Raw genomic sequence first — 104,054 nt, forward strand, 5'->3', positions numbered from 1 at the left:
AAAGCTACCTCGCCGGCCTTCACCTCCGCGGCGCAATGATCTGGATCAAGGACCTCACCCGAACCCATTGATCACGACCGAATACGCGGCCTAGTTGGGTCCGTAGGTGCGCGCCGCCTTGGAGGAGAGCCCGCCGAGCGCGCCGGACGGCAGCAGCCGGGCGGCCGCGATCGCAACCTTGTAGCGCTTGCCCGGGATGGACAGCGAACGGCCGCGGGCCAGGTCCCGCATGGCCTCGTCCACCACCCGTTCAGCGGACAGCCAGCCCCAGGACGGGATGTTGCCCGTCCCCATGCCCGCCCGCTGGTGGAACTCGGTCCGGGTGAAGCCCGGGCAGAGCGCCATCAGCCGCACTCCCGTCCCGCCGACATCGCGCAGTACCCCCTGGGTGAAGCTCACCACCCACGCCTTGCTGGCACCGTACGTGCCGCGCGGCAGGAAGGCCGCGACCGAGGCGACGTTGACGATCGCCCCGCGCCGCCGCTCGCGCATGCCCGGCAGGGCCGCCGTGGTCAGCCGCAGGATCGCCTCGATGTGCACCTTCAGCATGTCCAGTTCGTCCTGGAGCGGGACGGTCAGGAACGCGCCCTTGTTGCCGAAGCCGGCGTTGTTCACCAGCAGGTCCACCGGGCGGGCGGCATCGGCCAGCCGGGCCTCGACGGCCGCGATGCCCTCGTCGGTGGCGAGATCGGCGGTGAGCACCTCCGTCTCGACGCCGTACTTCGCGTGCAGGTCCGCGGCGGAACGTTCCAGCCGCCCGGTGTCCCGGGCCACCAGGACGAGTTGATAGCCGCTCCGGGCGAGCCGGCGGGCGAACGCGGCTCCGATGCCGGCGGTCGCGCCGGTGATCAAGGCAGTGGTCATATCCCCGACCGTACCGACCCCACCCCGGCGGGCCCAACAGACCGGAAAGGTAACCGATCAGCGCACTGCGGATGCAGGTATCGGTGGGCGCTCATAAGGTCGGTCCGGGGGCATCGCCGGACCAGGCGATGACGATCCTATGAGGAGGCACTTCTGATGCTTGCTCAGTACCTGACCGGAAAAGCCCCGGCGTCGCGCGCGACCCGGGCCGAACTCGACACCCTCGGCGCCCTGATGGTGGAGGACGAGGCCGTCGTCAGCGACGCGCCCACGTACCGCCCCGAAGCCGCCGGGCTGCTGTTGCTGCTGGGCCTCATCCTTCTGTCCCCGAAGCCGCCCAAGGAGAAGACCCGGTAACCGGAACGGGTACCGGCCACGCACGAAGGCTTGCGCGGTGAAGCCACCCGTCGCGAAGCCCACCGATGTGGAACTTCTCCCAACGGGCCTCCCCGCAAGCCTTCGTGAAGCCTTCCTCAAGGAGGACCACCCAGCCATGTCATTCGCCCATACCTCGCTCCGCGACGAGTACGCCGCAGCGGTCGAGCAGATGGCGGCCCAGACCCTCGGCGCCCTTCGGGGCGCCGGGGGTGCGGTCGCGCTCGTCGACCCCGGCACGGCCAACGCGTCCCGGCCGCTGCTCGCCGCCGTCCGGGTGCTCGGGCCGGACCTGTTCGCCCCGCAGCTGCTCGGCGGCGCCGCGCCCGACACCGAGGCCGTCCTGCTGCTCGCCGAGGCGCACCGGGCCTTTCCGTCAACCGCCGCCGAGGCGGACGGCCCGGACGCCCCCGAGGGCGCCGCACTGATCGCCGCCTGGCGGGACTGGGCCACCGGGGCCTTGTTCGCCCGGACCCTGCGCTCCATCAGCACTCCCGGCCTGGCGGAACTCTCCCTCCGCGCACCCCAGCCCGACCACGCGCCGCAGCCGCAACCGCATGCCTGGCAGGCCTGGTCGGTCCGGATGGCCCAGCTCTCCGCGCTCGCCCTGCCCGGCCTCGACGGCCCGGTGCACCGGACCGCCCGCACCCACACCCTTGCGCTCGCCCGGGGCACCGTCCGCTCCATGCTGCGCCGCGACCACCGGGTGGCCGCCCGGCTCGCCCGCTGGCTCGCCTGGTCCCGGGCCGAAGGCCTGTCACTGCCGCTGGAGGTCGAACCGGTGCTGGAGCGGATCCACGCCGCCGGAGACGGCAGCTCCCGAACCGCGCTCGAACTCGGCATCGCCGAAGCCCTGCTGGCCATCACCCCGAACGGAGCGACGGCATGACGGACGATCAGCGGCTGTCCATCGCACAGCAGATCGGCTCGCGTGCCATGGCCTGGCTGCACGCCTCCCATGAACGCGGCTTCGGCCGGCTCCCGGACAACGTCACCGTCGACCTCTCCGACCCCAACAACGCCTACAAGCCGATCGCCGAATGCGCGCTGGCCGCCTCGCTGGTCCTGCGGGACGGCGTCACCGGCCCACGGGACGCCCAGGTCGCCCGCGACATGCTGGACTTCGGCTGGTCCCAGCTGCAGAACGGAAACCTCCTCTACGAGCGGCAGTTGCGTCATCTGGTGATGACCGACCCGCTGGAAACCTATGTCCACTTCGCCAGGGCCGGCTACCGGCATCCCGCACTGGAAGAGCTGCTGGCGTCGCTCAGCCGGCTGCGGTCCGTGCACGCCGTCGAGATCCTGCCCGGCCGCCGGCTCGCCGTCGCCAACGCCCGCCGGGTGGTGGGCCTCGCCGACCGGCCGGACGACTGGGCCGCCCTCGCCGCCGGGACATGGCTCAGCGCCACGCCCGAACCGTGGGCCATGGACTGGATGACCGGCTACCACATCACTCATGCCGTCTTCCATCTCACCGACTGGGGCGCCCGACCGGAAGGCCTGCCCGAACCGATGGCCGACTTCGTCCGCGCCTGGCTGCCCGTCTGGGTGGACATCTGGCTGGAGGTCGGCGAGTGGGACCTGGTCGGCGAACTGCTGGTGGTGGACTCGTGCATCGGCGAGCCCGTCACCGGCATTCAGGGCTGGGAGGCGCTGGCCGCCGTTCAGCGCGAGGACGGACTGATCCCCCGCGACAGCTCCGAACCCGTATCGGAGGATCCGGCCCAGGCGTTCAAGGACCACGAACACACCGCCGTGGTCGGGGTGGTGGCCGGCACCGTCACCCTCTCCCGCGCGCTCGGCGGCGCCGCCGTGGCCGCATGAACGTGGCGGGCGCCCTCGGCGGTTCGGGGGAGCCCGACGCGTTCGGCCCGGTGAACGGGCCTGGCGGGCCCACCGCGACTGGCGGGCCCTACGGTCTGGGCGGCCCGGGCGGCCTGGATCGCCTCGACGACCTGGGCGAACCCGGCGAACTCGACGGCTTCGGCGAGCCGGAGCTGGCCGAACTCGTACGGGCCGCCGCGCCGCACGCCACCGCCGTCACACTGGCGGTGGCTCGCGGCGACCGGCAGGCCGTCCGCTGCCACGGGCGGCTCGCCCGCGACAGCGCCGCGCCGTGCACGCCCGAGACCGTTTTCGAACTCGGCTCGGTGACCAAGACGTTCACGGCACTGCTGCTCGCCACCATGGCGGCCCGTGGCGAACTCGCCCTGGACGACCCGGTGGAACGCCACCTCCCCGAGCGCTGGCGCCCTGCGACCGTCCGCCGCGGCGGCCCGATCCGGCTGCTCCACCTGGCCACCCACACCTCCGGCCTTCCCGGACTGCCGCCCGGCCTGCTCGCGGAGGCCGTCCCCACCTGGTTCAGCAACCCGTACGCCGCCTATCTTGACGAGCAGTTGAGGGAGGGCCTGGCGCGAACCACCGTGCACCACAGACCAGGAAGCCGGTTCGGCTACTCCAACTACGGTGTCGCCCTGCTCGGCCGCCTGCTCACCGAGGCCGGTGGCGCCACCTACCCCGAGCTGCTCGCCGACCGCATCCTCCGCCCGCTGGACCTGCGGTCCACCACCTGCTCCCCCGACGCCCCCGACCGGGCCGTCGGACACCGGCGAGGCCGCCCGCTGCCGCCCTGGCGCATCCCCGGCCTGCCCGGCGCCGGCGCCGTCCGCGCCGGCGGCGCCGATGTGCTGCGCTTCCTCCGCGCGCATCTTCCCGGCGAGGAAAGCGAATTGAGAGAGGCTCTGGACGACGTCCAGCAGCTCCGGCTGCGGTTGCCACGCTCGACCGACCAGCTCTGCCTGGTCTGGAACCACCGGCGCGTCGGCGGCCGCGACCTCTTCTTCCACTCCGGCGCCACGCGCGGCTTCACCTCACTGGTCGGCTTCTGCCCCCAGACCGCCTCGGTCGTCGGGGCTCTGGCCAACTGCGGCCCGGCGCTGGACGGACGCTTCGTCCAGCGCGGCTACGAGGTACTGAAGCAGGTCTCCTCGCGGCAGTAGCCGCCGGCCCCCACTCGCCCAACGGCCCCGGTCCGGGGCCGTTTTCCGTTGTCCCGGGCCGTGGACAGGTCGGCCTCCTTCGCGGTGCCGACTGCGACCGTGGCCGGTCCGGCATCCCAGCCGCCGTCATGAGCGCGCTCCCCGCGGTGATGCACCCCCACGCCACCCCTCACACGCGTCCGCCGGACGCTTTCGCCTGCCCTGGCCACAGACCTGGCCGCAACAGTCCAGGGACGCTTCCGTCCAGCTGACAACCCTTCCGCCGGCCCTGAGCCGCGACCAAGCTGGTGTCTGCCACCAGGGAGCACCATCTGGGCGGCGCACCGGACCGGCTGTTCCTGCAGGACAGCCGCCCCGGTCGCCATCACCGCCCTCCGCCCTGCCGTCGGCGCCTTCCGATGCAGACTTCGAGCCGTTCATTGGAGACAGCCATGCCTTTTTCGCGCCCCGCCCTGCGTGCCGCCTGCGCCCTTCTCGCCACGGGCCTGTCCGTCCTCGCCGTCGGTGCGTCCCCGGCGCTCGCCCAGCCGGGGCCGTCCGCCGACGCCACGGCCGCCGTCCCCGGGACGAATGACAAGGGCGGTGCCGGCCAGGGGCCGTCCGCTCCGCTCAACGTCCAGAGCGCACCGGGCAGCGGCGCCTCCCTCCTGGCGGCGGCTCCGACCGTCACCCGCTCCGAGGTCATCAGCCGTGCCAACGGCTGGTTCAACCAGGGCCTCGTCTACAGCTGGAACGGTACCCACCAGGGCTACCGCACGGACTGCTCCGGTTACGCCTCGATGGCCTGGAAGCTCTCCACCCCGGGTCTGGACACCACCAGCTTCGTCCCCAGCGGCGTCGCGTCCTGGCTCGGCAGCAAGAACGACCTCAAGCCCGGCGACGCCCTGCTGAACGACGCCGCGGGGGCTGCCGGACACATCGTCATATTCGACCAGTGGGCCGACACCAGCCACAACTCCTATGTGGGCTACGAGTTCACCGGGAGCGGCGTCAAGCACCGCACCATCCCCTACCCGTACTTCTCCAACTTCGGCACCTACAAGCCGGTCCGTAACAACAGTGTCGTCGACGACCCGACCGGGCCCTCCGTCCGGCCGACGGCGGCGGGGGTGTTCCAGGACGGGACGTGGGCGCTGCGCAACGCCGCGGGCGCCACCACGAACGTGGGCTTCGGCAACACCGGGGACACCCCGATCACCGGCGACTGGGACGGCGTGGGCCACGACCAGATCGGCGTCTTCCGCCCCTCCACCAACACCTTCGCCCTGCGCCACGACAACGGCACCAGCGACTCCCTCACCTTCGGCGACCCCGGCGACAAGCCCGTACCCGGCATGTGGGACCACAACGGCCACGCCCAGATGGCCGTCTACCGCCCCAGCACCAACACCTTCATCGTCCGCCATGACAACGGCACCGTCGACTCCGTCGTCTTCGGCGACCCCGGCGACATCCCGATCGTCGGCGACTGGGACGGCGTCGGCCACACCCAGATGGGCATCTTCCGCCCCGCCGCCAACAGCAGCGAACAGAACATCTTCGCGCTGCGCCACGACGACGGCAGCGTCTCCACCGTTACCTACGGCAACCCCGGCGACCTCCCCGTCGTCGGCGACTGGGCCGGCAAGGGCCGCACCACCTACGGTATCTACCGCCCCAGCACCGGCGACTTCGCCCTCAGCAACGCCTACAACGGCACCCCCGACACCACCTTCCGCTACGGCAACCCCAACTGGACCCCCACCACCGGCAACTGGAGCTGACCGCACCACCTCGGGCGAACAAGATTCGAATAACAGATGACAGATGACAGGTAACAGATTTCGAAATCTGTTACCTGTCATCTGTTACTTGTTGTCTGTTACCTATCCTCCGTTGCCCGTGCCGCTCAGGTCCGTTCGCCGCGCGCCGCTTCGTCGGCGGCGCCGCCCGCGCCGACGGGGCGCATCCGGGTGGCGGCGGTGGCCTTCAGCTCCGGGGCCAGCCTGGCGACATCGCGGGAGCCGACTGCGGCGATCAGGGTGGGGAGGAGCCAGCGGACCGGCTGAATGCCGCGCAGCCAGGCCTGGGCGTAGACGTGGGCGGAGCGGCGGGAGATGCCCGCGGCGAGGCGGGCCACCGCCGGATCCAGCGGGTAGGTCTTGCCGGCCGGCCAGGGCAGCCGGGAGCGCATCCGGGCGAGGACGACGTCCTGGTCGGCGCCGCGCACCATGTCGGTGTCGGTCCAGCTCAGGTAGCCGACCCCGACCTTGACGCCCTGGTGGGCGACCTCGGCGCGGAGCGCGTGGGCGAAGGCCTCGACGCCCGACTTGCTGGCGCAGTACGCGCTCATCAGCGGGGCGGGCGCGATCGCGGCGAGCGAGGCGATCTGGAGGAGGTAACCGCGGCTCTCGGTGAGGGCGGGGAGGAAGGCCCGGGCGGTGGCGACACTGCCGAGGAGGTTGACCTCGATCACCCGGCTGAACACCCGGTGGTCACTGTCCAGCAGCGGGCCGCCGACGGCGATGCCGGCGTTGGCGACGACGGTGTCGATCCGGCCGTGGTGTTCCTTGATCTGCCGGGCGGCCTCGGTGAGCGCGTCGATGTCGGTGACATCGGCCTCCCAGGCGGTGGCGGTCGGTCCGCAGAGGGCGGCGACGTTCTTCAGCTCGGCCGGCTCCAGGCCGACCAGGGCGACCTCGGCGCCGCGCCGGGCGAGCGCGCGGGCGAGCGCGGCGCCGACGCCTCGGGCGGCACCGGTGATCACGACGACCTGCGCGGAGAGCGGCGGAGTGGCGTTCATGCGTCGGCGTTCCTCTCGGGTGAGGCGGCCGACGGCTGGACGCCGAGCGGGCGGGCGACGGCGAGATGGGCGCCCGCGAGGCGGTGGATCTCGGCGACGACCTCGGCGGGCCGCTCGACGGGCAGCATGTGGCCGATGCCGGGCAGCAGGAGCAGCCCCTGCGGGTCGGCCAGCGCGGCGACCATCCGGTGGGCGTGCACCGGGGGCGTCATCCGGTCCTCGGTGCCGACCATGACGGCGGTCGGCACGGTGAGCCGGGCGAGTCCGGCCCTGACGTCCAGCCGCTCCAGCACGCCCGCCCAGTTGGCCCGGACGGCGGTCGGGCAGGCGTGCACGATCCGGGCCGCCGCCTGCACCCGGTCGGCGGGTGACGCCGCTCCCATCGTCACGTACTTGAGCCCGGCGCGGCTGGCCGGGCCGACCGGCCCGAGCGGCAGCCGGGAACCCAGCAGCCGGCGGTGGAGGAAGCGGCGCAGCCCCGGGGAGCGCACCGCTCCCGGCAGGATGGTCAGTTCGGCGATCAGGTCGGCGGGGCCGGTGGAGACCAGCAGGGCGGCGGCGGTGCGTTCGGCGACCTCGGGGCGGCCGGCGGCGGCCATGATGGTCATGCCGCCCATGCTGTGGCCGACGAGGAGGGCCCGCTCCCCCGCCGGGACGGTCCGGGTGAGCACGGCCGAGAGGTCCTCGGCGAGCGCCCGGGTGGAGTAGCGGACCCGGCTCGGCGGGATCTCGCTGCGACCGTGGCCGCGCTGGTCGTAGGCCACCACCCGGTAACGGTCGGCGAGTTGGTGGATGACCGGGGCCCAGAAGGCGGTCGAGCAGGTCCAGCCGTGGGCGAGGACGACGGTCGGCGCCGCGGGCTGCCCGTGAATCTCGACGTGCAGCCGGATGCCGTCGGTCGAGCGGACGTCCAACTCCTCGACGGGAGCGGGCGGAAGACAGTCGGCCGGGAGCGTCGGGCTCATACCAGGGCCTCCTCGGTGGTGGCGGTGGCGGCGCCGGCGGCGGGCGCGGGCGCGGTACGCATGATCAGCTCGTACTCGGCGAGGTCCACCTTGCGGGTGGCGCGGCGGAACGCGGTGGTGGAGGCGGGCCAGAGCACGGTGTTCCTGCCACTGCTGTCCAGGTACCAGCTGCGGCAGCCGCCGGTGGTCCAGACGGTGCGGTCCATCCGGTGCTGGAGTTCGAGGTTCCAGTGCCGCTGCGCGCGGGCGGTCGGCTGCATCGCGGTGGCGCCGACGGAGCGGAGCGTGGTGAGCGCGTCGATCAGATAGTTCAGCTGGGACTCGATCATCAGGATCATCGAGCTGTTGCCGAGGCCGGTGTTGGGGCCGACGACGAAGAAGAGGTTCGGGAAGCCGTGCACGGTGGACCCGCGCAGTGCCTCCATGCCGTCCTTCCACTCCTCGGCGAGGCTGGTGCCGTTGGCACCGAACACCCGTGCGCCGATCGGCATGTCGGTGACGTGGAAGCCGGTGCCGAAGACGATCGCGTCCACCTCGTGCTCGCTGCCGTCGGCCGCGACCAGGGTCGAACCGCGCACCTCGCGCAGGCCGGAGGCGACCACCTCGGTGTTGGCGGCGGCGAGTGCCGGGTAGTAGGTGTTGCTGAGCAGGATGCGCTTGCAGCCGATCCGGTAGTCCGGGGTGAGCCGGGCCCGCAGCGCCGGGTCGGCGACGCCCTGCGCGAGGTGCCGCTCGGCGAGCCCCTGGACGAGGCGCAGCGCGCCGGGCCGGCGGACGAAGGCGTCCACCTGGAGCTCGCGGAGCGCGAACAGCGCGCCACGGCGGATCCTGGCGGTGACGGGCAGCCGCCCGTGGAGCCACTTCTCCAGCCCGCTGATCTCGCGGTCGCCGCGCGGGAGGACCCAGGCGGGGGTGCGCTGGAAGACCGTCAGCCGGCCGACCTTCGGCTGGATGGACGGGATGATCTGGGCGGCGGAGGCGCCGGTGCCGACCATGGCGACCCGCCGGCCCGCGAGGTCGTAGTCGTGGTCCCAGCGGGAGGAGTGGAACACCTTGCCGGGGAAGGTGTCCAGGCCCGGCAGGTCGGGGATCTGCGGGTCGGCGAGCGCCCCGGAGGCGGAGACGATCGCGTCGGCGGTCCACTGACCGGCGGTGGTGGTGATCCGCCAGCGGGTCTGCTCGGCCTCCCAACGGGCTTCGGTGAGTTCGGTGTTGAAGCGCAGGTGGGGGCGGAGGCCGAAGACGTCGGCGACCTTCTCCAGGTAGGCGCGGATGTCGGGCTGGCCGGAGAAGCTGCGCGGCCAGTCGGGGTTGGGCGCGAAGGAGAAGGAGTAGAGGTGCGAGGGGACGTCGCAGGCGCAGCCGGGGTAGCTGTTGTCCCGCCAGGTGCCGCCGACCGAGTCGGCGCGCTCCAGGATGACGAAGTCGGTGATGCCGGCGCGGCGCAGCCGGACGCCGGCGCCGAGGCCGCCGAAGCCGGAGCCGATGACCGCCACCCGGACGTGCGGGACGGCCGCGGGGGCCTGGGGGTCGTGGGCGGCCGGGGCGTCGTCGGTCTCCGGGACGTCGTGCGCGTCGTGGGAGTCGTCGGCGTCCTGGGTGTTTCCGGCCTCCTGGGCGGGCGTGCCGGGCCGGGGGCGCTTGGTGCTGGATGCCATGCGGCGTCCTCCTGAGGGTGGGATCGCGGATTGCACACTGCCAAGAGGAACTGTCCCGGGAAGCGTCCCCCGGAGACCGGGTAACCATGCCAGCAATCACTGGCATGGTTGGCAGGGTAGCCCTTGCTGACAGTTGATGGAAGAAGGACGACCACCCCGTTTCGACGACCGCCGGTCCTATGCTGAGCGCCGTGGAGAAGCTCAGAGCGGCTGCGGACGACGGACAACGCGAGTACCGGGTGGAGGAACTGGCCGAAGCGGCCGGCATCACCGCCCGCACGCTGCGTTTCTACCGCGAGCGCAAACTGCTCCCGCCGCCCCGCAGGGAGGGCCGGATCGCCTGGTACGGCGACGCCCACCTGGCCCGCCTGCGGGTGATCGCCGAACTGCTGGAGCGCGGCCACACCCTGGGCGGTATCGCCGAGTTGATCGGCGCCGGCGAGAGCGGCCGGGACGTCGCCGAGCTGATCGGGCTGGAGGCCGCGATCGTCGCGCCCTGGTCGGACGAGACGCCGGTGCGCCTGGACTGGGAAGAGCTCAAGGCCACCTTCGGCGACCAGCTGACCGAGGAGAACACCGCCGAGTCCATCGCCCAGGGCTACATCACCGTGGAGGACGACGGCATCACCCACGTCAGCCGCCGGCTGATGGACGCCACGATGGCGCTGGTCGCCGAGGGGGTGCCGCTCTCCGCCGTCCTGGAGGCCAGCCGGCGCACCCGGGAGCACGTGGACGCGATCGCCGAGATCTTCACCACCGTGGTCGCCGGGCAGCTGCTCGGCGCGCTCTCCGCCAACGCCCCGCTGCCGCCCGGCGAGGCGGCCCGGCTGACCGAGCGGATCCTCCGGGTACGCCCGCTGGCCCGGACGGTGGCGGACGCGCAGTTCGCGCTGGCGATGGACCGGCGGGTGCACGCCGAGTACGAGGAACTGCTGCGTCAGCGGCGGCTGGAGCCACGCGCCGGCGGCGAGGGTGAGGACGCCTGCGGTCCGTAGGAAAGCCGGTCCGCCCCGGCGACCCCCGCGACCCCCGCGACCCCGGTGGCCGTCACGGTGCGACCGCACGTCAGCTCTCGCCCGCCGCCATCCACCTGAGTTCCCCGTAGCTCTCGCCGGGCCCCGGCGGGCGCGTCCACGAGCGGGTGGTGAAGGAGTGCAGACGGCCCTCGGTGAGGGCGAAGCGGGGCAGCGCGACACCGAACTCTGCCGCGATCGCCGTCAGAGCCGCGCGCTCGGCCCGCCGGTCGGGCCGCCGGTCGTCCTGCTCCGGTAGAACGTGTTCCGCAATGACGTGGTCCGGGCCGGCGTCCTCACCCCGGGCGAAGAACCGGTCCGGGTCGAGCGCCGGCGGTATCGCGCCGCTGCGGCGGATGTCAGCGCCCTCGACGGTGTACGCGTACCGCTCCTCGCCGTCCTCCGCGACGGAGAGGTGGAACAGGCCGTCCCCGGCCGCGTGCGACTCGGCCGGTACGCCCCAGACCACGACCGCCCGGGTGCCGTGCGAGGCGGCTGCGGCCGGGGACTCCAAGCGCGGGGCGCAGAAGGAGGCCGGGTCCGTGTCGAACGCGACGCTCCAACCGGCTCCGGCCCGGGCGACGAAGGCCTGCGCCTTGTCGTCGTACGTCGAACTCACGCCGCCGGCGAACCGTTGCCACTGAGCCTCCCAACGGGTCATCGGCGCACCCAGCGCGGTGGCGTCGCCGTCCGCCCCGAACCGGCCGGGCAGTTCGTCCGGGGCCACACCCTCGACCAGGACGAAGCGGTACCCGTCATGGCGCCCCTGCCGGTCCTCGGCGGCCAGCCAGGCCAGGCCATCGCACCCGGACTCGCCCCCGCACCCGCACCCGCACCCGGAGCCGGAGCCGGACCCGCCGGCCGGGGCGACGACCCCCGCCGGTCCGTCGTCGGCGTACCCGCCCCTCGGGACGGCGAGGAGTTCACGTCCGCGCTCCGGCGTGACGAGCGGCCCGAGGAGGGGGTCGGCGAGCAGGCCGAGCGGCGCGAGGTGGTCCGGCCCCAGCGGTGTCCAGTGCGGCAACCCGGCGAGCAGCGTCCGCCAGGCCTCGTCCGTGCCGCCCCATCGCGCCTGCTCCCGGGCGTGCTCCACGGCCCGGCCGAACGCGCCGGGAGCGGTGTAGCGGAAGGTCTGCTCCGCCACCTGCCGCAGGATCTCCGCCGCCGCGCCGCGCACCTCTCCGGACGCGGAACGCAGCACGAACTCCCATGAACCCGGGTCGCGTTGGGACCGGATGTGCTCGGCCGCCAGCACGGCCACCACGTCACCGGTGTAACGCGGATCGGCCGCCAGGCCGCCAAAGCCGACCGACCAGGTCTGCCCGAGAAGACGCCTGATCTGGTCGAGCATCTCCGTGGCGCGCGGCCTGCCGAACTCCGCCGCCTCCTTCAGTGCCGCCTCGGCCCGCTCGTACCCCCCGCGCAGCGCCTCGGCCCGGCCCTGCTCGACCAGTTCGTCCAGCGCCCGGGTCGTGCTGTTGACGAACCTCCCTTCCGTACGGCCGGAGGCAAGCCGGTGGAACTCGCGGTACATGGCGGCCATGAACGCCCGGAACGACCCGTACCTGGTCGGCGGGCCACCGGACCAGGACGCGTGCCGGTAGACCGCCCACTCCCCGGCCTCGTCCCGGTCGAGCGGGTCGAGCAGGACGAGCACCAGGTCGGACTCGACGTCCAACTGCAGCGCGCGATCCCACATCCCGGCCCGCATGACCTGCTCCGGCGAGGAGTTCTCGTCCAGGAACTCACGGTCGAGCCGCCCCACCCCCGCGCCGTCCCGGTGCCAACGGGCCCCCTCGGTACCGGCGAGCCGCCAGACGAAGCCGCCCGCGTGCCGCCAGCCGTCGCTGACCTCCAGGAAGGCCCGGTACGACGGCGGCAGCGGCTGCCCCACCCACGCCTCCATCGCGGCTGTCCGCTCGGCGGACGCGGGCTCGAACCCCAGCCAGCGGGCACGCAGCGGCTCTTCGTCACCCGCCCTGTTGTCGTCGGCGTCGGCGTGCGCGTCCGCCCACTCCTCGCTCCACCGGGTGAGGAACGAACGCCAGTCGAAGGTCTCCTCGGTCATGGCGGCGATCCTCGCACCCGCCACTGACAGTCCGTCGACCGGCGCTCACGCCCCGTCGCGGGCCTCTCGCACCAGGCCGGCCCACCACTCCGGGTCCCGCCCGTACCGGTCGACCAGGCCGGACCAGGCCGGCTCCGCCAGGACGACGGCGCAGGCGTCCTCGAAGCGGCACCGCTCACCTCCGAGCAGTTCCCGGGTGATGACGATCGCGAGGGCGGCCGGGGCGTCGGAGGTGGCGAGCCGCCGCTGGACCTCCGGCATACCGGCGCTGTCGAGCACCTCGCGATACCGGTCCACCCAGCCCGCCAGCCACCAGCGCTTCGCCTCGGGGCCGGTCCCGTCGTCGCCGTCGAAGGTCGGTGCCAGGGCCTCGGCCAGCCGTCGGACGTACTGCTCGGGGCCGCCCTCGACCTCGGGATACTCCCGGGCGAAGTCGTCCCACTCCAGGTCCACCGCCAGCTCCCCGATCCTCGCCGCGGTGACGGGGTGGAAGGCGTACCAGTGCTCCCCGCCCACGAAGGCGTCCCGCAGCACCGACCGGCGCAGCCAGCACGACTCGGCCAGCAGCACCGCGTCGTAGAGGTCCTTGCCCTGCGGGTACCGGTCGGTGACCAGCCACATCAGCTTCCACGCGAGCGAGAGTTCGGGGGTGACGCCGAGCACCGGGGCACCGGGCCCGTCCGCCAGCGGACGGACCAGCCGTCGCTCCGGCGCCACCGGCAGCCGCTCGTTGAACACGAAGTCGAGCTGCACGGTGCCGCCGGGGAGCCCCTCGGCCGCCCAGGGCAGGGCCAGGCGCCGGCCGGGAACGCGCTCGTACGTCCAGATGTCCTCGCTCACGGCGCCTGCCGCGTCGAAGCGCACCGGATGCCCGGTGGCAGCTTGCCCGGCCGCCAGCTCGGCGGCGCGGGCTATGCCGTCGATCATCGCGGCCGTCCGGGGCTCCCCGATCTCCCAGTCGGCCGGGGTGACCACGAAGTCCAGGTCGCCCGGCTCGCGCGCCGCCTCGCCGTACCAGCCGCGCAGCAGGACACTGCCGCGCAGCACCAGGTGGTCGGCCCAGTCCGAGCCGGCGATGCCGGCGAGGACGAGGTCGATGGCGCGGCGCCGGGCGTCCCGCCAGGCGAGCCCGACCTCGCGGTCCGCGAACCGGGGGTCGGTGGCCCGGTAGGCGTTCGGGTACTGCTTGAGGGCGGGGTCGAAAACCGCCTTCTGGACCGCGCGCGGGTCCTGTACCGGCCGGAGCGTCAGCGGCAGCCCGTACCCCGGGCGCCGTTCGTCGTCGAGCGGGGCCTTCGGCACCTCCCGATTACGCCATCCGAAGGATTCCCAGGTGCCGGTCATCGTCTGTCCGTTCCGTCGAGCCAACCGTCGTCCACCGCCAGATTGCTGTCGTACACGACGAACTCCCGTTCCACCGAGAGGATGTCGAAGCCGGCCCCGGCGACCGCGCCGACCAGCCGGTCCAGCCGGTCCCCCGCCGTCCGCAGGCCGACGCCGTGGCAGCGCTGGGTGACGAACCGCTGCTGCCGCCCGGACGGCCCGGCCACCCGGCGGGCGTTCCAGGAGACGTGCGCGCCGTGGCCGACGGCGACGGCGGTCAGGGCCTCGCGCTCGGCGTCGGCGGCGAGAGCCACCTTGAGATGGTGCTCGAAGTACCGCTCCGGGCCGAGCCGGCGCGCGTCCTCGTCGCTCGCCGGAACGCCGTCCGTCCAGGGCGTGGCCTCGATCTTCACCCGCACCGGCCGGTACCCGGCGGCGCTCAGCCCGTCCGTCAACTCCTCCGCCGCGACACGCTGTTGGCGCAGCGATCCGGCGCCGTTCAGGGTCACCATCGGCTGGGACTTGGTCCGGCCCCGGGCGAGGCGGATGTGGAGGAGCTTCACTCCGCGCTCGGCGGCCCACCGTTCGAGCCCCGGCAGATCGCCGTCCGGGCAGGCGACGGTCACATGGGTCTCGAACTCGCCGAGGAAGCCGGCCTCGGCCGGCGACGGAGGGAGTGGGTAGTCAGTGTGCACCACCACATGATCATCCCAGCTCAGGACGCTCGCCGACACCGGTTTTCCATCCACCCCGAGGCCGGGCGAACTCTCCCGTACGCCACGGCATTGCACCTCGGACGATGGCCTCGGGGTCGATCAGTGCGTGGAAGTAGGTGCGTCAGGGGGCGGCCGAGGGCGGGGTGTGAGGGTCGTCCAGGTGCCGTCGGGGAGTTGCCGCACGGTGGCCGCCTGGGGGCCGGGCGGGAAGGCGGCTCATCATCTCAGAGCGCGCGCTCCAGCAGGGCCAGCAGCGCGGTCCAGTGCCGTTCGTCCGCCGCCGCGTCGTAGCGGTCGGTGTCGGCCTGGGTGAAGCCGTGGTGGGCTCCCTCGTACACCTCGGCGGTGTGGCGGACACCGGCGGCGGTGAGGGCCTTCGTCAGACGGTCGATCTGCTCGGCGGGGAGCGCAGGGTCCTGGTCGGCGTGCCCGAAGTACAGCTCCGCGGTGATCCGGTCGGCGAGCAGGTGCGGGCTGTCCTCTGCCTCGGTGGCCAGGAAGCCGCCGTGGAAGCCGGCCGCCGCCGCGACCCGCTCGGGGTGGTCGGCGGCCGTCAGCAGGGCCAGCCGGGCGCCCAGGCAGTAGCCGGTGATGCCCACCGGCCCGTCGGCGACGAGCGGGGAGTCGGCCAGCCAGCGGAGGTAGGCGTCGGCGTCGCGCTCCGTCTGCTCCGGGGTGAGCGACCCCACGATGGGGCCGAGGCGTTCGAACAGGCCCGGGTCCGCGCCCGCGGCGATGAACTCGGGCAGTTCGACGACCGGCGCGCGGCCGTGCCGGTAGAAGACGTTGGGCACCAGGACGGTGTAGCCGGCGGCCGCGAGCCGGTCCGCCATCGCCCGGATGTGCGGCCGGAGCCCGAAGGCGTCCAGGTAGAACAGGACGGCGGGGTGGGGCGCGCCGTCGTCCGGGTGGGTCAGGTAGGCGTCGGCGGTGCCGTCCTGGGTGGGGATGTCCACGGATGTTCCGCGCACGGTGGCCATCGGCGTCTCGCTTCCGTTGTCGGGGGGACGACTGTCCGGGAGATGGTCGTCCGGGAGATGATCCACGGTGCAGGGTACTCGGAACCAAGGCGCGGCCGGGGCTCGTTGGACCAGCATGGCGATAGTCGTGAGCATGTTGACGATGGCGGCGCTGATGCTGGTGCTGATCGGGTCGGTCGCGGTGCGCCGGATCGGGCGACGCGGGCGGAGCCCGGGCGCGCGGAGTACCGGGGTGGGCCTCGGCGCCGCCGGGATCGAGGAGTTGCACGCCCTCTTCAACCCCAACAAGCGGGTCCAGATCGAGCAGCGCCAGGAGCAGCTGGCCCTGCGGGACGACAACCTGGCGGGTGCTCCGCCCGGGACGGGGGTCGACCTGGAACGGGGCGTCGCGGTGTTCGGGCGGCGGGAGCTGCCGCGGGGAGCGTGAGCGGCATCGACCGGCCGCGGTTCGGGCTCCCCGGGCGCGGAGCATGTGGGCGAGCGTGGCGGCCGTCACCGGCACCGGTGCCGCGGCCCGCTCGTGACGGACGGGGCGTCAGAGGCGGTGCAGGCGTTCCTCGTCCGAGGTCCGGGGGCAGGTGAGGCAGGCGGGGGCGGGGCCGACCGCGTAGTAGAGGCAGCAGCCGAGCCGGGTGCGGGTGATGTGCTCGCGGCCGTCGGCGCCGGTCAGGCGGCGGAAGGCGGCGGCACCGGGCAGCGGCAGGGTGCCGCCGGGCAGGACGGCCTCGGCGGCGGCGACGGCGGCGTCCTCCTCGCCCAGCATCCGGCCGAGGTACCAGATCGCGGAGGCGAGATCGTCCGTCACCATGCCCCACAGCGCCCGGGTGCCGCGCCGGGTGGGGGCGGCGAAGGCGGTGAGCAGGGGTTCGACGTGGGTGACGACGGCGGCGCGCAGTTCGGCGCGGAGTTCGTCGTCACCGGGGAGGGTGATGTGGTCGCGCGGGCGGAGCGCGAGGTCGCCGGTGGGGGCGTGCAGCCAGAGGTCCGCAGGGTCGATCGTGGGCACCCGGCGGCCGAGGTGCCATGGTCCGGCGATCAGGACGCAGACGGACCACAGGTAGTGGTGCAGCAGCCGGGAGGCGGTGACATGGGGGCGCGGGGCGGTGCCGTCGGCCGCGGCGATCCGGGCGGCCTCGCCGGCCAGCGCGGCATCCAACGCCTGTGGGTCACGGGCGAGTTCGACCGCCGAGTACCAGCCCATGGCCGCCGGCGGGGGCGGTTCGCCGGCGGCGAGCAGCCGGACCCGCAGCACCGGGCAGAGGTCGGACAGCCGCCGGTAGTCCGCGCGGAGGGGCTGCGCGACGCGGGGCACGGCGGGCACAGGTGTTCCCGAGATCATCGGCACTCCCGAGATCGAATGAGGTGAGGCTTACCTTATAGGCGATCAATGGATGCCCCGGACCACACCGGGGGCGACTTGACGGACTTAGGCAAACCTAACCTAGGATCTCGCCCCGTGCCGAGAATCGACCCGCCGGACACCGCGGCCCCGGCGGCAGCCGTCCGCACCACGGAGAGGCCAGACATGCGGCTCTATCTGCTCGCCCTCAATCCCACCGACTCGGTCACCGAGGGGTTCCTCCCGGCCGCCGCCCGGCTCGGGCTGGACGTCACCGTGCTCACCGACCACGCCGGCCCTCACCACCGCGCCTACACCGGAATGGAGTTCGCGCCCGAGGTGCTGGAGTGCGAGGTACCGGACTTCCGCGCGGTGGTCAGCCGCATCTCCCGTCACCACGCGCCCGACGCGGTCTTCAGCAACAGCGACCACCTCCAGACCCAGACCGCCCTGGCCGCCGAGTACTTCGGGCTGCCCGCCAAGGACTGGAAGGCCGCGCTGCGCGCCAAGGACAAGGGCCAGCTCCGCCGCCACCTCGCCCTGGCCGGCCTGGACTCCGTCTGGTCCGCCGAGCTGGCGCCCGGGCAGGACCCGGCCGAGCTGGACCCGCCGTTCCCCTGCGTCGTCAAGCCGCGCGAGGGCGTCGCCAGCGAGGACGTCACACTGGTCGGCGACGCCGCCGAACTGGCGCTCCGATGCCGGGAGATCCAGCACCGCCGGGCCGGTGCCACCCTCGTCGTCGAGGAGTTCCTGCCGGGGCGGCTCCACACCCTGGAGACGCTTGGTGACGGTCGGCGGCGGCATGTCCTCGGCGGCTTCCGGACCAGGCTCTCCCCTCCCCCGCACTTCATCGAGGAGGCACTGGAGTTCACCCCCGCGCACCCGCCGCACGTGGTCGGCCAGGTGCTCACCCAGCTCGACGCGATCGGCATCGGGCTCGGCGCGTGCCACACCGAGTTCGTCGTCCAGCCGGACGGCCGGGCCCGGATCATCGAGGTCAACTACCGTGCCATCGGCGACCAGTGCGACCTGATGCTCGCCGAGGTCCTCGGCATCCCGCTGTTCGAGCACATCCTCGGCGCCCACCTCGGCCGCGCACTGCCCGAGGACCTCGGCGAGCACTGCGCCGACACCGCCCGCCGCGCCCGCAACGAGGCCGTCTGCGCCGACCGGGCCGGCATCCTCACCGCCGCCCCCGGGCCGTACGACGAGGAGCGCGACGGCGTCCGGCTCGCCTACCGGCCGCTGCGCCCGCTCGGCGAACGCCACGAGCACTACCGCACCAACCGGGACTACCTCGGCGTCATCTGGGCCGTCGGCACCGACCAGGCCGCCGTGGACACCGCCGTCGCCCGCTTCCGCGCGGCCAACCGCTGGGAGATCACCCCGTGAGCACCGCGCGCCCTGCACCCGATGCGAACACCACCGGCCCGGACTCCTTCGAACCCCATTCCGCCGAAGCCCAGTTGACCCTGCGGGTGCTCTCCGCGCTGCTGCGCGAGGACGTGCTCGGGCTGCGCAGCCACAGCCGGCCCGAGGACCGGGCGGACGGGTGCTGGCTGGTCCTCCCCGAGGCCGGCCTCGCCCTGCCCGTCGCCACGGAGGGCTTCCAGTGCGAGTACGCGGCCCGGTGGCCGCTGCTGGAACTCCACGGCACCGGACTCACCTCCCTGGAGGCCGTGGTGGCCGCCCTTGCCGGGCTCTCCGAGGACGAGGACCGGCCCGGCTGGGCGGCCTTCACCGAGGAGTGCCGGCAGACCCTGGCCACCATGGAACTGCACCGGCGCTCCCGGGCCGAGGTGCACACCGCGCTCACCGACCTCTACGGCGCGGACCCGGCCGACTGGACCGGCCCCGCCGCCGCCCTCGGCCACGACACCCTCGCCGCCTATCTCGACCACCCGGTCTACCCCACCGCGCGCGGCCGGGCCGGCCTCACCGAACAGCAACTCCGCTCGTATGCACCGGAGTTCCACCCGGCTTTCGAACTGCGCTGGCTGGCCCTCCCGGCCGGCGCCGTCACCGCGCACGGCGACCGGCCGCTGCCCAGCTGGTGGCCCACCCCCAGCTGGCTCGGCCTCGACCTGGACGGCGGCGACGCCGCCTGGGCCACCCTGCCGGTGCACCCCCTCACCGTCGGCGCGCCGCTCGCCGAGGCCCTGCGCGCCACCGGCCTGGCCGACCGCGCCGTGCTCGCCGACCGGCCCTACCTGACCGTCGTCCCCACCCTCTCCATGCGCACCGTCGCGGTCGCCGACGACCCCGCCCGCCACCTCAAACTCCCGCTCGCCACCGCCACGCTGGGCCGGCTCAACCGGCGCACCATCAAGCCCGGCACCCTGCTCGACGGCGCCGCCGGCCAGCGACTGGTCGAGGCCGTGCTGGCCCGCGAACCGCGCCTGGCCGGGCGAATCCTGCACGCCGACGAACAGAGCTGGGCCCACGCCGGGCACGAACTGCTCGCCGTCCTCTGCCGCCGCTACCCCGCCGGCCTCGACCGGGCCGTCACCGTCCCGCTGGCCGCCCTGCTGGCCCCCGCCCCCGGCGGCCGCCTCGTCCTCGACCACCTGGCCGACCGCTACTACGGCGGTGACCCGCTCGCCCTCTACGACGCCCTGCTGGAGCTGCTGCTCGACTGGCAGACCACACTGTTCGGCTATGGCATCGCGCTGGAGTCCCACCAGCAGAACACCTCGCTCGTCCTGGACGGCGACGGCCTGCGACTGCTCTACAAGGACGACGACGGACCGCGCGTCCACACCGGCCGGCTCGCCGCCACCCTCGGCGAACAGGCCCCGGCCCGGGAGGAGTTCGACGACGCCCGGATCTTCGGCACGGACGACCGGCCGCTGACCGACCTGTTCACCACCATCACCGGCCATCTCTGCACCGGCGCCCTGGCGTTCGGCCTCGCCGCACACGGCCGCGCCGAACTCACCGACACCCTGGCCCTGTTGCGCGGCCGCCTGACCGAGGCCGTCGACCGGATCGGACCGGCCGGCGCACCGCTGCGCACCGCCCTGCTGGACGCCGGGCGGCTGCCCGTCAAGGCCATGGTCACCGCCGGCACCCTGCTCGGCAAGCAGCGCTCGGGTGCCGCCGACATCAACAAGCACTACACCAGCGGCCCCAACTACCTCCTGGCGCCCGGGCCCGCGCGATGAGCGCGAACACCGTGGCGTGGTACTCCGGAATCGGTGCCGTCACGGCCACCGGATCAGCCCTCCCGTCCCGCAAGCGCTGGAGTCGCCGATGACCCACGAACTGCCGACCGCCGACCAGGCGGTGGCCCACACCCTGCTCAACTGCCTGCTGCGCGAGGTCTCCGCACCCGAGCGCCGGACCGCCGTCACCGACGGCCGGCTGCTGGTCCGGCTGCCCCGGCGGGGCGTCCGGCTGCGGATCACGCTGCGCCGCACCTCGCTGCTCGGCGCGCACCGCTTCACCGGCCCGGTGGAGGAGGAACGCCCGGACGGCTGGACCGAGCTGGACTGGCGTGAGCTGGCCGGGCACGTCCAGCACGAGCTGGAGCTGCGGACCGGAACGGTGAACGAGGAGTTCCTCGACCAGCTGGCGTCCAGCCATGACGGCGTGCGGGAGGGGCTGGAGAACCGACCACAACCCGGCACCGACCGCTACCTGGAGTCCGAGCAGGCCCTGCTGTTCGGCCATCGCTTCCACCCCGCCCCGAAGTCCCGCTCCGCCGCGCGCGGCGACTGGCGCGCCTACGCGCCGGAGTCCCGGGCCGTCTTCCGGCTGCATCACCTCGCCGTCCGGGAGGAACTGCTCGCGCACTCCTCGCTGGACGAGCGGGCCACCGCGCTGCTGGACGGACTGGGCGAGGCGCCCGCCGGTTACCGACTGCTGCCCGCCCACCCCTGGCAGTACCAGCTCCTCGCCGACCACCCGCTGTTGCGTGACGCGCTGGCCGGCGGGGAGATCCTGGACCTCGGGCCCGGCGGGGAACCGTTCACCGCCACCGCCTCGGTGCGCACCCTGCACGGCGCGGGCGCGTTCCTGAAGTTCAGCCTCAACGTCCGGATCACCAACTGCCTGCGCAAGAACGCCGCGTACGAGCTGACCGGCGCCGTCGCGCTCACCCGGCTGCTCGCCCCGGCGCTGGCCGACCTCGCCGAGCGCTTCCCGGACGCCGCAGTGCTGCGCGAACCGGCGTTCCGCACCCTCGCCCTGCCCGGCGCCGACGGCCGCCCGGACCAGGCGCTGTACGAGGGCTTCGGCCTGATCGTCCGGGAGGGCTTCGCCGGTGTGCTGCGGCCCGGCGTCACCCCGCTGCTCGCGGCCGCCGTCGCCGACGAGCACCCGACCAGCTCGGCGCACATCTCGCGGCTGCTCGGGCAGCGGGACGGCCCCGGGGGCGGGGAACGACGGGAGGACGGGCGGGCGGCGCTCGACTGGTGGAACGCCTATCTGCGGCTGCTGGTCCCACCCGTGCTGGCCGCCTACTTCGACCACGGCGTGGTGCTGGAGCCGCACCTGCAGAACGTGCTGATCGGTGTGGACGCGGCCGGGTGGCCCGCCCAGGTGATCTTCCGCGACCTGGAGGGCACCAAGCTCCTCCCCGAACGGAACGCCGCCCCGCTCGCCGTCCTGCCGCCCGAGGTGGCCGGGCCGATGGCGTACGACGCCGAGCGCGGCTGGGACCGCGTCGTCTACTGCCTGCTGGTCAACCACATCGCCGAACTGCTGGCCGCGCTCGCCGACCGCCACCCCGCGCTGGAGGGCGCCCTCTGGGAGGCCGTCCGCCACACACTGGCACGGTACGCACACGCCCACGGCTGCCCGCCGAGGCTGCGCGCCCTGCTCGCCGGGGCGCCGCTGCCCGCCAAGGCCAACCTGCTCACCCGCTGGGAGCGCAAGGCGGACCGCGAGGCCGGGTACGTCCGGCTGCCGTCCCCGCTGGCCGGGCACATCCTGGCGGGGGCCGCGCAGCCCCCGGGCCGGGACGCGCTCGCGGGCACTCGGCCCGTTCCCGCCACCGCCGTTCCCGCCACCGCGACCGCCCCCGTTCCCGCTGCCGCAGGGAGTGCCCGATGACCGAGGCCGTCCGCCGGCACGTGGCCGGCCTCGCGCCGGAGGCGCTGCCCGCCTACGTCTACGACCTGGCGGCGCTGCGCGCGCACGCCGCCGCCGTCCGGGCCGCGCTGCCCCGGCGGGTCGAGCTGTACTACGCCGCCAAGGCCAACCCCGAGGCCCCCCTGCTGACCGCGCTGCGGGACACCGTGGACGGCTACGAGGTCTCCAGCGGAGGCGAGTTGGCCCATGTCCGGGCGAGTGTGCCGGGCGCCCGGCTGGCGTTCGGCGGCCCGGGCAAGACGCCCGCCGAGATCGCCGCCGCCGTGGCCGCCGGGGTGCACCGCTGGCACGTCGAGAGCGAGCAGGAGCTGCACCGGCTGGCCGCCGTCCTGGCCGGGCGGCCGCAGACCGTGGTGGACGTGCTGCTGCGGGTCAACCTGCCGGTGGCGACGGGCACGCTCGCCTCGGTGGCGCTGGCGATGGGCGGGCGGCCGACCCCGTTCGGGCTGGACCCGGAGCGGGCCGAGGAGTGCGTCCGGCTGCTCGCCGGGCCGCTCGGACGGCGGCTGCGGCTGCGCGGTGTGCACGCCCACCTGGCCAGCGGGCTGGCCGCCGGGGAGCAGCTGGCCCTCGCCGAGCGGATCGTCGGCTGGTCGGCCGCGCTGGCCACCCGGCACGGGTTCGTCCTGGACGAGGTCAACGTGGGCGGCGGCATGGCCGTGGACTACGCCGACCCGGCCGCCCGCTTCGACTGGACGGCCTTCGGCGCGGGCCTGGCCGGACTTCTCGACCGCCACCCCGGCCTGACCCTGCGGATCGAGCCGGGGCGCGCGCTGACCTCCTACTGCGGCTGGTACGCCACCGAGGTCCTGGACGTGAAGCGGAGCCACGGCGAGGACTTCGCGGTGGTCCGCGGCGGCACCCACCATCTGCGCACCCCCGCCACCCGCGGCCACGACCAGCCGTTCTCGGTGCTGCCGGTGCCGGACTGGCCCCACCCCTGGCCGCGGCCCGCCGTCACCACCGGCCGGGCCACCCTGGCCGGTCAGCTCTGCACCCCGAAGGACGTGCTCGCCCGCGCCGCCCCGGCGGCGGACGGTCTGCGCACGGCGGACCGGGTGCTGTTCGCGATGGCCGGCGCGTACGGGTGGAACATCTCGCACCACGAGTTCCTGATGCACCCTCGCCCGGGCTTCCACTATCTGGACGGGGCGGCCACCGGGGACGGCTGACGGCACAGCCGGGAGGCTGCCGGGGGCTGCCGAGGACACCGGCGGAGCCCGGCGCGGGGCCGCGACGCGCGCCCCGCCGAGGGGGCTGCCGCAGGTCACCACCGCACAGGCGTGCGAGAGTGGTAGGCAGCGAAGGGAGCGGGCACGTGCTGATGGACAAGGTGGCGGAGATCCTCGCCGAGGCGTCGGCCGAGGTGGTCGAGCCGCGGTTCCGGGCCCTGGCCGCGGGCGAGGTGATGGAGAAGGCCCCCGGCGACCTCGTGACCATAGCCGACCGCGAGGCCGAGGTGATCATCGAGCGGCGGCTGCGCGAGCTGCTGCCCGTCCCGGTGGTCGGCGAGGAGGCCGTGGCCGCCGACCCGGCCCTCGCACAGGCCCTGCACTCGGAGCCCGCCGTCTGGCTGGTGGACCCGGTCGACGGCACGTCGAACTTCATCGCCGGGCGCCCCGACTACGCCGTGATGGCCTCGCTGGTGCGCGCCGGGCAGACCGTCGCCGCGTGGATCTGGCAGCCGGCCACCGCCACCTGCTACAGCGCCGAACTGGGCGCCGGCGCCTGGCGGAACGGCCACCGGCTGACCCGGACCCCGGCACCCGCCGTGCCCGCCAAGTGGCGCGGCTCGGTGAAGAGCCGCTACCTCGACCCGGCGTCGCACCGCCGGCTCCAGACCAGCGCCGCGGCGGCCTTCGGCGAGCTCACGCCCGGCCGGAACGCCGCCGGGATCGAGTACCCGGACCTCGTCGAGGGAGCGCTGGACTTCATCCTCTACTGGCGCACCCTGCCGTGGGACCACGCCCCCGGTTCGCTGCTGGTCACCGAGTCCGGCGGGGTCTCCGCCCGGCTGGACGGCAGCCCGTACCGGCCGGAGGCGCCGGGCGGCGAGGACGGGCTGCTGGTCGCCGCCGACCAGGAGACCTGGCAGCAGACCCGGGCCGTCCTGTTCGGGGAGTAGCGCCCGCCTGGCCCCGGCCCGCCCGAACCACCGGCCCGCCCGGACCACCGGCCAACCGCCGCCGCGCGGACGTGGTCGCGGCGGCCCCGCGTCACCCCGCCCCGGCCTCCCGGCCCGCCCGGACCACCTCGTGCAGCAGCGCGCCCACGTCGGCCGGGGTGGTGTGCGGGTTGAGCAGCGTCAGCTTCAGCCGGACCCGGCCGGGGCCCTCGCCCGGCAGCTCGGTACGGCCGACCACGGCCCGGCCGGTGCGCAGCAGCGCCCGGCGCAGGTCGCCGTTGAGCCGGTCCACGGCGGCGGGGTCCCGCTCCCCCGGCGGGCGGTAGCGGAACACCACCGTGGTGAGGACGGGCTCGCCGTGCAGTTCCAGTTCGGGCTCGGCGCGGACGGCCTCGGCCGTGTCGAGGGCGAGTTCGTGGCAGGCGTCGACCAGCCTGCCCAGGCCGTCCCGGCCGAGCGTGCGCAGGGTGACGGCGATCTTGAAGGCGTCGGCCCGCCGGGTGGTGCGCAGTGAGCGGCCGAGCAGGCTGGGGTAGCCGGCCTGCTCGTCGTCGGCCGGGTTGAGGTACTCGGCGCGGCGGGCGAGCGAGACGTAGCTCTCGGCGCGGCGGGTCAGGAAGATCCCGGCGGCGGCGGGCTGCCAGCCGAGCTTGTGCCAGTCGAGGGAGACGGAGTCGGCGCGGGCGATGCCGTCCAGCAGCGGGGCGAGCCGCGCGGAGAGCAGCGCGCCGCCCCCGTACGCGGCGTCCACGTGCAGCCAGGCACCGTAGCGGGCGGCGAGGTCGGCGGCGGTGTGCAGCGGGTCGATCGCGCCGGTGTCGGTGGTGCCGGCGGTGGCGACGACGGCGATCGGGGTCTGCCCGGCCCAGCTGGTCTCGGCCAGGGCGCGTTCCAACGCGGCCGGGTCCATGCGCAGTTCGCGGTCGACCGGGACGGGGACGACAGCGCGTTCGCCGAGACCGAGCAGGGCGGCGGCGCGCTGGACGGAGAAGTGCGCGGCGCGGGAGGCGATGATCCGGGGGGTCACACCCGCCGGGATGCCGTCCAACTCGACGATGCCGTCGAGTTTCTGGTCCCTGGCCAGCATCAGGCCCATCAGGTTGGACTCGGTGCCGCCGGAGGTGAGCACGCCGGTTGCGCGGGCCGGGTCGTAGCCGACCAGGGCGGCGAGTTCGTCGATCAGCGCGGTCTCCAGCGCGGTGGCGGCGGGGGCCTGGTCCCAGGAGTCCTGGGAGGGGTTGAGGGCGCTGACCGCGAGGTCGGCGGCGGCCGCGACGGCGAGCGGTGGGCAGTGCAGGTGGGCGGCGCAGGCCGGGTCGGCGGGGTCGGCGGCGCCGTGGGCCAGCAGTTCGGTGAGGCGGGCGAGCGCGCCCCGGCCGTGGGCGCCGGCCAGGGTCTCGGTGACCAGCGCGGCGATCGCGGCCGGGCTGCCGGCGGGCAGCGGACCGCCGCGCCGGGCGGCCCCGGTGTCGAGCGCGTCCAGCACGGTGGCCAGCAGCGGCCCGAGCGCGGCGGGGCCGGCGACACCGCCGGCCAGAGCGTCGAGCGGGGTGTCGAGCGGGGTGTCGACCGGGCCGGGGTTCGCCGGCGGGGATCCGTCGAGGCGGGGCTCGTCGGGGGCCGTCACCGGGCTTCCCCGGAGGCGGCCCGGATGGCGTCGGCGAGCCGGTCGAGGACCGCGGCGACCTGCTCGTCGGTGATGGTGAGCGGCGGGAGCAGGCGCAGTACGGCGTCGTGGCGGCCGCCGAGTTCGACGATCAGGCCGCGGGCCAGGCAGGCCTCGCGGACCCTGACGGCGAGGGCGGGCGCGGCCGGGCGGGCTCCGCAGGCGTCCGGTTCGGCGTCCGGGTCGACGAGTTCGACGCCGAGCATCAGCCCGCGGCCGCGGACGTCGCCGATCACCGGCAGTTCGTCGGCGAGGGCCCGCAGCCACCCGGTCATCCTGGCGCCGACCAGGGCGGCGCGCTCGGCCAGGCCGTGGGCGGCGACGTACCGGAGGGTGGCCGCGCCGGCTGCCATGGCGAGGGTGTTGCCGCGGAAGGTGCCGGTGTGCGCGCCGGGCCGCCAGCCGTCGTAGTCCTCGCGGTAGACCACGACCGCGAGCGGGAGGCTGCCGCCGATCGCCTTGGAGAGCACCATCGCGTCGGGGACGATCCCGCTGTGCTCGACCGCCCACATCGCGCCGGTGCGGCCGACGCCGGTCTGCACCTCGTCCACGATCAGCGGGATGCCGCGCTCGGCGGTGATCCGGCGCATCGCGCGCAGCCAGCCGTCGGGGGCGGGAACGACGCCGCCCTCGCCCTGGACCACCTCCAGGACCATCGCGGCGGGCTTGACCACCCCGCCCGAGGGGTCGTCCAGCAGCCGTTCGGCATAGGTCGCGGCGAGGTCCGCGCCGGTCTCGCCACCGACGCCGAACGGGCAGCGGTAGCCGTACGGGTAGGGCAGCCGGACCACCTCCCCGCCGCCGGGGAGCGGCTCCTTGACGGCGACGTTGCCGGTCAGCGCGAGGGCCCCGGCCGTCATGCCGTGGTAGGCGCCGGTGAAGGCGAGGGCGCCGGAGCGGCCGGTGGCGGTCTGCATCAGCTTGAGCGCGGCCTCGACGGCGTCCGTCCCGGCGGGGCCGCAGAAGTGCACCCGGGCGTGCTCGCCGAAGCCCTTCGGCAGGCTCTCGAACAGGGCGGTGGTGAAGTCGTCCTTCTCGGCGGTGGCGAGGTCCAGCAGGTGCAGCGGCGCTCCGCTGTCGAGGGTGCGGCGGATCGCTTCCAGCACCACGGGGTGGTTGTGGCCGAGCGCGAGGGTGCCGGCGCCGGAGAGGCAGTCCAGGTAGCGGCGGCCGTCGGCACCTTCGACGGTCATGCCGTTGGCGCGCACGGGGACGATCGGGAACGAGCGGGCGTAGGTACGGGCGGCGGACTCGCGGACGCGCTGGCGGCGCAGGATGGCGTCGCCCGGGGCCTGGGCGGGGACGGCGGGCCCGGTGGCGGGCTCAGCGGCGAGCGTCAAGGCATACTCCCAGTCAAGTTAGGTAAGCCTAACTTTACCGACCGTTGGTGTCGGCTCCCCCCACAGGCAGCGAGAACCACCCTGGCGAGTGACACGAACCCCGCTTCTCCAACGAGCGACCGCCCTGGTGGTTACGGCCCGCGCGCTACTCTTCCGGGCATGCCGCAGCTGCCCCCGTCCTCGCCGTACGATGCCGAACTCGCCCGGACCCGCGAGTTCTTCGCCACCCGCGCCGCCGACTGGGACGCCCGCTTCCCCGACGACGGCCCGCGCTACGCGGCCGCGATCGCCGAACTCGGCCTGCGGCCCGGGCAGTCCGTCCTCGACGCGGGCTGCGGCACCGGCCGCGCCCTGCCCCTGCTGCGCGCGGCGGTCGCCGCCGAGGGCCGGGTGTTCGGCGCCGACGTCACCCCCGAGATGCTCCAGCAGGCCGCCACCCGCCACCCCGGTACCGCCACCCTGCTGCTCGCCGACTGCGCCCGGCTGCCGCTGCCCGGCGCCGCCCTGGACGCCGTGTTCGCGGCCGGCCTGATCTCCCACCTCCCCGACCCGGCCCGCACCCTGTGCGAACTCGCCCGCGTCACCCGCACCGGCGCCGCCCTCGCCCTGTTCCACCCCGTCGGCCGCGCCGCCCTCGCCGCCCGCCACGGCCGCGCCCTCACCCCCGACGACCTGCGCGCCGAACCCCGCCTGCGCCCCCTCCTCGCCGCCGCCGGCTGGCACCTGGACAGCTACACGGACCGGGACGACCGGTACCTCGCCCTGGCGACCCGGGTCCACCCGTAGTCGGCACCGGCAGCGGCCCGGTCGCACGTCCGGGTCCGGGGCGGTCGCCCCGGGCGGCGGCCTCCGGGGCTCACCTGCCCCGCCAGCGGTAGCAGAGCTCGGGGCGGCCCACCGTGCCGTACTGGGGTTCGCGGACGGCGAGGCCGGTGTCGACGAGGTGTTCCAGGTAGCGGCGGGCGGTGATCCGGGAGACGCCGGCCTCGGTGCCGGCCGCGGCCGCGGAGAGGCCGGTGGCGGCCTCGCGCAGGACGGTGGCGACGGTGTCCAGGGTGGGGGCGCTGAGACCCTTGGGCAGGTCGGTGCGCTCGGGGGTGCGGAGCAGCGCGAGGGCCTGGTCGACCTCGTCCTGGCCGGTGGCCTCGCCGGTACGGCCCAGGCTGTCGCGGTAGCGGGCGTAGCGCTCCAGGCGGTCGTGCAGGGCGGCGCCGCTGAAGGGTTTCAGCAGGTACTGGACGACCCCCGCCGAGACCGCCTGGCGGACCATGGCCAGGTCGCGGGCGGAGGTGACGGCGATGATGTCGGTGGTGTGGCCGGCGGCGCGCAGGCCGCGGCAGAGCTGGAGCCCGTGGCCGTCCGGCAGGTAGAGGTCGAGCAGGGTGAGGTCGACGGGCGTCCCGGCGGCGCGGGCCCGGTCCAGGAAGCGCAGGGCGTCGGCGCAGCTGTGCACCGTCCCGGCGGCGCGGAAGCCCGGTTCGCGCTCGACGTACAGGGTGTGGGCGGCCGCGGCCACCGGGTCGTCCTCGACCACCAGGACGGAGATCGCGGGCGGTCCGGCCGGCGTCGGCGGCACGGCGGGAGGTGCGGGGGTCACCGGGCCACCGCCGGCTGCGGCCGGGCGGCCGGGGTGAGCGGCAGCCGGACGGTCAGCACCGCGCCGTGCTCGCGTCCGACCTCGACGGTGCCGCCGTTGCGCCGGACGGTCTGGGCGACCAGGGCGAGCCCGAGGCCGTGCCCGTGGGCGTCCCGCTTGGTGCTCCAGCCGCGCCGGAACACGTCGTCCACGGCGGCCGGGTCGATCCCGGCACCGGTGTCGGCGACCCGCAGCAGCAGGTGGCCGTCGTCGATCCGGGCGGTGACGGCGACCTCGGGCGGGGCGGGGTTCCCGGCGGCGCCGGCGACGGCCGCGTCCACCGCGTTGTCGAGCAGGTTGCCGAGGACGGTGATCAGATCGCGGTCGGAGAGGTCCGGCGGCAGCACACCGTCGTCGATGCGGCTGTCCTCGGTGAGGGTCAGGTCCACTCCCCGCTCGGCCGCCTGGGCGGCCTTGCCCAGCAACAGGGCGGCCAGTACGGGTTCGCCGACGGCGGCGACCACCCGGTCGGTGAGCTGCTGGGCGAGGGCGAGTTCGGCGGTGGCGAACTCCACCGCCTGTTCGTGGCAGCCGAGTTCGATCAGCGAGACGACGGCGTGCAGCCGGTTGGCGGCCTCGTGCGCCTGTGCGCCGAGCGCTTCGGTGAAGCCCCGGACGGAGTCCAACTCGCCACTCAGGGACTGTAGTTCGGTGTGGTCGCGAAGGGTGACGACCCGGCCGAGGCCGGTGCCGATGACGGAGGTGTTGAGCACCACCACCCGCTCGGCGGTGAGGTGGACCTCGTCGCGCGCCGGCCCGGCGCCGAGCACGGCGTCGAGCAGCGCCTCCGGCAGGCCCAGACCGGCGATCGGCTGCCCCTCCAATTCCCCCGACAGGCCGAGGAGTTCGCGGGCCGCGTCATTGCAGAGCACCACCCGGTGCCCACGGTCGAGCAGCACCAGGCCCTCGCGCACCGAGTGCAGGGTGGCCTGGTGGTACTCGTAGAGGTGGCTGAGTTCGGCCGGCCCCATGCCGTGGGTGTGCCGCCGCAGCCGGGCGTTGGCGAGGTAGGTGCCGAGCCCGCCGAGGGCGAGCGCGGCCACCGCGACACCGGCCAGGGCCAGCAGCGGCCCGCGCAGCTGGGCGGAGATGGACTGCACCGTGAGGCCCGCACTGACCAGCGCGACCACCCGGCCCCGGTCGTCCAGCACGGGCGTGACGACGCGGACCGACGGGCCCAGCGTGCTGGTGTACGTCTCGCTGCGGGTCTCCCCCGCCAGCGCCCAGTCGATGTGCCCGAGGAAGGTCCTGCCGATCTGCCCGGGCAGCGGGTGGGTCCAGCGCACCCCGGCGGTGTCCATCACGGTGACGAAGGAGACCCCGGTGTCCGCCCGCACCTGCTCCGCGTACGGCTGGAGGAGCGCGGACGGGTCCGGCCCGGCGACGGCGGCCCGCACCGACGGGGAATCGGCGACCGCGCGGGCGACGGCGGTGACCTGGCGGCGGGCCGCGGCCTCGGTGCGGCCGGCGGTGAACAGGTAGGCGAGCACGGCGCCGCCCGCCACCACCGCGGCGACGATGACCACTTGGACGACGAAGAGCTGCCCGGCCAGACTGCGGACCAGCCGGCGCGGAGCGGGGAGGGTGCGCACGGACATGCCTGACAGTGTGCACCACACCCGGAGCAGAGCCGCCGGCCACCGCGTGCCGTGAACTCTATGAACACAAACGTGACCTTCGTCACGAGGCGGGCCCATAGTCGGAGCGGCCCACCACCCGGGGCCGCCAGGACTTGCCGGACGTGCAAGGGCGAAGGAGCCGCAGATGTCCATCACCGGAGTCGCAGGGCCGACCGGTCGGCCGGCCGGGGTCAGAGCGAAGGACCGCACCCACTACCTCTACCTCGCCGTGATCGCGTCGGTGGTCGCGGGCGTCGTGGTCGGACTGGCCGCGCCCGGCTTCGCGGTCGGCCTCAAGCCGGTCGGGACCGGCTTCGTCAACCTGATCAAGATGATGATCAGCCCGGTCATCTTCTGCACCATCGTGCTGGGCATCGGCTCGGTGACCAAGGCCGCCAAGGTCGGCAAGGTCGGTGGGCTCGCCCTCGGCTACTTCCTCGCCATGTCGACCGTGGCGCTGGCCATCGGCCTGGCGGTCGGCAACCTGCTGGAGCCCGGCTCCGGCCTCCACCTCACCGCGGCGCTCGCCAAGTCCGGCCACGCCCAGGCCGCCGCCGGCGAGGCGCAGTCCACCACCGACTTCCTGCTCGGGATGATCCCGACCACCATGGTCTCGTCCCTCACCGAGGGCAAGGTGCTCCAGACCCTGCTGGTCGCGCTGCTGGCCGGCTTCGCCCTCCAGGCGATGGGCCCGGTCGGCGCCCCGGTGCTGCGCGGGATCGAGCACATGCAGCGGCTGGTGTTCCGCATCATGGCGATGATCATGTGGGTGGCACCGATCGGCGCGTTCGGCGCGATGGCCGCGGTGGTCGGGGCGACCGGCACGGCCGCGCTGAAGAGCCTCGCCGTGATCATGATCGGCTTCTACGTCACCTGCGCGCTGTTCGTGGTCGTGGTGCTCGGCGCGCTGCTGCGCCTGGTCGCCGGGGTGAACGTGTTCGCGCTGCTGCGCTACCTCGGCCGCGAGTTCCTGCTGATCCTCTCCACCTCCTCCTCGGAGAGCGCGCTGCCGCGGCTGATCGCCAAGATGGAACACCTGGGCGTCAGCCGCCCGGTGGTCGGCATCACGGTGCCGACCGGCTACAGCTTCAACCTGGACGGCACCGCGATCTACCTCACCATGGCGTCGATCTTCATCTCCGAGGCGATGGACAAGCCGATGTCGCTCGGCGAGCAGCTGTCGCTGCTGGTCTTCATGGTGATCGCCAGCAAGGGCGCGGCCGGGGTCACCGGCGCCGGCCTGGCCACCCTGGCGGGCGGGCTGCAGTCGCACAAGCCGGCGCTGGTGGACGGGGTCGGCCTGATCGTCGGCATCGACCGCTTCATGTCCGAGGCCCGGGCGCTGACCAACTTCGCCGGGAACGCCGTCGCCACCGTGCTGGTCGGGCAGTGGACCGGCGAGTTCGACCGGGAGCGCGCCCGGCAGGTGCTGGCGGGCGCGGTTCCGTTCGACGAGCGGACGCTGGTCGACGCGCACGGCCACCCGGGGGCGGACGCCCACGCGGGGTCCGGCGAAGCCGGTGTGCCCGGTGGGACCGACGTACCCGGCGGGGCCCAGCCGACGCCCGCGCCCACCCCGGCGGCCGCCTGAGCCTCCCCTTCTCCCCCGGTCCGGCGCCTCGCCCAACCCCCGAGCGGCGCCGGGCCGGGGGTTCGCGGTTGCGGCCCCGAAGGATGCCAGGGGCTGCCGGACCGGCCCTACAACTCCTCGGAGCCGCTGACCGCCCAGCTCAGGCCGGACGCCGGGTCCTCGACCGCGAGATGCAGATGACGCAGACCGTCCGCCGGGTCGCACCAGGTGAAGCAGCGCATCCGGGCCACCAGGGCGTTCACCTCGGCCCGGTCCGGCCCGTCGGCGCCGGCCATCGCGGCCAGCGCCCGCCAGAGGGCCAGCCGCCCGTGCGCCGAGCCGTGCGACCGGTCCGCGACGCCCGCATGGACCAGGGCCGGGTAGGCGGCGGCGAACGACAGGTACCCCCCGGTGACCCGCGCCCCCGGGGCGAGCTGTGCGACCGCCTGCGGCGCCGGCCCGCGTACGCAGGCCACCTCCGCCCAGTCCGCCCAGCCCACCAGTGCGGCCAGCGCCCTGGTCGCCCGCTGGCCACGCAGCCGGGCGCCCGGCGCGGGCAGTGTCACCGGGCCCAGTCCCTCCCGGGAGGCCGGGAGCGTGAGCAGCGCGCTGCACGAGCCACCGGACGGCAGGTACTCCCGGACCCGCGCGCCCTCGCCCCAGCCCGCCGACTCCCAGGGCTCCAGCAGCAACGGCACGCCCTCCGGGGCGGGCTCGGCGCCGTACGAGAGGTCCTCGCCGATCAGCACCCGGGTGTGCGCGACCAGCCGGCGGACCGGCGCGGGGGTGAGCAGCGGGGCCAGCCGCAGCCACGAGTGCCGGGTCGCCAGCACCTCCCAGAGCGGCCCGGCATCGTGGTCGGCGACCCCGGCCGCGGTGCCCGGGCCACCGTCCGGGTCGAACAGCCGGACGGCCAGCTCGGGAGGGGCGGCGTAGGCGATCAGATGGCCGAGCGGCGCGGTCTCCACCCCCGCCCAGTCCTCACCGCCGCGTACGACGGCCGCCGCCCGGGCCTGCCGGTAGACACCCAGCAGTTCGGACCAGCGGCCCTCGCCGGCCAGGGCGCGGTGGCGTTGCTCCTCGTACGTGATCACGATTCGCAGCGTACGGGCCGGGGCGGCGGATCAGCTGACACATCGTCAGTTCGGTGCGTCGGGAGCTCTTTCGGCACCGGACGCCGGTCCGGGGCCGGGCCTGGGTCCGGGGCCAGGGCCGGGGCCGGGGCCAGGGCCGGGGCCAGGGCCGGGTTCGGGTTCGACGGCGGGTTCGCGGCCGCGTTCGCGCTCGTGTTCGTGTTCGAGGACGGCTCGGAGCCGCCCCAGGGCGCGGCGCCGGGTGACCGCCAGGGTGCTGCGGTGCACACCCAGCAGTTCGGCGGCCTCGTCGACGCTGTAGCCGTCGAGGTCGACCAGGACCACCACCCGGGCCTGCTTGACGGTCAGACAGCGCAGCAGCCGGACCACCTCCCAGTGCGCCTGCAGTTCGCCCACCCCGCCGCCGAAGGGATCGGCCGCACCGAACTCGGCCTCGACCGGCCCCGACAGGGCCGCCCGGCGGCGCTCCCGGCGCCACTGGTCGCGCACGATGTTCGCCATCGTGGTGAACACGTAGGCGTACGGCTGCGGATGGCCGAGGAAGTGCTCGGGGCGCCGGGCTATTCGCAGATACGCGTCGTGCACCACGTCACCGGCCGCGAGCGAACTTCCGGTGAGCGAGGCGGCCGCCCGATGGAGCCGGGGCAGCAGCTCCGTGAACACCCGGTCGAAATCAGCCGCGCCGGGATTCGCGGCCCCAGGATCCGGGGCGCGACCGGGCACGCCTCCGGCGTCGCCGAAATCCGGCTCCCGCCCACCTGTGCACCGACCACTGAGTTCCATGCCGCCCCCTCGGAAATCGGCACCCTGAAGGCCTAGTTGTGACACAGGTCACATCATAGTTCGTCGTCTCACTCTTTGCAGTTATTCGTGTGCATTGTGTTACCGATCGGGTGGCGTCGGGGAATTCCGACCAGCACCGCACCCGGCCGGGACGAACCCCCATGAGCGAGGAGACAACGCCATGTCAGGTTGTATCGCCAGGACCTTCACCAAGCTCGGCGTGGTAGCCGTGGCCGCCCTCGGCGTGCTCGGCACCACCGCCCTGCCGGCCACCGCCGAGCCGGTCCCCGACCAGTCCATCACCGCCGGATCCGGCGTGACGACGGCCGACGCCATCGCCGCCTCCTACCACTGCGTGATCACCGCCAACTACGGCTGGCGCTGGGAAGGCAACTGCACGATCTACTCCGGCGAGTTGCGCACCATCACCTACTGCGCCAACGGCACCTCCACCACCGGCCTGTGGATCGGCGCGCGACCGCAGCCGTGGGCGGTCTGGGGCAACTGCCCGGGCTCCAGCTGGACCAGGATCGCCTTCCAGTCGCGCGGCTGAGCCGCGGGCGATCGGACGAGTGGAGACGAGCGAGGGGGTGCCGTCCCGGTGGGCGGCACCCCCTCCGCCCGCACCCCCCACCCCTTCCGCGCACACCGCACCACCCGGGGCGGGCCCGCGCTCGAACGGGTCGACCCCGGTGCCACCGGGGAGGACGGCGAACAGATGACGACTTTCGTTATCTGTTATCCGACATCTGTTTTCTGTCATCTGTTTTCTGCCGGCCGCCACCTGTCAGCCGCCCGCCGCCCGTCTGTCAGCCTGTCAGCCCCGCGGCGTCAGCCGGATCCGCATCGGGCTGTCCGCCCGCAGGGTGATCCCCTGAGCGAGCGCCACCTCGTGGTCCACCGCCTCGATGTCGAAGTCGCGCAGCAGTACCCCCATCGCCAGCACCGCCTCCAGCATCGAGAAGTGCTGCCCGATGCACGCACGAGGACCGCCGCCGAACGGGAACCAGGCGTAGCGGTGCCGCTCCTTCTCCCGGCCGGGCAGGAAACGGTCCGGATCGAAGCGGTCCGGGTCGGCCCAGTGGTCGGGGTGGCGGTGGGTGACCCACGGCGCGAGGATCACCTGCGCGCCCGCCGGGACGACGTGCCCGCCGATCACCGTCTCGGCCACCGAGCGCCGACCCATCAGCGCGGCCGCCGGATAGAGGCGCATCGCCTCCTTCAACACCTGGGTGATGTACGGCAGGGCCTCCAGATCGGCGGCGGTCGGCGACCGGCCGGTGAGCACCGCCTCCGCCTCGCGCTGGGCGCGGCGCTGCTCCTCCGGGTGCCGGGCGAGCAGGTGCAGCCCGAAGGCGAGCGAGGTCGCGGTGGTCTCGTGCCCGGCCAGCAGGAAGATCAGGACCTGGTCCCGCAGTTCCGTCGGATCGAGGCCCGCGCCGTCCTCGCCCCGGGCCCGGGCGAGCAGTGCCAGCAGGTCGTCCGTTTCGACGGCCCCGGCCCGGGCCGACCGTTCGGCGATGATCTGGTCGCAGATCCCGTAGAGGTCACGCTGCGCCTCGGCGTTGCGCCGGTTGGCGGGCGTGGGCCAGGCGCGCGGAATGCGGACCGGGGAGAAACCCCGCTCGAGTATGTACTCGCCGAGCACCGGGAAGCTACGGTGCACCACCTCCACCGCCGCCTCCACGTCGGAGCCGAAGAGGATCCTGGCGACGGCGCGCAGCGCGAACCGGGACATCTCGTCCGCCGCGTCCACCACACCGCCGGGCACCGCCCGCCAGCGTTCGGTGAGCGCATCCGCCTCCAGCGCGATGGCGTCCACATAGCCGTCCACCCGGCGGCGGGTGAACAGCGGCTGGATCAGCCGGCGCTGGCGCTGGTAGTCGTTGTCCTGGCTGGTCAGCAGGCCGTTGCCGATGCTGGTCCGCAGCTCGTCGTAGAAGCCGTTGTCCTTGCGGAAGTTGGCCGCCTCGCCGGCGAGCACCTGGTGGGCGCCCTCCGGGGAGAACACCATGAAGAACTCGGCGCGGAGCCCGGGCGGTCCGGCGACGAAGCGGACCACGTCCCCGTAGTCGCGCCGGGCGGCGAGGTAGGTCTGCAGCGGGCGCCGGGTGAGGTCCAGCATCGACCCGATCAACGGGAGTCCGGGCGGGCCGGGTATCTGGGCAGCGGTGGTCATCTGTCTCCTCCTCCAGTACCGTCCCCCGAACTTAACTGACTGGTAATCACATGGAGAAGGGCTCACAACGGCGGTCGCGGATCACCCACGACCGCCCTGCACGCCCCTGGCGTGCAGCGCCGGCGCCCGGCCGCGGCTCATACATCAACCGGCATGTGCCGCCCCGGCCGTACACGCCCACCGGCTGCGCCTACTCGTACTCGGTGCCGCCCTTGCGGGTCAGGTAGGCGTCACTGACCACCTTGGCAATGGCCCGCCCGCCCACCACCGGGCTCCAGCGCTCGGCCACCGGGCGGATCACCACGCCCTCCCGCAGGTGCAGCTCGCGCCCGGAGACGGTCTCCCGCCCCTGGGCCAGCGCCAGCACGGTGTCCGGGTCGAACGGCCCGCGCCACAGCTCGGGCACCAGCGGCAGCCGGCCGTCCAGCAGTTCGGCGGCCGACAGCCAGCGCAGCTGTCCGTCCAGCACCGCCGAGACGTCGAACGCGGCGTAACCGGGCAGCTCGGCGCGGCCGGACTCGCCGTAGGTGAGGTCCTGCACACCGGCGCCGAAGACCTCGCCGAAGATGCCGACCCGCTCGGCGCCGAGACGCTCCGCCAGCCGGGCGGCCACCGCCGGTATGCCGTACGCCCGGACCGCCCGCCAGTACAGGTTCCGCTCGTCCTCGGCCAGCGCCAGCCCCTGGGCCCCGATGCCCTTGGACGACACCTGCACCTCGCCGGTGGCGGCGTGGTAGGTGACCAGGCAGCAGCTGCCGTGCAGCTTCTCGGTCAGCACCACCGGTTCGCCCGGCTCGAAGACGCTCGGGAAACGCTTGAGATTCTCCATGTCCACCCAGGGCAGCAGATCCGGCGCGCTCACCGCGTCGCCGTTCATCGACGTCGGGACCGGCGGCTTCCACTTGGTGACGCCCAGCAGGTCGGCGAAGTCCTCGCCGCGCTCGGCGGCGGCCGCCAGGTCGGTGCCGGCCAGCGTGCCGGGACGGCAGACGATGCCCTGCGACAGTTCCCCGCGCAGCCGGACCGCCTTGACCCGGTCGGCGTTTCCGCCGGCCAGCCGTCCGGTCAGCCCCAGCTCCTCGATCAGCGGGGCGGGCAGGACCGCCTGCTCGGGGATGTACACGGCGTAGTCGCCGCTGCGGTACGCGCCCTTGGCGACCACCGCCCGGTAGAGGCCGACCTGTGCGAGTTCCAGTGCGTCGGCGTTCGGGTGCGCCAGGATGGTCAGCCGCTCGGCGGTGACGCGCAGCGTGGACATGGGTGTGCTCCTCCCCTTGGCTCGGCCGGTCGGCCGGCGGTGCGTACGGACGGTGACCACTGTCGCGCCCCGGGGCGCTTCGCCGCGACGGGTTTCCAGGGGCGGGTCTTCCGGGGGCGGGTCTTCCGTGAGCACGCTTGCGGGAGGCGGGGCTTCCGGGGGCGGCGCCGTTTGAGGCTCCCCACGGCGGGGCACTCGCCCTTGATGCACCTTGCCTGCGCAATGCGGCAGGCAAACTTTCACTCGTATTTGCGACACTATGATCGCCTTAATGACCGCATCTGCAACCGAGTCCCCGCGCCCTTCCGGCGCGCCCAGGAGGGGAAACCACCGATGAGCACCCGTACGACCACCACGCGCAGAGTCGCCGTCGCCACCGCGGTGGCCCTCGCCCTCGGCCTCGGGGTCACCGCCTGCGGCAGCGACGGCGGCAGCAAGAGCTCGGGCGGCGCGGGCACCTCCGCCAGCGGGTCGGCCGGCACCCCGAAGGCCTCCGGCGAGATCAACGTCTTCGCCGCCGCCTCGCTCAAGGAGAGCTTCACCGAACTCGGCAGGAAGTTCGAGGCCGCCAACCCGGGCGCCAAGGTCAAGTTCAACTTCGGCGGCAGTTCCGGCCTCGCCACCAGCATCAACTCCGGCGCCCCCGCCGACGTCTTCGCCGCCGCGAGCCCGGCCACCATGAAGACCGTCACCGACGCGGGCGGGGTCAGCGGCGAGTCGAAGACCTTCGTCAAGAACACGCTCACCATCGCCGTCCCCAAGGGCAACCCCAAGCACATCGCGGGCCTGGGCGACCTGACCGCACCCGGCGTCAAGGTCGCGCTGTGCGCAAAGGAGGTGCCCTGCGGCGCCGCCGCCCTGACCGCGCTCAAGGCCGGCAACGTGAACCTGACCCCGGTCACCCTGGAGCAGGACGTCAAGGGCGCGCTGACCAAGGTCGAGCTGGGCGAGGTCGACGCCTCCCTGGTGTACAAGACCGATGTGAAGGCCGATGCTGCGAAGATCGACGGCGTGGACTTCCCCGAGGCCGACAAGGCCGTGAACGACTACCCGATCGCCGCGCTGGCCAAGGCCCCGAACAAGGACGGCGCCGCCGCCTTCGTCGCCTACATCGAGTCGCCCGAGGCCACGCAGGTACTCACCGCGGCGGGCTTCCAGGCACCGTGAGCGGACGCACCACCGGGACCACCGGTGCCACCGGCACCGGTGCCACCGGTGCCACCGGCACCGGTGGCACCGGCCACAACACCGGCACCGGCGGCGCGGCGCACCCAGGGAAGGGGATGCCGCGCCGACGGCGGCGCCCACACCGCGTCCCGGTCGCGCTGCTGCTCCCGGCGCTGCTCGGGCTGGCGTTCCTGATCCTCCCGCTGGTCGGGCTCCTGGTCCGGGCACCCTGGAGCACGCTGTCCGACCAGCTCACCAGCGCCGAGGTCTGGGAGGCGCTGCGCCTCTCGCTGGTCTGCGCGACGGCGGCCACGGCGGTGTCGCTGCTGCTCGGGGTGCCGTTGGCCTGGCTGCTCGCGCGCACCGAGCTGCCCGGCCGCCGCGTCATCCGGGCGCTGGTCACCCTGCCGCTGGTGCTGCCACCGGTGGTCGGCGGTGTGGCGCTGCTGCTGGTCCTCGGCCGGCGCGGCATCGTCGGCTCCTGGCTGGACTCCGCCTTCGGCATCACGCTGCCCTTCACCACCACCGGCGTAGTGATCGCCGAGGCGTTCGTGGCGATGCCGTTCCTGGTGATCAGCGTCGAGGGCGCGCTGCGGGCCGCCGACCCTCGGTACGAGGAGGCCGCCGCGACCCTGGGCGCCTCCCGGCTGACCGCGTTCCGCCGGGTCACCCTGCCCCTGATCGCCCCCGGCATCGGTGCCGGCGCCGTACTGGCCTGGGCCCGCGCGCTCGGCGAGTTCGGCGCGACGATCACCTTCGCGGGCAACTTCCCGGGCAAGACCCAGACCATGCCGCTCGCCGTCTACCTCGCCATGGAGTCCGACCCGGAGGCCGCGATCGCGCTCTCGCTGGTGCTGCTGGTGGTCTCCATCGCCGTCCTGGTCGGGCTGCGCGACCGCTGGATGTCGACCCCGTGAGCGCCGCGCCGCCCGCGCCGCGGTGGCGGGCCGGACCACCCGGCCCGCCACCTCGCACACCCGCCCCCGCTCCGGCCCCCGCCCCTTGGACGCCCACCCCATGACGACCGCCCCCGCCGACACCCCGAGCGACCACACACCCGACGACCACACGCCCGACCGCCGGGCACCCGACGGCCGGGCGCTCAACGGCCCGGCGCTCGACGCCCGGCTCCGGGTGGAACGCGCCGCCTTCACCCTCGACCTGGCCCTCACCGCCGCCCCCGGCGAGGTGGTCGCCCTGCTCGGACCGAACGGCGCCGGCAAGTCCACCGCGCTGCGCGCCCTCGCCGGGCTGCTCCCGCTCACCGGCGGCCACCTGCGGCTGGACGGCCGCGTCCTGGAGGACCCGGCGCAGCGGCTGCACACCCCCGCCGAGGAGCGTCCGGTCGGCGTGGTGTTCCAGGACTACCTGCTCTTCCCGCACCTCAGCGCCCTCGACAACGTCGCCTTCGGCCCGCGCTGCCAGGGCCGTCCCAAGCGCGAGGCCCGGGCCGAGGCGGCCGGCTGGCTGGAGCGGATGGGCCTGGCCGACCACGCGGGCGCCCGCCCCGGCCGCCTCTCCGGCGGCCAGGCGCAGCGGGTGGCACTCGCCCGGGCGCTGGCCGTACGGCCGCGGCTGCTGCTGCTGGACGAGCCGCTGGCGGCCCTGGACGCCCGCACCCGGCTCGATGTCCGCGCCCAACTCCGGCGCCATCTGGCCGAGTTCGAGGCGGTGGCGGTGCTGGTGACGCACGACCCGCTGGACGCGATGGTGCTGGCCGACCGGCTGGTGGTGATCGAGGACGGCCGCGAGGTGCAGTCCGGCAGCCCCGCCGAGATCGCCCGGCGTCCGCGCACCGACTACATCGCCCGCCTGGTCGGCCTCAACCTCTACCAGGGCACGGCGGACGGCCACCGGGTGACGCTGGCCGACGGCCCCGTGCTGGCCACCACCGAGGAGCTGACCGGCCCCGCCTTCGTGGCGTTCCCGCCGTCCGCCGTCACGCTGCACCGGGAGCGACCGCAGTCCAGCGCGCGCAACGTCTGGGAGCTCCAGGTCGCGGGCCTGGACCTGCACGGCGACCAGGTCCGCGCCGACCTGGCCGGTGACCTGCCGATGGCCGCCGACCTGACCCCGGCCGCCGCCGCCGAGCTCGATCTCGCCCCCGGCACCACCGTCTGGGCCTCGGTCAAGGCCGCCCAGACCCACGCGTACCCCGCCTGAGCACCCTCATCGGCCACCCGTCACCGGGTACCGGCCAGGCCCGCCGGGTATCGCTTCGGCCCACCGGTTACCGGTCCCGGACGGCGGGGCCGGACGGCGGGGCCGGCGTCTGCCCGTCGGTGGGCCGGCTCCTGCCCTACGGCCGGCTCAACTCCGCGTCGGGTCCGCACGGTTCGGCTGTTCCTCGGACAGCCGGTCCTCGGCCGGCTCCACGAAGCCGGACTCGTACGCGGCGATCACCGCCTGGGTGCGGTCGCGGGCGCCGAGCTTCGCCAGCACACTGCTGACGTGCGTCTTCACCGTCTGCACGCCGAGGAACAGCTGCTCGGCGATCTCGCTGTTGGCGAGGCCCCGGGCCACCAGCCGCAGCACCTCGGCCTCACGCTCGGTCAGGGCGGCACGGGCCATCGTCGCGCGGGCGGCCGCGTTGCCCTGGCCTGCGGCGAGACGACGGATCGCGGCCGGGAAGAGCAGCGACTCGCCCGCCGCGACCAGCCGGACCGCGTGGGCGATCTCGGCCGGGCGGGAGCGCTTCAGCAGAAAGCCGTCGGCACCGGCGCGCAGGGCCTGGTAGACGTAGTCGTCGTTCTCGAAGGTGGTGACGACCAGGATCTTCGGCGGCTGCTCCCCGGTCGCGCCCGACCGGACGAGGGCGCGGGTCGCCGCCAGACCGTCGACCTCCGGCATCCGGACGTCCATCAGCACCACGTGCGGGCGCAGCTCCCGGGCCATGGCCACCGCCTCGCCTCCGTCGGAGGCCTCACCGACCACCCGCAGGTCGCCCTGCGCCTCCAGCACGGCCCGCAGTCCGGCCCGGACCAGTTCCTCGTCGTCGGCCAGCAGAATGTCGATCATCACACGCCCAAGCGTAGGGGCATGCGGACGGCCAGGACCCATTCGCCGGACTCCAGCCCGGCCGAGGCCTCGCCACCGAGCAGCGCGGCCCGCTCCCGGATACCGCGAAGTCCCTTGCCGCCCTTGCGCGGTGCGCTGCGCGCGGACGACGGGCCAGGCCCGCCCGTCGCGTTGGCGCAGCGCAGCTCCAACCGGCCGCCCCGCAGGGCGATCCGGACGCTGATCGGCTCGCCCGGCGCGTACTTGAGGGCGTTGGTGACGCCCTCCTGGAGGATCCGGTAGGACTCGCGGGAGAGCACCCCGGGCAGCTTCCCCGACGGCACGTCGATCCATGCCTCCACCGGGCTGCCGGCGGCCCGCGCGGTGTCGAAGAGCGCGGACAGCTGCTCGATGCCGGGGCGCTCGGTGACGGACCCGTCCGACGCGTCCCGCCGGTCCGAGGCCTCGCGGAGCAGCACGAGCGTGCGCTCCAGGTCGTCCATGGCCTGTCGGCCGGTCTCCTCGATGACTTCGAGCGCCTTGGCGACGAAGGCCGGGTCGCCCACCTCCCGAGCCGCACCGGCCTGAAGGACCGTCACCGTCAGTGCGTGGCCGATGGAGTCGTGCAGCTCGCGGGCCAACCGGTTGCGCTCCAGCAGACGTTCGGCCCGCAGCTCCGCCTCGGCCAGCCGTTCGGCCGGGGACGGTCCCAGCAGCCTTACCGCCATGGCGAGTTGCAGACGCCCCGCCCAGACCACCAGCCAGCCGTAGCCGAACAGCGCCGCGGCCGCCAGCAGCGGGTACCAGAGCAGTCCGTGCTGGTGCGGGAGTTGGATTCCGTGCAGGTTCGGCGCGGAGTCGGCGACCAGCTCGACGGCGCCGGCGGGCACCAGCACGGCGAGGATCCCGACCACCGAGCCGAGAGCCACCCGGCCGATCAACCAGACGGCGGTGCGTCGGCGGTCGGCCCAGGTACGGGCGGGTTCGGCGGCGATGTCCTGCTCGCGTTCGGGCATCAGCAGCAGCCGCGCCTGCACGCCCTCGGCCCGGCGCATCGCGGGCAGCAGGGCGGCCAGCGTGAGCAGCACGGCATCCAGCAGAACGGCCCTTGCCAGGACCTCGGCGAGGCTGAACCCGTACGTCCCCGGGTAGATCATCAGGACGACGCCGGCGAAGATCCACCCGATCACCAGATGCAGCCACCGCGCGTAGGTGGCGGCGCTCAGCAGGGGCGCGAGGATCCTGGGCATGACGCCATCCTGCCAGGTCAGCGATGTGCCGCGGCTCCCTCCCAAGAGGGAGAGAGCTCCACTCCCCGGCGGGATCCGCCGGAGTGGTCCGCTCCGGTGGAATGGGGCCGTCGGAGCCGGAGAGCCGGGGTCCGGAATCCCGGAGCGGGTCGGAGCGGGTCGGAGTGAATCCGGAGGAGCCCGAAGCGAGTCCGGGGAAGGTCCGGGGAGCACGCGGGAGGGCGTCATGATCGAGGTTCAGGGCCTCACCAAGGAGTACGACGGAAAGCGTGTGGTCGACGACCTCGGCTTCGTCGTCCGGCCCGGGGTGGTGACGGGCTTCCTCGGGCCGAACGGCGCGGGCAAGAGCACCACCATGCGGCTGATCCTCGGCCTCGACCGGCCCACCGCAGGCCACGCCCTGGTCGGCGGTCGCCGGTACGCCGAACTGGCCGACCCGCTGCGGCAGGTCGGCGCCCTGCTGGACGCCCAGGCCGTGCACGGCGGCCGCACCGCGCGCGGCCAGCTGCGCTGGCTGGCCGCCAGCAACGGGCTGCCGAACCGCCGGGTGGACGAGGTGCTCGCGCAGGTCGGCCTGACCGAGGCGGCGGGCCGCCGGATCCGCGGGTTCTCGCTCGGCATGCGCCAGCGGCTCGGCGTGGCCGCCGCGCTGCTCGGCGACCCGCCGGTGCTGCTGCTGGACGAGCCGGTGAACGGCCTCGACCCCGAGGGCATCCGCTGGATCCGCACCCTGCTGCGCGATCTGGCCGCCGAGGGCCGGGCCGTGCTGGTCTCCTCCCACCTCATGACGGAGATGGCGCTCACCGCCGACCATCTGGTCGTCATCGGCCGGGGCCGGCTGCTGGCGGACGACGCCACCACGGAATTCCTTCAACGCCACGGCCGCACCCGGATCCGGGTCCGCGCGGTGGACCGGACGAAGCTGGCCGCCCTGCTCGGCGGCGACCTCGGGAGTCTCGGTTCGGGAACGGTGACCGCCGAGCCGGTGGACGGCGACGCCTGGGAGGTGAGCGGGGCCGAGCCGGAGCGGATCGCGGCGCTGGCGGCGGCGAACGGCGTGGTGCTGTACGAGATCGCCGTCCAGCAGGACTCGCTGGAAGAGGCGTTCATGCGGATGACCGCCGACAGCGTCGAGTACCGGGCGGCGGCGGCATGAGCACCGTTCCGTCCGTACCGGCCCCGGCCACGTCCACGTCCACGTCCACGTCCACGTCCACGTCCACGTCCACGTCCACGTCCACGTCCACGTCCACGTCCACGTCCACGTCCACGTCCACGTCCACCGCACTGAACCTGCTGCGGTCCGAGGGGATCAAGCTCGCCACCCTCCGCTCGCTCTGGTTCACCCCGGTCCTCGCCGCCCTGCTCACCGTCGGCCTGACCACCGCCGTCGGCGCCGCCCTCGGCGGCAAGGACCACAGCCTCACCGACGACCCCGGTGTCGGCCTCTACTACGGCCTCAACTTCGGCCAGGCCGCGCTGGTCTGCTTCGGCGTCCTGCTGATCGGCCAGGAGTTCAACACCCGCATGATCACCGTCTCGCTCACCGCCGTCCCCCGCCGAGGCCTGTTCTACGGCGGCAAACTCGCCGTCGGCGCACTCGTCGCCCTCGCCGTCGGCCTGATCGGGACGGCCGGCTCCTTCGCCGGATACGCCGCCACCACACCCGGTGCATGGGACGGCCCGGCCCTCGCCCGCAGCGCCACCGCCGGGGTGCTGTACCCCGTCCTGCTGGTGGTGTTCTGCATCGGCGCGACCGCTCTGCTCGGCAACCTCACGGCCGCGATGGGCCTGCTGGTGCCGACCGTCTTCCTGCTCTCCCCGCTGCTCAGCGGCGTACCCGGGGCGCGTTCCGTGGTGCAGTTCCTCCCGGACCGGGCCGGCCAGTACGCGCTGCACTACGCCGACAACCCGCAGGTCGTGTACGGGCACTGGACCGGTCTGCTGATCATGGCCGGCTGGGCGGCAGCCGCGGCGTACGGCGGCCTGCGCGCCCTGCGGCGAGCCGAGTTCTGAGTCCTGCGCCGAGGCCCGGGGCCTGCGCCTGCCTCCGCGACCGGCGGCGGGGTGCCTCCACCGCGAGCCGCTCCGCCCGCACCTCGCCCACTTCCCTGTCAGCCTCTTCCGAGACCGTTGGGAACGACACCTCGATGACCACGCCCATGACCGGCGCTCCGACCGCCCTGAACGTCCTGCGCTCCGAGCGCGTCAAGTTCACCACCCTTCCCTCCCAGTGGCTCGCCCCGCTCGTCGCCGTCGCTCTGACCGTCGGTATCGCCGCCGCCGTCAACGCCGCGTACGGGGAGGCGGACCACACCCCGGGCGAGGACCCGAGCAACGGGATCTTCTACGGCCTGCTGTTCGGCCATGTCGCCGTGGCCTGCCATGGCGTCCTGCTGATCGGCCAGGAGTTCAACACCCGCATGATCTCGGTCTCACTCACCGCCGTCCCCCGCCGAGGCCTGCTCTACGGCGGCAAGCTCGCCCTCGGCATCGGACTGGGGCTGCTGATGGGGCTGGCCTCCACGGCCGGCTCGTTCCTCGTCGTCGCCGCCACCACCGGCCTGGACTTCTCCACCCCTGGTCTGGCCCGGGCCTTCACGGCCGGGGTGCTCTACCACCCGCTGCTGGTGGTGCTCTGCCTCGGCCTGACGGCCATGCTGCGCAACTTCAGCGCCGCGCTCGGCCTGCTCGTCCCGATGGTCTTCCTCGGCACCACCTGGCTGGCGGCGATCCCCGGTGTGCGCGAGGCCGGCCAGTTCCTGCCCGACCGGGCCGGGCTGTACGCCACGCGCACCCAGCCGGACCCGGGGATCCATTACGGCCACTGGTCCGGCCTGCTGATCATGGCCCTCTGGGCGGCCGCGGCGGCGTACGGCGGCCTGCGCGCGATGCGCCGCTACACCGTCTGAGGCGCCCGGCCCGGCGGGCAGGTGGTGAGCCGGCCGTCGGCGATCTCCCAGGTGCCGCCGTCGGCGCTCGCACCGCGCAGGCCGTCCAGCGCCCCCTGACCGGCGAGGGCGACGGCACGCGGTTCGGCGGGCGAGGCGAGCGAGGCGAAGCCGAAGGTGTGCCACGCCCGCCAGCCCGGCTCCCGGCCGAGGCGGCGGGCCAGTTGCGCCCAGCCGAGTGGTGCGGTGGCGAGGACCCAGGCGTCCGGCGCCGGGGCGGTCAGTCGGCGGGCGGGCCGCAGCCAGGAGGCGGCCTGCTCCGGCCAGTCGACGACGGCGAGCACCGACCGTCCCGGCAGGTCCAGCCAGGCTTCGGTGAAGGCCCTCGCGGCGGCGCGGGAGGCGTCGTCGCGGCTGTGGCCGACGGTCACGGTGTGGAGGCGGGCCCGGCCGCCGGTGAGCAGACGGAGCAGTGCGGCGAGTTCGGCCGCGGTGTGCGGGCCGGGCGCGGGCAGGGGACCGTAGGCGGCGATCGCGGCGGGGCCGATCAGCGGCGAGCGGGCAGGGGTGGCGGAGGTCATCACGGAACCGTTCAGGCCTCGTGGAAGACGAGGCCGAGCGCGTGGCGGTGGCCGGAACGGACCGTGCTCACGCCATGCCGGACGGGGCCGGCGGACCACCCCCGGGCCGACTTCACCGGGCGCTCCCGGGTGGTGAACACCAGGCCGTGGCCCTGGGCGAGGACGGTGCTGGTGCCCCGGGACTGCGCGCGGGGCCGCTGCTCGACGAGCAGGAACTCGCCGCCCGTGTAGTCCCTGCCCGGCTCGTCGAGGCCGATGACGACCTGGAGGGGGAAGATCATCTCGCCGAACACGTCGCGGTGCAGCGCGTTCCAGTCGCCCTGTCCGTAGCGCAGCAGGATCTGGGCGGACTTCGACTGGCCGGCCCGGTGGCACAGCTCCAGCCACTCGTCCAGCGTGTCCGGCCAGGGGGCTGGCCGGCCGAGCCGCCCGGCCCAGGTGCGGGCGATCGCGAGCAGGTGCGGGTAGAGCGCGGCCCGCAGGTCCCGGACGGGCCCGGGGAGGCCGTCGTGCGTGAAGTAGCGGTACTGGCCGGAGCCGAAGCGGTGGCGGGCCATGTCCACCGTGGTGCGGAACAGCTCCGCCCGGTCGTACCGGGCCGCCAGCTCCCGGCACTCGGCCGGGGAGAGGAGCCGGGGCGTGAGCGCGCAGCCGTGGGCGTCCAGTTCGTCGGCGACGGCGGCCCAGTCGGCGGCCGCCACCCGGGCGGCGGGCTCGGTGGTCACGGGGGTGTCCTTCCGGAGTCTCGGGCGGGTCGGGCCCGGCTGCGGACGGCACGGGGGCCAACCCCTTCGTCACCGATACTCACCGACCCGCCGCCCTGGATGCTGGCGGCATTCGGACACGGCGACGGGAGACCTGGAACGGATGACAGCTTTCAGGGGACGGATCACAGATAACAGCTTTCAGATTCTGTTATCCGAAAGCTGTTATCCGTCCGCTGTTCCCTGTCACTCGCCGCCGACCGTCACCCGTCACCCGCGCAGCGCCGGGTGCTCCGCGACCACCGTGCAGCTCCCCGGCGCGATCTCGGTGAAGCCCGCGTCCTGGACCAGCGGCAGGCCGCTCACCAGCAGCTCCGCCCAGGCCTCCGGCGTCGCCGTGCGGACGGCGAGGGCGAAACCGGCCTCGGCCCACTCCTTGCGCTGCGTCTCGTCCAGCCGCCACCAGGCGACCTGGGCGGCATGGCCGGTCTGCGCCATGGTCTTGCCCGCGCTCATCTCCAGCTCCGGGTTGAGCCAGAGCACGGGCAGGCCGGGCTCGGCGGCGGCGACCGGGCCGGTCTCCTCCAGATCGGTGCCGGAGACCTGGAGAATCGGGCGGGGTGCACCTTGGGGATCGTCGGTCAGCTCAAGCCCCGACACCTGTAGCTTGGCCAGCTCTTTTGGCCAGCCATCCAACGGCACCGGCACGTACACCCGCACCTCGGCCCGCTTCCCGGTCACCGTGATGCCGGGCAGCTCGGCCGCCTTCCGCCACTCCCCGCCCCGGGCCCGGCGGACCACCTTGCGAATCCGGGCGTCCTCCCAGGCCGCCACCCGCTGCGCCCACTCGCCGTCCGCCTCCGTCACCCGGGGGTCGGCGAGCAGCGTGAGCACCGCCCGCGCCGAGGTCTCCAGCGCGTCCGTGCGCCCCGGAGGGTCCGCCTTCTCCAGGTGCAGCACCAACGGCAGCACGTACTGCGGATTGGCGTCGCGGTCGGTGGGGGCGTCGACTGGGCTCGGGGCGTCGAAGGGCTCGGAAAGTGAGGTCACCGGGACAGGCTACCTGCGAGTTCCATTCGAGCCTTGGACGGCTTGAAGCCCCGCCCGTGCGTCGCTGAGGGACAGGCACGGGCGGGACCGGTTCGGGGCTACGGCCAGGCTTTGCGGCCGGGCATGGGGATACCTTCCAGCGGGCTCGGCATCTGCCGAGACGGCGCGGGAGTGTCGTCGGGGTCGACGTGCCCGGCCTGGACCAGCTGCTGGTGGAGCCAGTCCGAGTCGCAGCCGTACATGATCCCCAGAGTGGCCACGCTCACGCCGGACGCGTGGCGCTGGGCAACGGCGGGCAGCGCGGCGACGACCAGCCGCCGCAGCATGTACTGCCGGTCCCGCTCGGTGGTAGCCCAACTCACGCGACGCCCCACACGTCGATATCGGCCCCGAACCCGCTGGTTACCAGAGCAATGCGAGTCCGCACCAAGTCCTCGATGCTGGCGTACTCCCGGGGGGCCTCCCACTGAACGAAGCGCCCGCCCCCGATGGCACTCATGAACGACACGAACATGCGCGCCAACGAGAGGGCGGCGGCGGTCACTTCGACCATGTGCGGCGTAACGACGTACTTCGGGTCTTCGCTCTCTCCGTCTTCGACCGTCAGCGTGGCCACGTCCGCCCACGCCTTGACCAGCTTATCGACGTACTCCCGCGTGAAGGAGGGGTTGACCTCCATTACGCGCGTGGTGATGTGGTCCGCGTACGCGTAGAACGGGCCCTTCAACATCAACTCGGCCCCACGCGAAAGGGTTTCGGTCTGCGTCATGCCTCTGCTCCTCCCCTGGTTGGCGGCGCCCGCCGTCGGCGGCGGATCGCTGCCCCCTCCTGCCGAGGCAGGACGGGGCTCAGCTCCCCGGGCGTGTTCGACCACGGCCGGGGATGCCCCGGCTAGCGGGACATGATGATCACGTGAATGCCCAGCCCTCGGCGCCAGACTTCCACCGTCCGCCGGGGGCCGACCCGCACCCACCACAGGCGGCCGGGGACGTGCTCCTTCGGGTCCCAATCGACCCCTCCGAGGAACACCAGGAGGAACAAGCCCAACCCCACGTAGGTCACAGCGCCTCCCCCTTCACAGTCACGGTGACGTGGTCGGCGACGTACCGCACGAACCGGGGCTCTCCCACGGACACGTCCGAGGCGAGGGGGCGTCGTCCTGGTGCTCACCGTCCTCCGCCTCGCGCGCCTCGCCGAGGCACTGCGCGAGGCCGCACACGGTCACGTCCGGGTCGTGGAACACGGTGACGACCTGCGGTTCTGACGCCGTCTCTTCGACGGGAGCCGGGAGGTCGTCCGCCTGCTGTCGCACCGGCACCGACAGTGCAGCGTCCTCGGGCGGCGCTGTCGGCGGGTAGCAGTTCCGGTGTGCCAGCTCGAACGTCGGGGGCATCACCGGCGAGCCGACTTCCTCCGGATCGTCCGCACCGACTCGCGCCCGCTGAGGGGTGGTCATGGGGGCTCCCTACGTCTCGAAGAAGGCACGCCAGTTCGACGCACACTCGGTCAGCTCTCGGGTGCGTTCCCGGAGGAGTTGCATGGTCGGAGACTCGGCGGGCTCCGACGAATCAACTTGACTCGCCGCCTCCAACCCCCTGCGCCTCTCCCGTCGTTGCTGGCAATTCACCTCGCAGCCGGCGTCCGATTCGATCCCGACCTCAGGCCGCATCACGTCAGCGTCGACACCGCGCCTTGTCGTCGTCACACCGCTTCGCCACCCTTCGCCATGGTGAAGTTGACTGATTCAGCCAACCTCGGAGGGACGCCCTCCGGTAGCGTGCGAAGGGGTGTTGAACCCTGTCGGTTTTCAGGCAGCTGCGAAGCGGGGAGCCATGGGGAAGCAAGCAAACGGCAAGTTCGCAGGCATGATCGAGCGGGCCGGTCTGAGCCGTGGCGAGGTAGCCCGGCGAGTGCACAGACGATCGCTGGAGTACGGGAACCCGCACATCAACCCGGATACGACGGGAGTGCGCCGCTGGTGTCTCGGCGAGCAGCCACGCCACCCTCTCCCCCGCATCATCGCTGATGTCTTCTCAGCCCACTTCGGCTACCGGGTCACCGCATATGACCTTGGCTTCGGCGATTCGCCAGACCTTGACCGGCCACTCGCTTACAGCGCATCGTTCGGGGAGACGGTAGAAGCGGTCACCGAGCTTGGAAGGGCTGACATGGATCGACGCGCGTTTCTGGCAGCGGTGCCGTTCGCGGCAACAGCAGGAGTCGGGCCTTCCCGGGATTGGCTTCTCAACACTCTTGACCAACAGCCCGAACCCGGGCCCCGCGTCCGGCTCGAAGACGTCGTCAGTGTCCGCAACATGTTCGCGAGCTTCCAGGACATGGACGTGATGCAGGGGGGCGGCTCCGGCCGTCTGGTCCTCACCGCCTACATGAACGAACACGTCTACCCGCTGCTCCGACGTACCTTCGCCGACGACGTCCGGCAGGCTCTTTGTGCTGCCACGGCGGAGCAGACCTACCTGCTCGGGTGGATGGCCTACGACGACGGCGAGCACGGCACCGCGCAGCGGTACCTGATCCAGGCGCTCCGTCTCGCGGAGGAGTCCCAGGATGCCGCTCTGGGGGCCCACGTCCTGGCAGGAATGGCCGACCAGGCGACGCTACTCGGAAACCCCCAGGAAGGCCGCAGGCTCGCCCAGGCGGGCCGTCAGGGGCTCCGCCGCGCCGACTCCCCCGCCTGCCTCGCCGACCTGTGGGCGCTCGAAGCGCGGGCCCTTGCAGCCGCCGGGGATGCCAAGGCAGCCGCCCACGCGGTCACCGAGGCCGAACATGCCTTTGCCAATGTCCTGCCGGACCGAGAGGCGGAGTGGGCGAAGTTCATCGACGGCGCGTACCTGCACGGCGAGATCGCCAACGTCTTCCGGGACCTCGACCAGCCGGACCATGCTGCCGAGCACGCGCACCGGTCGATCGACTACGCCCGCGCACAGGGCCGGGCCCGGCGCGGGGCGATGTCTCAAGCTGCCCTTGCTGTCTCCCACATCCAGAGGGGCGACCTCGACGCGGCCCACGCTGCTGGCGTCCGAGCCATCGATCTGTCACGCCGAGTGAAGTCCTCCCGAAGCGTCGAAGCCGTTCAGGACGTGCAGCGGCGCATGGTTCCCTTCGGCGCTCACCCGCTGGTCGCTGACTTCCGCGAGCGAACCCGCATGCTGCTCGCCGCCTGACGCCCCGCCAACCTCAGGCGCGGTTCACTTCCAACCGGCCAGGGAGCCAGTAGCCCAGAAACGACAGAAGGCCCCGGCCCGCCCTCACAAGGCAGACCGGGGCCTGGTCTATCTGCTGTTCATGCGTCAGCTCTCCGCCTCGATCTCCCCCGCAAGCTGCCGATAGAGCCTCCAGTCCTCGGCGCGCTTCGGAGCGTGGACGTCTTCGCTGCAAGCGGCATGACCCTCCCGCGCGCACCAGAAACACGACTTGCCGGTGACCCCCGCCGGGGGGCGGGTCCGCATCCTCGCCATCAACGCACCCCCCAGCGTGCCCGAGCACCTGCCCGGCCAGCCTGACTGACCGACAGAGGCCCGTCCTGCGCCTCGCCATCGAGTGTGACCCCGAGTTGCCCGACCAGTCGGGCGAACTGGGCACGCTGGCGGTCCAGCACGCCGAATAGCGGGTGCGCGGCCGGTTGGCCGGCGGAGCCGGTCACGACAGGCCCGGAGGCCGTCAGAGCAGCCCGTACGGCCTCGACCTCGTCCCGGAGGGCGCACGCGTCGGCGAGGACGGCCCGTTCCCCCGCCGACAGCTCCCAGCCCTCTGCGCGGAGCGCTTCCCAAAGGTCCGTCCCGGCTTGGCCGAGGCCGCCGGGCGCCGGAGGCAGATCCGACGATGTGTCGGAGGTCATCGTTCAACTCCCTTTCTGGGCCCGAAAAAAAGACCTTTAGCGCTAAGCATTTTTTGGATCGCTTTGACATGGTGCTGCGGGAAGGAAGCGGAGGGGGGTCACCCCCCACCCCTTCGGAGTGGCAGCCATGGTCAGAGAGTGGACGCGAGAGGGCCCCAGCGAGCAGCCGGTTCGGGCCAGCGCGCGCCGGGCCAAGGTGGCGGCTCAGCGCTCGCTCAAGCGGCGCGCGAGGCGCTGCGCGTAGGCGCTTGGCTCGGCTTCGCGTTGCTTCACAGCGAAGGTGCGAGCATTCACGCTCTGAGCGTGCGTCAGCTTGGCATGGTGGTAGTGGCACAGCGTGCGCAGATTGGCTAGCGCATGGTCGTCGCGGTCGCCCGCGTGGTCGACCTCAAGGCGCTTGCGCTCGGCGCATCGCTGTTCGGTGTCCTCGCGCAGCCAGGTGCAACGGAAGTCATCGCGTCGCAGCACGGCGAGGCGGATGCGCTTCCAGCCCGGAGGCAGGGGCGAGGCGCGCCATTCGGTAGAGCCCTCATACGGAACTGATGGATAGTCAGATAAGGCACCCTAGATGACCACCCTTTACGTGAACCCCGGCCCCCTGGTAAGGACACCCCCCTGAAAGGGGTTCCCTGCGATAGCGAGACCGGCATGAATGCCCCGCCAATCCCTCACGTGAGGGATTGGTGGGACTCCAGATGCCAGACGGGAGACATTGAGATGACCTCTCGTCACTTTGCCGCGCCGCTCGCGGCCTCCAGCTTGAAGGCCACATAGCGGTTCGGGTCGATCTCGGCGCCACCAGCAAACGACTTCACCGTGTGCACGGCGCTGTGCCCACTCTGATCCCAAGCGGTCCAAACCGCGATCGCGTACCCGTCCTCGCTAATCGTCTTGCCACTCAGCAGCGGCAGCGACCCGCCACCCAGTGCGCCCATCACCGGAGGGCACACCGCGAGGGCGAATGCTTCGCGAACACCGGCGATGGCGCCACCCTTGAGGGCGTTGGAGTGGTACACCTTGAAGCCTCGGAGATCACCGATCTCGCCCCGGCGCAGCACGTCCGAGGAACCGGACTTGTCCGCATGCTTCATGTCAGGGTGCTTGAGGATCAAGCCCTTGAGTTCGGTTCCCACGAGAAGCCAACGCCCCTCCTCAGGAACGTCGTTGGCGTCCATCTCGGTGCCAGCTTCCACGATCCAGTCCAGGTCGAAGCCGTCTCCGCGCTGGATGATGTGGACGGTGTCAGTGTCCTTCACGGCCGCGATGGCCTTGTTCATGGGCGCGCAGGCAGCAGCCTCCAGCGCCCGCGCGACGCCGTCAACTTGTGGCGCGAGCACCTGAGTTGCGAAGTCGCGAATGTCGAACGTGGCCTCGTCCTGCCGAACCGGAACCGAGCTGTACGGGGCCTCAGTGATCTTGACCTCGACCTCTCGTTCCGTGGCGGCCGAAAGCTCGTCGGTACCATTGAAGTTCTTAGCCTCGATGCGGTTCGGGACGGCAATGCGAACAGTCTTGCCAGAGCCACCGCCGAACGTCTTCTCGGCGTTGCGGAAGACCAGCGCGGAGGCCACCCCGGTCTGAGCGAGGTAGGAGACGGCGGTCTCGGCGATCAGATCGTGAGTCTTGACATCATTGGTCATGGCAGCAGCCATAGCGTTACCTCCAGATACAGCCCTCGTCGGGCAATTGGTTGTTGGTCAGATTCGGCGAGCGCCGCGCATGTGCGCCACGAGAGAGGCCCGCCGATCGGCCGGCTCCGGGACGCCTCCACCGCTACCAGCGATGGGTGCCGGTCGGCTCCGCAGCTTCGGCGCGACCACCCCGGCCCGGCCGATCATCTCGGCGAAGGCCACCGCGTCAGCCTCGACCTCTTCGGCCGTGGTGCCGTTGAGCCGTCCGGCGTGGTCCTCGGGGATACCGTGCCGCAGAGCGGCACGAAGCTGCCATACCTGCCGGTCAGGGCCCGCCGGAGGCTGCGAGGGCGGGGCGACCACCTCGGCCGCCTCCCGGGCCCTCCGAGCGGCCTCCTCGGCCCGTTCGGCCACCCTGGCGGCCACACGGGCCATGACCGCGCGGTCATGGCCCTCAGACACGCTTACCGGCCTCGCGCTGGGCCGCTCGGACACCCTCAACCAGTCCGTCCATGTCGGCGACTTCCCGGGCGTCGGCCCAGGTGTCGAACACCGGCGCGCCAGGCTGGCGACGCCGAACAGTCTCGGCACCGAACAGCGCCGCATACTCGTCGTCGGACTTGGCCCGGCGCAGCAGTGCCGGGAACGGCACCCGAAGTGCAGCCGCCAGCTCGGCGGCACGGGCGATCGACGGAACGGCCTCGCCGTTCTCCCAGCGCCATGCGGTCGTCTCGTGAACGCCCATGCGGTCGGCGAGCTGGGCGCAGGTGAGATCGAGTGCCACGCGGCGAGACCTCATCCGTTCGGGATTGAACACCTCTGCTCCTTTCATTCAACTTGCATTCAGTGCAAGTGAGTTGAGAAATGAGAGAGGGCCACCCGCCAAAGGTGCGGCGGGTGGCCCAGTGCGCTGCAAGCCGGGAGAGAGTCGGCCAGCAACGCAGGTGCGGCCTATTGGGAGCACCCGAGACACCGGGCATGGCTCGACCGACAGGCCGTAGATCGCGAGAGCTTCGCAGCGTCGCCGAGAGCGACAGACGAAGCGTCACATACCTATTGAAGAGCGGTGGTTAACAGCCGCCCGTTGTGCCGGGCCGGACCGGCCCGGCGGCGGCCTCCCGAAACGGATCGGGCGACCGTGAACGGCAGAAAAGTTGCCGTCCACCCAAACCCCTATACGCGTGCAGGGAGTTTAGGGAGACGGCAACTTTTCTGCCGTGCCCAGACCCATACACGCCGAGAGCGCGCGCCCGGCGGGCCGGAGCCTGCCGAACGCGCGCCCTGTAGCGCTATATGACGATTCGTCAGGCGACCCCCGCCGGGGCCTTGGCCGCCCCCTTGGCGTCCCCCATGGGGTCCTTCTTGGGGTCCTTCTTGGGGGCCTTCTTGGGGGCCTGGTGCTTCCATAGGATCTGGATACGCTCGCGCGGGTCCTCCCGGTGCTTGTAGTGGCCTCCGCGCTTGCCCTCGCGCACTACCACGCGGTCAATCAGGAGGCCCAGGAACTCCCGCCGCTCCGTCATCGACCACTTTGCCCAAGGGCCCTCCTCAATCGGGTCCTCGTAGGCCCCCTCCTCGCCCAACCACTCCTCGATGGGCAGGATGCCCACGGCGGCCTCCTCGGCCTCCAGGGCCTCCCTGTGCTTCCGGGCGCGATCCAGAGCCATAGTCAGTTTCATGACGCGCTCGCCGAACATCTCGGCCCCCACAGGCCCCTGGTACAGCTCTTCGTCCCGCTCCCGGTAGGTCTGCCTCAGGGAAGCCTCTGTGTGCTCCTCAGACGTCCTTGCGGCGGCCAGCTCGACTTCCCTCTCGGATGCCCCCTGGCGCTCCGCGTACGCCTTCCCTGCTGCCGTCCACAGAGCCACGTCGTCTTCGTCGTCCAGGTCCAGCGCGGAGAGACGTGCGAACACCTCGGCGGGCACGTGGTACTCGACTACGTCTGTCTCAATCGTGGTCTTTCGCTTGCCCATGGCACGCAGCGCCTCGGGGCCCCGGTTGCACCGGTAGACAGTCCGGTCCGCCGAGACGTTCGCAGCGCCCATGGTGGCGTCGCAGTCGCAGTACAGGAAATCCCACCCGGACATGAGCCAAGCAACTCCCGTGTGGGGGTTGTGGTACTTCTTCCCGGCCGCTGTGAGCATGCCGGTTGCCCGGTACCACAGCTGCTCGGGCACCAGGGCGTCATGGACACGCATGGGGGCGCCGTCCTCGTCCCGCCGGATCTCGTACTTCTCGCCGGACGTGTCGGTGGCGAAGCCAGCCATACGCGGGTCACGGACGATTCGCCGGATGGCGTGTGCCGTCCACTGGTCCACATCGAGCTTGGCCCCCGTGCGCGCGCGAAGTGCCTTGACCCGGCCCGGCGTGCGGGAACCGGGAGACGGGACACGCGCACGGTTGAGCACCTTCGCCACCCAAGCCGGCGTCCGGCCCGCCGCCACTCGCCGGATGATCCACCGGCATATGAGGGCTTCTGACACCCGCTCACGGAGGTAGACAACCTTGACGCCCTCGGGGCCGGTCACCTTCTCCATTTCGAAGCCGTAGGGGGCGGTACCGGCGGTGTGGCCGCCGAGTAGGCGCGCCTGTTCCTTGGCATCCGTGATGAACTCAGACTTGCTCGACGACTCCTGTTCGGCCAGGCCCGCGATGATGGCGAAGATGCCCAGGCCGACCGGCGTAGACGTGTCGAGCCACGGTTCCAGGACGCTCAACAGCGTGACGCCGTGCTTCCGCATCTCGGCCTCGATCTGGATTGCATCCAGCGCACCCTTGCGGGTCAGACGGGCCAGGTTGTAGATGATCACCACGTCCACGGTGCCGGAGCGGACGCGCTCCATCATGGCCTCGAAGCCATGCCGGTAGACGTGGGGGTTCCACCCCGACTTGCCCACGTCTTCGTAGTGGTCTGTGTCGGGGTCGTACTCGTAGTCGCGCGCGTCGGCGAGGCTCTGCCCCTTGCGCTGCTGCATAACCGGGGACGCCAAGCTGTCGTCATCACGCCTGTTGCTCTGCCGCGCGTACGTGATGGCTCGGGGCGAGCTGTGGGCGGCCCGCATCGCAACGTGCCTGTTCAGGGGGGTGTTCATCCCCAGAGTGTATGCAGACCGTTTCCTTGGAGCTTGGCGAGCTCCTTCGGCCAGCCGTCCAGCGGAACGGGCGGGAACACTCGCACCTCCGCCTCCCGCCCGGTGACCGTGATCCCCGGCAGTTCGCCGGCCCGGCGCCACTCTCCGCCCCGGGCCCGCCGGACCACCTTGCGGATCCGGGCGTCCTCCCAGGCGGCGACCCGTTCCGCCCACTCCCCGTCCGGCTCGGTGACGCGCGAGTCCGCGAGCAGCGTCAGCACGGCCCGCGCCGAGGTCTCCAGCGCGTCGGTCCGCCCGGGCGGGGTGGCCCGCTCCATCCGGACGAGGAGCGGCAGGACGTACTGCGGCCGGGCGTCCCGGTCCTCGGCGGCCGGCACGGACTCCGGAGCGGAGGACGGAACGGAAACGGCGGGAACGGAAGCGGCGGCAGGGGCGGGGACGGCGGCGTCGAACGGAGAAGTCACCCGTCAAGCATGCCAGCCCCCACCTCGCCGCGATCACGACAGGTAGTCCTCCAGCCCGCCGTCCCGCCGGATGTCCAGGGTCACGCAGTGGAAACCGCCGCCGAGCACCCGCGAGTGGCGCAGCCGGTGCGGCAGGACGGTGATGCCGGCGTGTTCCAGCTGCTTGATCAGGCTCCGCTGGTCCGACTCGACGATCGCCGTGTCGGGGCTGACCATCAGCAGATTCATGCTGATCCAGCTCTCGCTCAGCGAGTGCTCGGGCTCGGGCTCGGTCGAGTCGGCGGACGGCTCGGCCGGCGGGCACCACAGGATGTCCCAGCCCCGCAGCGGCTCGGGCACCGTCTCGGGGCTGATCCGCTCGGGGTTGAGCAGCACCAGGCCCGGCCTCAGCAGCGCGATGGTGCTGTCGATGTGGGTGTATCCGTAGATGTCGCGCAGCGGGTGCAGGCGCAGGTCACCGAGCAGGCCAAGGGTGGACTCCAGCCACCGCAGCCCGAGTTCGTTGCCACTGCGGGAGACCTGGTAGAAGACGTCGCGGCCGAGCCGCAGCACGTTGGCGGCGTCGAAGACCGGCTCGGCCTCGCCGAGCAGCGGCAGCCCGTCGGCGTCGAACTCGAAGAGCTCGTCGTTCAGTTGCGGGCGGGGTGCGGCCAACCATCGGGCACCGCCGCGCAGATACTCCTGGAAGAGGCCGCGCAGGCCGAACACCTCGAAGTAGCGGGCGCGCATCGGGCTCGCCACCTCGATCACGGTCTCACCGACCACCAGGGTGAGGTCCCGCGGGCAGTAGGAGTGGAAGCCGCCGTCGGCCTTCCAGTGCGGGGCGGCGAACTCGGCGGCGTGGTCGACCACTTCGGGCTGGTGGACGGTGACGCCGAGGCCGCGCAGGGTGGCGACCAGGGCGTCCAGGTCCTCCTCGGTCTCCTCGACGACCTGCTGCGAGTAGGCGCCGACCGGGATCGAGCCGAGGTCGGCGGCCCTGGTCTTCGGAAAGCAGGACAGCCAGGACGAAGGGTCGGACTGCCCGGGCAGCCGGGCGCCGACGGCGGTACCGACCACCACCTCGCGCAGCGTGGTGAACTCGTCCCAGCTGTGCACCGGACTGGCCGCTTGAACCGGACGGGCCGGGTGGACCGGGTGGACCGGACGGGCCGAATTGGACATGACTCCCCCTTGACGCGGATTCGGGAAATGGCTGGGCCGGAGGCTGGGAAAAGTCGGATCGAGGTGAACCGGATACCGAACCGGCCGGGACGGCACCGGAATCAGCTCGCGAGAAATCCGTCGGCCGGCTCCGGGCCGGCCACGACGGAGGGGAAATCCCGATCCTGGAAGGTGAATCAACGAACTGCGGGAGCCGGGATCGACCGCCAAGCTACCCGGCCCGCCGACGGCCGCGCAAGGACGTGATCGACATTCCGAGGCGCGCCCCGATCGCCCGTTGATTGAACAGGGCGATGTTCAACTCCCTGGCCCCGGGGCTGATCAATCCCGCCGCGCCCGCAGAATCCGGCTCCCCCCGGCCAGGGTGATCAGCGCGCCGCCGGCCGCCGCGAGCCCGGCCACGGCGAGGCTCTGCCGACGGGACCGGCGCCGGTCTGCGGCGGCCGCGTGCACGGCCGCCGCCAGGAACGCCCGCTCGACTCCGGCCGGGGTCAGCTCTCCGGCCGCCACCCGCCGCCGAACGAGTTCCAGCCGGGCTCCCCGGTAGAGCAGTTCAGGGTCCCGGTCGGCGGCGGCCCAGCTGCGGGCGACCTCGGTGAGCCGCCGATGGTCGCCGAGCGTGTCCCGACTCTCGGCCAGCCAGTCCCGCAGCCGGGGCCAGACCTGCGGCAGCGCGCCGTGGGCGAGTTCGACGGTGTCCCGGTCCAGCACCACCAGCCGGGCCCGGACCAGCCGTTCCAGCACGGCCGGCACCCCGGGGCCGTCGAACTCGCCGATCCCGACGGGGATCCGCACGCTCTCACCGCCGAGCCGCAGGAAAACCGCCCGGGCCAGCTCGCGGTCCAGCGCGCCCAGCCCGTCGAACAACACCTCGGCGGTCCGGGCCAGCGCCCCCTCGAAGCCGCCGGTGGCCTGGAACCCGGCCAGGGTGAGCGCGTTGCCGCTGCGCCGCCGCCAGGTCTCCAACAGGGCCGCCGACACCAGCGGCAGGGCGCCCGGCTGCTGGGCGGCGGTGGAGATCAGGACGGCGAGCAGCGCACCCTCGACGGTGCAACCGGCCCGCAGCGCGGGTTCGGTGATCGCGCGGCGCAGTTCGTCGGGCGCCGGGCGGCCGACCGCCAGCACGGCGTCCTGGCAGGCCGCGGCCAGCGCGGGATGTTCGGCGAGCAGCGCGGCACACTGGTCGGACCGCAGCACCAGAACCACCCGGCACCGAGCGGTTCCGGCGCCGCTCCCGCCCATGGCGGCCGCCCGCTCGGAGACCGCGTCCTCGGCGCACGCCACCAACGAGTCCAGGAACCGGGTGCGCTCGGCGGCGTCACGGCAGCGGGTGCCCAGTTCCTCGCCCTGGTCCACCACCAGCACCGGATCGGCCGCCCACTCCCCCTCGGCCGTCCGGTTGCCACGCCCGGCCCGCGCCTCGCCACTCCCCCCGCCCCGGGTCCGCGCGGACCCGACCCGCGCGGGCCCGACCTGCGCCTCTGCGGCCCGCGCGCTCCCGGCCTGGGCTCGCGTGGCCCGTCCATCCCCGGCCCGCTGCCCGAGCCGGGCCAGGGCCAGCGTGTACGCCTCCATCGGCCGCTCCCCCGGGGTGAGCAGCGCCACCGGCCCGCCGAGCCGCGCCAGCAGACCGGCCCTGACCAGCGAGGACTTCCCCACCCCGGAGGGCCCGGTAACCACCACCAGGCGCCGTTCGGCGAGCAGCCCCACCAACTGGTCCAGCAGCGCCTCCCGTCCGAAGAAGCGCTCGGCGTCCACCGCCTCGAAGGCCGCCGCACCCGGGTACGGGGCCCGCCCGGCGTCCTGGGCGCGCCGGCGGGCGGCGGTGTCCGCGGCCAGTTCCGCAGCGAGCAACTGCCAGCGGTGCTGCCACTCCCGCACGTCCCCTCCGCACGCCTGTACATAGGCGAGGGTGACGGCGAGGCTCGGCAGCTGCCGGCCGCCCGCCGCCACCGAGAGGCTGGCGGCCGAGCAGTGTGCCCGGAGGGCGAGCTGCCGGTACGGCGGGGTGCCCGCCCGCTCCCTGAGCGCCCGTAAGTCGCCCGCGAACCGCAGCAGCGGCCCGTCGCCCTGGTCCAGTGGACTCTCCCGACGCGGCACAGTAGCCCCCTTCTTCGTTGAAGCGGTGCCCGGTGATCCGGAGCCCGATGATCCGAGGCCCCGTCGACGCGGTCTCCCGTGGACGGAAAACCCAAGGGCGGAAGGCCCGAGCGCGGATAACCCGACGGCAGGGGGCCGACGCCAGGAGAACCTGACGGCTGGCGGTCCTGACGGCCGGAGGTCCTGACGCCTGGGCGGTGTCCATCCTTCGAGATTCATCATGCACAGGACAGTTGGCGTCAAACAATGGGTCGCACGGGGCGGTTGTTCCGAGTTGATGTTCAATGTCCAGCCGCACGGCGCCGAACAATGCCGGTGGGATAGAACCAGGAGCCGCAGACTTCGCTGACTTCGGAGATTTCCATGAAGTTCACGCGGTACTGCCGTTCCCTGCTGTCCACACCCGCGATGGCGGTGGAGCGGTACGCCAAGAGCCACCAGTCCGGGGCCGATATCGCCATGGTCGACCTGGAGGACTCGGTCCCACCCGCTCGAAAGGAGGAGGCCCGCCACCTCGCCGAGGAGTTCTTCGACCTGCCGTCCACCAAGCTCGCCCGCAGCGCGGTGCGCATCAACACCCTTGCCGGGCCCGACGGGTTGCGCGATCTGATCGCCATCACCCGGTACCGCGTCAAGCCCGACATCGTGCTGATCCCGATGGCGCAGTCCCCCCGGGACATCGAGATCGCCGCCGGAGCGCTCGGACCGGACTGCCCGGAGACGGAGTTCCTCGCCGTCGTGGAGACGCCCCTGGGCATCGAGCACGCACCCGCCATCGCGGCCGCCGGGCACCGCCTGCGCGGACTGGTCTTCGGCTCCGCCGACTACGCGTTCGCGGTCGGCGCCCGGCTCTCCTGGGAAGCCCTGGCACACGCCCGGGGCCGAGTGGTCAACAGCGCCCGGGCCGCGGGGGTGGAGGCGATGGACGCGCCGTTCTTCGAAGTCACCGATCTGGACGGGCTGTGCCGGGAGGCCGCGCTCGCCCGGGACTTCGGGTTCAGTGGCAAGATCGCCGTGCACCCCCGCCAACTTCCCCTGATCAACGAGGCGTTCAGCCCCGACGAGCATCTGCTGGAACAGGCCCTGCGAGTGGTCGAGGCGGGCCGGGAGAACGGCCGCTCGGTCACCGTCGTGGACGGGGTGATGGTCGGCATGCCCTTCTTCGAGGCCTCGCAGCGTCTGATCGAGCAGTTCGGCCCGCCGGGCCAGGCCGACCAGCCCACGCGGGCCGTACCGCCGGTACCGCCCGCACGGCCCGTACCCCCCGTACGGCCCGCAGCCCCCCGGAACGACACGGAGGAGAAGTGACGATGACCGAAGAATCCATCCAGGGCCCGCGCCGCTACCGCAACGCCGAGGCCATGCTCGCCACCGCCGACCCGGTCTGGCAGGCGGCCGGCGCCAACGGGCTGATCGGCATCAAGGTGGACTCGGAGTCCAACAACCGGCTGATCGTCCGCGAGACCGGCCACGAGTTCGCCAACATGGTCTCCTGCGCGTACCTCGGGCTGAACAACCACCCGCAGGTCGCGGCCGGAGCGGTGGACGCGCTCACGGAGTCCAAGAGCACCTGGCTGGTCACCTCCACCACCCGGATCCGGCACAACCTGCTGGTGCGGCTGGAGGAGGAGCTGGGCGAACTGTTCGGCGCGCACATCCTGCCCGGCGCGTCCTGCACCGCGCTCACCGCCGGCATCCTGCCGCTGGTCGCCTCCGGTCACCTCGACGGCACCTGCGAGCGCGGCGGCGGGCCCCGCGTGATGGTCTTCGACCGGTTCTGCCACTTCTGCATGGCGTATGTGAAGCCGATCTGCGCGGACGAGTCGCTGGTGCTCAACTGCCCGCACAACGACCTGAACTATCTGGAGGACATCTGCCGCAAGTACCCGCGGGTCGCCTACGTCGCCGACGGAGCGTACTCGATGGGCGGCGCGGCGGCCCTCGACGGGCTGCTCGAACTCCAGGACCGCTACGGGCTGTTCCTCTACATCGACGACTCCCACTCGCTGTCCATCATGGGCGAGCGCGGCGAGGGCTTCGTCCGCTCGCGGCTGGAGATGAACCCGTTGACGGTCATCGTCGCCAGCCTCGGCAAGGGCTTCGGCACCGGCGGCGGCATCGCCATGCTCGGCAACCGCGAGCAGTTCGAGTTCCTGCACCGGCACGCCGGTCCGGTCGGCTGGTCGCAGAACGTGGCACTGCCGCTGGTCGGCGCCTCGCTGGGCAGCGCGGCCGTCCACCGGTCCGCCGAACTCACCGAACTCCAGGCGAAGCTGAACCGCAACATCGACCTCTTCGACAAGCTGCTGCCGACCACCTTCGCGGGCAACGGCCTGCCGGTTCGGCGGGTGGATGTCGGGGACGCCGAGCGTGCGGTCAAGCTCTCCGCCCAGCTCTTCGAACGCGGCTTCTACAGCTCGGCGGTGTTCTTCCCGATCGTTCCCAAGGGCGAGGCGGGTCTGCGGCTGATGATGCGCGCCGACATGGACGAGCGGCTGATCACCGAGTTCGCCGGCCACGTCAGGGAGCTCACCTCCGACCTCTGATCCCTGCCTCCTGACGCCAGACGCCAGACGCCAGGCACCTGACGCCAGACACCTGATCGCCCACCGCCGGACTCCGACCCCTGGGGAGCAACGCGCCATGCCCGAAGCCGAATCCGCGTCCGCGCTCACGCCCGACCCCGAACCCGCCGGCTACCGGCGGATCGGCGAGCGGCACTACCGCGAGGTGGTCGGCCGCTACTACGAGGAGTTCACCGTCGGCGATGTCATCGAGCACCGCCCGGGGCGGACCGTCACCGAGCTGGACAACGTGCTGATGAGCATGCTGAGCATGAACGACGCCCCGCTGCACATCGACGCCGCGTACAGCCAACACACCCCCTGGGGGCGGCCGATCGTCTCCAGCCTGGTGACGCTCAGCATCGTCGGCGGGATGACGGCCCGCTCCACCAGCGGGCGGACCATCGCCAACCTCGGCTGGGAGAACATCCGGATGACCCACCCGGTGTTCACGGGCGACACCCTGTACGCACAGACCGAGACGCTCGCCAAGCGGCTCTCCAAGAGCCGTACCGGACAGGGCATCGTCACGTGCCGAACCACCGGGACGAAGTCCACCGGCGAGGTCGTGGTGGTCTTCGAGCGCAGCTTCCTCGTCCCGCTGCGCGGCCACGGGCTGGACGACGCCGCCGGGTACTGAACCCGCTTGCCGAACCCGGTTGCCGAGCAACGGAAACCGGACGCCGGACATCAGCCATCGGGCCCCGGGCGCTGCTGCGCTCGGGGCCGATGCCTCAGCCCTCCCGGTGGACGTCGATCAGCACCTTTCCCATCGTCTGCCGTGCGGCCAGGGCCCGGTGCGCGCCCCCCACGCCGGAGAGCGGGACGATCCGGTCGATCCGCGCCGTCAGCCGGCCCCGCCCGGCCAGCCGGAACAGCTGCTCGACGACGCCCGAGAAGAGCACCCGGTCGTCCAGCACATGCTGCAGCCAGAAGCCGAGCACGCCCGCCGAGCGCTCCGCCAGCTCGTCCACCGCGAAGGCCTCCTCCGGTCCGCCTCGGGCGCCGACGCAGAGCAGCCGGCCGAACGGCGCCAGCGCCGCCAGCCCGTCCCGCAGCCCCCGGCCGCCCGCCGAGTCCACGAACAGGTCGACTCCGCCCGACTCGGCCAGCAGCTCGGCCAGTTCGGGTGCGGCGGGGTCGAACACCGCGTCCGCTCCCAGCGAGCGGACGAACTCCCGCTTGGCCGGTGTCGAGGCCAGCCCCAGCACGCGTCCGGCCCCCAGCTCCCGGGCCAGCTGCACCGCCAGGTGCCCGACACCGCCCGCCGCCGCCGTCACCGCGACACACTCACCCGGCCGCAGCCGCCCGAGCAGGGCCAGGGCGGCGTACGCCGTCGCGCCCTGCTCCAGCAGCGCCAGCGCCTGCTCGTCGCCGACCTCGTCCGGCACCTCCACGGTGAACGACCGCTCCGCGCACGCCACCTGGGCATAGCCGCCGCCGGTCCGGAGCAGTGCGGCGACCCGCCGTCCGTCGCCGCGGCGGCGCCCGATCACGTCCGCGCCGAGCACCGCGGGCAACGGGAACCTCGCGTACTCGCCCGTACGGCAGTGCAGGTCCGCGTAGTTGACCCCGGCCAGGGCGACGTCGATCAGCACCTGGCCGGGCCCGGCCGCCGGTTCGGGTACGGTCTCGGCACGGAACTCCTCCGGCCCGCCGTACCTCCGGATCACCGCCGCCCGGATGCCCGACGGCCCGAGGCCCGAAGGCCCGGCGCCCAAAGGCCCGTCCGGGGCCTCCGTCACCGCGGGAAGAGTTCGGTCAGCCGGCGTTCCGCGGCCCGGGCCGCCTCGGCGTCCTCGGCGATCACGCAGTACATCACCGAGCCGTCGGCCGGGGCGAAGTCGCAGCTGAACACCACGCCGGTCCGGGTCTGCGGATCGAAGGCCAGCCCGGCCCGCTCCAGCGCCTCGACCGCCTCCGGGAACGACGGCACCCGCAGGCCCGCGAGCTCCAGGATCACCCGGGCGGAGCGGTGATCGGCGCCGACCAGGCGGGCGAACAACGCGTCGTGCAGATGCGTCGAACCGGTGAGACGCCCATTGGTCTCGCTGAAGTACAACTCGCCCTTGGGGGTCAGGATCGCGTCCGCACTGACCGTGCCCCGGTAGCCGAGCACCCGCAGCGACTCGCACAACCGGGAGGCCTGGTGGACGAGTTCGGCCCGCACCCCGGCGTCAGGGGTGACCGGCGGGGTGATCTCGCCGACCACCACCGGGTCCATCACCATCTCGCCGCACCCGGACAGCACCGACCCGTGGTCCCCGATCACGAACTCCGCGTACACCGGCACCGCGTCCGTGAAGTACCGCTCCACCACGACCCGTTGGCCACGCCCGCCGGTCAGCCAGGTCCAGCGCTCGGCGACGTACGCGGCGACGGCGGCGCGGTCCGCCAGCGACACGACCCGCTGGGCGCCCAGCGGGGTGACGTCCTCGTCCCGGGCGAGGACCTCATTGCCGAACCCGCCGGCCTGGTACTCGACCTTCATCATCACGCTGTGGCCCTGCTCCAGCAGGCCGTTGACCGCCGCCTCCACCTGCTGCGGCGAGGTGGCGACCGTCCCCGGCGGGATCGGCACCCCGGCCCCGGCGGCCAGCGCCCGGAACACCGCCTTGCTGTTGACCAGCGCGTTGCCGCCCTGCGCGGCGAAGGCGTGGCCCGGGACGGCGTGCTCGGCCCCGAGCGCGGCCGCCAGGTCCACCACGGCCGCGTTGGGCGAGATCGCCAGCACCCGCTCCACCGGCCGGCCGGCCAGCGCCCGGCGCAGCTCCTCGCGGAAGCCCGGCTCGGCCAGCCGGTCCGGGGTGATGATGTCCGCGCCCTCCACGCCCGGCGGCGGTACCACGAAGGTCAGGCTCTCGGCCCGGGTACCGGTCAGCCCGGTGACATACCCGAGGTAGACCGGGTCGGGCCCCCAGGGCAGCACCAGGACGTCGCCGTCCTCGGCGAACCAGAGCATGCGCTGGGCCCCGCAGCCGGCGAACAGCCGCTCCAGCGGCGTCATCCCGGTGAGGTCCCCGACCATCTCCTCGGTGCGGTTGTTTCCGATACAGAGCGTCGTCATCTGCTGAACTCTCCCGGCGTTCGACGGAACCGCGGCACCGATGACGCGACACCGGTGGCACGGAACCCGTGAGGCGGAACTGGTGAGGCGTGCGCTTCAGATGTAGCGCACCGGGGTTGTTCGGGTTCGGCGCTCGGTCATTGAACAAAAACGCTGAACAACCCGGTGGGGGCACTCACCCGTCACCGCTCCCTCAGCGCCGGTAGCCGCGCTGCGGATCCCGCTCCTCCGCGTCCTCGTACGACAGGAACCAGCCCTCCGGATGCGTCGCCGCCAGCAGCAGCTCGGTGCGCTGCTCGGCGTTCAGCTCCGGATCGCCGTCGTCCGGGCCGAAGACACCGAACAGCTCGTCGTGGCAGCCCTCCCAGTCGTAGTCGTACAGGTCGGCCGGCAGGTCGCCCATCATGTCGGCGACCGACTCGGGCTGTGCGCCGAGCAGCGCGCGGGCGTCCACCAGGGCCATCCGCAGCGCGATCTCCTCGGCCAGGCAGCGCGGCAGCGGCCACTCGCCGAGCGCGAGGTCGTCGGCGAGGTCGTCGAAGGCCCGGGCCATCGCCCGGCGCCAGCCCCGGTGGAGGCGCCAGGTGCGCTGCGGCAGACGGCCGAAGACCGTCCAGTCGGCCTCGTCGCCATCGGTGACCGGTTCGTCCTCGTGCTCGTCGAGGTCGTCGTAGGCGGCGTCCGCCAGTCCCAGCAGTTGGGCGTGGAGCAGGCAGGCCGTCCGAGGGGTGAGCGTCCAGTCCCCCGCCCCGCCGCCACCGTCCTCCTCGTCGCCGTCCAGCGGGAACAGTTCGGCGAAGTCCGGCGCGAAGTCCTCGGTGACGCTGATCTCCAGCGTGCCGCCGAGCGCCTCGACGCCCGGGATCGCGGCCACCAGCCGGTCCGGGTGCAGCAGCGCGCCGAGCGCCGCGTTGGCGTCCTCGGCCACCTCGCGCAGCAGTTCGCGGCGCTGGCCGGCCGGGTCGATGCCGTCGAAGTCCAGTTCCTCCACGGCCGCGATCGCGGCCGCGCGCAGCGCCGGCCAGTCGGTGATCCGCAGGCCCAGCACCACCGTCGCCTCGATCTCCGGCGCGCCGGAGTCCTCCGCCGCGCCCGGCCCCTGTGGATGATCGCTTCGCTCGCCCATGGGGCTACGGTACGGCCTTTCGGCCGCCCGATCACCGGTCCGTCCCAGCTTCTCGACGCCTTCTCCGCCGGATTCGGGCCGGGCCTCTGTCGTCCGGCCGTGTGCGGACCGGCAGGATGGGCCCATGGCAAACATCGACGAATACGGCGGCGGGCAGGGCCCGAACGCCCAGGTCCTGGTAGTGACCACCAATGACATTCCCGGATACCGGGTCGATCATGTGATCGGCGAGGTCTTCGGACTGACCGTGCGCAGCCGGCACATCGGCAGCCAGATCGGCGCCTCGCTGAAGTCGCTGGTCGGCGGCGAGCTGAAGGGTCTGACCAAAACCCTGGTGGAGAGCCGCAACGAGGCGATGCAGCGACTGGTCGAGCAGACCAAGGCGCGCGGCGGCAACGCGGTGCTGATGATGCGATTCGACGTCACCGAGGCCGCGGACATCGGTACCGAGATCTGCGCGTACGGCACCGCCGTGGTGATCTCGCCCGCCGCCTGAGCCGGGCGCGGAACCCCGCCGGGAACACCTGCCGCACCGTCGATGTTTCACCGGCGTGACTGTTTACGGTGCAACATCTCGGGCCGCTGACGGTGAACACCCGGAGCGGCTCACGGCCGTCGACCGAGAGGTGGGCACCGACCTGCGGGTGGACGTCGTGGTGGTGGGCGCCGGGCAGGCGGGCCTGTCCGCCGCCTACCACCTGGGCCGCCGCGGCTTCGCCCCCTACCGGGCGGACGCCGACGGCGGCTTCGTCGTGCTCGACGCCGACGCCGCACCCGGCGGGGCCTGGGCGCACCGCTCCCCGTCCCTGCGGATGGCCACCGTGCACGGTTTCCACGACCTCCCGGACTTCGAACTGCCCGTGCCCGATCCGGACGCCCCCGCCCGTGAGGTGGTGCCGGGGTACTTCGCGGCGTACGAGGCCAGGCACGCGCTCCCCGTGGTGCGCCCGGTCACCGTACGGGCGGTGCGCTCGGAGTCCGAGCGGCCGGACTCCCGGCTGCTCGTCGAGACCGACTCCGGCACCTGGTCCACCCGGGCTCTGATCAACGCCACCGGCACCTGGACCCGTCCGTTCCTGCCGCACTACCCGGGCCACTTCGCCGGCCGCCAGCTGCACTACGCCGAGTACCGGGGCCCGGAGGAGTTCGCCGGCCGGCGCGTCCTGGTGGTCGGCGGCGGCGCGTCCGCGATCCAGGTGCTGTCGGAGGTCGCGGCGGTCGGCGAGACGGTCTGGGTCACCCGGACCCCGCCGGTCTACCACGACGGCCCGTTCACCCCGGAGTTCGGCCGGGCGGTGGTCGCCCAGGTCGAGGAGCGGGTCCGCCAGGGCCTGCCGGTGCGCAGCGTGGTGAGCGTGACCGGCCTCGGCCCGTCGGTGGCCTACCGCCGTGCCGAGGCGCTGGGCGCGCTGCACCGCCGCCCGATGTTCGACCGCCTCACCGAGCACGGTGTCGCCTGGGGCGACGAGGAACTCCCGGTGGACGCCGTCATCTGGGCCACCGGTTTCCGCCCCGAGGTCGGCCACCTCGCCCCGCTCGGGCTGCGCTCCCCCGGCGGCGGGATCGCCCTCACCGGGACCCGCGCCACCGCCGACGCCCGCGTCCACCTCGTCGGCTACGGCCCCTCCGCGAGCACCATCGGCGCCAACCGGGCCGGGCGCTCCGCCGTCAACGACCTCGTCCGGCTGCTCGGCGAACCGGCGGCCGTCCTGGTCTGACGGGGCGGCGGCAGCCGCGCGCTGATGCCGACCGGCCGGCATCAGCGCGCCCGCCACCGGAGGCCTCGCAGCACCCCCAGCGCCCAGCCCGCGGTCCGCGCCGCCCTGCCCGCCCTGCCGCCCCTACCGGTCGTAGTCGACCGTCACCCGGTCGGTCAGCGGGCGGGCCTGGCAGGTCAGGACATAGCTCGCCGCCAGTTCCTTCTCCTCCAGCGCGAAGTTGCGCCGCATCGCCACCTCTCCCTCGGTGACCAGAGCCCGGCAGGTGCCGCAGACCCCGCCCTTGCAGGCGAACGGCAGGTCGGGGCGCGTACGCTGGGCGCCGTCCAGGATGGACCGGTCCCGCGGGAGGGAGAGCGTGCTGCCGCGCCCGTCGAGCACGACGGTGACCTCGCTGTGCGCGCCACCGCCCGCCGGTGCCTCCTCGACGCGCTCGGCGACCGGCTCGTCCTCGGCGTGGAACAGCTCCTGGTGCACCTGCCCGGTGGGCACCCCCAGCCCGGCCAGCAGGTCCTTCGCCCCGGCGACCATCCCGAACGGGCCGCAGAGCCACCAGTGGCCCACCGTCTCGACGTCCACCAGCGCCTTCAGCAGCGCCTCGACCCGCTCCGGGTCCAGCCGGCCGCTGAGCAGCTCGGCGTCCCTGCTCTCCCGGGAGAGCACGTGCACCAGCTGGAACCGGCCGAGGTGGCGGTCCTTCAGATCGGCCAGCTCGTCGGCGAACATCACGGTGTCGCTGCGCCGGTTTCCGTAGAACAGGGTGACGGTGGAGACGCGGTCGGCGGCCAGCACGGAGGCGGCGATGGAGAGCATCGGCGTGATACCGGAGCCGGCCGCCAGCAGGACATGGTCGGCGGGGACGCCCAGCTCCGGGGTGAAGAGCCCGGTCGGCGTCAGCACCTCGACCTCCTCGCCCGGCCGGGCCTCCCGCACCAGCCACTGGGAGAACAGCCCGCCGGGCACCTCGCGCACGGCGATCCGCAGCGGGCCGCCGACGGGGGCGCAGATCGAGTACGAGCGGCGCTCGTCGACGCCGTCCACCTCCCGGCGCAGCGTCAGCGTCTGCCCCGGCCGGAACGCGAACTCCTCGGCGAGCCCGTGCGGCACCGCGAAGGTCACGGCGACGGCGTCCTCGCAGAGCCGCTCCACCAGGGCGATCCGCAGCCGGTGGAAGGTCGGGCGACGGGCGGGACGGGCGGCCATTCAGATCTCCTTGACGCGTTCGAAGGGCTCCCGGCAGCCGCGGCAGCGCCAGAGCGCCTTGCAGGCGGTGGAACCGAAGCGGGACAGCTCCTCGGTGTCGGCGCAGCCGCAGAGCGGGCAGGTGACAGCGGGCACGGGCGGGGCGGCCGGCCTGGCCTCGTGACCGCCGCGATCCCCGTGATCCTCACGATCCCCGTGACCGCCATGGCCGCCGGATGCGACGGGGGCGCCGGGACCGCTGTCCAGGAACCGGGTCGGGCCGAGGCCCAGCAGCCCCGGGGCGGCGGGGCCGGGCGGGGCGATGCCCGCCTCCGCCAGCTTGCGGCGGCCCTCGGCGGTGATCAGGTCGGTGGACCACGGCGGGTCCAGCCGGAGCCGGACCCGGACGTCCGGATAGCCGGCCGCGCGCAGCCGCCGGTCCACGTCGGCGGCCATTTCGGCGACGGCCGGACAACCCGAGTAGGTCGGGGTCAGCCAGGCGGTCACCGCGCCGCCCTCCTCGGCGACCTCGACCTCGGCCAGCACACCGAGGTCGGCGAGGGTGAGCATGGGCAGCTCCGGGTCCGGGACGGCCGCCGCGACCTCCCAGGCGCCGGTGCGCGCGGTCGTCACCATGTCGCCCCCGGGTGCGCGCGGGCCACCACCTGGAACTCGGCCAGCAGGGGGCCCAGCGCCTCGGTGTGCACACCGTCCCGGCCGGCCCGGCCACCGACCGTGGCCAGCGCCGGCACCTCCGGCACGGTCAGCCCGGCCTCGGCGAGCACGGCGGCGAGCGAGCCCAGCACCGGCTCGCGCAGCAGCGCCGGGTCCACCCCGGCCCGCAGCTCCACCGGGTGGGCGGTGAACAGCTCCTCCACCAGCGGCCAGACGGCGTCCAGACCGGCCTGCATCCGGGCCGACGAGTACGGCGTGCCGTCGCCGAGCCGCAGCGTCCACGCGGTGGCGTACTCGCGGTGGTAGGCCAGCTCCTTGACGCTCCGGGCGGCGACCGCCGCCAGTACCGGATCGGCGTGCCCGGCCAGCGCCTCGTACAGCGCGCCGCGCGCGGTGGCGAAGACCAGCAGCCGGGCGATCGAGTACGCGAAGTCCCCGTTCGGCGCCTCGACCAGGCGGACGTTGCGGAACTCGTGCTCCTCGCGCCAGTACGCCAGGTCGTCCTCGGTGCGCCCGGTGCCGTCGGCCTGGCCGGCCCGGGTGAGCAGCTGGCGGGCCTGGCCGAGCAGATCGAGGCCGAGGTTGGCGAGCGCCACCTCCTCCTCCAGCTCGGGCGCCCGGGTGCACCACTCGATCAGCCGCTGGGCGAGCACCAGGGCGTCGTCGCCGAGCATCAGGCAGTAGGCGGCGAGGTCGGCACCGTCCAGGCCGGCCGGTACGGCGGTGTCCACGCCGAGCAGCGGGTCGGCGAAGCCCGTCCCGTACGCCCAGCGGCCCTCGCCCTCGGGCTCGGGGGACGCCTCGGCGAGGCTCAGGTAGACGTGGTCGTCGGTCATCGTGCGTGCTCCCCGTCAGATGTGCGGGACATCCTCGGGGATGTCGTAGAAGGTCGGGTGGCGGTAGACCTTGTCGCCGCTGGGGTCGAAGAAGGCGTCGCGCTCGTCCGGGGTGGAGGCGGTGATCGCGTCCGAGCGGACCACCCAGAGGCTGACGCCCTCGTTGCGGCGGGTGTAGAGGTCGCGGGCGGCGAGCAGCGCCATCCGCTCGTCGGAGGCGTGCAGCGAGCCGACGTGGACGTGGTTCAGGCCGCGCCGGGGGCGCACGAACACCTCGTACAGGGGCCAGCCGGCCTTGGACTCGGTCACTTTCCGTTCTCCTGTTCCGCTTCGGCTTGCGCCTGGTTCGCCTGCTGTTCGGGGCGACGGCCTTCGGATCCGTCGGCTGCGGATCTCGGGTGCCCCGCGGATCGGTCCTCCGCAGGTCGGCCCTCGGCCGATCGGTGCTCCGCCCGTCGCTTCTCCGCGTAGGCGACCGCCGCCTCCCGGACCCAGGCGCCGTCCTCGTGGGCGGCCCGGCGGCGGTCGATCCGCTGGGCGTTGCACGGGCCCTGGCCCTGGATGACCCGGGTCAGCTCCGACCAGTCCGGCTCACCGAAGTCCCAGCCGCCGCGCTGCTCGTTCCAGCTCAGCGCGGGGTCGGGGAGGGTGACCCCGAGGTGCTGCGCCTGCGGGACGGTCATGTCGACGAAGCGCTGACGCAACTCGTCGTTGGTGTGCCGCTTGATCCGCCAGGCCATCGAGCGGGCGGTGTTCGGCGAGTCCGCGTCCGGGGGCCCGAACATCATCAGCGACGGCCACCACCAGCGGTCCACCGCGTCCTGGACCATCCGCCGCTGGGCGTCGGTGCCGCGCATCAGGGTCATCAGCAGCTCGTAACCCTGGCGCTGGTGGAACGACTCCTCCTTGCAGACCCTGACCATGGCCCGCGCGTACGGCCCGTAGCTGCAACGGCAGAGCGGCACCTGGTTGCAGATCGCGGCGCCGTCGACCAGCCAGCCGATCACCCCGACGTCGGCGAAGGTGAGGGTCGGGTAGTTGAAGATCGAGGAGTACTTCTGGCGGCCCGAGACCAGCTTCTCGGTCAGCTCGGCCCGATCCACGCCGAGGGTCTCCGCGGCGGCGTAGAGGTAGAGGCCGTGGCCGGCCTCGTCCTGCGCCTTGGCCAGCAGGATGGCCTTGCGACGCAGCGACGGGGCACGGGTGAGCCAGTTGCCCTCCGGCTGCATGCCGATGATCTCGGAGTGCGCGTGCTGGGCGATCTGGCGGATCAGGGTCGCCCGGTAGGCATCGGGCATCCAGTCCCGGGGCTCGATCCGCTGCTCGGCGGCGATCACCGCCTCGAACCGGTCCTCCTGTGTCCGCGCGGAGACCGGTTCGGCCACCTCTGCTGTCATCACGGTCCCCTCTCGCGTGCACACGTCGGCTGTCGCGGGGCCTCACGGTTCCCGGGCCCGGCCACCGACTGACCGTTCGGTCGGTTCCATTGTGCGCGGCGAGGCGGCGGCCTGACAAGGGAGCCGGGCCGTCCGCGCCTCACGGGCGCGAACGCCGACGGTCGCGCCGGGGCGCGCGGCGCTGCTCAGGGGCGCACCGGGCGGCGTCACCACTCGCGCCCCGGCCCTTCCGGTGCGGCTAGCGCAGGCCTTCCAGCCGCTCGGCGCGGGCGGCGCGCTTGGCGAAGACCTTCTCCTTGCGGTCCTCCACCTCACCCCCGACGAACCCGCCGGCCTCGGCGCCGCCGTCCGCCCCCTGCTCGCCCCGCACCGACAGCGCGACGCCCGGCCCGGCACCCGGCCGGTGGCCGCCGTCACCCGCCTGTTCCCGCTCCTCGACGACCGGACCGGTGACGACCAGGCAGGCGACGACCGGGTAGGCGACGACCGAATCGGCGCTGGGCGCGACGGCGACGCCCCGGCGGACGGTGAGCGGTCCGCCGAGGACGGGCCCCGATAGGCCCCGGACGGAGGGGGCCCGCCGCCCGGCCGAAGCCGAGGGGCGGGCCCCCTCCCGCCGCACGAAGCCGCTCAGCCCTCCGAGCGGTCCCGCAGGCGCGGCAGCGGAACCGCGAGGAGCGCCGTCAGCAGCGCGATCCGGGGAGCCAGCTGATCGATCCGGATGTGCTCGTGCCGGGCATGCGCCCCCGCGCCGACCGCACCGAACCCGTCCAGCGTCGGCAGACCGCGCGAACCGGGCAGGTTGGTGTCGCCCGCCCCGCCCGCCGGAGCGCCGTCGAGCTGCTGGCCGAGCACCGCCGCGAGCGAACGGACGTGCCGCAGCAGCGGATTGCCGGAGCGTTCGGGCCAGGCCGGCCGGCTGGACAGCACCTCCGTCCGGACCTTGGCCCCCGGGCGCTGGGCGGTCAGCCGGGCCAGGTTGTCGAGCGTGCGGCGCTGTGCCTCCATGGTGGCGAAGCGCAGGCCGAGTTCGGCCTCGGCCCGGCCGGCGATGACGTTCGCCCGGGTGCCGCCGCTGATCCGGCCGGCGTTCAGCTCGGTGCCGGGCTGACAGACGAGCCCGCGGACCGCGACGAGCTGGTCCACGAGTTCGTCCACCGCGGAGACGCCGTCGGCCGCGTCGTTCCCGGCGTGCGCCTCGTGACCGGTGACGGTGAGGCGCACCCGGGTGCTGCCCCGGCGGGCGGTCTTGAGCCGACCGTCCGGGTGGGGCGGTTCGAGCCCCAGGACGGCGGCCGCACCACGCAGTTGGCGTTCGACCAGGCGCTTGCCGTCCGGGCTGCCGACCTCCTCGTCGGAGACCACCACCAGGCGGACGGTGCGGTGCGGGCGCTGGCCGAGGTCGGCGAGCAGGGCGAACGCGCCTTCCAGAATGGCGAGTCCGCCCTTCATGTCGACCACGCCGGGGCCGCTGAGCACGCCGTCCTGCTCGGTGACGGGCCAGTCGGCCAGGATGCCGGCCGGCCAGACGGTGTCATGGTGGCCGACCACGAGGAGGTGCGGCAGGCTTTCGTCCTGCCCGTCCCACTGCAGCACCAGGTGGTCCCCGGCGGGGCCGGACTCGCGGCGGGCGGTGGCGCCGGTGGACCGGAAGCCCGCGGACAACTCTTCGGCGAGGGCGTCGAGTCGGGGCGCGTCGCCACTGGGGGACTCGATCCGGGCGAGGTCCGCGCAGCGTCGGCGGACGGCTCCGGCCAGCGTGCGGGCGCGTGAGCTGATGGCCTGCGGAAGGCCCGGGAGGGCGGCGGTGAGGGCGGGTTGGGTGTCACCGTCGGTGGTCGCCGATGCGACAGCCGACGTGACAGCCGAGGTGGTCGCCGTGGCGGACGTTGCTCCGGTCAGCAGTGCTGCTGATGGCGGCGCGGTGGGTGGTGCGGTGGGTAGTGCGGTGGGTAGTGCGACGGCCGGCGCGGTGGCCGGTGCGGTGGCCGTCGCCGCCGATGGTGCGACTGCCGGACGGGAGACCGGACGAACGGCCTCCGTGGCAACTGCGGTGAGGGTGGCGGTAACAGCGACGGCGGCGGCCATGGTGCCGGGGGCGGACGCGGGTGCGGGGTCAGTGGTCACGGTCGGCGCGCCGGGCGGCCGAACGGCTTGGGGACTCAACGCTCGCCTCCACGGCCGCCGCCGGTATTCAGCGGCCGAACCGGCCGGCCGGACCAGCCCGGGTGCCCGGACCAGCCCGGTCGCACGGCCCCGGTCAGACGCACGGTCCGCCAGGACGGCCCGTCTGGCCCAAGTACGGTGGAACGGCTGGGCGGCATGCTTGGCATTGCGTCCTCCTCGCTCGATCCGGGGGCCCTGGTCGGCCCGGAGCCCCCGTGGACGGCGGCTTCGAAGCGGCGGGCGCAGCGACCGCACCGCCACAGGGAAGCCGAGATGTGAGCCTAGAAGAACCGTTCGGCTTCCTGCGAGGTGGCCCTGCTCCCAGCACGCCGGGGGGCCTGGCCCCGCCTCGGGCGCCCGTCGGAGAACGGCGGCAGGCGCACGGCGCGCGGGCCTGGATCGGCGCGCGAGCGCGGTCGCCGGATCGCGCCCATCTCCACCATGGACCCGGCGCCCGGGTTCGGCAGCACAAATCGCCAAGGCACGGCTTTTCCACGCCGGATGGGTGACAGCCGCTCAGCATTCGGTACCAGGCGGCGGTCCGTCGCCAGCCCCTCGGCGGGGACGGAGGGAGGCGTGCTCGTGGTCCCTCCGGCGCCTGTGCCGGGGGTGGCCCGCGGACGGTCGGGCCCACCACCGTCACACCGGTCGCCGTCGGGGGCGGGCGGCGTCGGGGCGGTCACCGTCGGGTCAGTCGGCGCCGGATCAGTCGGCGCCCTCGACGAGCCCGGCGTCGCGGGCGAGCAGTGCGGCCTGGACGCGGTTGCCGACGCCGAGCGCGGTGAGGATCCGGCTGATGTGGGCTTTGACGGTGCTCTCGCGCATTCCGAGCACGGAGGCGATCTCCGCGTTGGAGAGCCCGCAGGCGAGTTCGCCCAGCACCTCGGTCTCGCGCGGGGTGAGCGCGGCGACACGGCCGCGGGCGGCGACCGATCGTGGCGCACCGGCACGGTGGTAGCGGTCTATGAGGCGGCGAGCGGCGGCCGGGTGCAGCATGCCCTGGCCGTCGGCCACGATGTGGACCGCCCGGACGATCTCGGCGGGCGGGGTGTCCTTGAGCAGGAAGCCGTCGGCACCGGCGGCGAGCGCCTGGTACACGTACTCGTCGAGGTCGAAGGTGGTGAGCGCGATGACGCGCGGGCCCTCGGGCAGCTCGCGCAGTCGGCGGGTGGCGGCGATGCCGTCGAGTCTGGGCATCCGGATGTCCATCAACGCGACGTCGATGCGTTGGCGGCGGGCCAACTCGACGGCCTGCAGCCCGTCGGCGGCCTCGGCGACCACGGTGAGTACCGGGTCCTGGGTGAGCAGGTCGACGAGGCCGAGCCGGACCAGCGCGTCGTCGTCGACCACCATGGTGCGGATCATGCGGGTTCCCTCGGTGGCTGCGGGTGCGACGTGACGTGCGGGTAGGGCGTGGGCTGCGGGTAGGGCATGGCTTGCGGGTACGGGGGCGGTACCGGCTTCCGGACGGATGCGGGCGGGCGCCTCGGTGACGGAAGTTGGGCGGCGAGGCGGAAGCCACCGTGGCCGTCGGGGCCCGCATCGAGGTATCCGCCCAGCGCGCCGACCCGTTCGGTGAGCCCGACCAGCCCGTATCCACCGCCGGTACAGGCTCCCGACGGTGCCGGTTCGCCCGGGCCGTTGCGCACCTCGACGCTGGTCGCCGGGGCACCGTACCGGACGCGGACCGTCACTGGTGCGGCGTGTGCGTACTTGCGGGCGTTGGTCAGTGCCTCCTGCACCACTCGGTGAACGGCCAGGCGGTGGGTGGTGGGGATGCTCTCGGGATCGCCGACGAGGGCGAGTTCGACCGTCTGTCCGGCCTCCCTGGCCTCGCCGACGAGTTCGGTGAGGTCGCGCAGCGCCGGTGCCGGTACGCGGACGGGTCGTGGCCCCCCGGCCTCGCCAGGGCCCACGGGCGGGGACGCGGAGAGCGACGGGGACGGGCGAGGGGGCACAGGGCGCACGGCGACGACCGCCGAGACCCAGTCGCCCGTACGATCCCCCGCGTCCCCGGTGCCCCCGGTGTCGTGGACGTCTCCGGCGTACTTGGGGTACTCGGTGTCTCCGGGGCCGGCCGGGGACCGCGGTTCGGCCCGGAGCGCGCCGAGGACGTCACGCAGGTCGTCGAGCGAGCGGGCGGCCGTCGTCCGCAGGAGTTCCAGCCGGTGCGCGAGCCGGGCGGGGTCGTCGGCGACCGTCCCGGCCTGGGCCTGGTCCCGGAGGACCCCGGCATGCAGCACGAGCAGACTGAGGCGGTGCGCCAGTACGTCGTGCATCTCCCGTGCGATCCGGGATCGTTCCGCGGACCGGGCCTGTTCGGCGCGGAGCTCGCGTTCACGGCGCAGCACGTCGACCTGGTCGTGCAAGGTCTGGATCAGGACGCGGCGGCCGTGCAGCCAGAGACCGAGGGAGAGGGCGGCGGCCTCGACGAGAAGTTGTGAGCCGGTGGTGCCCACCCAGTCGATGACCGAGTCGGCGCGGGCGGCGCTGACCAGGGCGATGACGACGCCGCCCACCATGGCGAGGCCGAAGCGGCCGGTGGAGGCGAGGTTGTAGACGCTGAACAGGCCGGGGAGGGCGCGATTGAGCACACCTGCGGTGAGGATGGGGAGGACCGCGGAGGCGACTGGGTAACGGCGGACGAGGAGGAGGGAGAGGGAGGCGAGGGCGGCTACGACGGTACGCAGGAAGCGGTAGGAGTCCTCGGTGCTCGTCCAGTGGACGACGGTTTCTTCGGCGGTCAGGGTGAGGACGGCCAGCAGGAGCAGCGTCTCGATCCACCAACGGTGGCCGGGTGCGTACCAGCCGAGCAGAGCGCGGCGCACGAACGACCGTTCATCCGGGTCACGCGGGACGGGCACGTGGCCCGGGTATGCCTGGCGCGGCGTTTGCGGCTGATACGGCGGTTGGCCCGGGTGGTCCGGGTGGTCCGCTCGGCCTGTGCTCAATCGGTCTCCTCCCTTCGGTCTGGCCCGATGCTACGGTCGGTTCCCAAGGCGGCGCCCCCTACCTTCGGCCAGCGGTGTCCTCGACTTTCGTCGGGGGTCGTCGCCACTCGTCGGCCGATTCGCGTGGGGCCAGGCGCTTCTAGCTTCGATGGTATGACGACAGATCAGCCCCGCCCCGCCCCGTACGCCCGCTCTTCGTTCGCCGCCCCGGGTCGGACCGGCGGCGACCTTCTGCTCTTCCTCCGCGAGGCGCTGCGCACGTTCCACAGCACGGGCGCGCTGGCGCCGAGCGGGGCGGACCTGGTGAACGCCCTGGTGGTCCCGGTGACCAGCCGCCCCGATCGGCCGCTCTCGGTGCTGGAGGTCGGCGCCGGGACGGGGGTCGTGACCCGGCGGCTGGCCGAAGTGCTGCGCCCGGGCGACCGGCTGCACGTCGTCGAGGCGAACCCCCGCTTCGCCGAGCGGCTGCGGGAGGATCCGGAGCTGGTCCGGCGGGGGCCGGGGATCGACCTGCGGCTGTCCGCCTGCCGGGTGGAGGAACTGCCGGAGTGCCGGCCGCCGGCGCCGGACGGGGGCGGGCCCGCGGGTGAGCGGTACGACGTGATCGTCTCGGGGCTGCCGTTCACCAACTTCGAGCCGGCGCAGGTGCGGCACGTGCTGGACCTCTATCTGCGGCTGCTGGTGCCCGGCGGCGAGCTGACGTACTTCGGGTATCTGGGTACCACTACGGCCCGGACGCTGACCTCCGGGCCTCGGCGCGGGGCGCGGCACCGGGCGGTGGTGCGGCTGCTGCGGCGGTTCGAGGAGGTGTACGGGCTGGGGAACCGGACAGCCTGGCGCAACCTGCCGCCGGCCCGGGCCCATCTGCTGCGGGCGCCGGGCGGCGAGCGGCGGATGTCAGACGACAGGTGACGGGCGGCGGGTGATGGGCGGCGGGTGATGGGCGGCGGGTCACTGGCGGCGGGTAACAGATGACAGAAAACAGAAAACGGATAACAGATATTGAAATCTGTTACCTGTCGTGCCACAGTTGAACCCAGCCCGCCATCCCCTCCCTACGCGCCACCGACCCGCAGGAGCACCCGATGTCCGCCACTTCCCGAATCCCCCGGCGCACCCTCGGCACCACCGGCCCCAGCACGTCCGCCATCGGCTTGGGCTGCATGGGCATGTCAGGCCTCTACGGCCCGGCCGACGAGAGCGAAAGCGTTGCCACCATCCACGCCGCACTCGACGCGGGCGTCACCCTGCTCGACACGGGTGACTTCTACGGCATGGGCCACAACGAGCTGCTGATCCACGACGCGCTGCGCGGCCGCGACCGTGAGAGCGTCCAGATCAGCGTGAAGTTCGGCGCCCAGCGCGGCCCCGACGGCCAGTGGCTCGGCTACGACGCCAGCCCGGCCGCCACCAAGACCGCCCTCGCCTACACCCTGCGCCGCCTGCGCACCGACTACGTCGACGTCTACCGCCCGGCCCGACTGGACCCGAACGTTCCCGTCGAGGAAACCGTCGGCGCGATCGCCGACCTGGTGAAGGCCGGCTACGTCCGCCACATCGGGCTCTCCGAGGTCGGCGCCGACACCCTGCGCCGCGCCGCCGCCGTCCACCCGATCAGCGATCTGCAGATCGAGTACTCGCTGCTCTCGCGCACCATCGAGGCCGAGATCCTGCCCGCCGCCCGCGAGTTGGGCATCGGCGTCACCGCGTACGGTGTGCTCTCGCGCGGCCTGCTCAGCGGCCACTGGAACAACGACCGCGTCCTGGCCGGCACCGACTTCCGCGGCCACAGCCCGCGCTTCCAGGGCGACAACCTCGCCCACAACCTCGCGCTGGTCGAGGCCCTGCGGGCGGTCGCCACCGAGAAGGGCGCCGGCGTGGCACAGGTCGCGATCGCGTGGGTCGCCTCGCGCGGCGAGGACATCGTCCCGCTGGTCGGCGCCCGCAGCCGCGACCGCCTCACCGAGGCACTCGGCGCACTGGACATCACCCTCACCGCCGCCGACCTCGCCGCCATCGAGGCCGCGGTGCCCGCCGGATCCGCCGCCGGGGACAGGTACGCTGCCGCTCAGATGGCCCATCTCGACAGCGAGCGCTGACCGGCGTCCCCGCCACTACCGGTTCGCCGCCGAGCCCGGGCCGTCCGACCGCCTTTGCCCGCCAGCCAGCAGCACCGTCCGCCGCCCCGATGGCGGACGCACCACCCGTAAGGACGTACCTCCCGTGACCACGGACAGCGCACTCACCCCCGAGCAGATCCTGAGCGCGACGGAGGACGTCCTCAGGCGGTTCGGCTCGGCCAAGGCCACCGTCTCGGACGTCGCCCGTGCCCTCGGCGTCAGCCACAGCAGCGTCTACCGCCATTTCCCGAGCAAGGCGGCGCTGCGAGAGGCTGTCACCCAGCGCTGGCTCGACCAGGCGCACAACAACCTCTCGTCCATCGCCATCGAGCCCGGCCCTGCCGCCGAGCGCCTGCACCGCTGGCTGGCAACGCTGTTCGCCACCAAGCGGAAGAAGGCGGTCGACGACCCGGAGCTGTTCGCCACCTACATGAAGCGGTCCGCCGAGACCAGCGACACCGTCGAGGCCCACATCGAGACCCTGGTCGGCCAGATCGCCCAGATCGTCCAGGACGGCATCGAGACCAAGGAGTTCAGGCTCACCCACGTCGGGTCGGTCTCGCGGGCCGTCTTCGATGCGACCGCGCACTTCCACGACCCCGCGTACGCCGCCGAGTGGTCCGACCCGAAGGCCCAGGAGCGCTTCGAGGCCCTCTGGGCCCTGCTCCTCGCCGGCCTCCTCGCCAAGCGCTGACCGTATGGGCCCCGTCACGACGGGGGCCCATACCCAACCGCGGGCGCACAACCGCCCTCCCGTCACTCCCGCACGCGATTCGACCTCCTCGACGGCACGCGCGAGGCGTCCCCGTCGGCCCCGGCCAGGAAATTCGCTCGCCCGTCCGCGCCGCGGCCCGGCAGACTGCGGCACTCGGTCGATCTCACCTGGAGGATGACATGCGTGCCACCGGCCCGCCCTGGACAGTCTGCAGGGGCTCGCGCTCGGCGATGCCTTCGGTGACCGCTGGTTCTCCGTGCCCGTCAGCGAGGCGCCCGCCGCGCTGGCCGCCCGGCTGACCCGCCCGGGCCCCTGGCACTGGACGGACGACACCGCGATGGCACTCGTCGTGCTCCGCCACCTGATCGCGTACGGCGAGATCCAGCAGGACGCTCTGGCAGGGGAGTTCGCCGAGGAGTACGTCACCGCTTACAACCGCAAGTACGGCCCGTCGATGCACCGTGTGCTGCGCGAGATCGACCTCGGCGGCGACTGGCGGGCCGTGACCTCCCGGCAGTTCGATGGCCAGGGGTCTTACGGGAACGGCGCGGCGATGCGGGTCGCCCCGCTCGGCGCCTGGTTCGCCGACGACCTCGACGCCGTCGCGCACCAGGCCGAACTCCAGGCGCTCACCACACACTTCCACCCGGAGGCGGTGACCGGCGCGGTCGCCGTCGCGCTGGCGGCGGCGTTCGCCACCCGCAGCCGCGGCCAGGACCCGCCCGGCCGGGCCGAATTGCTGGTGGAGGTCGCCGGCCGACTGCCCGACAGCGACGTCCGCTCCGGCCTGCGGATCGCCGCCCGCCTCCCCGAGCACAGCTCCGTCCGGCACGCGGCGAACGTCCTCGGCTCGGGCTTCCGCATCTCCGCCCCGGACACCGTGCCGTTCGCCCTCTGGTCCGCCGCAGGGCAGTTGGACTCACTGCCCGAGGCCATCTGGCGGACGCTGGAGGGCTGGGGCGACATGGACACCACCTCCGCCATCGCCGCCGGGGTGGTCGCCGCCCGCACCGGACTCGCCGAGGTCCCCGCCGAGTGGCTGGCCACCCGCGAGGACCTGCCCGCGTGGGTCACCGAGGCCTCGCCGACAGCCTGAGCGGCGACCCGGGCGGCGGAGCCGGAAGCGGGAACAGGCCCCGCGGCCGGCCCCGTTCCCGGTCAACGGCGGGAGTTGCCGAAGATGAGGCGGTAGGCGATCAGCAGTACCAGCGCGCCGCCGATCGCCGAGACCCAGGTGGCCAGGTCGAAGAACTGCGCGGTCACCGACCGGTGCAGGAACCGCGAGGAGATCCAGCCCCCGACGAAGGACCCGGCGATGCCGATCAAGGTGGTCACCACCAGGCCGCCCGGGTCCTTCCCCGGCAACAGCAACTTGGCCAGAGCCCCGGCCACCAGGCCCAGCACGATCCACGCGACGATGCCCATGTGTCCTCCCATCCTCCAGTACGGCGGCCCCAACCGGGCCGCCCTGCCTCGAAGGACGCCCCCGACCACCCCTCCGGTTCCACCCCCGGAGGCGTGGCACTCCGGGCCGCCCCACCCTTCCCCGCCATACTGCCGCCATGCACATCCTGATCGCCACCGCCGGTTCCCGGGGCGACGTGGCCCCCTTCACCGGGCTCGGCGCCCGCCTCCACGCGGCCGGCCATCAGGTGGCCGTCGCCACCCACACGGCCTTCGCCGACTCCGTACGGGCGGCCGGCCTGGAGTTCCGCCCCCTCCCGATCGACCCGCGCGCCGTCCTCGCCTCCGCCGGGGGCCGACGCCTCCTCCAGGCCGGCGCGGGCCCCCGCGCACTCATCCAACTCCTGCGCCCGAGCCGCTCGTTCATGCCAGCCCTCGGGGAGGGAATCGCCGAGGCCACCACCCAGGGCGCCGATCTCCTGCTCACCACCGGCACCACGGCCGCCCTCGGCCAGGTCGCCGCCGAGGCCGCCGGCATTCCCTGCATCGCCCTCCGCCTCCCGCCCCTCTCCCCCACCCGGGAGTTCGCACCATCCGTCACCGGTACCCGCTCACTCGGCCGCACCGGGAACCTGCTCGCCGGCCACGCCGTCCAGGCCGCCACCGACCGCCTCTTCGCTCCCGCCGTCCGCCATCTGCGCCGCCGGCTCGGCCTGCCCCGCCACGGCACCGCGCGCACCCAGCACACCCAGCCCGTCCTGCACGGCTTCTCATCCACCGTCATTCCCCGGCCCGCCAACTGGCACCCCGGCCTCGACGTCGCCGGCTACTGGTGGCCCCACCCCGACCCCACGTGGCAACCCCCGCCCCGCCTGGCCGACTTCCTCGCCGCCGGTCTTCGTCGGCTTCGGCAGCCTGGTCGTCCCCGATCCCGACCGCCTCACCGCCACCGTCCTGGCCGCCCTGCGTGCCGCCCGGGTCCGGGCCGTCGTCCAGTCCGGCTGGAGCGGCCTCACCGCACCCGACAGCGACGACGTCCTCACCATCGACGACACCCCGCACCACTGGCTCTTCCCCCGCACGGCCGCCGTCATCCACCACGCCGGCGCCGGCACCACCGCCGCCGCCCTCCGCGCCGGTACCCCCACCATCCCCGTCCCCGCCCAACTCGACGCCCCCTTCTGATCCGACCGCCTCACCCGCCTCGGCGTCACCCTCGGCCCCGTCCCCCTGAAGACCCTCACCCCCGCCCGCCTCGCCGCCATCCGCCAGACCCTCGACACCCCGCAGTACCACCAGCACGCCCAGGTCATCGCCACCACCCTGGCCAAGGAGGACGGCACCAGCCCTCTGGCGCTCGGTTCAGTTCGAACTGCTCGACGTATGGACGGCGGAGTGCGGAATGGACGGCGCCCTGGCCGTTCTCCGTACGGTCAGGCTGCCGCAGCCGGCCCAGGTACTGCTGACCGGCCTCGTCATCATGGCCGACTGGATCGCCAGCAATCCCGAGCTGTTCCCCTACTTCCCCGAGGAGCGTCCACGTTCCGAGGCGGAGCGGGTCACCGCCGCCTGGCGTGGGCTCCAGCTGCCACCCCTTTGGGAACCCTCCGAACCGCAGGGCACCGCCGCCGGGTTGCTGCTGTCCCGGTTCGACCTCCCACCCACCGCAAGGCCCCGGCCGGTCCAGGAGCAGGCGGTCGCGCTCACCCGCGAACTGCCTTCCCCAGGGCTGATGGTGATCGAGGCCCCGATGGGTGAGGGGAAGACCGAGGCGGCCCTGGCCGTCGCCGAGATCTTCGCCGCCCGATGTGGGGCGGGCGGGTGTTTCGTGGCGCTGCCGACCCGGGCCACCAGCAACGCGATGTTCTCCAGGCTGACCACCTGGCTCGACCACCTCCCCGGGAACGGCGAGCGGGCGGTGTTCCTGGCCCACGCCAAGGCCTCGCTCCACGACGAGTACGCCGGGCTCATGCGGGCCGGACGGCGACAGATCGAGGCGGTGGACGTCGACGGACCCCACCACAGCCGCGAGGACGGCAACGGGGACGGCGACAAGGACGGCCGCGCCCGGCAGCGACCGGGCGGAGGCCGACACCCGCAGAGCCGGAACGCCGGGCTGATCGCCCACCAGTGGCTGCGCGGCCGCAAGAAGGGGATGCTGTCCTCCTTCACGGTCGGGACGATCGACCAGCTGCTGTTCGCGGGACTCAAGAGCCGCCACCTCGCGCTGCGGCACCTGGCCCTGGCCGGCAAGGTCGTCGTGATCGACGAAGTCCACGCGTACGACGCCTACATGAACACCTACCTGGAGCGCGTCCTCGCCTGGCTGGGGGCGTACCGGGTACCGGTCGTGATGCTGTCCGCGACGCTCCCCGTCCCCACCCGCCAGGCCCTGATCAACGCCTACACCGGCGATGGGAACGACCACAACACGGCCCGAAACACGACCGGTTACCCGCTGCTGACGGCCGTCAACCCCGGCTCCCCGCCGCTGGTCCGCACGCCGGAGGCCGACGCCGACCGCGGTACCGACGTCCGGCTGGAGGCGCTGAACGACGACTTCGGCGCCCTGGCCGACCGGCTCGCGCAGGAGCTCGACGGCGGCGGCTGCGCACTCGTGGTACGCAACACCGTGGACCGGGTGCTGGAGACCGCCGAGCGGCTGCGCGCGCGGTTCGGCACCGAGCAGGTCACCGTGGCGCACTCCCGTTTCCTCGACCTCGACCGGGCCCGCAAGGACGACGACCTGCTCGCCCGGTTCGGCCCACGGGGCACGCGGCCCGCGCGGGCACACATCGTGGTCGCCAGCCAGGTCGCGGAGCAGTCCCTCGATGTCGACTTCGATCTGCTCGTCACCGACCTCTGCCCGGTCGACCTGCTACTCCAGCACATGGGCCGGCTGCACCGTCACCGCCGCGGCGAGGGGCAAAGCGAACGGCCCGCCCGGCTGCGCACCGCCCGCTGTCTCGTCACCGGCGTCGACTGGGGGCACGGCCAGGACGGTCCACCGAAGCCCGTCGAAGGCTCGGTCTCGGTGTACGGTCTTCACCAGCTCCTGCGCGCTGCAGCCGTTCTGCGCCCCCACCTGCACCCCTCTCCGGAAAACGCCGAGGACCGGGACGCCCGGCCGCTGCGACTACTGCGGCTCCCCTCCGACATCAGCCCGCTCGTCCAACGCGCCTACGGCGACGCCCCCGAGGGTCCGCCCGACTGGGCGGAGGCGATGTCCGATGCGGCCGAGCGGCACCGTGTCGCCTGCGCCCAACAGACCGCCCGGGCCGAGGTGTTCCGCCTCGACGAGGTCCGCACTCCGGGCCGCTCGCTGGTCGGCTGGATCGACGCCGGAGTCGGTGACGCGGATGACAGCCGGGCCGGGAAGGCGCAGGTCCGCGACGGTGCGGAGAGCATCGAGGTCCTGGTGGTCAGGCGCCGGGCGGACGGCACGCTCACCACCCTCCCCTGGCTGGACCGGGGCATGGGCGGGCTGGACCTGCCGGTGGATTCGGTGCCGCCGCCCAGGGCTCTGCGCGCGTTGACGGCCAGCACCCTCCGCCTGCCCTCACCATCGTCCTGACCGACTGCCCGGTCGGCCTGCGCGGTCTGCTGACCAGGTGGCTGCTGGAGATCTCTCCCGGCGTCTTCATCGGCAATCCGTCAGCCCGGATCCGCGAGGTGCTCTGGGACGAGGTCAGGAAGTACACCGGCAAGGGCCGTACGCTGCTGGCGTACACCACCGACAACGAGCAGGGGTACGCCTTCGCGACGCACGACCACAAGTGGCACCCCGCCGATCACGAGGGCCTGACGCTGATCCATCGCCCGGCCGACCGCACCCCGGTCCGGGCACCCGGCCGGACAGCACCCGACCAGGCGGCACCCGGCCGGACAGCACCCGACCAGGCGGCACCCGACCAGGCGGCACCTGGTCAGGCAGCATCCAGCCGGACAACCCCTGGCCAGGCCCCCGACGAGCAGTCCGCGAGAGGCTGGAGCAAGGCCTCCAAGCGCCGCCGCTTCGGCTCGCGGTAGCCGGCCGCCGGCCCGGCCCCCACAAGGCCCTCCGACAGGGTCATCGAAGCCGGCGCCGGGCGCCGAGGCTGAGCCCGCTGTACAGCAGCAGCGAGGCCGCGAAGCCGATCGCCCAGCCGTAGTCGGCGAGCGGCTTCAGCTGCGGCACCAGGCCGTCCACCGGGAACGGGCCGCCGTAGGCGCCGCCGACGGCGAGCAGTCCGCCGACCAGGAAGGCGGTGACGGCCCGCCAGTTCCAGCCGCCGGTGTACCAGTACGCGCCGTGCGGGCGGTAGAGGTCGGCGAGGCGGAGCCGGGTGCGCCGCAGGAGCCAGTAGTCGGCGATGAGGACGCCGGCGACGGTGCCGAGCAGGCCGCCGACGAATCCGAGCCAGCTGAAGATGTAGACGTGCGGGTCGGAGATCAGCTTCCAGGGGAATATGGCGATCCCGATGACGCCCGTGATCAGCGCGCCGGTGCGGAAGTTGACCAGGCGGGGCAGCAGGTTGGCGAGGTCGTAGGCGGGTGAGACGACGTTGGCGGCGATGTTGACGGAGAGCGTGGCGACCAGGACGGTGAGCAGGGCGAACAGGATGCCGACCGGGTTCTCCATCTTGGCCGCGAGTTCGATCGGGTCCCAGACGGGCGCGCCGTAGACGGCCTGGGAGCCGGAGGTGACCAGGACGGACAGCAGCGCGAAGAGGGTCATGGTGGTGGGCAGACCGAGGGCCTGGCCGCGGATCTGGGCGCGCTGGCTGCCGCCGAAGCGGGTGAAGTCGGGGATGTTGAGCGAGAGGGTGGACCAGAACCCGATCATGCCCATGAGGGAGGGGAAGAAGACCTTCCAGAATTCGCCGCCCCAGCCGAGTTCGGACGGCCGGTCGAGCAGCGGTCCGAGGCCGCCGGCCTTGACGGTGATCCACGCCAGCAGGGCGAACGCACCGACGAGGACGAAGGGCGCGGCCCAGTTCTCGAAGCGGCGCAGGGTGTCCATGCCGCGGGCGATGACGGCCATCTCGATCGCCCAGAAGATCAGGAAGGAGAGCCACTGCGTCCACGGGTAGCCGCCGAACTCCCCTGCGGTGCGCCAGGATTCGCCGAGGAGTTTGCCGGCGAGCAGGAAGATGCCCTCGCCGCCGATCCAGGTCTGGATGCCGAACCAGGCGCAGGCGACGGCGGCCCGGACGAGGGCGGGCAGGTTGGCGCCGCGCAGTCCGAAGGAGGCCCGGGCGAAGACCGGGAAGGGGATGCCGTACTTGGTCCCGGCGTGGCCGGTGAGCAGCATCGGGACGAGCACGATGAGGTTGGCGAGGGAGATGGTGAGGACGGCCTGTTTCCAGTCCATGCCGAAGGCGATGAGGCCGGAGGCGAGGGTCCAGGAGGGGATGTTGTGGGCCATGCCGACCCAGAGGGCGAGGAAGTTGTAGGTGGTCCAGGTCCGCCGGGCGACGGGGACGGGCCGCAGGTCGTCGTTGGTGAAGGCGTTGTCGGGGAGCGGAACGGCCGGGTCGGGTTCGACCCGGCCGTCGGGGTGTTCGGTCTGGCCCGGGGATATGGCGGTGGCGGATCCGCCGTCCCCGGGTTCTCCGGTCGCGGGGGTGGCGGTCATCCGCTCGTCTCCCGCCCGGGTCGCCCGCCGGTCGGTCCCCCACCCGTCGGCCGCCCGCCGGCGAGGTGCGGGATGACGTCGGTGCCGTAGGCGTCGATGGTCGCCTCGACGGCATCGTGCATGGCGTAGACGGCGAACTGGTCGACGCCGAGGGCCCGGAGCTGTTCGAGGCGGGCCAGTTGGGCGTCCGGCGGGCCGATGAGGCAGAAGCGGTCGACGATCTCGTCGGGGACGAACGCGGTGTCGGGGTTTCCGGCCCGGCCGTGGTGGCTGTAGTCGTAGCCCTGGCGGCCCTTGATGTAGTCGGTGAGGGCGTCGGGGACGAGGGCGGAGTGTTCGCCGTAGTGGGTGACGAGGTCGGCGACGTGGTTGCCGACCATCCCGCCGAACCAGCGGCACTGTTCGCGGGCGTGGGCGAGGGCGGCCGGGGAGTCATCGGCGGTGACGTAGGCGGGGGCGGCGACGCAGATGGTGAGGGTGTCGGGGTCACGGCCGGCCTCGGCGGCGGCGTTGCGGACGGCCTTGACCATGTACTCGGTGAGGTAGGGGTCGGCGAGCTGGAGGATGAAGCCGTCGGCCTGGCGGCCGGTCAGGGCGAGGGCCTTGGGTCCGTAGGCGCCCATCCAGACCGGGAGGGCGGCGCCTTCGCGGACCCAGGGCAGGTGCATCTCGGTGCCGTCGACCTCGACGGTGCGGCCTTCGGCGAGTTCCTTGATGGCGTGCATGGCCTCGGAGAGCCGGGCGAGGGTGGCGGGGCGGCGGCCGGCGACGCGCATCGCGGAGTCGCCGCGGCCGATGCCGCAGACGGTGCGGTTGCCGTACATGTCGTTGAGGGTGGCGAAGAGGGAGGCGGTGACCTCCCAGGTGCGGGTGGAGGGGTTGGTGACCATCGGTCCGACGGTCAGCCGCCGGGTCTCGGCGAGGATCCGGCTGTAGATGACGAAGGGCTCCTGCCAGAGCACGCAGGAGTCGAAGGTCCAGCCGTGGCTGAAGCCGGCCTGTTCGGCGCGGATCATGCGGTCGATGAGCAGGCGGGCGGGCGGGTCGGTCTGCAGGACGAGGCCGATGTCCATGGGTGCTCCTGAAAACGGGTGTGGCCGCCCGGGGCCGGGCCACGGCCCCGGGCGGTGGTGAGGGGAGACGGACGGATCCGAAGAGTCCGGTCGGATCAGGTCGGATACAGCTCAGGTACTGGCGGCTCAGGTCAGGTACTGGCAGGTGTCGCGGCGCAGGAAGGTGCCGTGGCCGGTGCGGCCGAGCCAGTCGCCGTCGTCGAGGACGACGGTGCCGCGGGAGAGCACCGTGCGGGCACGGCCGGTGAGGCGGCGGCCCTCGTAGGCGGAGTAGTCGACGTTCATGTGGTGGGTGGCGGCGGAGACGGTCTGGACGGCGGTGGGGTCGTAGACGACCAGGTCGGCGTCGGCGCCGGGGGCGACGGTGCCCTTGCGCGGGTGCAGGCCGAACATCCGGGCGGGGGTGGTGCAGGCGATCTCGACCCAGCGGCGGCGGGTGAGGTGCCCGTCGACGACGGCCTGGTGGAGGAGGTCCATGCGGTTCTCCACGCCGGGCAGGCCGTTGGGGATCCTGGAGAAGTCGCCGCGGCCGAGCTCCTTCTGGCCCACGTAGCAGAACGGGCAGTGGTCGGTGGAGACCACCTGGAGGTCGTTGGTGCGCAGGCCGCGCCAGAGCGCTTCCTGGTGCTCGCGCGGGCGCAGCGGCGTGCTGCACACGTACTTGGCGCCCTCGAAGCCGTCGGTGCCGGTCTCGGCGAGGTTGTCGGTGGAGAGGAAGAGGTACTGGGGGCAGGTCTCGCCGAAGACGTTGAGGCCGGTGTCGCGGGCCTGGGCGATTTCGTGGAGTGCCGAGGCGGCGGAGACGTGGACGACGTAGAGGGGGCTGCCGGCGACCTGGGCGAGCTTGATGGCCCGGTGGGTGGCCTCGGCTTCGAGGAGTTCGTGGCGGACCTCCCCGTGGTGGCGGGGGCCGGTTCTCCCGGCGGCGACGGCCTGTTCAACAAGGACGTCGATGGCGATGCCGTTCTCGGCGTGCATCATGATCAGTCCGCCGTTGGCGGCGCCGCGCTGCATGGCGCGCAGGATGCGGCCGTCGTCGCTGTAGAAGACGCCGGGGTAGGCCATGAAGAGTTTGAAGGAGGTGGACTCGCCGGAGTCGACGAGGGCGTCCATCTCCTTGAGGACGCCGTCGTTGACGTCGGAGACGATGGTGTGGAAGGCGTAGTCGATGGCGCAGTTGCCGTCGGCCTTGGCGTGCCAGGTGTCGAGGCCTTCGCGCAGGGAGCCGCCGACGGGCTGGACGGCGAAGTCGACGATGGTGGTGGTGCCGCCCCAGGCGGCGGCGCGGGTGCCGGTCTCGAAGGTGTCGGAGGCGGCGGTGCCGCCGAAGGGGAGTTCCATGTGGGTGTGGGCGTCGACGCCGCCGGGGATGACGTAGTGGCCGGTGGCGTCGATGACGGTGTCGGCGGTCCAGGCCTGGGCGGTGTCGCTGCCGGTGGTGGCGAGGGCGGCGATGCGTTCGCCCTCGATCAGGACGTCGGCGTGGAGTTCGTCGGTGGCGGTGATGACGAGGCCGCCGCGGATGACGGTGCGGGTGGTCATGGCCGGTGTCCTCCTCACGCCTCGGTGAGCGGTCCGTAGGCCTCGGGTCGGCGGTCGCGGTAGAACGCCCACTGCCGGCGGACCTCGCCGATCAGGTCGAGGTCGAGGTCGCGGACGACGAGTTCCTCCTCCTTGTCGGAGGCGACGTCACCGACGAACTGGCCGCGCGGGTCGACGAAGTAGGAGGTGCCGTAGAAGTCGTTGTCGCCGTACTCCTCGGTGCCGACGCGGTTGATGGCGGCGACGAAGTACTCGTTGGCGACGGCGGCGGCGGGCTGTTCGAGCTGCCAGAGGTAGGCGGAGAGGCCACGGCTGGTGGCGGAGGGGTTGTAGACGATCTGGGCGCCGGCCAGGCCGAGGGCGCGCCAGCCCTCGGGGAAGTGGCGGTCGTAGCAGATGTAGACGCCGACCCTGCCGACGGCGGTGTCGAAGACGGGCCAGCCGAGGTTGCCGGGCTTGAAGTAGTACTTCTCCCAGAATCCCTTGACCTGGGGGATGTGGTGCTTGCGGTACTTGCCGAGGTAGCTGCCGTCGGCGTCGATCACGGCGGCGGTGTTGTAGTAGACGCCGGGCTGCTCCTCCTCGTAGACCGGGACGACGACGACCAGGCCGAGTTCGCGGGCGAGGGCCTGCATCCGGACGACGGTGGGACCGTCGGGGACGGGCTCGGCCCAGCGGTAGTGCTCGGGTTCCTGGACCTGACAGAAGTACGGGGCGTTGAAGACTTCCTGAAATCCGATGATCTTTGCGCCTTGGGCGGCGGCCTCGCGGGCGTACCGCTCGTGGAGGGCGATCATCGTCTCCTGATCACCGGTCCACCGGGTCTGGACGAGGGCGGCGCGGACGATCTGCGACATGGGTACCTCCGCAACTTCGCGGCCCGACTGCGGGGTTGGGCCTGCGGTCTGAGGGTTGACGGGGCGGATCTGCCTGTGGGTCCACGGTCGTTCCCCCCGCCGCCGTCCCGGTCCTGGCAATGGACGACCACAGGGGCCCACACGGTGTCTACGTGCGTAGAACGTGGTGCGTAGACCGTAGGCCCGGCCTCGGTGGCCTGACAATACGTCGGACGGAACGCGGCCGGGGTGATCCTGTTGCGCGGACACGCGGGCACCCCTGGATGGGATGAAACGCTCATCTACCCCGCAGCCAACTTCCTTACTCATTCGGGTGAATCCAGGCGCGCGGTGTGCGGGGTCTCGCGCGTCGGGGTAAGACGCGCCATGATGCTGCTCCGATCCGTCACCGATCGGCGGCGGACAGTGACTTCGGCCGTCCGTCCGACCGGCCTGACGGCTCGGTCCCGACTCTGTTCACGGGGGAGGTGGAGATGACGGCCGCACCCGACGCGCCCGGTTCCCGGGTGGCCGCGCCCGCTCGGCCGGAGCACACCCTCGGCCGGCTGCCGTCCTGGATCGGCCGGGCCGAGGAGGCCGACCGGCCGGCCCCGGTCCCGGCCTGGGCCGGTCTGCTGCTCGGTCTCGGCACGCTGCTGCCACTCGCGCTGGGCTGCCTGCTGTTCGGCCGCTGGGCGCCCGCCGTGCAGGACGTGCGCCTGCAGCTGGCCGGCTCCCGGGCGGCCGCCGAGGCCGTGGTCACCGGGCGGATCGGGGAGTACCGCGCCGCACTGCGGGCCGACTACTGGCTCCTCGGCGGCTACTCCCTGACCCTGGCCGCCGTCGGCCTGCTCGGCGCGTACGTCCTCGGCCGGCCGCGCCAGCGGCTGGTCGCGCTCGCCGCCGGCGGCGCCGGGCTGCTCGCGGGCGCCTGCGACCTCGCCGAGGACGTGCTGCTCGCCGCCGGGCTGGGGCGGCTGGGCCCCGGCCGGGCCGGCTCCGACGCGCCGTTCACCGCCGCGACGGCCCTCTCCACCGTCAAATGGCTGCTGCTGCTCCCCGCGGGGGCGATCGCCCTGACCATCATCGCCGTCACCCTCTCCCGCGCCCTGCGCGCCACCCTGCCGGGCCTCCGGCGGCGCCCGCGCCCGAAGGGCGGCGGCGTTCCACCCGAACGGGGCGACGACACCGACCGGGGCGACGACACCGACCGGGCCACCGGCCCCCGACCGGACGGCGACACCCGGCCGGACGGCGACACCGCCGGCCCCGAGCTGATCCCGCCCTGGCCGGTCGCCACCGCCCATGACGGCCGCTGGCCGTCCGGCCCCCGCGCGCACGGACCGCTGGACCACCAGGCCCGCTGGCGCAACGGCACCCAGGTGCCGCCGGGGCGGGAGCACGCCCGGCTCGGCTTCTGCGTCTCCGGCGGCGGCATCCGCTCGGCCTGCGTCACCCTCGGCGCGCTCCAGGCCCTGCGGCCCTGGCTGAAGCAGGCCCGCTACCTGGTCTCCGTCTCCGGCGGCGGCTACACCGTCGGCGCGCTGCAACTGGCGCTCAGCGACTCCGCCCCCGGCTGCCCGGTGCACGCCGTCTCCGGTCTGACGGCGGACAACGTGCTGGAGCCCGGCTCCCCGGAGGAGGACCACCTCCGCCGCCACGGCCGGTACCTCGCCGACGGCGCCGGCCAGTGGCTGGTCGCCCTCGGGACGCTGCTGCGCGGCCTGGTCGCGGCGCTCACCCTGCTGCTGGCGGCCGTCCTGGTGCTCGGCCTCGGGCTCAGCCGCTTCTACCAGTTGGTCCCGCTGACCGACCTGGACGGCCTGGCCGCCGTCGGCCTGCGGACCGGCGGCGCCCACCCCGGCGCCCTCGGCGTCCGCCCGGCCGCCCTGTACGCGCTCCTCGGGCTGCTCGTGGCCGCCGCCGTCTGCTGGCTGCTCTGGCTGCTGGCCTTCTCGCTGCTCGGCTGGAACACCCTGCTGCCACGCGTGCTGCGCCGGACTTCCTACGCCGCGCTGGCCCTGGCCGCGCTGCTGGTCGTCGGCGTGCTGGCGGTGCCGGGGCTCGCCTGGGGCGCGGTCCGGCTGCAGGACGAGCTGGCGATCGGCGCGCGGCAGACCGGCGCGGGCCTCAGCCTCACCGTCCTGCTCAGCTATCTGGCGCTGCTGCTCGGCATACTGTGGCGCGGGCGCCGGGCGATCGAGCACGGCGCGGCCGCGATCGGCGGCCTGCTGCACGGGGCCCGCCGGCTCGGCGGCGGGCTCACCGGTGGAATCGCCCAGTACCTGGTGGTCTGGGCGGCCCTGGCCGCGCTCTCGACGGGCGCGCTGCTCGCCCTCGGCTGGGCGGTCGCCACCGGCCACGCCTGGCCCGCCGCCGCCCAGGTGCTGCTGCCCCTCGTCCTCGCCACCGTCGGGCTCAACCTCGACCAGACCTGGATGAGCCTGCACCCGTTCTACCGGCGCCGGCTCGCCTCCGCCTTCGCCGTGCGCCGATCCACCGAGGGCGGCGAGGTGCTGGCCCGGCCGTACCACTTCTTCCGGGAGCAGACCCGGCTCACCCACTACGGGGCCCGGCACCCCGACTTCCCCCAGGTGATCTTCGCGGCGGCGGCCAACCTGTCCGGCAGCTCCCGCACCCCGCCCGGGCGCCGGGCGGTCTCGTTCACCTTCTCGCACGACTACGTGGGTGGCCCGGACGTCGGCTACGCGCGGACCGACCTGCTGGAGCGGCGCACCCGGCGGCACATCGCCCGGGACCTCACCGTGCAGTCCGCGATGGCCGTCTCCGGCGCCGCGTTCTCCTCCGCGATGGGCCGTCAGTCCCGGGTGTACCAGGGGCTGTTCGCCGTCACCAACGCCCGGCTCGGCACCTGGCTGCCCAACCCCGCCGCGCTCGGTCCGCTCTGGACGGCCGCCCCGGACTGGCGCCGCGCGCCACAGCCCGCCGTCCGCCGGCTGCAGTACCAGCTGCGCGAGCTGTCCGGACGCTTCCCGATGGACGACCGCTTCCTGCTCACCACCGACGGCGGCCACTACGAGAACCTCGGTCTGGTCGAGCTGCTGCGACACGGCGTCCGCACCGCGGTCTGCGTCGACGCCAGCGGGGACACCGCCTACGCCGCCACCCTGGCGGCGGCGATCACCCTCGCCCGCGAGGAGCTGGGCATCGTCATCACCCTGCACGAGCCGGAGCTGCTGATCCCCGGCAGCGCCGCCCGGCTCCCGTCCCCCTCCGGCACCCGCCGGGGGGACCGGGCGGACGGCAGCCCCGACCCCGACGACCCGAACCGCCCGGCCGACCCGTCCGGCACACAGGGCGCGGACCGGCAGCCGCCGTTGCGCGGCCTCGCGGCGCAGCTGGCCGACCGGCTCTCCGCCCGGGCGGTCGTGACCGGGGACATCCGCTATCCGGCACCGCTCGACTTCGGGGACGGCGGCGGTGGATCCCACGGCACGCTGATCGTCGCCCAGGCGGTGCTCACCCCGGGCATGCCGTACGAGCTGCACTCCTACGCGGTGGCCAACCCGGCCTTCCCGAACGACAGCACCAGCGACCAGTGGTTCGACCACCGGCAGTTCGACGCGTACCAGACGCTCGGCCGCTACCTGGGTGAGCAGGCCGTGCCTGCGGTCAAGGCGGCGCTGGCCGGGCACAAGCCGGCTCCGGTGCCCGCCCAGCCGTCCCCCCAGCCGTCCACCCAGGCCTCCACCCACGCCTCCACCCACGCCTCCATCCAGGTCTCCGCCCGGCCTTCTCCCCCGCCCTCCGCCCCGTCGGTGGACCGGCCGGCCGGTCCACCGACGGCGGGCGCCCCGGCGCCGCCGCCACCACGGCGCGCCCCGCAGGAGTGACGGGCCTCGCTTGACTCGCGCCTGTCCCGTCGGGAAAGATCCGGCACATGGACTCCGGCGCCACTCTGGTCTGCCGCCTGCACGTCGATCTGCGACGCCAGGCGAGTTCCATCTGTGCCTGTTGACCTTGCCTTTCCTCGCCGGTCCCACCCTGTGACGTCTCCCAGGGCCCGCGCCCCGCACCCGCTCCCGTCTTCCTGACGCGCCCCGCCCCACGCATCGTGCCGCCCCGTCGGCAGGTCCGCGCCCCGGCCCGGCCGCGCCCCGCCCCTTCACCTCCTTCGCCTTCTCCCTTCCCCGAGGACGCCCACATGAGCCTGGACCTCGCTCCCGACAACCCTGCCGCCACGGCCGCCACCGGTCACCGCACCCGCACCCGCACGGCCACCACCGAGGAGACCCGCGCCCCGCTCTCCCCGAACGCCCTGCGCAAGATCGTCCGGGAGCTGGCCGAACGGCCCGACCAGTGGATCCACCAGGTGCGGCTCTCCACCGACGAGCGCTGGTACCGCCGGCTGGCTGCCGACGACGACCACGAGGTCTGGCTGATCAGCTGGCTGCCCGGCCAGTCCACCGGCTTCCACGACCACGGCGGCTCGCGCGGCGCGTTCACCGTCGCGCTCGGCGAGCTGGAGGAGCTGTCGCTCGGCGGGCCTGACCAGGGCCTGCTGATCCGCCGCATCCCGGCCGGCACCGCCCGCGCCTTCGGCCCCGAGTACGTGCACGATGTGCGCAACACGGCCTCCGGACCGGCCGTCACGCTGCACGCCTACTCGCCGCCGCTGAGTTCCATGGCGCACTACGACCTGCGGGCCGGCGGGCTCGTCCGCACCTCGGAGGAAGGACCGGAGCAGTGGTGACCACGATCGACGACCTGGTGGAGCGCGCCCGTGAGGGCGTCCACCGGCCACGGGCCCGGGAGGCCTACCAGGCTCAGCTGGACGGCGCGCTGCTGGTGGACATCCGGCCCGCGGCGCAGCGGGCGGCCGAGGGGGAGATCCCCGGCACGCTGATCATCGAGCGCAATGTGCTGGAGTGGCGGCTCGATCCGACGGGCAGTCACCGCATCCCGGAGGCGACGGGGTACGACGTGGAGGTGATCGTGGTCTGCTCGGAGGGTTACGCCTCCAGTCTGGCCGCCGCCTCGCTGCGCGAACTGGGGCTGCGCCGGGCGACGGACCTGGACGGCGGTTTCGTCGGCTGGGCCGCCGCCGGGCTGCCGACGCGCCGGGGCGGCTGACCGGCCGTCCGCTCACGGCAGGCCGCAGCGCGGGCCAGGACAGCGGATCAGGGCCGCGGATCAGGCGGCGGATCAGGACGCCGGAAGAGGACACCTGAGCACCCGTCGGGCGGTTAATCACGGACAGGAGATGATCGAGGTCATAGTCTGATCAGAGTTTCCGCCGGTCCAAAGCTGGGCAGCCACGCGGGCGGAAGAACGCCCGGGCGGTTGATACGACGGGACGGCGGTGTCACCCACGCCGCTCCTTCGTTGACAAACCGCCACCGACCGACAGACCGACACGATCGGCGCCGCCATCCAGGGGCACCGAGACGAGGAAACTCCCCGTGATCAGATTCGACGGCGCCGGAAAGCGCCACCCCGACGGCACCATCGCCGTCGGGGGTCTCGACCTGGACGTCCCGACCGGTCGGATAACCGTCCTGGTCGGGCCCTCCGGCTGCGGCAAGACCACCCTGCTGCGCATGGTCAACCGGATGGTCGAGCCGACGTCGGGCCGGGTGCTGCTGGACGGCACGGACGTCGCCGAGCTGGAGCCCGCCAGGCTGCGCCGCGGCATCGGGTACGTGATCCAGCAGGCCGGGCTCTTCCCGCACCGCAAGGTGATCGACAACGTCGCCACCGTCCCCTACCTGCTCGGCTGGGACCGCAAGAAGGCCCGCGCCCGGGCCGCCGAGCTGCTGGAACTGGTCGGGCTCGCGCCCGAGACCGCCAAGCGGTACCCGTTCCAGCTCTCCGGCGGTCAGCAGCAGCGCGTCGGCGTGGCGCGGGCGCTGGCGGCCGACCCGCCGGTGCTGCTGATGGACGAGCCGTTCAGCGCCGTCGACCCGGTGGTCCGCGCCGGGTTGCAGGACGAACTGCTGCGCCTCCAGTCGGAGCTGCACAAGACGGTGCTGTTCGTCACCCATGACATCGAGGAGGCCGTCCGGCTGGGCGACCAGGTCGTGGTGCTGCGCGAACAGGGCCGGATCGCCCAGCTCGCCGACCCGCACACCCTGCTGACCTCCCCGGCCGACGACGGCGTGGCCGCCTTCCTCGGCCGCGACCGCGGCCTGCGCGGCCTCGGCCTGCGCCCCGCCACCGGCGTCGCCGTCCGCCCGGTCGCCGACGGGCTGCGCTACGGCGGCTGGGAGCTGGCGCTGGACGACGAGCGCCGCCCGATCGGCTGGATCGACCGGGACGCCGCCACCACCGTCCTGCACCCGGCGGCCGGCTACCGGCCCGAGGCCGACACCCTGCGCACCGCGCTGGACGCCGCCGTCCTCTCCCCCGCCGGGGTCGCCGTCGCGCTGGACGCCGACGGCCGGGCCCGCGGTACGGCGAGCCGCGAGGCCGTCCTCGCCGCCCTCGCCGGGGCGGGCGCGCCAACGCCTGCGCCGACGCCCGCACCCGCACCCGCACCCGCACCCGCACCCGCACCCACGAAGACCCCGGAGGCGGACGGAGCCACCGGTGGACGATGAACCGATCGTCCGCTGGTACTGGATCGGCGACCATCTCGGCTATCTGGGCCACCTGCTGGCCGACCACGCCCTGATCGCCCTGCTCCCGGTGCTCATCGGCCTGCTGCTGGCCGTCCCGCTGGGCCTGGCCTGCACCCGCTATCCCCGGCTCTACCAGCCGCTCGCCGCGGTCTTCAACGTCGTCTACGCGCTGCCCTCGCTGGCCGTCTTCGTGGTGCTCATCCCGTACACCGGGCTGGCCACCCAGGCCACCGTGATGATCCCGCTCACCTTCTACGCGCTCGCCGTGCTGCTGCCGACCACGGTGGACGGGCTGCGCGCCGTCCCGGAGGCCGTCCGCCAGGCGGCGACCGCGATGGGGTACGGGCCGTGGCACCGGCTGGCCGCCGTCGAGCTGCCCGCCGCCGTGCCGTACCTGCTGGCCGGACTGCGGGTCGCGGCGGTGTCCAGCATCTCGCTGGCGAGCGTCGGCGCGCTGGTCGGGCGCGGCGGGCTCGGCTATCTGTTCATCGACGGCTTCCAGCGCACCTTCCCGACCCCGATCGTGGCCGGCATCGTGCTGATCGCCGCGCTCGCGCTGGTCGTGGACCTGCTGCTGGTCGGCACCCGGCGGCTGCTCGCACCGTGGGCCGTCCGGGAGAAGGGGGCGGCCCGGTGAACTGGCTCTCCTGGCTGGGCGACTTCTTCTCCGCCCCGGACCACCGCAGCGGCCCGGACTCGATCGTGCACCGGGTCACCGAGCACCTGCTGCTCTCCGGTGAGGCGCTGCTGTACGCGGCGCTGCTCGCCGTCCCGCTCGGCCTGCTGATCGGCTACACCGGCCGCGGCGCCACCGCCGTGACCTCGCTGGCCGGCGCCGCCCGCGCGCTGCCCACCCTCGGGCTGGTGACGCTGGCGGTGCTGCTCGCCGGCGTCGGCGACACGGCCGTGCTGATCCCGCTGGTCGCGCTCGCCGCGCCGCCGTTGCTGGTGGCCGCCGTCGAGGGGGTCCGCAGCACCGACCCGGACGTCCGGGACGCGGCCCGCGGGGTCGGGCTGACGCACCCGCAGGTGCTCTGGCAGGTCTGCCTGCCGTCCGCGCTGCCGACCCTGCTGGCGGGCTTCCGCACCGCGACCGTGCAGGTGATCGCGACCGCCACGGTGGCCGCGTACGTCGGCCTCGGCGGCCTCGGCCGCTACGTCATCGACGGGCTGGCCACCCGGAAGTACGCGGTGACGGTGGGCGGCGCGCTGCTGGTGGTGCTGCTCGCGGTCGGCGCCCAGCTGTTCTTCTCCCTGCTCGCCCGGTACGCGCTCCCGCCCGGGCTGCGCGCCCAGCGCCAGGCCCGCTGAACCTCCCACCCCTCCCGAAAGGACACGTATCACCATGTCGACATCCGCACGCCGCAGAAGCGGTCACCGGGCTCTCGTCCTCGGCGCCCTCGCCGCGCTCGCCCTCGGCGCCACCGCCTGCGGCTCCTCGGGCGGCGACCCGCTGAGCGGCTCCTCGTCGGCGCCCGCCGGCTCGGGCGGCTCCGGCTCGACCGTGGTGGTCGGCTCGGCGAACTTCCCCGAGAACGTGCTGCTCGGCTCGATCTACTCGCAGGCGCTCAAGGCCAAGGGTGTCAAGGTCGAGGAGAAGTTCAACATCGGCAGCCGCGAGGTGCTCTACGGCCAGATCCAGAACGGCAGCCTGACCGTGCTGCCCGAGTACAACGGCTCGCTGCTCGCCTACCTGGACGCCAAGTCGACCGCCGCCACCAAGGACGACGTCAACGCGGCGCTGGCGAAGGCCCTGCCGGCCGCGCTGGGAATCCTGGACTCCTCGCCGGCCGAGGACAAGGACTCGCTCAGCGTCAGCCAGGAGACCGCCGACAAGTACGGCCTGAAGAGCATCGCCGACCTGTCGGCGAAGGCCGGCGAGCTCACCATCGGGGGCCCGCCGGAGTTCAAGTCCCGCCGCGAGCAGGAGCTCAAGGACGTCTACGGGCTGACCTTCAAGGAGTGGAAGCCGACCGGCGACACCACGGCCAACGCGGTGAAGGACGGCTCCGTCCAGGTCGGCAACGTCTTCACCACCGACCCGAAGATCGTCCAGCTGAAGCTCGTGCCGCTGACCGACCCGAAGGACATCTTCGGGGCGCAGAACGTCACTCCGCTGGTCAACAAGGCGGGTGTGGACGCCACGGCGACGGCCGCGCTCAACGCGGTGTCGGCCAAGCTGGACACGGCGGGTCTGACGGCGCTGATGAAGCGGGTCGCCATCGACAAGGAGGACCCGTCGACGGTGGCCAAGGACTGGCTCAAGGCCAACGGCCTCGGCTGAGCCCGGGCGACGGCTCGGGGGCGGCTCGGGGGGAGGTCTCCCGGGTCGCCGCCGGTTCTCCCGGGGGATCTTCCCCTGAGCGCCGCGGACATGACAGTGTGGCGGAATGCGCACTCGTCTTCTCGCCGCCACCCTCACGGCATTCGCCGCGGTGAGCCTAGCCGCCTGCTCCAGCTCCGGCTCCGACACCACCTCGGCCGGACCACCCTCCGGACCGACCCCCGCCGCGTCGACCACCCCCGACGCATCCGCACCCACGTCCGCACCCGCCGGCGACGCCACCACCCCGCCGCCGCCCGCACCTGCCACCGGCTCGCCCGACACGCCCGCCACGGACGCCGCCTCACCCCCGCCCCCCGGCACGCCCGACGCCCCCGCGGCGTCCAAGCCCGCGCCGCCGGCCGACGCCGGACTGCCCACCAAACCGGACGCGGGCCTCACCACCAGGCTGGTCGCCGCCCTGGACGCGATCGACCCGGCGATCGTCGGCGGAAAGCCCGAGCAGGCCGTCGACCGGGCCCGCAACCAGTGCCAGTCGATGTACCAGTTCCCCAAGGACCGGGCCAAGTTGGTCGAACTGGTCAACCAGCGCTTCACCGCGCCGGACCACCCGCAGGGCTTCGGCGGCGAGAAGGCCGAGAAGATCCTCGACGCGCTGCGCACCACCCTCTGCCCGCCGGCCTGAGCCCGGCCGTCCGCCCACCACCCCGAGCAGCCCGGCGTCCTGAGCGCCGGGCGACCGTGGCCGCGTGCTCCGACCGGGCACGCGGCCACGGCATGGCCTGATCCGACTGCCGTTCGCCAACGGCCCCGAGGTCCCGCCCGATCCTGGTGATCGGGCGGGACCTCGACGTTTCGGCGCGCCCGATGACGCGCGGTACGTCAGCGGCGGGCGCGGAAGGTACGGCGGACGTCGGCAATCCGGACGTCGGCCGGATCGGCCCCGGTCAGGCCGCCAGGGCCGCCGGCCCGTCGACGGTGCTCCGGCGGCGCCGCAGAGCGGTCTGCGGAACGACCTGCGGAGCGGCCTGCGCGGTGGTCCGGACGGTGACCCGCGCGGCGGCCCGGGAAGCAGTCAAGTCGGCGGCACAGCAGTCGAGTTCAGCCAGCAGGGCGCGCAGGTTACGGGCGTCGGCGAAGGTCCAGGCGGTGTCGGACAAGGTCGTCACAGAGGTCTCCTCCAAGAGAAAAGGGACAGGCGTGGGCGTTCTCGGGTCAGATGCACGGACGGGCGGCGTACGGCGACGGCCGGGGCGCCGACAGGCGCGCCGACACGTGCGGATGCGGCAGCGAGTGCGGATCGGGATGTGAATGCGGATCGGGATGTGAATGCGGATCGGGCGTGAATACGGATGCGGCCGCCGTTTCCGGCGACGGGTGGCACGGGCCGGCCGCCGTTGGGCGGCGGATGGGGCTCACCTGCTCGGGCGGTGGCCGCCCTTCCTGTGGAGATCGCGCATGTGACCGATCATGTCCGAACGGCGTCGGCCGTCGCAAGCGGATTTACCGCCGGTCACCGGCGGCTTCGGGGGTACGGCAACGGCCCCGCGGCGGCCGATCAGCTCTGTTGACGAACTGTTAGGAGTCTTGACAGACGACTGGTCTAGTCCAACCATAAGCATGTCGATCCGACCGGGATGCACTGTGGGGGTGTGACCACCGGCGGCTGAGGCACTGCCCTGCCTTGTTCCGCTCCGCCCCCGACCCGCACGGCCTACGTGCGTCTTCGCACCGCCGTCGCTCCGCGAGTACGTGGGCTTCAGCACGTCCGCATGTCCACGCACCCGTCCGTCCGCACACCCGCCCGTCGACAGCTCCACCCCTGCACGCCCGCACGACTCCCCACCCGCGCGGGCGGCGGTTCCGTACCACAGAGGTTCCGCAGCACCGTTCAATATTTCACCAACGTCCTGCCCCACCAAGTCTGTTGGAGAATCCATGCGTCTACGCAGAACGATCCAGGCCGCCCTGACAGCCTGTGCCACGCTGGCCGCGTCGGCCGGGCTGGTCGCCGTCGGGACGGCCTCCGCCGAGGCCGCCACCCCGCTGCCGACCCGGGTCTTCGCGCCGTACTTCGAGTCCTGGACCGGCCAGAGCCCGGCCACGCTGGCCGCGCAGTCCGGTGCCAAGCACCTGACCATGGCGTTCCTGCAGGCCGCCACCAAGGGCTCGTGCACGCCGTACTGGAACGGCGACACCTCGCTGCCGGTCTCCTCGTCCTCCTTCGGCGCCGACATCGCCACCATCCGCGCCAACGGCGGCGACGTCATCCCGTCCTTCGGCGGCTACACGGCCGACAACACCGGGACCGAGATCGCCGACAGCTGCACCGATGTCAACCAGATCGCGGCGGCCTTCGAGAACGTCATCACCACGTACGACGTCAGCCGGATCGACCTCGACATCGAGGACAACTCGCTGACCAACACGGCCGGTATCGACCGCCGCAACAAGGCGATCAAGCTCGTGCAGGACTGGGCCGCCGCCAACGGCCGCTCGATCCAGTTCTCGTACACGCTGCCGACCACGACCAGCGGCCTGGCCTCCAGCGGCCTGGCGGTGCTGAAGAACGCGGTCAGCAACAACGCCCGGATCGATGTCGTCAACCTGATGACCTTCGACTACTACGACGGCGCCGCCCACGACATGGCCGCCGACACCCAGACCGCCACGACCGGTCTCTACAACCAGTTGGCCAAGCTCTACCCGACCAAGACCCCGGCGCAGCTGTGGGGTTCCATCGGCATCATCGAGATGGTCGGCATCGACGACTACGGCCCGGCCGAGACCTTCACCGTCGCCAACGCGACCACGGTCTACAACTGGGCGGTCTCGAAGGGCATCAACACGCTCTCCTTCTGGGCCCTGCAGCGCGACAACGGTGGCTGCCCGGGCACGGCGGGCAACGACTACTGCTCCGGGATCAACCAGAACACCTGGGACTTCACCCACATCTTCGCGCCGTTCACCAGCGGCACGACGGTGGGCAACGACTTCTCGGTGGCCGTCAACCCGGGTTCGGGCTCGGTGGTGGCCGGTTCCTCCACCAGCGCGACCGTCTCCACCGCGGTGACCACCGGTTCGGCGCAGAGCGTCAACCTCTCCGTCACCGGCGCCCCGGCCGGCGTGACCGCCACCGTCACCCCCGGCAGCGTCACCGCCGGCGGCACCGCCACGCTCTCCGTCGCCACCACCGCGACCGCCGCACCGGGCACCTACCCGCTCACCATCACCGGCAACGCCGCCTCCGGCAGCCACACCAGCACGTACACCCTGACCGTCACCGGGGTCACCCCGCCGACCGGTCTGGTGAACGGCGGCCTGGAGACGGGCAGCCTGGCCCCGTGGACCTGCCAGACCGGTGGCGCCGTGGTCTCCACCCCGGTCCACTCCGGCTCCTACGCGCTGCAGGCCGCGGCCACCGGCGCCCAGACCGGCCAGTGCTCGCAGACCGTCACCCTGTCGCCCAACACGGCCTACACCCTGACCGGCTGGGTCCAGGGCAGCTACGCCTACCTCGGCGTGAGCGGCGGGGCCACCGCGAGCGCCTGGACCAGCTCCTCCGGCTGGACCAAGCTGACCGTCCCGTTCACGACCGGCGCCTCCGGCACCGTGACCGTCTACCTGCACGGCTGGTACGGCCAGGGCAACGTCTTCGGCGACGACTTCTCCATCGCCTGACCCACCCGGGGCCGAGCCACTCGGGCCCGACCACCCGCCGGGGTGCCGCGACCACCGTCGCGGCGCGGAGGTCCCGGCCGGCACCCGGATGCGCTGGATCCAGGACTTCGCGATGAAGCC

93 protein-coding genes and 4 pseudogenes are annotated in these 104,054 nt (G+C 73.2%); 44 read left to right on the plus strand and 53 right to left on the minus strand.

The window, feature by feature from the left end:
- Positions 1-90: 90 nt before the first annotated feature.
- Entirely contained in the window at positions 91-864 is a 774-nt protein-coding gene (locus AB0P06_RS18510; protein ID WP_363608509.1) for an SDR family oxidoreductase, read from the minus strand.
- Positions 865-1,020: 156 nt separating this feature from the next.
- Between AB0P06_RS18510 and AB0P06_RS18515 the strand changes: the two genes are divergently transcribed.
- The 5 genes from AB0P06_RS18515 (at position 1,021) to AB0P06_RS18535 (ending at position 6,004) form a co-directional block, all read left to right on the plus strand.
- A complete protein-coding gene (locus tag AB0P06_RS18515; RefSeq protein WP_363608511.1) occupies positions 1,021-1,221 on the plus strand; it encodes a hypothetical protein in 201 nt (66 codons plus the stop codon).
- 136 nt (positions 1,222-1,357) lie between these two features.
- Complete coding sequence (locus tag AB0P06_RS18520) at positions 1,358-2,128, plus strand: hypothetical protein (protein ID WP_363608513.1); 771 nt, start codon at positions 1,358-1,360, stop codon at positions 2,126-2,128.
- Positions 2,125-3,063 carry a hypothetical protein gene (locus AB0P06_RS18525; protein WP_363608515.1) on the plus strand — a complete coding sequence of 313 codons (939 nt, stop codon included), beginning with the start codon at positions 2,125-2,127 and terminating at the stop codon, positions 3,061-3,063. Before AB0P06_RS18520 ends, AB0P06_RS18525 begins: the two co-directional genes overlap by 4 nt.
- Complete coding sequence (locus AB0P06_RS18530; protein WP_363608517.1) at positions 3,060-4,241, plus strand: serine hydrolase domain-containing protein; 1,182 nt, start codon at positions 3,060-3,062, stop codon at positions 4,239-4,241. The genes AB0P06_RS18525 and AB0P06_RS18530 overlap by 4 nt, the downstream gene beginning before the upstream one ends.
- A gap of 431 nt (positions 4,242-4,672) precedes the next feature.
- On the plus strand, positions 4,673-6,004 hold the full coding sequence (locus tag AB0P06_RS18535; RefSeq protein WP_363608519.1) for a hypothetical protein: 1,332 nt from the start codon (positions 4,673-4,675) through the stop codon (positions 6,002-6,004).
- Between the two features lie 125 nt (positions 6,005-6,129).
- Here AB0P06_RS18535 and AB0P06_RS18540 read toward each other — a convergent pair whose 3' ends face one another.
- The 3 genes from AB0P06_RS18540 to AB0P06_RS18550 are packed head-to-tail and all read right to left on the minus strand — an operon-like array spanning position 6,130 to position 9,646.
- Positions 6,130-7,023, minus strand: a complete 894-nt coding sequence (locus AB0P06_RS18540) for an SDR family oxidoreductase (RefSeq protein ID WP_363608520.1) — start codon at positions 7,021-7,023, stop codon at positions 6,130-6,132.
- Entirely contained in the window at positions 7,020-7,988 is a 969-nt protein-coding gene (locus AB0P06_RS18545) for an alpha/beta hydrolase (protein ID WP_363608522.1), read from the minus strand. The genes AB0P06_RS18540 and AB0P06_RS18545 overlap by 4 nt, the downstream gene beginning before the upstream one ends.
- Complete coding sequence (locus AB0P06_RS18550) at positions 7,985-9,646, minus strand: NAD(P)/FAD-dependent oxidoreductase (RefSeq protein ID WP_363608524.1); 1,662 nt, start codon at positions 9,644-9,646, stop codon at positions 7,985-7,987. Before AB0P06_RS18550 ends, AB0P06_RS18545 begins: the two co-directional genes overlap by 4 nt.
- A gap of 191 nt (positions 9,647-9,837) precedes the next feature.
- On the opposite strand from AB0P06_RS18550, the gene AB0P06_RS18555 reads away from it, so the two are divergent.
- Positions 9,838-10,641 carry a MerR family transcriptional regulator gene (locus AB0P06_RS18555; protein ID WP_363608526.1) on the plus strand — a complete coding sequence of 268 codons (804 nt, stop codon included), beginning with the start codon at positions 9,838-9,840 and terminating at the stop codon, positions 10,639-10,641.
- A gap of 70 nt (positions 10,642-10,711) precedes the next feature.
- Here AB0P06_RS18555 and AB0P06_RS18560 read toward each other — a convergent pair whose 3' ends face one another.
- The 4 genes from AB0P06_RS18560 to AB0P06_RS18575 form a co-directional block, all read right to left on the minus strand.
- On the minus strand, positions 10,712-12,727 hold the full coding sequence (locus tag AB0P06_RS18560; protein WP_363608528.1) for an SMI1/KNR4 family protein: 2,016 nt from the start codon (positions 12,725-12,727) through the stop codon (positions 10,712-10,714).
- Positions 12,728-12,772: 45 nt separating this feature from the next.
- A complete protein-coding gene (locus AB0P06_RS18565; protein ID WP_363608530.1) occupies positions 12,773-14,029 on the minus strand; it encodes a nucleotidyl transferase AbiEii/AbiGii toxin family protein in 1,257 nt (418 codons plus the stop codon).
- A 38-nt stretch (positions 14,030-14,067) separates the two neighbouring features.
- Positions 14,068-14,745: a hypothetical protein gene (locus AB0P06_RS18570; RefSeq protein WP_363608532.1), complete on the minus strand. Its 678-nt coding sequence runs from the start codon at positions 14,743-14,745 to the stop codon at positions 14,068-14,070.
- A 245-nt stretch (positions 14,746-14,990) separates the two neighbouring features.
- Positions 14,991-15,746, minus strand: a complete 756-nt coding sequence (locus AB0P06_RS18575) for a dienelactone hydrolase family protein (protein WP_363608534.1) — start codon at positions 15,744-15,746, stop codon at positions 14,991-14,993.
- A 133-nt stretch (positions 15,747-15,879) separates the two neighbouring features.
- Here AB0P06_RS18575 and AB0P06_RS18580 point away from each other — a divergent pair, with 133 nt between their 5' ends.
- Positions 15,880-16,173 (plus strand): DUF6191 domain-containing protein, encoded by a 294-nt coding sequence (locus AB0P06_RS18580; protein WP_363608536.1) that lies wholly within the window; start codon positions 15,880-15,882, stop codon positions 16,171-16,173.
- A gap of 108 nt (positions 16,174-16,281) precedes the next feature.
- Here AB0P06_RS18580 and AB0P06_RS18585 read toward each other — a convergent pair whose 3' ends face one another.
- Complete coding sequence (locus AB0P06_RS18585; RefSeq protein WP_363608538.1) at positions 16,282-17,067, minus strand: (2Fe-2S)-binding protein; 786 nt, start codon at positions 17,065-17,067, stop codon at positions 16,282-16,284.
- 204 nt (positions 17,068-17,271) lie between these two features.
- Between AB0P06_RS18585 and AB0P06_RS18590 the strand changes: the two genes are divergently transcribed.
- From AB0P06_RS18590 to AB0P06_RS18610, 5 genes are all read left to right on the plus strand, one after another.
- Positions 17,272-18,477: an ATP-grasp domain-containing protein gene (locus AB0P06_RS18590; RefSeq protein ID WP_363608675.1), complete on the plus strand. Its 1,206-nt coding sequence runs from the start codon at positions 17,272-17,274 to the stop codon at positions 18,475-18,477.
- Between the two features lie 86 nt (positions 18,478-18,563).
- Entirely contained in the window at positions 18,564-20,249 is a 1,686-nt protein-coding gene (locus AB0P06_RS18595) for an IucA/IucC family protein (protein WP_363608677.1), read from the plus strand.
- A gap of 88 nt (positions 20,250-20,337) precedes the next feature.
- Positions 20,338-22,140: an IucA/IucC family protein gene (locus tag AB0P06_RS18600; protein ID WP_363608540.1), complete on the plus strand. Its 1,803-nt coding sequence runs from the start codon at positions 20,338-20,340 to the stop codon at positions 22,138-22,140.
- Positions 22,137-23,351: a type III PLP-dependent enzyme gene (locus AB0P06_RS18605; protein ID WP_363608542.1), complete on the plus strand. Its 1,215-nt coding sequence runs from the start codon at positions 22,137-22,139 to the stop codon at positions 23,349-23,351. The genes AB0P06_RS18600 and AB0P06_RS18605 overlap by 4 nt, the downstream gene beginning before the upstream one ends.
- 152 nt (positions 23,352-23,503) lie before the next feature.
- Positions 23,504-24,304: an inositol monophosphatase family protein gene (locus AB0P06_RS18610; RefSeq protein WP_363608679.1), complete on the plus strand. Its 801-nt coding sequence runs from the start codon at positions 23,504-23,506 to the stop codon at positions 24,302-24,304.
- A gap of 91 nt (positions 24,305-24,395) precedes the next feature.
- Here the strand turns inward: AB0P06_RS18610 and AB0P06_RS18615 are convergent, their stop codons facing one another.
- Together AB0P06_RS18615 and AB0P06_RS18620 are read right to left on the minus strand one after the other, a co-directional pair.
- Positions 24,396-25,931: a pyridoxal-dependent decarboxylase gene (locus tag AB0P06_RS18615; RefSeq protein WP_363608544.1), complete on the minus strand. Its 1,536-nt coding sequence runs from the start codon at positions 25,929-25,931 to the stop codon at positions 24,396-24,398.
- The gene (locus AB0P06_RS18620; RefSeq protein ID WP_363608681.1) at positions 25,928-27,247 is read right to left on the minus strand and encodes a diaminobutyrate--2-oxoglutarate transaminase family protein; all 1,320 of its coding nucleotides are present in this window, start codon (positions 27,245-27,247) and stop codon (positions 25,928-25,930) included. The genes AB0P06_RS18615 and AB0P06_RS18620 overlap by 4 nt, the downstream gene beginning before the upstream one ends.
- A 222-nt stretch (positions 27,248-27,469) precedes the next feature.
- On the opposite strand from AB0P06_RS18620, the gene AB0P06_RS18625 reads away from it, so the two are divergent.
- Complete coding sequence (locus AB0P06_RS18625) at positions 27,470-28,096, plus strand: methyltransferase domain-containing protein (protein WP_363608546.1); 627 nt, start codon at positions 27,470-27,472, stop codon at positions 28,094-28,096.
- A 70-nt stretch (positions 28,097-28,166) separates the two neighbouring features.
- Here AB0P06_RS18625 and AB0P06_RS18630 read toward each other — a convergent pair whose 3' ends face one another.
- Both AB0P06_RS18630 and AB0P06_RS18635 read right to left on the minus strand, forming a co-directional pair.
- Positions 28,167-28,907 carry a response regulator gene (locus tag AB0P06_RS18630; protein WP_363608548.1) on the minus strand — a complete coding sequence of 247 codons (741 nt, stop codon included), beginning with the start codon at positions 28,905-28,907 and terminating at the stop codon, positions 28,167-28,169.
- Positions 28,904-30,544 (minus strand): ATP-binding protein, encoded by a 1,641-nt coding sequence (locus AB0P06_RS18635; RefSeq protein ID WP_363608550.1) that lies wholly within the window; start codon positions 30,542-30,544, stop codon positions 28,904-28,906. The genes AB0P06_RS18630 and AB0P06_RS18635 overlap by 4 nt, the downstream gene beginning before the upstream one ends.
- Positions 30,545-30,710: 166 nt before the next feature.
- Between AB0P06_RS18635 and AB0P06_RS18640 the strand changes: the two genes are divergently transcribed.
- Positions 30,711-32,156 (plus strand): cation:dicarboxylase symporter family transporter, encoded by a 1,446-nt coding sequence (locus AB0P06_RS18640; protein ID WP_363608553.1) that lies wholly within the window; start codon positions 30,711-30,713, stop codon positions 32,154-32,156.
- 107 nt (positions 32,157-32,263) lie between these two features.
- On the opposite strand, the gene AB0P06_RS18645 is transcribed toward AB0P06_RS18640, so the two are convergent.
- Positions 32,264-33,229 carry a hypothetical protein gene (locus AB0P06_RS18645; RefSeq protein WP_363608555.1) on the minus strand — a complete coding sequence of 322 codons (966 nt, stop codon included), beginning with the start codon at positions 33,227-33,229 and terminating at the stop codon, positions 32,264-32,266.
- A gap of 45 nt (positions 33,230-33,274) precedes the next feature.
- The gene (locus AB0P06_RS18650) at positions 33,275-33,892 is read right to left on the minus strand and encodes an RNA polymerase sigma factor (protein ID WP_363608557.1); all 618 of its coding nucleotides are present in this window, start codon (positions 33,890-33,892) and stop codon (positions 33,275-33,277) included.
- 301 nt (positions 33,893-34,193) lie between these two features.
- On the opposite strand from AB0P06_RS18650, the gene AB0P06_RS18655 reads away from it, so the two are divergent.
- Positions 34,194-34,565, plus strand: a complete 372-nt coding sequence (locus tag AB0P06_RS18655) for a hypothetical protein (protein WP_363608559.1) — start codon at positions 34,194-34,196, stop codon at positions 34,563-34,565.
- A 264-nt stretch (positions 34,566-34,829) separates the two neighbouring features.
- Here AB0P06_RS18655 and AB0P06_RS18660 read toward each other — a convergent pair whose 3' ends face one another.
- Positions 34,830-36,191, minus strand: coding sequence for a cytochrome P450 (locus AB0P06_RS18660; protein ID WP_363608561.1), 1,362 nt, complete (start codon positions 36,189-36,191; stop codon positions 34,830-34,832).
- Positions 36,192-36,381: 190 nt separating this feature from the next.
- On the minus strand, positions 36,382-37,449 hold the full coding sequence (locus tag AB0P06_RS18665; RefSeq protein ID WP_363608563.1) for an RNA ligase (ATP): 1,068 nt from the start codon (positions 37,447-37,449) through the stop codon (positions 36,382-36,384).
- Between the two features lie 333 nt (positions 37,450-37,782).
- Here AB0P06_RS18665 and modA point away from each other — a divergent pair, with 333 nt between their 5' ends.
- The 3 genes from modA to AB0P06_RS18680 all read left to right on the plus strand — a co-directional run bounded on the left by modA (position 37,783) and on the right by AB0P06_RS18680 (position 40,779).
- On the plus strand, positions 37,783-38,616 hold the full coding sequence (gene modA, locus AB0P06_RS18670; RefSeq protein WP_363608565.1) for a molybdate ABC transporter substrate-binding protein: 834 nt from the start codon (positions 37,783-37,785) through the stop codon (positions 38,614-38,616).
- Between the two features lie 116 nt (positions 38,617-38,732).
- A complete protein-coding gene (locus tag AB0P06_RS18675; protein WP_363608683.1) occupies positions 38,733-39,533 on the plus strand; it encodes an ABC transporter permease in 801 nt (266 codons plus the stop codon).
- 100 nt (positions 39,534-39,633) lie between these two features.
- Positions 39,634-40,779, plus strand: coding sequence for an ABC transporter ATP-binding protein (locus AB0P06_RS18680; RefSeq protein WP_363608567.1), 1,146 nt, complete (start codon positions 39,634-39,636; stop codon positions 40,777-40,779).
- Between the two features lie 147 nt (positions 40,780-40,926).
- Here the strand turns inward: AB0P06_RS18680 and AB0P06_RS18685 are convergent, their stop codons facing one another.
- Entirely contained in the window at positions 40,927-41,637 is a 711-nt protein-coding gene (locus AB0P06_RS18685) for a response regulator transcription factor (RefSeq protein WP_363608569.1), read from the minus strand.
- Entirely contained in the window at positions 41,634-42,863 is a 1,230-nt protein-coding gene (locus tag AB0P06_RS18690) for a histidine kinase (RefSeq protein ID WP_363608571.1), read from the minus strand. Before AB0P06_RS18690 ends, AB0P06_RS18685 begins: the two co-directional genes overlap by 4 nt.
- Before the next feature lie 226 nt (positions 42,864-43,089).
- Between AB0P06_RS18690 and AB0P06_RS18695 the strand changes: the two genes are divergently transcribed.
- The 3 genes from AB0P06_RS18695 (at position 43,090) to AB0P06_RS18705 (ending at position 45,775) form a co-directional block, all read left to right on the plus strand.
- Complete coding sequence (locus tag AB0P06_RS18695; RefSeq protein ID WP_363608572.1) at positions 43,090-44,019, plus strand: ABC transporter ATP-binding protein; 930 nt, start codon at positions 43,090-43,092, stop codon at positions 44,017-44,019.
- The gene (locus tag AB0P06_RS18700) at positions 44,016-44,879 is read left to right on the plus strand and encodes an ABC transporter permease (RefSeq protein WP_363608574.1); all 864 of its coding nucleotides are present in this window, start codon (positions 44,016-44,018) and stop codon (positions 44,877-44,879) included. Before AB0P06_RS18695 ends, AB0P06_RS18700 begins: the two co-directional genes overlap by 4 nt.
- Before the next feature lie 134 nt (positions 44,880-45,013).
- Positions 45,014-45,775 carry a hypothetical protein gene (locus AB0P06_RS18705; RefSeq protein WP_363608576.1) on the plus strand — a complete coding sequence of 254 codons (762 nt, stop codon included), beginning with the start codon at positions 45,014-45,016 and terminating at the stop codon, positions 45,773-45,775.
- Here the strand turns inward: AB0P06_RS18705 and AB0P06_RS18710 are convergent.
- The 6 genes from AB0P06_RS18710 to AB0P06_RS18735 all read right to left on the minus strand — a co-directional run bounded on the left by AB0P06_RS18710 (position 45,763) and on the right by AB0P06_RS18735 (position 49,545).
- Positions 45,763-46,335: a hypothetical protein gene (locus tag AB0P06_RS18710; RefSeq protein WP_363608578.1), complete on the minus strand. Its 573-nt coding sequence runs from the start codon at positions 46,333-46,335 to the stop codon at positions 45,763-45,765. The genes AB0P06_RS18705 and AB0P06_RS18710 overlap by 13 nt on opposite strands.
- 11 nt (positions 46,336-46,346) lie before the next feature.
- Positions 46,347-47,060, minus strand: coding sequence for a 2OG-Fe(II) oxygenase (locus AB0P06_RS18715; RefSeq protein WP_363608580.1), 714 nt, complete (start codon positions 47,058-47,060; stop codon positions 46,347-46,349).
- A gap of 249 nt (positions 47,061-47,309) precedes the next feature.
- Positions 47,310-48,089: a peptidyl-tRNA hydrolase gene (locus tag AB0P06_RS18720; RefSeq protein ID WP_363608582.1), complete on the minus strand. Its 780-nt coding sequence runs from the start codon at positions 48,087-48,089 to the stop codon at positions 47,310-47,312.
- A 98-nt stretch (positions 48,090-48,187) separates the two neighbouring features.
- Positions 48,188-48,451 carry a hypothetical protein gene (locus AB0P06_RS18725; RefSeq protein ID WP_363608584.1) on the minus strand — a complete coding sequence of 88 codons (264 nt, stop codon included), beginning with the start codon at positions 48,449-48,451 and terminating at the stop codon, positions 48,188-48,190.
- Positions 48,448-48,858: a hypothetical protein gene (locus tag AB0P06_RS18730; protein ID WP_363608585.1), complete on the minus strand. Its 411-nt coding sequence runs from the start codon at positions 48,856-48,858 to the stop codon at positions 48,448-48,450. The genes AB0P06_RS18725 and AB0P06_RS18730 overlap by 4 nt, the downstream gene beginning before the upstream one ends.
- 312 nt (positions 48,859-49,170) lie before the next feature.
- The gene (locus AB0P06_RS18735) at positions 49,171-49,545 is read right to left on the minus strand and encodes a hypothetical protein (protein ID WP_363608587.1); all 375 of its coding nucleotides are present in this window, start codon (positions 49,543-49,545) and stop codon (positions 49,171-49,173) included.
- 376 nt (positions 49,546-49,921) lie between these two features.
- Here AB0P06_RS18735 and AB0P06_RS18740 point away from each other — a divergent pair, with 376 nt between their 5' ends.
- Positions 49,922-51,274: a transcriptional regulator gene (locus tag AB0P06_RS18740; protein WP_363608589.1), complete on the plus strand. Its 1,353-nt coding sequence runs from the start codon at positions 49,922-49,924 to the stop codon at positions 51,272-51,274.
- A gap of 293 nt (positions 51,275-51,567) precedes the next feature.
- On the opposite strand, the gene AB0P06_RS18745 is transcribed toward AB0P06_RS18740, so the two are convergent.
- The 9 genes and pseudogenes from AB0P06_RS18745 to AB0P06_RS18785 form a co-directional block, all read right to left on the minus strand.
- Positions 51,568-51,948 (minus strand): P27 family phage terminase small subunit, encoded by a 381-nt coding sequence (locus tag AB0P06_RS18745; RefSeq protein ID WP_363608591.1) that lies wholly within the window; start codon positions 51,946-51,948, stop codon positions 51,568-51,570.
- A gap of 204 nt (positions 51,949-52,152) precedes the next feature.
- Positions 52,153-52,416 (minus strand): hypothetical protein, encoded by a 264-nt coding sequence (locus AB0P06_RS18750; protein ID WP_363608593.1) that lies wholly within the window; start codon positions 52,414-52,416, stop codon positions 52,153-52,155.
- Between the two features lie 260 nt (positions 52,417-52,676).
- A complete protein-coding gene (locus AB0P06_RS18755) occupies positions 52,677-53,600 on the minus strand; it encodes a P22 phage major capsid protein family protein (protein WP_363608595.1) in 924 nt (307 codons plus the stop codon).
- Between the two features lie 45 nt (positions 53,601-53,645).
- Positions 53,646-54,014, minus strand: coding sequence for a hypothetical protein (locus tag AB0P06_RS18760; protein WP_363608597.1), 369 nt, complete (start codon positions 54,012-54,014; stop codon positions 53,646-53,648).
- Between the two features lie 19 nt (positions 54,015-54,033).
- Positions 54,034-54,396 (minus strand): helix-turn-helix transcriptional regulator, encoded by a 363-nt coding sequence (locus AB0P06_RS18765; RefSeq protein WP_363608599.1) that lies wholly within the window; start codon positions 54,394-54,396, stop codon positions 54,034-54,036.
- Positions 54,397-54,883: 487 nt separating this feature from the next.
- On the minus strand, positions 54,884-56,671 hold the full coding sequence (locus tag AB0P06_RS18770; RefSeq protein WP_363608601.1) for a recombinase family protein: 1,788 nt from the start codon (positions 56,669-56,671) through the stop codon (positions 54,884-54,886).
- A gap of 17 nt (positions 56,672-56,688) precedes the next feature.
- Positions 56,689-57,048, minus strand: a pseudogene (locus AB0P06_RS18775) (peptidyl-tRNA hydrolase); the annotation flags it as partial.
- Positions 57,049-57,168: 120 nt separating this feature from the next.
- Positions 57,169-58,299: an inosamine-phosphate amidinotransferase 1 gene (locus AB0P06_RS18780; protein ID WP_363608603.1), complete on the minus strand. Its 1,131-nt coding sequence runs from the start codon at positions 58,297-58,299 to the stop codon at positions 57,169-57,171.
- Positions 58,300-58,620: 321 nt separating this feature from the next.
- Positions 58,621-60,399, minus strand: coding sequence for an ATP-binding protein (locus tag AB0P06_RS18785; RefSeq protein WP_363608605.1), 1,779 nt, complete (start codon positions 60,397-60,399; stop codon positions 58,621-58,623).
- A 363-nt stretch (positions 60,400-60,762) separates the two neighbouring features.
- Here AB0P06_RS18785 and AB0P06_RS18790 point away from each other — a divergent pair, with 363 nt between their 5' ends.
- From AB0P06_RS18790 to AB0P06_RS18800, 3 genes are all read left to right on the plus strand, one after another.
- The gene (locus AB0P06_RS18790) at positions 60,763-61,707 is read left to right on the plus strand and encodes a CoA ester lyase (protein WP_363608607.1); all 945 of its coding nucleotides are present in this window, start codon (positions 60,763-60,765) and stop codon (positions 61,705-61,707) included.
- 2 nt (positions 61,708-61,709) lie between these two features.
- The gene (locus tag AB0P06_RS18795) at positions 61,710-62,945 is read left to right on the plus strand and encodes an aminotransferase class I/II-fold pyridoxal phosphate-dependent enzyme (RefSeq protein ID WP_363608609.1); all 1,236 of its coding nucleotides are present in this window, start codon (positions 61,710-61,712) and stop codon (positions 62,943-62,945) included.
- A gap of 97 nt (positions 62,946-63,042) precedes the next feature.
- Positions 63,043-63,603 carry a MaoC family dehydratase gene (locus AB0P06_RS18800; RefSeq protein ID WP_363608611.1) on the plus strand — a complete coding sequence of 187 codons (561 nt, stop codon included), beginning with the start codon at positions 63,043-63,045 and terminating at the stop codon, positions 63,601-63,603.
- A 94-nt stretch (positions 63,604-63,697) separates the two neighbouring features.
- Here the strand turns inward: AB0P06_RS18800 and AB0P06_RS18805 are convergent, their stop codons facing one another.
- The 3 genes from AB0P06_RS18805 to AB0P06_RS18815 form a co-directional block, all read right to left on the minus strand.
- Positions 63,698-64,708: a zinc-binding dehydrogenase gene (locus AB0P06_RS18805; RefSeq protein WP_363608613.1), complete on the minus strand. Its 1,011-nt coding sequence runs from the start codon at positions 64,706-64,708 to the stop codon at positions 63,698-63,700.
- Entirely contained in the window at positions 64,705-66,030 is a 1,326-nt protein-coding gene (locus AB0P06_RS18810; RefSeq protein ID WP_363608615.1) for a peptide ligase PGM1-related protein, read from the minus strand. Before AB0P06_RS18810 ends, AB0P06_RS18805 begins: the two co-directional genes overlap by 4 nt.
- 193 nt (positions 66,031-66,223) lie before the next feature.
- Positions 66,224-67,156: a hypothetical protein gene (locus tag AB0P06_RS18815; protein WP_363608617.1), complete on the minus strand. Its 933-nt coding sequence runs from the start codon at positions 67,154-67,156 to the stop codon at positions 66,224-66,226.
- 124 nt (positions 67,157-67,280) lie between these two features.
- On the opposite strand from AB0P06_RS18815, the gene AB0P06_RS18820 reads away from it, so the two are divergent.
- Together AB0P06_RS18820 and AB0P06_RS18825 are read left to right on the plus strand one after the other, a co-directional pair.
- Positions 67,281-67,652 (plus strand): YbjQ family protein, encoded by a 372-nt coding sequence (locus AB0P06_RS18820; RefSeq protein ID WP_363608619.1) that lies wholly within the window; start codon positions 67,281-67,283, stop codon positions 67,650-67,652.
- A 142-nt stretch (positions 67,653-67,794) separates the two neighbouring features.
- Complete coding sequence (locus tag AB0P06_RS18825; RefSeq protein ID WP_363608685.1) at positions 67,795-68,874, plus strand: NAD(P)-binding domain-containing protein; 1,080 nt, start codon at positions 67,795-67,797, stop codon at positions 68,872-68,874.
- A 123-nt stretch (positions 68,875-68,997) separates the two neighbouring features.
- Here AB0P06_RS18825 and paaE read toward each other — a convergent pair whose 3' ends face one another.
- From paaE to AB0P06_RS18870, 9 genes are all read right to left on the minus strand, one after another.
- Positions 68,998-70,077: a 1,2-phenylacetyl-CoA epoxidase subunit PaaE gene (gene paaE, locus AB0P06_RS18830; RefSeq protein WP_363608621.1), complete on the minus strand. Its 1,080-nt coding sequence runs from the start codon at positions 70,075-70,077 to the stop codon at positions 68,998-69,000.
- The gene (gene paaD, locus AB0P06_RS18835) at positions 70,078-70,692 is read right to left on the minus strand and encodes a 1,2-phenylacetyl-CoA epoxidase subunit PaaD (RefSeq protein ID WP_363608623.1); all 615 of its coding nucleotides are present in this window, start codon (positions 70,690-70,692) and stop codon (positions 70,078-70,080) included. It lies immediately after the preceding gene.
- Entirely contained in the window at positions 70,686-71,567 is an 882-nt protein-coding gene (paaC, locus tag AB0P06_RS18840) for a 1,2-phenylacetyl-CoA epoxidase subunit PaaC (protein ID WP_363608625.1), read from the minus strand. Before paaC ends, paaD begins: the two co-directional genes overlap by 7 nt.
- Positions 71,568-71,582: 15 nt before the next feature.
- Positions 71,583-71,876 (minus strand): 1,2-phenylacetyl-CoA epoxidase subunit PaaB, encoded by a 294-nt coding sequence (gene paaB, locus AB0P06_RS18845; RefSeq protein ID WP_363608627.1) that lies wholly within the window; start codon positions 71,874-71,876, stop codon positions 71,583-71,585.
- The gene (gene paaA / locus AB0P06_RS18850; RefSeq protein ID WP_363608629.1) at positions 71,873-72,964 is read right to left on the minus strand and encodes a 1,2-phenylacetyl-CoA epoxidase subunit PaaA; all 1,092 of its coding nucleotides are present in this window, start codon (positions 72,962-72,964) and stop codon (positions 71,873-71,875) included. The genes paaB and paaA overlap by 4 nt, the downstream gene beginning before the upstream one ends.
- A 238-nt stretch (positions 72,965-73,202) precedes the next feature.
- Positions 73,203-73,586, minus strand: coding sequence for a hypothetical protein (locus AB0P06_RS18855; RefSeq protein WP_363608631.1), 384 nt, complete (start codon positions 73,584-73,586; stop codon positions 73,203-73,205).
- An 8-nt stretch (positions 73,587-73,594) separates the two neighbouring features.
- On the minus strand, positions 73,595-75,091 hold the full coding sequence (locus AB0P06_RS18860; RefSeq protein ID WP_363608633.1) for a M20 family metallopeptidase: 1,497 nt from the start codon (positions 75,089-75,091) through the stop codon (positions 73,595-73,597).
- A gap of 744 nt (positions 75,092-75,835) precedes the next feature.
- Positions 75,836-76,495, minus strand: a complete 660-nt coding sequence (locus tag AB0P06_RS18865; protein WP_363608635.1) for a response regulator transcription factor — start codon at positions 76,493-76,495, stop codon at positions 75,836-75,838.
- Entirely contained in the window at positions 76,492-77,958 is a 1,467-nt protein-coding gene (locus AB0P06_RS18870) for a histidine kinase (protein WP_363608637.1), read from the minus strand. The genes AB0P06_RS18865 and AB0P06_RS18870 overlap by 4 nt, the downstream gene beginning before the upstream one ends.
- A gap of 276 nt (positions 77,959-78,234) precedes the next feature.
- On the opposite strand from AB0P06_RS18870, the gene AB0P06_RS18875 reads away from it, so the two are divergent.
- The 4 genes from AB0P06_RS18875 to AB0P06_RS18890 all read left to right on the plus strand — a co-directional run bounded on the left by AB0P06_RS18875 (position 78,235) and on the right by AB0P06_RS18890 (position 82,012).
- On the plus strand, positions 78,235-78,993 hold the full coding sequence (locus AB0P06_RS18875) for a methyltransferase domain-containing protein (RefSeq protein WP_363608639.1): 759 nt from the start codon (positions 78,235-78,237) through the stop codon (positions 78,991-78,993).
- A 173-nt stretch (positions 78,994-79,166) separates the two neighbouring features.
- Complete coding sequence (locus tag AB0P06_RS18880; protein ID WP_363608641.1) at positions 79,167-80,180, plus strand: aldo/keto reductase; 1,014 nt, start codon at positions 79,167-79,169, stop codon at positions 80,178-80,180.
- Between the two features lie 124 nt (positions 80,181-80,304).
- On the plus strand, positions 80,305-80,895 hold the full coding sequence (locus AB0P06_RS18885; protein ID WP_363608643.1) for a TetR family transcriptional regulator: 591 nt from the start codon (positions 80,305-80,307) through the stop codon (positions 80,893-80,895).
- A gap of 220 nt (positions 80,896-81,115) precedes the next feature.
- Positions 81,116-82,012 carry an ADP-ribosylglycohydrolase family protein gene (locus tag AB0P06_RS18890; protein ID WP_363608687.1) on the plus strand — a complete coding sequence of 299 codons (897 nt, stop codon included), beginning with the start codon at positions 81,116-81,118 and terminating at the stop codon, positions 82,010-82,012.
- Between the two features lie 62 nt (positions 82,013-82,074).
- Here AB0P06_RS18890 and AB0P06_RS18895 read toward each other — a convergent pair whose 3' ends face one another.
- Positions 82,075-82,341, minus strand: a complete 267-nt coding sequence (locus tag AB0P06_RS18895) for a GlsB/YeaQ/YmgE family stress response membrane protein (RefSeq protein ID WP_363608645.1) — start codon at positions 82,339-82,341, stop codon at positions 82,075-82,077.
- 137 nt (positions 82,342-82,478) lie between these two features.
- Between AB0P06_RS18895 and AB0P06_RS18900 the strand changes: the two are divergent.
- Positions 82,479-82,613 (plus strand): annotated as a pseudogene (locus AB0P06_RS18900) (glycosyltransferase); the annotation flags it as partial.
- Positions 82,614-82,931: 318 nt separating this feature from the next.
- On the opposite strand, the gene AB0P06_RS18905 reads toward AB0P06_RS18900, so the two are convergent.
- Positions 82,932-83,084, minus strand: coding sequence for a hypothetical protein (locus AB0P06_RS18905; protein ID WP_363608689.1), 153 nt, complete (start codon positions 83,082-83,084; stop codon positions 82,932-82,934).
- Between the two features lie 575 nt (positions 83,085-83,659).
- Between AB0P06_RS18905 and cas3 the strand changes: the two are divergent.
- Positions 83,660-85,894: pseudogene (gene cas3, locus AB0P06_RS18910) on the plus strand (CRISPR-associated helicase Cas3'); the annotation flags it as partial.
- Positions 85,885-86,151 (plus strand): annotated as a pseudogene (gene cas2e, locus AB0P06_RS18915) (type I-E CRISPR-associated endoribonuclease Cas2e); the annotation flags it as partial. The pseudogenes cas3 and cas2e, both read left to right, overlap by 10 nt.
- A 238-nt stretch (positions 86,152-86,389) precedes the next feature.
- Here cas2e and AB0P06_RS18920 read toward each other — a convergent pair.
- The 4 genes from AB0P06_RS18920 to AB0P06_RS18935 form a co-directional block, all read right to left on the minus strand.
- Positions 86,390-87,937 (minus strand): NCS1 family nucleobase:cation symporter-1, encoded by a 1,548-nt coding sequence (locus tag AB0P06_RS18920; RefSeq protein WP_363608647.1) that lies wholly within the window; start codon positions 87,935-87,937, stop codon positions 86,390-86,392.
- Entirely contained in the window at positions 87,934-89,010 is a 1,077-nt protein-coding gene (locus tag AB0P06_RS18925; RefSeq protein WP_363608649.1) for a TIGR03842 family LLM class F420-dependent oxidoreductase, read from the minus strand. The genes AB0P06_RS18920 and AB0P06_RS18925 overlap by 4 nt, the downstream gene beginning before the upstream one ends.
- 126 nt (positions 89,011-89,136) lie before the next feature.
- On the minus strand, positions 89,137-90,552 hold the full coding sequence (gene hydA / locus AB0P06_RS18930) for a dihydropyrimidinase (protein ID WP_363608651.1): 1,416 nt from the start codon (positions 90,550-90,552) through the stop codon (positions 89,137-89,139).
- Positions 90,553-90,566: 14 nt separating this feature from the next.
- Complete coding sequence (locus tag AB0P06_RS18935) at positions 90,567-91,409, minus strand: nitrilase-related carbon-nitrogen hydrolase (RefSeq protein ID WP_363608653.1); 843 nt, start codon at positions 91,407-91,409, stop codon at positions 90,567-90,569.
- 473 nt (positions 91,410-91,882) lie between these two features.
- On the opposite strand from AB0P06_RS18935, the gene AB0P06_RS18940 reads away from it, so the two are divergent.
- From AB0P06_RS18940 to AB0P06_RS18980, 9 genes are all read left to right on the plus strand, one after another.
- On the plus strand, positions 91,883-95,242 hold the full coding sequence (locus AB0P06_RS18940) for a hypothetical protein (RefSeq protein WP_363608655.1): 3,360 nt from the start codon (positions 91,883-91,885) through the stop codon (positions 95,240-95,242).
- Positions 95,243-95,289: 47 nt separating this feature from the next.
- Positions 95,290-95,367 (plus strand): putative leader peptide, encoded by a 78-nt coding sequence (locus tag AB0P06_RS18945; RefSeq protein ID WP_107086570.1) that lies wholly within the window; start codon positions 95,290-95,292, stop codon positions 95,365-95,367.
- A 186-nt stretch (positions 95,368-95,553) separates the two neighbouring features.
- Positions 95,554-96,102 carry a cysteine dioxygenase family protein gene (locus AB0P06_RS18950; RefSeq protein ID WP_363608657.1) on the plus strand — a complete coding sequence of 183 codons (549 nt, stop codon included), beginning with the start codon at positions 95,554-95,556 and terminating at the stop codon, positions 96,100-96,102.
- Entirely contained in the window at positions 96,096-96,482 is a 387-nt protein-coding gene (locus tag AB0P06_RS18955; RefSeq protein WP_363608659.1) for a rhodanese-like domain-containing protein, read from the plus strand. The genes AB0P06_RS18950 and AB0P06_RS18955 overlap by 7 nt, the downstream gene beginning before the upstream one ends.
- A 329-nt stretch (positions 96,483-96,811) precedes the next feature.
- Positions 96,812-97,948, plus strand: a complete 1,137-nt coding sequence (locus AB0P06_RS18960) for an ATP-binding cassette domain-containing protein (protein ID WP_363608661.1) — start codon at positions 96,812-96,814, stop codon at positions 97,946-97,948.
- Complete coding sequence (locus tag AB0P06_RS18965; RefSeq protein ID WP_363608663.1) at positions 97,938-98,606, plus strand: ABC transporter permease; 669 nt, start codon at positions 97,938-97,940, stop codon at positions 98,604-98,606. Before AB0P06_RS18960 ends, AB0P06_RS18965 begins: the two co-directional genes overlap by 11 nt.
- Positions 98,603-99,280 carry an ABC transporter permease gene (locus AB0P06_RS18970; RefSeq protein ID WP_363608665.1) on the plus strand — a complete coding sequence of 226 codons (678 nt, stop codon included), beginning with the start codon at positions 98,603-98,605 and terminating at the stop codon, positions 99,278-99,280. Before AB0P06_RS18965 ends, AB0P06_RS18970 begins: the two co-directional genes overlap by 4 nt.
- Before the next feature lie 34 nt (positions 99,281-99,314).
- Positions 99,315-100,253 carry an ABC transporter substrate-binding protein gene (locus AB0P06_RS18975; protein WP_363608667.1) on the plus strand — a complete coding sequence of 313 codons (939 nt, stop codon included), beginning with the start codon at positions 99,315-99,317 and terminating at the stop codon, positions 100,251-100,253.
- 106 nt (positions 100,254-100,359) lie between these two features.
- A complete protein-coding gene (locus tag AB0P06_RS18980) occupies positions 100,360-100,938 on the plus strand; it encodes a hypothetical protein (protein ID WP_363608669.1) in 579 nt (192 codons plus the stop codon).
- 262 nt (positions 100,939-101,200) lie between these two features.
- Here AB0P06_RS18980 and AB0P06_RS18985 read toward each other — a convergent pair whose 3' ends face one another.
- Complete coding sequence (locus tag AB0P06_RS18985) at positions 101,201-101,422, minus strand: hypothetical protein (RefSeq protein WP_363608671.1); 222 nt, start codon at positions 101,420-101,422, stop codon at positions 101,201-101,203.
- A gap of 769 nt (positions 101,423-102,191) precedes the next feature.
- Between AB0P06_RS18985 and AB0P06_RS18990 the strand changes: the two genes are divergently transcribed.
- Positions 102,192-103,934 carry a glycosyl hydrolase family 18 protein gene (locus tag AB0P06_RS18990; protein ID WP_363608673.1) on the plus strand — a complete coding sequence of 581 codons (1,743 nt, stop codon included), beginning with the start codon at positions 102,192-102,194 and terminating at the stop codon, positions 103,932-103,934.
- Positions 103,935-104,054: the final 120 nt, after the last annotated feature.

The organism is Kitasatospora sp. NPDC088351 (genome assembly GCF_040685575.1).
Lineage (GTDB): Bacteria > Actinomycetota > Actinomycetes > Streptomycetales > Streptomycetaceae > Kitasatospora.

Excerpts from the sequence above, each read along its gene's own strand:
- AB0P06_RS18510 (WP_363608509.1), bottom strand. The coding sequence starts at position 864 with ATGACCACTGCCTTGATCACCGGCGCGACCGCCGGCATCGGAGCCGCG.
- AB0P06_RS18515 (WP_363608511.1), top strand. The coding sequence starts at position 1,021 with ATGCTTGCTCAGTACCTGACCGGAAAAGCCCCGGCGTCGCGCGCGACC.
- AB0P06_RS18520 (WP_363608513.1), top strand. The coding sequence starts at position 1,358 with ATGTCATTCGCCCATACCTCGCTCCGCGACGAGTACGCCGCAGCGGTC.
- AB0P06_RS18525 (WP_363608515.1), top strand. The coding sequence starts at position 2,125 with ATGACGGACGATCAGCGGCTGTCCATCGCACAGCAGATCGGCTCGCGT.
- AB0P06_RS18530 (WP_363608517.1), top strand. The coding sequence starts at position 3,060 with ATGAACGTGGCGGGCGCCCTCGGCGGTTCGGGGGAGCCCGACGCGTTC.
- AB0P06_RS18535 (WP_363608519.1), top strand. The coding sequence starts at position 4,673 with ATGCCTTTTTCGCGCCCCGCCCTGCGTGCCGCCTGCGCCCTTCTCGCC.
- AB0P06_RS18540 (WP_363608520.1), bottom strand. The coding sequence starts at position 7,023 with ATGAACGCCACTCCGCCGCTCTCCGCGCAGGTCGTCGTGATCACCGGT.
- AB0P06_RS18545 (WP_363608522.1), bottom strand. The coding sequence starts at position 7,988 with ATGAGCCCGACGCTCCCGGCCGACTGTCTTCCGCCCGCTCCCGTCGAG.
- AB0P06_RS18550 (WP_363608524.1), bottom strand. The coding sequence starts at position 9,646 with ATGGCATCCAGCACCAAGCGCCCCCGGCCCGGCACGCCCGCCCAGGAG.
- AB0P06_RS18560 (WP_363608528.1), bottom strand. The coding sequence starts at position 12,727 with ATGACCGAGGAGACCTTCGACTGGCGTTCGTTCCTCACCCGGTGGAGC.
- AB0P06_RS18575 (WP_363608534.1), bottom strand. The coding sequence starts at position 15,746 with ATGGCCACCGTGCGCGGAACATCCGTGGACATCCCCACCCAGGACGGC.
- AB0P06_RS18580 (WP_363608536.1), top strand. The coding sequence starts at position 15,880 with ATGTTGACGATGGCGGCGCTGATGCTGGTGCTGATCGGGTCGGTCGCG.
- AB0P06_RS18590 (WP_363608675.1), top strand. The coding sequence starts at position 17,272 with ATGCGGCTCTATCTGCTCGCCCTCAATCCCACCGACTCGGTCACCGAG.
- AB0P06_RS18600 (WP_363608540.1), top strand. The coding sequence starts at position 20,338 with ATGACCCACGAACTGCCGACCGCCGACCAGGCGGTGGCCCACACCCTG.
- AB0P06_RS18605 (WP_363608542.1), top strand. The coding sequence starts at position 22,137 with ATGACCGAGGCCGTCCGCCGGCACGTGGCCGGCCTCGCGCCGGAGGCG.
- AB0P06_RS18610 (WP_363608679.1), top strand. The coding sequence starts at position 23,504 with ATGGACAAGGTGGCGGAGATCCTCGCCGAGGCGTCGGCCGAGGTGGTC.
- AB0P06_RS18625 (WP_363608546.1), top strand. The coding sequence starts at position 27,470 with ATGCCGCAGCTGCCCCCGTCCTCGCCGTACGATGCCGAACTCGCCCGG.
- AB0P06_RS18635 (WP_363608550.1), bottom strand. The coding sequence starts at position 30,544 with ATGTCCGTGCGCACCCTCCCCGCTCCGCGCCGGCTGGTCCGCAGTCTG.
- AB0P06_RS18640 (WP_363608553.1), top strand. The coding sequence starts at position 30,711 with ATGTCCATCACCGGAGTCGCAGGGCCGACCGGTCGGCCGGCCGGGGTC.
- AB0P06_RS18655 (WP_363608559.1), top strand. The coding sequence starts at position 34,194 with ATGTCAGGTTGTATCGCCAGGACCTTCACCAAGCTCGGCGTGGTAGCC.
- AB0P06_RS18660 (WP_363608561.1), bottom strand. The coding sequence starts at position 36,191 with ATGACCACCGCTGCCCAGATACCCGGCCCGCCCGGACTCCCGTTGATC.
- AB0P06_RS18665 (WP_363608563.1), bottom strand. The coding sequence starts at position 37,449 with ATGTCCACGCTGCGCGTCACCGCCGAGCGGCTGACCATCCTGGCGCAC.
- modA (WP_363608565.1), top strand. The coding sequence starts at position 37,783 with ATGAGCACCCGTACGACCACCACGCGCAGAGTCGCCGTCGCCACCGCG.
- AB0P06_RS18675 (WP_363608683.1), top strand. The coding sequence starts at position 38,733 with ATGCCGCGCCGACGGCGGCGCCCACACCGCGTCCCGGTCGCGCTGCTG.
- AB0P06_RS18680 (WP_363608567.1), top strand. The coding sequence starts at position 39,634 with ATGACGACCGCCCCCGCCGACACCCCGAGCGACCACACACCCGACGAC.
- AB0P06_RS18690 (WP_363608571.1), bottom strand. The coding sequence starts at position 42,863 with ATGCCCAGGATCCTCGCGCCCCTGCTGAGCGCCGCCACCTACGCGCGG.
- AB0P06_RS18695 (WP_363608572.1), top strand. The coding sequence starts at position 43,090 with ATGATCGAGGTTCAGGGCCTCACCAAGGAGTACGACGGAAAGCGTGTG.
- AB0P06_RS18700 (WP_363608574.1), top strand. The coding sequence starts at position 44,016 with ATGAGCACCGTTCCGTCCGTACCGGCCCCGGCCACGTCCACGTCCACG.
- AB0P06_RS18705 (WP_363608576.1), top strand. The coding sequence starts at position 45,014 with ATGACCACGCCCATGACCGGCGCTCCGACCGCCCTGAACGTCCTGCGC.
- AB0P06_RS18710 (WP_363608578.1), bottom strand. The coding sequence starts at position 46,335 with ATGACCTCCGCCACCCCTGCCCGCTCGCCGCTGATCGGCCCCGCCGCG.
- AB0P06_RS18730 (WP_363608585.1), bottom strand. The coding sequence starts at position 48,858 with ATGACGCAGACCGAAACCCTTTCGCGTGGGGCCGAGTTGATGTTGAAG.
- AB0P06_RS18735 (WP_363608587.1), bottom strand. The coding sequence starts at position 49,545 with ATGACCACCCCTCAGCGGGCGCGAGTCGGTGCGGACGATCCGGAGGAA.
- AB0P06_RS18740 (WP_363608589.1), top strand. The coding sequence starts at position 49,922 with ATGGGGAAGCAAGCAAACGGCAAGTTCGCAGGCATGATCGAGCGGGCC.
- AB0P06_RS18745 (WP_363608591.1), bottom strand. The coding sequence starts at position 51,948 with ATGACCTCCGACACATCGTCGGATCTGCCTCCGGCGCCCGGCGGCCTC.
- AB0P06_RS18755 (WP_363608595.1), bottom strand. The coding sequence starts at position 53,600 with ATGGCTGCTGCCATGACCAATGATGTCAAGACTCACGATCTGATCGCC.
- AB0P06_RS18760 (WP_363608597.1), bottom strand. The coding sequence starts at position 54,014 with ATGGCCCGTGTGGCCGCCAGGGTGGCCGAACGGGCCGAGGAGGCCGCT.
- AB0P06_RS18770 (WP_363608601.1), bottom strand. The coding sequence starts at position 56,671 with ATGAACACCCCCCTGAACAGGCACGTTGCGATGCGGGCCGCCCACAGC.
- AB0P06_RS18780 (WP_363608603.1), bottom strand. The coding sequence starts at position 58,299 with ATGTCCAATTCGGCCCGTCCGGTCCACCCGGTCCACCCGGCCCGTCCG.
- AB0P06_RS18790 (WP_363608607.1), top strand. The coding sequence starts at position 60,763 with ATGAAGTTCACGCGGTACTGCCGTTCCCTGCTGTCCACACCCGCGATG.
- AB0P06_RS18795 (WP_363608609.1), top strand. The coding sequence starts at position 61,710 with ATGACCGAAGAATCCATCCAGGGCCCGCGCCGCTACCGCAACGCCGAG.
- AB0P06_RS18800 (WP_363608611.1), top strand. The coding sequence starts at position 63,043 with ATGCCCGAAGCCGAATCCGCGTCCGCGCTCACGCCCGACCCCGAACCC.
- AB0P06_RS18810 (WP_363608615.1), bottom strand. The coding sequence starts at position 66,030 with ATGACGACGCTCTGTATCGGAAACAACCGCACCGAGGAGATGGTCGGG.
- AB0P06_RS18815 (WP_363608617.1), bottom strand. The coding sequence starts at position 67,156 with ATGGGCGAGCGAAGCGATCATCCACAGGGGCCGGGCGCGGCGGAGGAC.
- AB0P06_RS18820 (WP_363608619.1), top strand. The coding sequence starts at position 67,281 with ATGGCAAACATCGACGAATACGGCGGCGGGCAGGGCCCGAACGCCCAG.
- paaE (WP_363608621.1), bottom strand. The coding sequence starts at position 70,077 with ATGGCCGCCCGTCCCGCCCGTCGCCCGACCTTCCACCGGCTGCGGATC.
- paaD (WP_363608623.1), bottom strand. The coding sequence starts at position 70,692 with ATGGTGACGACCGCGCGCACCGGCGCCTGGGAGGTCGCGGCGGCCGTC.
- paaC (WP_363608625.1), bottom strand. The coding sequence starts at position 71,567 with ATGACCGACGACCACGTCTACCTGAGCCTCGCCGAGGCGTCCCCCGAG.
- paaA (WP_363608629.1), bottom strand. The coding sequence starts at position 72,964 with ATGACAGCAGAGGTGGCCGAACCGGTCTCCGCGCGGACACAGGAGGAC.
- AB0P06_RS18865 (WP_363608635.1), bottom strand. The coding sequence starts at position 76,495 with ATGATCCGCACCATGGTGGTCGACGACGACGCGCTGGTCCGGCTCGGC.
- AB0P06_RS18875 (WP_363608639.1), top strand. The coding sequence starts at position 78,235 with ATGACGACAGATCAGCCCCGCCCCGCCCCGTACGCCCGCTCTTCGTTC.
- AB0P06_RS18880 (WP_363608641.1), top strand. The coding sequence starts at position 79,167 with ATGTCCGCCACTTCCCGAATCCCCCGGCGCACCCTCGGCACCACCGGC.
- AB0P06_RS18895 (WP_363608645.1), bottom strand. The coding sequence starts at position 82,341 with ATGGGCATCGTCGCGTGGATCGTGCTGGGCCTGGTGGCCGGGGCTCTG.
- AB0P06_RS18920 (WP_363608647.1), bottom strand. The coding sequence starts at position 87,937 with ATGACCGCCACCCCCGCGACCGGAGAACCCGGGGACGGCGGATCCGCC.
- AB0P06_RS18925 (WP_363608649.1), bottom strand. The coding sequence starts at position 89,010 with ATGGACATCGGCCTCGTCCTGCAGACCGACCCGCCCGCCCGCCTGCTC.
- hydA (WP_363608651.1), bottom strand. The coding sequence starts at position 90,552 with ATGACCACCCGCACCGTCATCCGCGGCGGCCTCGTCATCACCGCCACC.
- AB0P06_RS18935 (WP_363608653.1), bottom strand. The coding sequence starts at position 91,409 with ATGTCGCAGATCGTCCGCGCCGCCCTCGTCCAGACCCGGTGGACCGGT.
- AB0P06_RS18940 (WP_363608655.1), top strand. The coding sequence starts at position 91,883 with ATGACGGCCGCACCCGACGCGCCCGGTTCCCGGGTGGCCGCGCCCGCT.
- AB0P06_RS18945 (WP_107086570.1), top strand. The coding sequence starts at position 95,290 with ATGGACTCCGGCGCCACTCTGGTCTGCCGCCTGCACGTCGATCTGCGA.
- AB0P06_RS18950 (WP_363608657.1), top strand. The coding sequence starts at position 95,554 with ATGAGCCTGGACCTCGCTCCCGACAACCCTGCCGCCACGGCCGCCACC.
- AB0P06_RS18975 (WP_363608667.1), top strand. The coding sequence starts at position 99,315 with ATGTCGACATCCGCACGCCGCAGAAGCGGTCACCGGGCTCTCGTCCTC.
- AB0P06_RS18980 (WP_363608669.1), top strand. The coding sequence starts at position 100,360 with ATGCGCACTCGTCTTCTCGCCGCCACCCTCACGGCATTCGCCGCGGTG.
- AB0P06_RS18990 (WP_363608673.1), top strand. The coding sequence starts at position 102,192 with ATGCGTCTACGCAGAACGATCCAGGCCGCCCTGACAGCCTGTGCCACG.